139 protein-coding genes, 1 tRNA gene and 1 pseudogene (2 of these 141 only partly in view) are annotated in these 107,308 nt (G+C 54.7%); 73 read left to right on the forward strand and 68 right to left on the reverse strand.

The window, feature by feature from the left end; all coding sequences use genetic code 11:
* The 3 genes in view from FH039_RS05450 to FH039_RS05460 are tightly spaced (at most 55 nt apart) and all read left to right on the forward strand, a layout consistent with a single transcriptional unit that may run on beyond the window.
* On the forward strand, positions 1–86 hold the end of the coding sequence (locus tag FH039_RS05450) for a RuvB-like helicase (protein WP_139680501.1). 1,240 nt of this gene lie to the left of the window's left edge; 86 of the gene's 1,326 nt are visible here — the last part of the coding sequence; its start codon lies beyond the left edge, outside the window; the stop codon is at positions 84–86.
* Positions 87–141: 55 nt separating this feature from the next.
* Positions 142–744, forward strand: coding sequence for a hypothetical protein (locus FH039_RS05455; RefSeq protein WP_139680502.1), 603 nt, complete (start codon positions 142–144; stop codon positions 742–744).
* Positions 745–748: 4 nt separating this feature from the next.
* Positions 749–1,036, forward strand: a complete 288-nt coding sequence (locus FH039_RS05460; protein WP_139680503.1) for a hypothetical protein — start codon at positions 749–751, stop codon at positions 1,034–1,036.
* On the opposite strand, the gene FH039_RS05465 is transcribed toward FH039_RS05460, so the two are convergent.
* Genes FH039_RS05465 through FH039_RS05480 form a run of 4 tightly spaced genes read right to left on the reverse strand, consistent with a single transcriptional unit; the run spans position 1,037 to position 3,421 of the window.
* Positions 1,037–2,035 (reverse strand): PIN domain-containing protein, encoded by a 999-nt coding sequence (locus FH039_RS05465; RefSeq protein ID WP_394344278.1) that lies wholly within the window; start codon positions 2,033–2,035, stop codon positions 1,037–1,039. It lies immediately after the preceding gene.
* Positions 2,016–2,498 (reverse strand): hypothetical protein, encoded by a 483-nt coding sequence (locus tag FH039_RS05470; protein ID WP_139680504.1) that lies wholly within the window; start codon positions 2,496–2,498, stop codon positions 2,016–2,018. Before FH039_RS05470 ends, FH039_RS05465 begins: the two co-directional genes overlap by 20 nt.
* On the reverse strand, positions 2,492–2,947 hold the full coding sequence (locus FH039_RS05475; RefSeq protein WP_139680505.1) for a hypothetical protein: 456 nt from the start codon (positions 2,945–2,947) through the stop codon (positions 2,492–2,494). The genes FH039_RS05470 and FH039_RS05475 overlap by 7 nt, the downstream gene beginning before the upstream one ends.
* A 12-nt stretch (positions 2,948–2,959) precedes the next feature.
* A complete protein-coding gene (locus tag FH039_RS05480; RefSeq protein WP_139680506.1) occupies positions 2,960–3,421 on the reverse strand; it encodes a DUF2284 domain-containing protein in 462 nt (153 codons plus the stop codon).
* Between the two features lie 312 nt (positions 3,422–3,733).
* Here FH039_RS05480 and FH039_RS05485 point away from each other — a divergent pair, with 312 nt between their 5' ends.
* Positions 3,734–4,201 (forward strand): YbhB/YbcL family Raf kinase inhibitor-like protein, encoded by a 468-nt coding sequence (locus FH039_RS05485; protein ID WP_139681673.1) that lies wholly within the window; start codon positions 3,734–3,736, stop codon positions 4,199–4,201.
* Between the two features lie 13 nt (positions 4,202–4,214).
* Here FH039_RS05485 and FH039_RS05490 read toward each other — a convergent pair whose 3' ends face one another.
* Together FH039_RS05490 and FH039_RS05495 are read right to left on the reverse strand one after the other, a co-directional pair.
* Positions 4,215–4,466 (reverse strand): hypothetical protein, encoded by a 252-nt coding sequence (locus tag FH039_RS05490; protein ID WP_139680507.1) that lies wholly within the window; start codon positions 4,464–4,466, stop codon positions 4,215–4,217.
* 101 nt (positions 4,467–4,567) lie between these two features.
* Positions 4,568–5,032: a tetratricopeptide repeat protein gene (locus tag FH039_RS05495; protein ID WP_139681674.1), complete on the reverse strand. Its 465-nt coding sequence runs from the start codon at positions 5,030–5,032 to the stop codon at positions 4,568–4,570.
* Between the two features lie 121 nt (positions 5,033–5,153).
* Between FH039_RS05495 and FH039_RS05500 the strand changes: the two genes are divergently transcribed.
* Together FH039_RS05500 and FH039_RS05505 are read left to right on the forward strand one after the other, a co-directional pair.
* Positions 5,154–5,723: a glutaredoxin family protein gene (locus FH039_RS05500; protein WP_139680508.1), complete on the forward strand. Its 570-nt coding sequence runs from the start codon at positions 5,154–5,156 to the stop codon at positions 5,721–5,723.
* A 63-nt stretch (positions 5,724–5,786) separates the two neighbouring features.
* Complete coding sequence (locus FH039_RS05505; protein ID WP_139680509.1) at positions 5,787–6,515, forward strand: cytochrome c biogenesis protein CcdA; 729 nt, start codon at positions 5,787–5,789, stop codon at positions 6,513–6,515.
* Here the strand turns inward: FH039_RS05505 and FH039_RS05510 are convergent.
* The 4 genes from FH039_RS05510 to FH039_RS05525 all read right to left on the reverse strand — a co-directional run bounded on the left by FH039_RS05510 (position 6,507) and on the right by FH039_RS05525 (position 8,767).
* The gene (locus FH039_RS05510; RefSeq protein WP_139680510.1) at positions 6,507–6,854 is read right to left on the reverse strand and encodes a thioredoxin family protein; all 348 of its coding nucleotides are present in this window, start codon (positions 6,852–6,854) and stop codon (positions 6,507–6,509) included. The genes FH039_RS05505 and FH039_RS05510 overlap by 9 nt on opposite strands.
* A 62-nt stretch (positions 6,855–6,916) precedes the next feature.
* Positions 6,917–7,492, reverse strand: a complete 576-nt coding sequence (locus FH039_RS05515; protein WP_139680511.1) for a hypothetical protein — start codon at positions 7,490–7,492, stop codon at positions 6,917–6,919.
* 4 nt (positions 7,493–7,496) lie between these two features.
* Positions 7,497–8,309, reverse strand: coding sequence for a hypothetical protein (locus tag FH039_RS05520; protein ID WP_139681675.1), 813 nt, complete (start codon positions 8,307–8,309; stop codon positions 7,497–7,499).
* A gap of 71 nt (positions 8,310–8,380) precedes the next feature.
* Positions 8,381–8,767, reverse strand: coding sequence for a transcriptional regulator (locus tag FH039_RS05525; RefSeq protein ID WP_139680512.1), 387 nt, complete (start codon positions 8,765–8,767; stop codon positions 8,381–8,383).
* Between the two features lie 174 nt (positions 8,768–8,941).
* Here FH039_RS05525 and hcp point away from each other — a divergent pair, with 174 nt between their 5' ends.
* The 11 genes from hcp (at position 8,942) to FH039_RS05580 (ending at position 17,887) form a co-directional block, all read left to right on the forward strand.
* Positions 8,942–10,309 carry a hydroxylamine reductase gene (hcp, locus tag FH039_RS05530; protein ID WP_139680513.1) on the forward strand — a complete coding sequence of 456 codons (1,368 nt, stop codon included), beginning with the start codon at positions 8,942–8,944 and terminating at the stop codon, positions 10,307–10,309.
* 218 nt (positions 10,310–10,527) lie between these two features.
* Entirely contained in the window at positions 10,528–11,532 is a 1,005-nt protein-coding gene (locus tag FH039_RS05535; RefSeq protein ID WP_139680514.1) for a hypothetical protein, read from the forward strand.
* 52 nt (positions 11,533–11,584) lie between these two features.
* Positions 11,585–12,247, forward strand: a complete 663-nt coding sequence (locus FH039_RS05540; RefSeq protein WP_139680515.1) for a hypothetical protein — start codon at positions 11,585–11,587, stop codon at positions 12,245–12,247.
* Complete coding sequence (locus FH039_RS05545; protein WP_139680516.1) at positions 12,247–12,759, forward strand: hypothetical protein; 513 nt, start codon at positions 12,247–12,249, stop codon at positions 12,757–12,759. The genes FH039_RS05540 and FH039_RS05545 overlap by 1 nt, the downstream gene beginning before the upstream one ends.
* A gap of 96 nt (positions 12,760–12,855) precedes the next feature.
* Positions 12,856–13,710, forward strand: a complete 855-nt coding sequence (locus FH039_RS05550; RefSeq protein WP_139680517.1) for a hypothetical protein — start codon at positions 12,856–12,858, stop codon at positions 13,708–13,710.
* Between the two features lie 4 nt (positions 13,711–13,714).
* A complete protein-coding gene (locus tag FH039_RS05555) occupies positions 13,715–14,743 on the forward strand; it encodes a hypothetical protein (protein WP_139680518.1) in 1,029 nt (342 codons plus the stop codon).
* A 34-nt stretch (positions 14,744–14,777) separates the two neighbouring features.
* Complete coding sequence (locus FH039_RS05560; protein WP_139680519.1) at positions 14,778–15,437, forward strand: hypothetical protein; 660 nt, start codon at positions 14,778–14,780, stop codon at positions 15,435–15,437.
* Between the two features lie 5 nt (positions 15,438–15,442).
* On the forward strand, positions 15,443–16,120 hold the full coding sequence (locus FH039_RS05565; protein WP_139680520.1) for a hypothetical protein: 678 nt from the start codon (positions 15,443–15,445) through the stop codon (positions 16,118–16,120).
* A gap of 181 nt (positions 16,121–16,301) precedes the next feature.
* A complete protein-coding gene (locus FH039_RS12360) occupies positions 16,302–16,688 on the forward strand; it encodes a hypothetical protein (protein ID WP_240703288.1) in 387 nt (128 codons plus the stop codon).
* Positions 16,689–16,894: 206 nt separating this feature from the next.
* A complete protein-coding gene (locus FH039_RS05575; protein ID WP_139680521.1) occupies positions 16,895–17,152 on the forward strand; it encodes a hypothetical protein in 258 nt (85 codons plus the stop codon).
* A gap of 57 nt (positions 17,153–17,209) precedes the next feature.
* Complete coding sequence (locus FH039_RS05580; protein ID WP_139680522.1) at positions 17,210–17,887, forward strand: hypothetical protein; 678 nt, start codon at positions 17,210–17,212, stop codon at positions 17,885–17,887.
* Between the two features lie 192 nt (positions 17,888–18,079).
* Here FH039_RS05580 and FH039_RS05585 read toward each other — a convergent pair whose 3' ends face one another.
* Entirely contained in the window at positions 18,080–18,556 is a 477-nt protein-coding gene (locus FH039_RS05585) for a DUF1858 domain-containing protein (protein WP_139680523.1), read from the reverse strand.
* A gap of 111 nt (positions 18,557–18,667) precedes the next feature.
* On the opposite strand from FH039_RS05585, the gene FH039_RS05590 reads away from it, so the two are divergent.
* The 3 genes from FH039_RS05590 to FH039_RS05600 are packed head-to-tail and all read left to right on the forward strand — an operon-like array spanning position 18,668 to position 21,398.
* Positions 18,668–20,008, forward strand: a complete 1,341-nt coding sequence (locus FH039_RS05590) for a DUF438 domain-containing protein (protein ID WP_139681676.1) — start codon at positions 18,668–18,670, stop codon at positions 20,006–20,008.
* 1 nt (position 20,009) lies between these two features.
* Positions 20,010–20,321 (forward strand): cupin domain-containing protein, encoded by a 312-nt coding sequence (locus FH039_RS05595; RefSeq protein WP_139680524.1) that lies wholly within the window; start codon positions 20,010–20,012, stop codon positions 20,319–20,321.
* Entirely contained in the window at positions 20,322–21,398 is a 1,077-nt protein-coding gene (locus FH039_RS05600) for a M24 family metallopeptidase (protein WP_139680525.1), read from the forward strand.
* Here the strand turns inward: FH039_RS05600 and FH039_RS05605 are convergent.
* Positions 21,395–21,856 (reverse strand): Lrp/AsnC family transcriptional regulator, encoded by a 462-nt coding sequence (locus FH039_RS05605; protein WP_139680526.1) that lies wholly within the window; start codon positions 21,854–21,856, stop codon positions 21,395–21,397. The two genes, FH039_RS05600 and FH039_RS05605, sit on opposite strands and share 4 nt — an antisense overlap.
* 117 nt (positions 21,857–21,973) lie before the next feature.
* On the opposite strand from FH039_RS05605, the gene FH039_RS05610 reads away from it, so the two are divergent.
* Both FH039_RS05610 and FH039_RS05615 read left to right on the forward strand, forming a co-directional pair.
* Entirely contained in the window at positions 21,974–23,317 is a 1,344-nt protein-coding gene (locus tag FH039_RS05610) for a leucine/methionine racemase (protein ID WP_139680527.1), read from the forward strand.
* A gap of 76 nt (positions 23,318–23,393) precedes the next feature.
* Positions 23,394–24,695 carry a uracil-xanthine permease family protein gene (locus FH039_RS05615; protein WP_139680528.1) on the forward strand — a complete coding sequence of 434 codons (1,302 nt, stop codon included), beginning with the start codon at positions 23,394–23,396 and terminating at the stop codon, positions 24,693–24,695.
* A gap of 38 nt (positions 24,696–24,733) precedes the next feature.
* On the opposite strand, the gene FH039_RS05620 is transcribed toward FH039_RS05615, so the two are convergent.
* From FH039_RS05620 to FH039_RS05695, 16 genes are all read right to left on the reverse strand, one after another.
* The gene (locus FH039_RS05620; RefSeq protein ID WP_139681677.1) at positions 24,734–25,309 is read right to left on the reverse strand and encodes a DUF996 domain-containing protein; all 576 of its coding nucleotides are present in this window, start codon (positions 25,307–25,309) and stop codon (positions 24,734–24,736) included.
* A 66-nt stretch (positions 25,310–25,375) separates the two neighbouring features.
* The gene (locus FH039_RS05625) at positions 25,376–25,978 is read right to left on the reverse strand and encodes a DUF996 domain-containing protein (RefSeq protein WP_168188418.1); all 603 of its coding nucleotides are present in this window, start codon (positions 25,976–25,978) and stop codon (positions 25,376–25,378) included.
* 64 nt (positions 25,979–26,042) lie between these two features.
* On the reverse strand, positions 26,043–26,789 hold the full coding sequence (gene nuoI / locus FH039_RS05630; protein ID WP_139681679.1) for an NADH-quinone oxidoreductase subunit NuoI: 747 nt from the start codon (positions 26,787–26,789) through the stop codon (positions 26,043–26,045).
* Between the two features lie 5 nt (positions 26,790–26,794).
* The gene (locus FH039_RS05635; RefSeq protein WP_139680529.1) at positions 26,795–27,979 is read right to left on the reverse strand and encodes an NADH-quinone oxidoreductase subunit D; all 1,185 of its coding nucleotides are present in this window, start codon (positions 27,977–27,979) and stop codon (positions 26,795–26,797) included.
* A gap of 10 nt (positions 27,980–27,989) precedes the next feature.
* Positions 27,990–28,589, reverse strand: a complete 600-nt coding sequence (locus FH039_RS05640) for an NADH-quinone oxidoreductase subunit C (RefSeq protein WP_139680530.1) — start codon at positions 28,587–28,589, stop codon at positions 27,990–27,992.
* Complete coding sequence (locus FH039_RS05645) at positions 28,580–29,170, reverse strand: NuoB/complex I 20 kDa subunit family protein (protein WP_139680531.1); 591 nt, start codon at positions 29,168–29,170, stop codon at positions 28,580–28,582. The genes FH039_RS05640 and FH039_RS05645 overlap by 10 nt, the downstream gene beginning before the upstream one ends.
* Before the next feature lie 10 nt (positions 29,171–29,180).
* Positions 29,181–30,074, reverse strand: coding sequence for a respiratory chain complex I subunit 1 family protein (locus tag FH039_RS05650; RefSeq protein ID WP_139680532.1), 894 nt, complete (start codon positions 30,072–30,074; stop codon positions 29,181–29,183).
* Positions 30,075–31,919, reverse strand: a complete 1,845-nt coding sequence (locus FH039_RS05655; protein ID WP_139680533.1) for a proton-conducting transporter transmembrane domain-containing protein — start codon at positions 31,917–31,919, stop codon at positions 30,075–30,077.
* Positions 31,916–33,403 (reverse strand): proton-conducting transporter transmembrane domain-containing protein, encoded by a 1,488-nt coding sequence (locus FH039_RS05660; protein ID WP_139680534.1) that lies wholly within the window; start codon positions 33,401–33,403, stop codon positions 31,916–31,918. The genes FH039_RS05655 and FH039_RS05660 overlap by 4 nt, the downstream gene beginning before the upstream one ends.
* Complete coding sequence (locus FH039_RS05665; RefSeq protein WP_014012133.1) at positions 33,400–33,744, reverse strand: NADH-quinone oxidoreductase subunit K; 345 nt, start codon at positions 33,742–33,744, stop codon at positions 33,400–33,402. Before FH039_RS05665 ends, FH039_RS05660 begins: the two co-directional genes overlap by 4 nt.
* The gene (locus FH039_RS05670; protein ID WP_139680535.1) at positions 33,741–34,448 is read right to left on the reverse strand and encodes a Na(+)/H(+) antiporter subunit B; all 708 of its coding nucleotides are present in this window, start codon (positions 34,446–34,448) and stop codon (positions 33,741–33,743) included. The genes FH039_RS05665 and FH039_RS05670 overlap by 4 nt, the downstream gene beginning before the upstream one ends.
* Positions 34,449–34,450: 2 nt before the next feature.
* Positions 34,451–34,735, reverse strand: coding sequence for a DUF4040 domain-containing protein (locus FH039_RS05675; RefSeq protein ID WP_058938674.1), 285 nt, complete (start codon positions 34,733–34,735; stop codon positions 34,451–34,453).
* The gene (gene mnhG / locus FH039_RS05680) at positions 34,732–35,127 is read right to left on the reverse strand and encodes a monovalent cation/H(+) antiporter subunit G (RefSeq protein WP_139680536.1); all 396 of its coding nucleotides are present in this window, start codon (positions 35,125–35,127) and stop codon (positions 34,732–34,734) included. The genes FH039_RS05675 and mnhG (FH039_RS05680) overlap by 4 nt, the downstream gene beginning before the upstream one ends.
* A complete protein-coding gene (locus FH039_RS05685) occupies positions 35,124–35,378 on the reverse strand; it encodes a monovalent cation/H+ antiporter complex subunit F (protein ID WP_139680537.1) in 255 nt (84 codons plus the stop codon). The genes mnhG (FH039_RS05680) and FH039_RS05685 overlap by 4 nt, the downstream gene beginning before the upstream one ends.
* Entirely contained in the window at positions 35,375–35,905 is a 531-nt protein-coding gene (locus tag FH039_RS05690) for a Na+/H+ antiporter subunit E (protein ID WP_058938677.1), read from the reverse strand. Before FH039_RS05690 ends, FH039_RS05685 begins: the two co-directional genes overlap by 4 nt.
* Before the next feature lie 364 nt (positions 35,906–36,269).
* The gene (locus tag FH039_RS05695) at positions 36,270–36,770 is read right to left on the reverse strand and encodes a hypothetical protein (RefSeq protein WP_014788042.1); all 501 of its coding nucleotides are present in this window, start codon (positions 36,768–36,770) and stop codon (positions 36,270–36,272) included.
* A gap of 187 nt (positions 36,771–36,957) precedes the next feature.
* Between FH039_RS05695 and FH039_RS05700 the strand changes: the two genes are divergently transcribed.
* From FH039_RS05700 to FH039_RS05725, 6 genes are all read left to right on the forward strand, one after another.
* Complete coding sequence (locus FH039_RS05700; protein WP_139680538.1) at positions 36,958–38,217, forward strand: radical SAM protein; 1,260 nt, start codon at positions 36,958–36,960, stop codon at positions 38,215–38,217.
* A 100-nt stretch (positions 38,218–38,317) separates the two neighbouring features.
* Complete coding sequence (locus tag FH039_RS05705; RefSeq protein ID WP_139680539.1) at positions 38,318–38,695, forward strand: hypothetical protein; 378 nt, start codon at positions 38,318–38,320, stop codon at positions 38,693–38,695.
* A gap of 69 nt (positions 38,696–38,764) precedes the next feature.
* Positions 38,765–40,078 carry an RNA-guided endonuclease InsQ/TnpB family protein gene (locus tag FH039_RS05710; protein WP_139680540.1) on the forward strand — a complete coding sequence of 438 codons (1,314 nt, stop codon included), beginning with the start codon at positions 38,765–38,767 and terminating at the stop codon, positions 40,076–40,078.
* 4 nt (positions 40,079–40,082) lie between these two features.
* Positions 40,083–40,325, forward strand: coding sequence for a hypothetical protein (locus FH039_RS05715; protein WP_139680541.1), 243 nt, complete (start codon positions 40,083–40,085; stop codon positions 40,323–40,325).
* A 105-nt stretch (positions 40,326–40,430) separates the two neighbouring features.
* Complete coding sequence (locus FH039_RS05720; protein ID WP_139680542.1) at positions 40,431–41,009, forward strand: hypothetical protein; 579 nt, start codon at positions 40,431–40,433, stop codon at positions 41,007–41,009.
* Positions 41,006–41,716 (forward strand): hypothetical protein, encoded by a 711-nt coding sequence (locus FH039_RS05725; RefSeq protein WP_139680543.1) that lies wholly within the window; start codon positions 41,006–41,008, stop codon positions 41,714–41,716. The genes FH039_RS05720 and FH039_RS05725 overlap by 4 nt, the downstream gene beginning before the upstream one ends.
* Here FH039_RS05725 and wecB read toward each other — a convergent pair.
* Positions 41,702–42,835 (reverse strand): non-hydrolyzing UDP-N-acetylglucosamine 2-epimerase, encoded by a 1,134-nt coding sequence (wecB, locus tag FH039_RS05730; protein WP_139680544.1) that lies wholly within the window; start codon positions 42,833–42,835, stop codon positions 41,702–41,704. The genes FH039_RS05725 and wecB overlap by 15 nt on opposite strands.
* Positions 42,832–44,118 (reverse strand): UDP-N-acetyl-D-mannosamine dehydrogenase, encoded by a 1,287-nt coding sequence (locus FH039_RS05735; RefSeq protein ID WP_139681680.1) that lies wholly within the window; start codon positions 44,116–44,118, stop codon positions 42,832–42,834. The genes wecB and FH039_RS05735 overlap by 4 nt, the downstream gene beginning before the upstream one ends.
* A gap of 283 nt (positions 44,119–44,401) precedes the next feature.
* On the opposite strand from FH039_RS05735, the gene FH039_RS05740 reads away from it, so the two are divergent.
* A complete protein-coding gene (locus tag FH039_RS05740; protein ID WP_139681681.1) occupies positions 44,402–45,541 on the forward strand; it encodes a DUF354 domain-containing protein in 1,140 nt (379 codons plus the stop codon).
* Here FH039_RS05740 and FH039_RS05745 read toward each other — a convergent pair.
* The 4 genes from FH039_RS05745 to FH039_RS05760 all read right to left on the reverse strand — a co-directional run bounded on the left by FH039_RS05745 (position 45,473) and on the right by FH039_RS05760 (position 47,947).
* Entirely contained in the window at positions 45,473–46,042 is a 570-nt protein-coding gene (locus tag FH039_RS05745; protein ID WP_139680545.1) for a stage II sporulation protein M, read from the reverse strand. The two genes, FH039_RS05740 and FH039_RS05745, sit on opposite strands and share 69 nt — an antisense overlap.
* Positions 46,042–46,320, reverse strand: coding sequence for a lipoate protein ligase C-terminal domain-containing protein (locus FH039_RS05750; RefSeq protein WP_139680546.1), 279 nt, complete (start codon positions 46,318–46,320; stop codon positions 46,042–46,044). Before FH039_RS05750 ends, FH039_RS05745 begins: the two co-directional genes overlap by 1 nt.
* A gap of 131 nt (positions 46,321–46,451) precedes the next feature.
* Positions 46,452–47,090 carry a hypothetical protein gene (locus tag FH039_RS05755; protein ID WP_139680547.1) on the reverse strand — a complete coding sequence of 213 codons (639 nt, stop codon included), beginning with the start codon at positions 47,088–47,090 and terminating at the stop codon, positions 46,452–46,454.
* Positions 47,087–47,947: a hypothetical protein gene (locus FH039_RS05760; protein ID WP_139680548.1), complete on the reverse strand. Its 861-nt coding sequence runs from the start codon at positions 47,945–47,947 to the stop codon at positions 47,087–47,089. Before FH039_RS05760 ends, FH039_RS05755 begins: the two co-directional genes overlap by 4 nt.
* A gap of 15 nt (positions 47,948–47,962) precedes the next feature.
* On the opposite strand from FH039_RS05760, the gene FH039_RS05765 reads away from it, so the two are divergent.
* Positions 47,963–49,888 carry an arginine--tRNA ligase gene (locus tag FH039_RS05765; RefSeq protein WP_139680549.1) on the forward strand — a complete coding sequence of 642 codons (1,926 nt, stop codon included), beginning with the start codon at positions 47,963–47,965 and terminating at the stop codon, positions 49,886–49,888.
* Here FH039_RS05765 and FH039_RS05770 read toward each other — a convergent pair whose 3' ends face one another.
* Positions 49,889–50,962, reverse strand: coding sequence for an AAA family ATPase (locus tag FH039_RS05770; protein ID WP_139680550.1), 1,074 nt, complete (start codon positions 50,960–50,962; stop codon positions 49,889–49,891).
* Positions 50,963–51,056: 94 nt separating this feature from the next.
* On the opposite strand from FH039_RS05770, the gene FH039_RS05775 reads away from it, so the two are divergent.
* Positions 51,057–51,938 carry a dihydrodipicolinate synthase family protein gene (locus FH039_RS05775; protein WP_139680551.1) on the forward strand — a complete coding sequence of 294 codons (882 nt, stop codon included), beginning with the start codon at positions 51,057–51,059 and terminating at the stop codon, positions 51,936–51,938.
* A 58-nt stretch (positions 51,939–51,996) separates the two neighbouring features.
* On the opposite strand, the gene prf1 is transcribed toward FH039_RS05775, so the two are convergent.
* From prf1 to FH039_RS05790, 3 genes are all read right to left on the reverse strand, one after another.
* Positions 51,997–53,244 (reverse strand): peptide chain release factor aRF-1, encoded by a 1,248-nt coding sequence (gene prf1, locus FH039_RS05780; RefSeq protein ID WP_139680552.1) that lies wholly within the window; start codon positions 53,242–53,244, stop codon positions 51,997–51,999.
* Positions 53,245–53,352: 108 nt separating this feature from the next.
* Positions 53,353–53,577 (reverse strand): pro-sigmaK processing inhibitor BofA family protein, encoded by a 225-nt coding sequence (locus tag FH039_RS05785; RefSeq protein WP_139680553.1) that lies wholly within the window; start codon positions 53,575–53,577, stop codon positions 53,353–53,355.
* Positions 53,578–53,669: 92 nt separating this feature from the next.
* Entirely contained in the window at positions 53,670–54,230 is a 561-nt protein-coding gene (locus FH039_RS05790) for a hypothetical protein (RefSeq protein ID WP_139680554.1), read from the reverse strand.
* 119 nt (positions 54,231–54,349) lie between these two features.
* Between FH039_RS05790 and FH039_RS05795 the strand changes: the two genes are divergently transcribed.
* On the forward strand, positions 54,350–55,072 hold the full coding sequence (locus FH039_RS05795) for a hypothetical protein (RefSeq protein WP_139680555.1): 723 nt from the start codon (positions 54,350–54,352) through the stop codon (positions 55,070–55,072).
* 16 nt (positions 55,073–55,088) lie between these two features.
* Positions 55,089–55,469: a type II toxin-antitoxin system PemK/MazF family toxin gene (locus FH039_RS05800; RefSeq protein ID WP_168188375.1), complete on the forward strand. Its 381-nt coding sequence runs from the start codon at positions 55,089–55,091 to the stop codon at positions 55,467–55,469.
* 172 nt (positions 55,470–55,641) lie between these two features.
* On the opposite strand, the gene FH039_RS05805 is transcribed toward FH039_RS05800, so the two are convergent.
* The 5 genes from FH039_RS05805 to FH039_RS12575 all read right to left on the reverse strand — a co-directional run bounded on the left by FH039_RS05805 (position 55,642) and on the right by FH039_RS12575 (position 58,141).
* Complete coding sequence (locus FH039_RS05805) at positions 55,642–55,971, reverse strand: ribbon-helix-helix domain-containing protein (RefSeq protein WP_240703289.1); 330 nt, start codon at positions 55,969–55,971, stop codon at positions 55,642–55,644.
* Positions 55,972–56,265: 294 nt separating this feature from the next.
* A complete protein-coding gene (locus tag FH039_RS05810) occupies positions 56,266–56,799 on the reverse strand; it encodes a putative toxin-antitoxin system toxin component, PIN family (protein ID WP_139680557.1) in 534 nt (177 codons plus the stop codon).
* On the reverse strand, positions 56,684–57,154 hold the full coding sequence (locus FH039_RS05815; RefSeq protein ID WP_139680558.1) for a ribbon-helix-helix domain-containing protein: 471 nt from the start codon (positions 57,152–57,154) through the stop codon (positions 56,684–56,686). The genes FH039_RS05810 and FH039_RS05815 overlap by 116 nt, the downstream gene beginning before the upstream one ends.
* 138 nt (positions 57,155–57,292) lie before the next feature.
* Positions 57,293–57,691, reverse strand: coding sequence for a hypothetical protein (locus FH039_RS05820; protein WP_139680559.1), 399 nt, complete (start codon positions 57,689–57,691; stop codon positions 57,293–57,295).
* 45 nt (positions 57,692–57,736) lie between these two features.
* Positions 57,737–58,141 carry a class III signal peptide-containing protein gene (locus tag FH039_RS12575; RefSeq protein ID WP_394344279.1) on the reverse strand — a complete coding sequence of 135 codons (405 nt, stop codon included), beginning with the start codon at positions 58,139–58,141 and terminating at the stop codon, positions 57,737–57,739.
* Between the two features lie 118 nt (positions 58,142–58,259).
* Here FH039_RS12575 and FH039_RS05830 point away from each other — a divergent pair, with 118 nt between their 5' ends.
* Positions 58,260–58,832 (forward strand): IS630 transposase-related protein, encoded by a 573-nt coding sequence (locus FH039_RS05830; RefSeq protein WP_168188376.1) that lies wholly within the window; start codon positions 58,260–58,262, stop codon positions 58,830–58,832.
* Here the strand turns inward: FH039_RS05830 and FH039_RS05835 are convergent.
* The 5 genes from FH039_RS05835 to FH039_RS05855 all read right to left on the reverse strand — a co-directional run bounded on the left by FH039_RS05835 (position 58,822) and on the right by FH039_RS05855 (position 62,385).
* On the reverse strand, positions 58,822–60,096 hold the full coding sequence (locus FH039_RS05835; protein ID WP_139680560.1) for a site-2 protease family protein: 1,275 nt from the start codon (positions 60,094–60,096) through the stop codon (positions 58,822–58,824). The genes FH039_RS05830 and FH039_RS05835 overlap by 11 nt on opposite strands.
* Before the next feature lie 114 nt (positions 60,097–60,210).
* Positions 60,211–60,489 (reverse strand): type II toxin-antitoxin system RelE family toxin, encoded by a 279-nt coding sequence (locus FH039_RS05840; protein WP_139680561.1) that lies wholly within the window; start codon positions 60,487–60,489, stop codon positions 60,211–60,213.
* A gap of 9 nt (positions 60,490–60,498) precedes the next feature.
* Positions 60,499–60,720: a hypothetical protein gene (locus FH039_RS05845; protein ID WP_139680562.1), complete on the reverse strand. Its 222-nt coding sequence runs from the start codon at positions 60,718–60,720 to the stop codon at positions 60,499–60,501.
* Positions 60,721–60,821: 101 nt separating this feature from the next.
* Positions 60,822–61,214 carry a DUF126 domain-containing protein gene (locus FH039_RS05850; protein ID WP_139680563.1) on the reverse strand — a complete coding sequence of 131 codons (393 nt, stop codon included), beginning with the start codon at positions 61,212–61,214 and terminating at the stop codon, positions 60,822–60,824.
* Between the two features lie 10 nt (positions 61,215–61,224).
* A complete protein-coding gene (locus FH039_RS05855) occupies positions 61,225–62,385 on the reverse strand; it encodes an aconitase X catalytic domain-containing protein (RefSeq protein ID WP_139680564.1) in 1,161 nt (386 codons plus the stop codon).
* 91 nt (positions 62,386–62,476) lie between these two features.
* On the opposite strand from FH039_RS05855, the gene FH039_RS05860 reads away from it, so the two are divergent.
* The 9 genes from FH039_RS05860 (at position 62,477) to FH039_RS05900 (ending at position 68,322) form a co-directional block, all read left to right on the forward strand.
* A tRNA-Met gene (locus tag FH039_RS05860) sits at positions 62,477–62,554 on the forward strand.
* Positions 62,555–62,681: 127 nt separating this feature from the next.
* Complete coding sequence (locus FH039_RS05865) at positions 62,682–63,695, forward strand: LAGLIDADG family homing endonuclease (protein ID WP_168188377.1); 1,014 nt, start codon at positions 62,682–62,684, stop codon at positions 63,693–63,695.
* A complete protein-coding gene (locus FH039_RS05870) occupies positions 63,664–64,119 on the forward strand; it encodes a 30S ribosomal protein S15 (RefSeq protein ID WP_014012099.1) in 456 nt (151 codons plus the stop codon). The genes FH039_RS05865 and FH039_RS05870 overlap by 32 nt, the downstream gene beginning before the upstream one ends.
* Positions 64,120–64,159: 40 nt before the next feature.
* Positions 64,160–65,587, forward strand: coding sequence for a DHHA1 domain-containing protein (locus FH039_RS05875; protein WP_139680566.1), 1,428 nt, complete (start codon positions 64,160–64,162; stop codon positions 65,585–65,587).
* Positions 65,577–65,837: a KEOPS complex subunit Pcc1 gene (locus tag FH039_RS05880; protein ID WP_139680567.1), complete on the forward strand. Its 261-nt coding sequence runs from the start codon at positions 65,577–65,579 to the stop codon at positions 65,835–65,837. The genes FH039_RS05875 and FH039_RS05880 overlap by 11 nt, the downstream gene beginning before the upstream one ends.
* A 15-nt stretch (positions 65,838–65,852) precedes the next feature.
* Positions 65,853–66,455 carry a 30S ribosomal protein S3ae gene (locus FH039_RS05885; RefSeq protein WP_139680568.1) on the forward strand — a complete coding sequence of 201 codons (603 nt, stop codon included), beginning with the start codon at positions 65,853–65,855 and terminating at the stop codon, positions 66,453–66,455.
* A gap of 119 nt (positions 66,456–66,574) precedes the next feature.
* Positions 66,575–66,835 (forward strand): hypothetical protein, encoded by a 261-nt coding sequence (locus FH039_RS05890; protein WP_139681684.1) that lies wholly within the window; start codon positions 66,575–66,577, stop codon positions 66,833–66,835.
* On the forward strand, positions 66,820–67,248 hold the full coding sequence (locus tag FH039_RS05895) for a type II toxin-antitoxin system VapC family toxin (protein ID WP_139680569.1): 429 nt from the start codon (positions 66,820–66,822) through the stop codon (positions 67,246–67,248). Before FH039_RS05890 ends, FH039_RS05895 begins: the two co-directional genes overlap by 16 nt.
* An 18-nt stretch (positions 67,249–67,266) precedes the next feature.
* Positions 67,267–68,322 carry an SPOUT family RNA methylase gene (locus FH039_RS05900; protein ID WP_139680570.1) on the forward strand — a complete coding sequence of 352 codons (1,056 nt, stop codon included), beginning with the start codon at positions 67,267–67,269 and terminating at the stop codon, positions 68,320–68,322.
* A 132-nt stretch (positions 68,323–68,454) separates the two neighbouring features.
* On the opposite strand, the gene FH039_RS05905 is transcribed toward FH039_RS05900, so the two are convergent.
* From FH039_RS05905 to FH039_RS05935, 7 genes are all read right to left on the reverse strand, one after another.
* Positions 68,455–69,177 carry a DUF92 domain-containing protein gene (locus tag FH039_RS05905; protein WP_139680571.1) on the reverse strand — a complete coding sequence of 241 codons (723 nt, stop codon included), beginning with the start codon at positions 69,175–69,177 and terminating at the stop codon, positions 68,455–68,457.
* Positions 69,178–69,255: 78 nt separating this feature from the next.
* Positions 69,256–69,705, reverse strand: a complete 450-nt coding sequence (locus FH039_RS05910) for an Lrp/AsnC family transcriptional regulator (protein ID WP_139680572.1) — start codon at positions 69,703–69,705, stop codon at positions 69,256–69,258.
* Between the two features lie 157 nt (positions 69,706–69,862).
* Positions 69,863–70,177 carry a MazG nucleotide pyrophosphohydrolase domain-containing protein gene (locus tag FH039_RS05915; protein ID WP_139680573.1) on the reverse strand — a complete coding sequence of 105 codons (315 nt, stop codon included), beginning with the start codon at positions 70,175–70,177 and terminating at the stop codon, positions 69,863–69,865.
* A gap of 2 nt (positions 70,178–70,179) precedes the next feature.
* Entirely contained in the window at positions 70,180–70,557 is a 378-nt protein-coding gene (locus FH039_RS05920) for an ArsR/SmtB family transcription factor (protein WP_139681685.1), read from the reverse strand.
* Between the two features lie 81 nt (positions 70,558–70,638).
* On the reverse strand, positions 70,639–71,010 hold the full coding sequence (locus FH039_RS05925; RefSeq protein ID WP_139680574.1) for a Mov34/MPN/PAD-1 family protein: 372 nt from the start codon (positions 71,008–71,010) through the stop codon (positions 70,639–70,641).
* Positions 71,011–71,045: 35 nt separating this feature from the next.
* Positions 71,046–71,426 (reverse strand): RidA family protein, encoded by a 381-nt coding sequence (locus FH039_RS05930; RefSeq protein WP_139680575.1) that lies wholly within the window; start codon positions 71,424–71,426, stop codon positions 71,046–71,048.
* A 93-nt stretch (positions 71,427–71,519) separates the two neighbouring features.
* Positions 71,520–72,323: a DUF2666 family protein gene (locus FH039_RS05935; protein WP_139681686.1), complete on the reverse strand. Its 804-nt coding sequence runs from the start codon at positions 72,321–72,323 to the stop codon at positions 71,520–71,522.
* A 117-nt stretch (positions 72,324–72,440) separates the two neighbouring features.
* Between FH039_RS05935 and lonB the strand changes: the two genes are divergently transcribed.
* The 3 genes from lonB to FH039_RS05950 all read left to right on the forward strand — a co-directional run bounded on the left by lonB (position 72,441) and on the right by FH039_RS05950 (position 76,559).
* Complete coding sequence (gene lonB, locus FH039_RS05940) at positions 72,441–74,345, forward strand: ATP-dependent protease LonB (RefSeq protein ID WP_139680576.1); 1,905 nt, start codon at positions 72,441–72,443, stop codon at positions 74,343–74,345.
* A 127-nt stretch (positions 74,346–74,472) separates the two neighbouring features.
* Positions 74,473–75,213, forward strand: a complete 741-nt coding sequence (sufC, locus tag FH039_RS05945; RefSeq protein WP_139680577.1) for a Fe-S cluster assembly ATPase SufC — start codon at positions 74,473–74,475, stop codon at positions 75,211–75,213.
* Positions 75,210–76,559: an SUF-like minimal system protein SmsB gene (locus FH039_RS05950; RefSeq protein WP_139680578.1), complete on the forward strand. Its 1,350-nt coding sequence runs from the start codon at positions 75,210–75,212 to the stop codon at positions 76,557–76,559. Before sufC ends, FH039_RS05950 begins: the two co-directional genes overlap by 4 nt.
* Before the next feature lie 36 nt (positions 76,560–76,595).
* On the opposite strand, the gene FH039_RS05955 is transcribed toward FH039_RS05950, so the two are convergent.
* Genes FH039_RS05955 through hydB form a run of 7 tightly spaced genes read right to left on the reverse strand, consistent with a single transcriptional unit; the run spans position 76,596 to position 81,793 of the window.
* A complete protein-coding gene (locus FH039_RS05955) occupies positions 76,596–77,045 on the reverse strand; it encodes a hydrogenase maturation protease (protein WP_139680579.1) in 450 nt (149 codons plus the stop codon).
* Between the two features lie 4 nt (positions 77,046–77,049).
* The gene (locus FH039_RS05960) at positions 77,050–77,481 is read right to left on the reverse strand and encodes a type II toxin-antitoxin system VapC family toxin (RefSeq protein ID WP_139680580.1); all 432 of its coding nucleotides are present in this window, start codon (positions 77,479–77,481) and stop codon (positions 77,050–77,052) included.
* A complete protein-coding gene (locus tag FH039_RS05965; RefSeq protein ID WP_139680581.1) occupies positions 77,462–77,671 on the reverse strand; it encodes a hypothetical protein in 210 nt (69 codons plus the stop codon). Before FH039_RS05965 ends, FH039_RS05960 begins: the two co-directional genes overlap by 20 nt.
* A 49-nt stretch (positions 77,672–77,720) precedes the next feature.
* On the reverse strand, positions 77,721–79,010 hold the full coding sequence (gene hydA, locus FH039_RS05970; protein ID WP_139680582.1) for an NADPH-dependent hydrogenase/sulfhydrogenase 1 subunit alpha: 1,290 nt from the start codon (positions 79,008–79,010) through the stop codon (positions 77,721–77,723).
* Positions 79,007–79,798, reverse strand: a complete 792-nt coding sequence (hydD, locus tag FH039_RS05975; protein ID WP_139681687.1) for an NADPH-dependent hydrogenase/sulfhydrogenase 1 subunit delta — start codon at positions 79,796–79,798, stop codon at positions 79,007–79,009. Before hydD ends, hydA begins: the two co-directional genes overlap by 4 nt.
* 10 nt (positions 79,799–79,808) lie before the next feature.
* Entirely contained in the window at positions 79,809–80,693 is an 885-nt protein-coding gene (gene hydG / locus FH039_RS05980) for an NADPH-dependent hydrogenase/sulfhydrogenase 1 subunit gamma (protein WP_139680583.1), read from the reverse strand.
* Complete coding sequence (hydB, locus tag FH039_RS05985) at positions 80,690–81,793, reverse strand: NADPH-dependent hydrogenase/sulfhydrogenase 1 subunit beta (protein ID WP_139680584.1); 1,104 nt, start codon at positions 81,791–81,793, stop codon at positions 80,690–80,692. Before hydB ends, hydG begins: the two co-directional genes overlap by 4 nt.
* A 382-nt stretch (positions 81,794–82,175) precedes the next feature.
* Here hydB and FH039_RS05990 point away from each other — a divergent pair, with 382 nt between their 5' ends.
* From FH039_RS05990 to FH039_RS06100, 27 genes and pseudogenes are all read left to right on the forward strand, one after another.
* Positions 82,176–84,002, forward strand: a complete 1,827-nt coding sequence (locus FH039_RS05990; RefSeq protein WP_168188378.1) for a molybdopterin oxidoreductase family protein — start codon at positions 82,176–82,178, stop codon at positions 84,000–84,002.
* Positions 83,999–84,493 carry a 4Fe-4S dicluster domain-containing protein gene (locus tag FH039_RS05995; RefSeq protein ID WP_139680586.1) on the forward strand — a complete coding sequence of 165 codons (495 nt, stop codon included), beginning with the start codon at positions 83,999–84,001 and terminating at the stop codon, positions 84,491–84,493. The genes FH039_RS05990 and FH039_RS05995 overlap by 4 nt, the downstream gene beginning before the upstream one ends.
* Positions 84,490–85,752, forward strand: a complete 1,263-nt coding sequence (locus tag FH039_RS06000; protein ID WP_338064609.1) for a proton-conducting transporter transmembrane domain-containing protein — start codon at positions 84,490–84,492, stop codon at positions 85,750–85,752. The genes FH039_RS05995 and FH039_RS06000 overlap by 4 nt, the downstream gene beginning before the upstream one ends.
* Positions 85,695–85,913 (forward strand): hypothetical protein, encoded by a 219-nt coding sequence (locus tag FH039_RS12520; RefSeq protein WP_338064610.1) that lies wholly within the window; start codon positions 85,695–85,697, stop codon positions 85,911–85,913. The genes FH039_RS06000 and FH039_RS12520 overlap by 58 nt, the downstream gene beginning before the upstream one ends.
* Complete coding sequence (locus FH039_RS06005; protein ID WP_240703290.1) at positions 85,910–87,559, forward strand: proton-conducting transporter transmembrane domain-containing protein; 1,650 nt, start codon at positions 85,910–85,912, stop codon at positions 87,557–87,559. The genes FH039_RS12520 and FH039_RS06005 overlap by 4 nt, the downstream gene beginning before the upstream one ends.
* Positions 87,550–87,693 (forward strand): hypothetical protein, encoded by a 144-nt coding sequence (locus FH039_RS12365; RefSeq protein WP_240703291.1) that lies wholly within the window; start codon positions 87,550–87,552, stop codon positions 87,691–87,693. Before FH039_RS06005 ends, FH039_RS12365 begins: the two co-directional genes overlap by 10 nt.
* A complete protein-coding gene (locus tag FH039_RS06010; RefSeq protein ID WP_139680587.1) occupies positions 87,690–88,568 on the forward strand; it encodes a respiratory chain complex I subunit 1 family protein in 879 nt (292 codons plus the stop codon). Before FH039_RS12365 ends, FH039_RS06010 begins: the two co-directional genes overlap by 4 nt.
* Position 88,569: 1 nt before the next feature.
* Positions 88,570–90,204: a hydrogenase large subunit gene (locus FH039_RS06015; protein WP_139680588.1), complete on the forward strand. Its 1,635-nt coding sequence runs from the start codon at positions 88,570–88,572 to the stop codon at positions 90,202–90,204.
* Entirely contained in the window at positions 90,201–90,689 is a 489-nt protein-coding gene (locus FH039_RS06020) for a 4Fe-4S dicluster domain-containing protein (RefSeq protein WP_394343842.1), read from the forward strand. The genes FH039_RS06015 and FH039_RS06020 overlap by 4 nt, the downstream gene beginning before the upstream one ends.
* A complete protein-coding gene (locus tag FH039_RS06025; RefSeq protein WP_240703304.1) occupies positions 90,689–91,189 on the forward strand; it encodes an NADH-quinone oxidoreductase subunit B family protein in 501 nt (166 codons plus the stop codon). Before FH039_RS06020 ends, FH039_RS06025 begins: the two co-directional genes overlap by 1 nt.
* Positions 91,111–91,449 carry a hypothetical protein gene (locus FH039_RS12370; RefSeq protein WP_240703292.1) on the forward strand — a complete coding sequence of 113 codons (339 nt, stop codon included), beginning with the start codon at positions 91,111–91,113 and terminating at the stop codon, positions 91,447–91,449. The genes FH039_RS06025 and FH039_RS12370 overlap by 79 nt, the downstream gene beginning before the upstream one ends.
* A gap of 10 nt (positions 91,450–91,459) precedes the next feature.
* The gene (locus tag FH039_RS06030; RefSeq protein ID WP_240703293.1) at positions 91,460–91,654 is read left to right on the forward strand and encodes a hypothetical protein; all 195 of its coding nucleotides are present in this window, start codon (positions 91,460–91,462) and stop codon (positions 91,652–91,654) included.
* Entirely contained in the window at positions 91,647–91,916 is a 270-nt protein-coding gene (locus FH039_RS06035; RefSeq protein WP_139680591.1) for a monovalent cation/H+ antiporter complex subunit F, read from the forward strand. The genes FH039_RS06030 and FH039_RS06035 overlap by 8 nt, the downstream gene beginning before the upstream one ends.
* Positions 91,913–92,245 (forward strand): monovalent cation/H(+) antiporter subunit G, encoded by a 333-nt coding sequence (gene mnhG, locus FH039_RS06040; protein WP_139680592.1) that lies wholly within the window; start codon positions 91,913–91,915, stop codon positions 92,243–92,245. Before FH039_RS06035 ends, mnhG (FH039_RS06040) begins: the two co-directional genes overlap by 4 nt.
* Positions 92,238–92,480, forward strand: coding sequence for a hydrogenase subunit MbhD domain-containing protein (locus tag FH039_RS06045; protein ID WP_058939506.1), 243 nt, complete (start codon positions 92,238–92,240; stop codon positions 92,478–92,480). The genes mnhG (FH039_RS06040) and FH039_RS06045 overlap by 8 nt, the downstream gene beginning before the upstream one ends.
* A gap of 27 nt (positions 92,481–92,507) precedes the next feature.
* Positions 92,508–93,196 (forward strand): annotated as a pseudogene (locus FH039_RS06050) (Na(+)/H(+) antiporter subunit B).
* Positions 93,193–93,570, forward strand: coding sequence for a sodium:proton antiporter (locus tag FH039_RS06055; protein WP_139680593.1), 378 nt, complete (start codon positions 93,193–93,195; stop codon positions 93,568–93,570). The pseudogene FH039_RS06050 and the gene FH039_RS06055 overlap by 4 nt, the downstream one beginning before the upstream one ends.
* Positions 93,567–94,130 carry a Na+/H+ antiporter subunit E gene (locus tag FH039_RS06060; RefSeq protein ID WP_338064611.1) on the forward strand — a complete coding sequence of 188 codons (564 nt, stop codon included), beginning with the start codon at positions 93,567–93,569 and terminating at the stop codon, positions 94,128–94,130. Before FH039_RS06055 ends, FH039_RS06060 begins: the two co-directional genes overlap by 4 nt.
* Positions 94,057–95,589, forward strand: coding sequence for a proton-conducting transporter transmembrane domain-containing protein (locus FH039_RS06065; protein ID WP_139680594.1), 1,533 nt, complete (start codon positions 94,057–94,059; stop codon positions 95,587–95,589). Before FH039_RS06060 ends, FH039_RS06065 begins: the two co-directional genes overlap by 74 nt.
* Positions 95,590–95,913, forward strand: a complete 324-nt coding sequence (locus tag FH039_RS06070; RefSeq protein ID WP_139680595.1) for a hypothetical protein — start codon at positions 95,590–95,592, stop codon at positions 95,911–95,913.
* A complete protein-coding gene (locus FH039_RS06075) occupies positions 95,910–96,968 on the forward strand; it encodes an FAD-dependent oxidoreductase (protein WP_139680596.1) in 1,059 nt (352 codons plus the stop codon). Before FH039_RS06070 ends, FH039_RS06075 begins: the two co-directional genes overlap by 4 nt.
* Before the next feature lies 1 nt (position 96,969).
* Positions 96,970–97,476 (forward strand): 4Fe-4S dicluster domain-containing protein, encoded by a 507-nt coding sequence (locus FH039_RS06080; RefSeq protein WP_048056508.1) that lies wholly within the window; start codon positions 96,970–96,972, stop codon positions 97,474–97,476.
* 249 nt (positions 97,477–97,725) lie between these two features.
* Positions 97,726–98,946, forward strand: coding sequence for an iron-containing alcohol dehydrogenase (locus FH039_RS06085; RefSeq protein ID WP_240703294.1), 1,221 nt, complete (start codon positions 97,726–97,728; stop codon positions 98,944–98,946).
* A 118-nt stretch (positions 98,947–99,064) separates the two neighbouring features.
* On the forward strand, positions 99,065–99,529 hold the full coding sequence (locus FH039_RS12375) for a nickel-dependent hydrogenase large subunit (protein ID WP_240703295.1): 465 nt from the start codon (positions 99,065–99,067) through the stop codon (positions 99,527–99,529).
* The gene (locus FH039_RS12380; protein WP_240703296.1) at positions 99,526–100,269 is read left to right on the forward strand and encodes a nickel-dependent hydrogenase large subunit; all 744 of its coding nucleotides are present in this window, start codon (positions 99,526–99,528) and stop codon (positions 100,267–100,269) included. The genes FH039_RS12375 and FH039_RS12380 overlap by 4 nt, the downstream gene beginning before the upstream one ends.
* A 4-nt stretch (positions 100,270–100,273) precedes the next feature.
* Entirely contained in the window at positions 100,274–100,966 is a 693-nt protein-coding gene (locus FH039_RS06095; RefSeq protein ID WP_139680597.1) for an NADH-quinone oxidoreductase subunit B family protein, read from the forward strand.
* The gene (locus tag FH039_RS06100) at positions 100,950–101,780 is read left to right on the forward strand and encodes a Coenzyme F420 hydrogenase/dehydrogenase, beta subunit C-terminal domain (RefSeq protein WP_139680598.1); all 831 of its coding nucleotides are present in this window, start codon (positions 100,950–100,952) and stop codon (positions 101,778–101,780) included. The genes FH039_RS06095 and FH039_RS06100 overlap by 17 nt, the downstream gene beginning before the upstream one ends.
* A 108-nt stretch (positions 101,781–101,888) precedes the next feature.
* Here the strand turns inward: FH039_RS06100 and FH039_RS12135 are convergent, their stop codons facing one another.
* The 6 genes from FH039_RS12135 to FH039_RS06120 all read right to left on the reverse strand — a co-directional run.
* Positions 101,889–102,059 (reverse strand): hypothetical protein, encoded by a 171-nt coding sequence (locus FH039_RS12135; RefSeq protein WP_168188379.1) that lies wholly within the window; start codon positions 102,057–102,059, stop codon positions 101,889–101,891.
* Between the two features lie 60 nt (positions 102,060–102,119).
* Positions 102,120–102,296 (reverse strand): hypothetical protein, encoded by a 177-nt coding sequence (locus FH039_RS12385; RefSeq protein ID WP_240703297.1) that lies wholly within the window; start codon positions 102,294–102,296, stop codon positions 102,120–102,122.
* Positions 102,297–102,379: 83 nt separating this feature from the next.
* The gene (locus FH039_RS06105; protein ID WP_240703298.1) at positions 102,380–103,981 is read right to left on the reverse strand and encodes a helical backbone metal receptor; all 1,602 of its coding nucleotides are present in this window, start codon (positions 103,979–103,981) and stop codon (positions 102,380–102,382) included.
* Positions 103,982–104,101: 120 nt separating this feature from the next.
* Positions 104,102–104,674 (reverse strand): CBS domain-containing protein, encoded by a 573-nt coding sequence (locus FH039_RS06110; protein WP_139680599.1) that lies wholly within the window; start codon positions 104,672–104,674, stop codon positions 104,102–104,104.
* 279 nt (positions 104,675–104,953) lie between these two features.
* Entirely contained in the window at positions 104,954–105,823 is an 870-nt protein-coding gene (locus tag FH039_RS06115; RefSeq protein WP_139680600.1) for a DMT family transporter, read from the reverse strand.
* Between the two features lie 198 nt (positions 105,824–106,021).
* A protein-coding gene (locus tag FH039_RS06120) for a hypothetical protein (protein WP_139681689.1) crosses the window boundary here: on the reverse strand, positions 106,022–107,308 show its 3' portion. Its footprint extends 393 nt past the window's final position; 1,287 of the gene's 1,680 nt are visible here — the last part of the coding sequence; its start codon lies off the right edge, out of view; the stop codon is at positions 106,022–106,024.

The following is a 107,308-nucleotide window of genomic DNA, read 5'->3' on the forward strand; positions in this document are numbered from 1 at the left end:
AGCACATCGAAAGGGCGAAGGAGTACTTTGCCGACTTGAGGAGGAGCATGGAGTTCGTGGAAAAGCTGGAGGGCATGCTGAGGTGAAACTTCTCCCCGGTTTTCGTAAAACTTTTAAGTTCCTGTTTTCTAACTTTTCTCGGTGGGAAAGATGAGAAAAATCGCCGGTAGGAAAGTTCTGTTCGCGTTCCCGGTCATCGTTGCACTCCTCGGGTTTTTCTGGGCGACGAATGTTAGACCCGTCTACGTCCAGCTCAACGGAACTTTCTCCGGCGGGCTCGTCCTTCCCGCTGCACTCTCGGACGACGTTTCCGGCTACTTCGCCAGACTGAACGCCACCCTCTACTCCTTCGAGGCAGGGGTCATCGGGGACGATATGAACGCCAGCATAACCCTCTCCGTCCTCAGACTTTCCCCATCCACCGAACCCGAGAACTTTGAGGTCATCGTGAACGGCCGCCCGATAAAAGGCACGACCTACGTCCCATACGCCGAGAGAATTCCAGTGTGCATCAGATACGGTGGGCACAGGTACAGGGCGTTTTTGACAGTAACCCCCGTGCATGAGGTGAGGGCTTCCGGAAGCTGGAACCGGACCTACCTTGACGGCGCCTCGAACTCCACCCTGATGGAGCTGGGTGACCTGAGGCTGGTTCTTAGGGTTGAAGAACCGGGCCACTACGTCTTTTCAATCGTAACCCCGGAGAACTTTGAAGTGGATTCTGGGGGACTGGTGCTGGGGTGATGGGATGAGGCGTCTCCTTTTTGCCCTTCCGTTTCTCCTAGCGGGGTTTCTGTACCTCTTCATGGACTTTAGGGAAACGCCGATGATAATATTGACCCTCGGCTGGCTCGCCTTTGCCCTGGAGTACCGCTACGATGGGGAGAGCACGGAAAGCGACGAGCTGGTCGCACTTGCCATCTCGATGTCCGTGGTACTCATCCCCCTGCACGAGGGAGTCGCCGAGATACTGGCCCTATTCATTTTCATCCTCGTGATGACGGCTCTTTTTATTAAGTTCAAGATGAGAACCTAGCTACCTCATTATCTCCATCAGCTTTCTCGAAAGCTTGAGGTGGAACTCGAACTCGTGATATGTCCTGTTCTCCGTCGGAAAGACCAGTTTAAGCTCGTTCAGTCCGCCCTTGCCCCCGAACTCGCCGAAAATAGTTATCCCGTTCACCTCTATGACGCCGAAGACCGCCGCGAGGTTGAAGAGCAGCGTTCTGAGCTGGTACGCTGTAACGTCGTGCCGCCCGATTTCCTGGCGGGGGTACTTGAAGAGGAAGTACTCCAGCCCCTCCATCTCGGCCACGTCGGTTATCGCTATGTCCGCCGTGAGGAAGACGAGAAGAGTCGGCGTCATGTTGTCGTAGTGCTTGAGGGATTTGACTATTATCTCGTCGTTGTTGTGGGCCTGCTCCTTCACGCTCTCGGCTATGATTATCCTGTCCTTCAGCCTCTCGAACTCCTTGAGGGCTATGTATGCGGCTTTCCGGCTTTTCTTCGTCCGCCTGTTGCTGAACTCCCGCAGGAGGCTTCCGTTCCTCACCTCGCGCCTGATCTCCTCCAGCTCCCTGTGCCGGTACTTGTAGTTCATCGCGTTCTCTATCTCCTTCTTGACACCCTCGGCCACGACTATCTGATACCTGTCGAGGGGCCTGAAGCCCGAGATGAAGCGGTGGTAGAAGAGGTTCGTATCGGGGGCAAAGGCAACGCCTTTTCTGAGCCTCTCGTAGAGCTCTAGGTTCTGAAGGAACTCGTCTATGTTGTCGTACCTGACTATCCCTGCCGAGATGAAGCACTCGTAGAAATCCGTCCAGGTGGGGAGTTCGTTTGATAGATACTCCGGAACGTGCTCGTTGAACTCCCTCCTGTTCACGGTTAGCTCGACACGGTAGCCTTCTTCGATGGGTTTTGCCCTCAGCAGGGGAAGGCCGTATAGGGGATAGCTCACCCTCACCTCGCCCAGAACGTTGAGGAGTATCTGGAGCTCGGGCTTCTCTATAACCTCGCTAGTATCCCTCACTCTCATCACCCAGGAAGTTCTTTATCGGCTGCATGTGGGTTGGAATCATCATGTAGGGCCTGTCCGGGAAGTCAAGATCGAGTAACCCCATGTAAACGATGAACGCCACGGGAAACTCCTTTATCTGGACTATCGCGGCAGCGACGAGGGCCTTCCTGCCAGAGGTTATGTCCAGCCCCATTCTATAACCCTCGCGCTCCAGCTTTGAGAAGAGCTCCCTGAACTTTCTGTCGGCGACGAAGAAGCCGTAGTCAGGAACGACCTCTGTTTCTATCGTTGGATGGAGGTTATATGCTTCCGAAATCGCCCTGATCGCCTCGACAACCTTGGGCAGGTTGTGACGGTAGCGCTCCTCCGTGAATACGTATATCCTCTCGGCCTTTCCTCCCCGCGTGAGGAGCTTGTAGTAGGTGTTAACGACCGCCCACGGCGAGCGGCCGAGAAGGGTTATGTACGCAACCTTCACCATAATCCACTCCCCCAGATGTACGCTATGACCCCGTAAACCAGAGCCAAAACGAATGGAACCGCTGAAATCCGTCTTTTAACCGTTTTGTGGGCGATTAAGAACGGCACCAGCGCCATTATGAAGTATTCAATGCCGTAGGTTTCGTGAACTCCGAATGGAGTGGCGGCGAAGAGAAGGAGGAGAGAGGCCAATACCCCCGCGGGGACGGTTAAAACCGTGAACATGAGAACGTCGGGGGCTTTGGCTGACCTTCCCTCGGGGATTAGAACTATCCAGAAGAGGAAGCTCAGAAGGAGGAAGTGGAGCAGCAGTTGCGAGAACTCCACCTCGAGGTTGGGCTCGCCCCTCGCGGGCAGGTAGTAGAACCACGCGGCCCCGAATGCATAGGCGAGCGTCATGAGAAGTGAGATTCCCCACTTCATTCCGGCGGGGGAGACGTTTTCCTTCATCCGTTCGCACCGTTATTCAATTAGCACCATCCCGTACAAAACGCTTTCGGAGAAGTCCATTTTCACGAGTTTCCCAATCTCGATGCCCACCGCGTCTATGCTCGGTCTGACCTTGGTCGGCATCCTGCACGGCTCGCCCCTCTCGAAGGGACAGTCGTCGCAGAGGTTGCAGGAGCCGGGAAAGAGGGCCATCGCGTACATCTTCCCCTCCTTGAAGAACTCTTCCTCCCTCTTCAGGAGGTACAGCAGGGCCCCCCTCTTCTCCTCCTCAAAGCGCTCCATGTCTATCTCAAACTTCACTATCAGCGCCCTCTTGAAGTGCCCTATCCATTCCCTCGCTTCCCTCCAGTCCGGGACGTGTGGCGGACAGTTCGGCCTCCTACCGTACATCGGGCAGGAGCGACACTTCCAGACAGGTCTGGGCGAGACGACTATTTCATCCGCCGGAATTTCCCTCTCCCACAGCACCTTCATGGGGCATCAAGAAAAGATGGGGAAGGAGCTTAAAAATCAATCCATGGTTCACTCAACGTTTGTCTTCTTCCTTGGGTGGATATGGGTATCTCTCAGCCACTTCATCGCTGGTATCGGCCAGTATTTCCGGCAGGCTTCACTCCCATCATCAACACCACAATGTTGTTGCTGTTGATAAAGCGTTGTGCCGAAATCTTTTTACGTTTTATCGAGTATACTGTTTACATGAGATGGTTAGCGCCGCTCCTGGCGGTTTTGTTGGCCCTGAGCGGGGGATGCATATCTTCAAAGGATTCCGGAGGGGATGTTAGGATGGATCTTGAGGTTGGCTCCATATTTCACGACGGGGACACCATACCAGTCGAGTTCACCTGTGATGGAAACGACGTGAACCCGCCGATATTTATCGGGCACGTGGACCCAAACGCAAAGAGTCTCGTCATAATCATGGACGACCCCGATGCCCCCGGTGGGACCTTCACCCATTGGATAGCGTGGAACATTCCACCCCTCGGGGAAATACCAAAGGGAGTTCCGCCGCAGGGGGTTGTGGACGCTCCCGTCAGGATGGTTCAGGGAAAGAACGACTTCGGGAGAATAGGGTACGGGGGCCCCTGTCCGCCGCGGGGGCATGGGGTGCACCATTACCACTTCAAGGTCTATGCCCTTGACACGGTTCTAGAACTCGATCCCGGGGCGAGCAGAAAAGAACTGGAAAGGGCCATGAGCGGCCACATCATTCAGATGGGTGAGCTTGTGGGGCTCTACGGGAGGAAATGAACCCGTCTGCCCGTTATTTTTCCATTAGCTTTACCGCCAGGTTTATCGCACTCTGAAACGCGGACAGGAAGTTCAGGGTGAAAAATATCCAATCCCCGATTATGTACGAGTATACGGTCAGCATGCTTGCCGCGGCCACGTAGATTATGATGAACTCCAGGTTCAGGGGGCAGTGCTTTGTTCTCAATGTCTCAACTGTCTGGGGTACCCATGAGCCCACCAGCAGCAGCATTCCGATGAGTCCAATTATCGCTCCGATCTCCATGGTCTCTCACCGCCAACGGGAAGGGGAGAGCGTAAAAAAGCCTTGTGGATGGACCCGTGTTAAAATCGAATAGACCGGTTGGATGAATAGACAAATTTGAGCTAAAGCTGACTGGCGAGTCTGGACATTGCCCACGTCTTGACGTCGTCGTCCATGATGCCGTTAATTATCTCCATCGCCTCGGCAACCTTTCCCCTCTTGGCGAGGGCCAGCGCCACCTCCGCCTCAACCTTTGACTTGTTCGGGAGGTCAGTTATGTACCGGGAAATTCTGAGGGCTTCCTCCGGATTGCCCATGTTCAGAAACTCAAAGGCCAGGCTCATCAGAGCCTTTGTGCTCTCGTCGCGGTTGTCGATGTCAAGGGCTGCCTTAACCGCCCTTTCCAGCGCCTCGTGATAATCCCTCCCCGACTTTGCCACCTCGACTGCTATGTGTGAGAACGCCTTCGAGCGTATGTTGCCATCGGGTATTCCCTCAGCCATGTCGAGAGCCTCATTAACCCTGCCGGATTCCACGAGTTTAAGAACTGCCTCGTACAGTGCCCTGGAGCGGTACCACTCCTGCATGATCATCCCCTAACATCTTTGACGCCAGAGGATTTAAGCATTCTGTTCGGATAGCTTCAACCGAGATTGAATGGGAGCAAGGTTTTATAACCTCTGAGGATAACCGAGAATGGGTGATTTGATGAAAAAGTTTGGTGTAGTGCTCTTGCTCATGATTCTCATCGGCTTTGGGGCGGGATGCATCACAGATTCGAACGGTACCGCGCCGACCCAAACCTCCCCCAGTGACCATGGCTACGTCACGGTAAACGGGACGAAGATATACCTGGATGAAATTCACTTCTACATGTACGGAATGCAGACCTGCCCGCACTGTCACAAAATGCGGGAGGAGATACCAAAGGCCTACGGAAACGACAGCCTGACCTACTATGAGCTCGTGAACAACGAGGAAAACGCAAATCTGTTCCAGAGAATATACCAGCTAACGGGAATCCAGGGTGTTCCGGCTATAGCCATAACCTACAACGGGACGCTCTACGCCGTGCTTGAGGGGGAGTTCAACGTTACCGCCGTCCCGAAGATAATCTACACGGGGATGGAGAATAACGGGGTCATTCTGGCCGTGGGGGGTAAAGTGTACCTCCTGCCACGCGACAAAGACAACTCCGAGGAAGTCATTAACGAGCTCTATGAGCTTTTTGTCGAGCACAGGATGCCATCGTGGAATTCAAACTCCACCTCCGGCTGAATCCTTTCGTTCTCAACTTTTTGTTTCCGAAACCCACAAAAAGAGCTATGATAACTTTCTACCATGAGAAGTGAGATAAAGGGACTGGCGATAATCCTTCTGGCATCCTTCGGGGTCAGCTCCCTCGCGCTGTGGGCGCTGGGCATGGTGGACTTTATACCAAAGTTCTTCGCCCTGGCCATGAGCGACTCGATAAACCCGTGCACCTTCGTCATATACACCATGCTCCTCATAGCACTCTCGGTCAGGGAGATATCGAAGAAGAGGCTGTATTTCATAGGGGCCGCATTCATAGCCGCTGTTTACATATCATACTACCTCCTTGGCGTCGGACTGCTGTACTTCGCTGGCTACCTGCCCCTCTGGATCGCTGGAGTTGCGGCAATATTATTCGGTGCTTACACCATAGCCACAGGTCTGATGGAAAAATCCCGCGTCGGAGACAAAAGCAAAATCAGGAGGAAAATATTCAGCAGCGACGCAACTGCAATTGGGGCTTTTACGCTCGGGGTTATAGTCTCCACAACTTTGCTGCCGTGCTCGGCTGGAAGCTACCTCGTCTACGCGATAATAATCTCGAAGGCCGGGAAGGCTTTGGCTTTTCTCCTGCTGGCCCTCTACAACTTGGTGTTTGTGCTTCCCTTGGTCGTCATACTGCTCGCCATGGGGAGTGTCACCGAAAGCAAGCGCTTCTCTCAGGCGATGGTGCGGCACAGTCGGGAGCTCTCGGTCATAGCTGGACTGCTGCTGATAGCTATTGGGGTATGGGTTCTCACAGGGGCTTCACTTTAGGCCAAGCTTTTCCTTCACCCTTCTCTCGAATTCAGCGAAGTTCGGAACTCCTATGAACTCCACCCTGTTGTCTATGAGTATCGTGGGGGTCCCCATTATGTTGTGCTCCATGGCTTTCCTCTGGCCTTCGGGGGTTGCCACGCTGAGTTCCTTCGCTATAACCCCCTCGTACTTTCTCTCAAGCTCCTGAGCCATTGCCCAGGCTATCGGGCAGTAGGGGCAGCCGGGCGACGTTATGACCTCAATGACCACCTTTCTCTTTGGCTTGACCTCTATCATGCCGGCCCTCTTCATGAGTTCGAGCATCTTTTTTCTCCTTATCATCTCAAGCTCGTCCATTCTCTCACCCCCGTTAGAAAAGAGAAGGAAGGGGATTTAAAAAGAAATTTTTGAAAAAAGCTTCAATCTACGGCGTTCAGATGTGCCGCCAGGAGTACGGCGAATATAATCGCCAGCAGGATGTGCAGTTTCTTCCATTTTTCATACCTGCTCACGTACTTCCTTGCTTTTTCCATGTCGTTGGCCTTTGCCGCAGAGATTATGCCATGATTTATGCTCCTTCCGATGAAGCCCATCACGTTCAGGAGGATGAGAATGACTGCCATCGCTAGCCCTGTTGTACCTGCCAGACCGGTGTAGTTGCCGCACGAGAAGAAGTGGAGGAAGACCAGCAGGGTTCCAGTTATCGTGAAGAAATGGTGGATGGTCATTGGGGACATTGGGCCGATCACCGTCATATAAGGATGCTCCATCTTTATCTCGAAGCCCCAACCGCTTGACCTCTGGTGGGTTATGATGAGCTTCCTCTTGGTGAGGGTATAGTAGGCAACTCCTGCCGTTATCATTGCGACCCCTGCAACCGCGAGGGAGGTATAACCAGCCTCGTACTCATTTTCTTCCCCGTCATCGTCCGCAAGAACAAAAGGCGTTATTAGGAGAGTCAAAAGAAGAAAAGCCAAAAGCCTCTTCATGGGCATCCCCTCAGAAAGCGCCGCTTCCAAGGCCGCAGATGTTCGCGAACGGACATATCGAGCAGTCCTCGGTGTAGGGCTCGAGGTAAGGCTCGCCCTTAACGGCCTTCGTTACTTCCTTCGCCTTTTCCATGGCTTCATCATCGCCCTCAAGGACGAGGGTGACGCTTCCTTCAGCTCCCCCGGCACCGCCTGCCGCTATCGGAATTGCCTCGACTCCCGCGAGTATTCTGTACGCCTCGACCTCGGTGACGGGATGCGAATGCGGTATCGGCACGAGGGCCGAGTAAAGCCCGGTCCCCCAGTCGAAGGAGTAGATGCCGGTGAGCTTGGCGCTCTCCTCGACCGGCGTCGGCACAAACTTCTCGAGGCTTACCGGGGTTATCGTGAAGACTCCCTTGGTTATAGTCCAGCCAAAGGTTTTTCCTATCGTCCCCCCGTCGGGAGCCGCTGCAAAAACTGCCACGTTCCAGTTGATGTCTATCGCGTTGGCGCCCTTTATGAAGACGTCCTTTGGCCCCATCCTCTTGAGGGCCTCAAGCGGATCGTCGAAGGGCTCGCCCTTGTAGAGGACGAGGTGCTTCGGCCACGTCTGTTTGGGTGTGACACACGTCCGTCCTTTGCTTATAACGCCGACAGTCCACTTCTCCTTCTCTATCTTCTCCCCGAGTATTTCCTCGGCCACATAGGCGGCTGTTGTGCCGGTGGCTATGTAAACGAAGCCGTGCTTGAGGGCATGCTGGACTTCGGGCATTGCCACAACTGCCTTTGCGATGAGCCGTTTGCTCTCGGGTGGGGTGAGGGTTACGAGTGCTCTTTTCACAGAAATCACCTGGCTAAAATAGGCATCGAAAGGTATTAAACCTTCCCTTAGAGCGCCCTAGAAGCCTTAGCTCAGCCGAAAAGTTCAAGGCATACGCTGCATTCCGCGGGATTTACCTCGGGGTCGATTTTTGAGTGGAACTGGCAGACGTAGCCCTTTCCAAGCATCTCGACCGAGATTTCCACGAGTCTTCGATGTATTCTATACTCACTGGGTCTTGTCCTAATGATCTCGTCGGCAAGTGAACGAAGCTCGTTGTCGATGTCTGGGAACTGGGAGACGTCCATCAACGCGCCCCTGTCCATCCGAAGATAGCGGGAAACGGCAGACTGGGTTATGTGGAGAAGCTCAGCTATCGCGGTCTGCTTCAGGCCGTTTTCGTAGAGTATCTCCACAAGCCTCCGCCTGAGTGAGGGATACACGTAGCGCGAGGCCACTTCAAACGCATTAGTCTTCATGGTGGGTTTTTATGACGGGCGGAATATTTAAGGGTTTCTGTCAAGCCCCCCATCTGAGTTTATATGACATAAGTCATATAGCCGCTTTAGGTTAAGAAACCGCAAGATTTTTATGAAGGTCACTTCATCTATAATCGAAGGATATGACACTCGTCATAAAAGGAGGGATTGAAGATGATAAAGGTACCTGAGAAGTTGGACATGCTCTGCAACCAGTGCTCGATGAGCCTGGCGGGAGGATGTACGATAAGGGGAGTCTGCGGTAAGGATCCGGACCTCAACTCGCTCCAGGAGGCCCTGCTGTACGGTATAAAGGGAACCTCCGCCTACTACTACCATGCCCTTGAGGTCGGCTACGACGACCCGAGGATAGGCCACTTTTTGGCTGAGGCGCTGTATTCAACCCTCACCAACGTCAACTTTGACAAGAACCGCTTCCTTGAGCTCATCCTTGAGAACGGAAGGGTTCACCTTGAGGCTATGAAGCTCCTTGATAAAGCCTACGTCGAGACCTTCGGAAGGCCGGAGCCGGTTGAAGTCCCGACCGGAACGGCTGAGGGGCACGGCATACTCGTCACCGGCCACAGCTACAAGGCCCTGTACGAGCTCCTCAGGCAGATTGAGGAGATGGGCCTTGAGGATGAGCTTAAAGTTTATACCCACGCGGAGATGTTCCCAGCACATGCATACCCCGAGCTGAGGAAGTTCAAAGCCCTCTACGGCAACTGGGGAGGCTCGTGGCTCTACCAGAAGAAGGAATTCGCGGAGTTCCCGGGCGTTATTCTGGGCACAAGCAACTGTGTCCAGCAGCCGACGAAGGCGTATCAAGATAGAATCTTCACCGTCGGAATAGCGGGCCTTGAAGGGGTTCCCCACATCGAGGACTACAACTTCGAGCCGCTCATAAAGCGCGCACTTGAGACCCCTAGGATGAAGGCTTACGACGGCGGAAAGCTCCTCACCGGCTTCCACCACACCAACGTTTTGGCTATGAAGGATAAGCTCATTGAACTCATCCAGGAGGGCAAGATAAGGCACATCTTCGTCGTGGGCGGCTGTGATACGCCGCACAAGGGCATGGGCTACTACGAGAGGCTCACCGAGCTGATTCCAAAGGATGCGCTGATACTCTCAGCGGCATGCGGCAAGTTCCGCTACAACGCGAGGGACTATGGAACTATCGAGGGCATTCCAAGATTCCTCGACTTCGGCCAGTGCAACAACGTTTACTCAATAATCGAGATTGCAATAGCACTTGCAAACGAGCTCGGGACGGATGTGAACTCCCTGCCGGTGAGCATAGTCCTGAGCTGGATGGAGCAGAAGGCAATAGCAATACTCTACTCGCTCCTCTACCTGGGAATCAAGGGCATCTACATCGGACCAAAGCCGCCAGAGTTCCTGACTCCAGGGGTCTTTGAAATCCTGAGGAGACAGTTTGACCTCAGGCTCACCGGTGACCCGGAGACTGACCTCAGGGACATGCTGAGCAAGGGAACAAAGGTAGAAGAGGGTTCGCCCCTCGCTGAGGAGCTGGATTAAGCCGACTTTTCTTTTTTCTTTTGATTTGTTGGTGTTGGGAGTTTAGGATTTCTGGCTTCTGGTGGTTCCTTAGTTGTCCTATTTTGTTGGTTGTAATCTGAACTTCCTGCGGAGCAGTAATCTAATTTTAATTGCCACCGCCGTGTTAATATTTTAAATAGTAAATTTTTTGAGGTTTGGATTTATTATCCAGCATGAGTAGCATTGGAGGTGACTGCATGGGTTGGAAGAGGGTTCTCGCCTTTGCCCTGGTTGTACTCTTCCTTGGAATGACCTTCAGTAGCGCCAGCGCGACTGCGGGCTTCGTTAACGGGACGGTAAACAGTACCGTGAAGATTCCATCAGAGTTCAGTCCTGAGAGAAGGCCCGGAGATGAGGTTCAGCCGCAGTTTGTGCAGGTGGGACTCCTTGCCATTGAGTTCGCGGCAGGAGATGCCCTCCTTCTAAAGTTCCTGGTTTCAGTGGGGGCTATATTCACAGTTGGGCTTTATAATGTTGTCAAGGATCATCAGGACACCATTGAGAAGTACCTGGGCAAAATTGCGGACCCAATATTGAGGGCCATTAGTTTGAAACAGCTTTCAGAGTTTGCCGAGGGCTTCATAAAGGTCACAAAAGACGACTTAAAGCACCCACGTGTTAGGTATCAAGTGAAGACCTTATGGAAGATTCCTCTGCCCAAGCTTGAGGGTGTCAGAGTTTATGACGGGTCAAAGCTGATCGTCAGCGTTACAACGAGTGAGCTAGATGATGTTAGTGACCTCTTCACTCCAAAGGAGTTCGGGCAACTCTTGGGTCAAGCATACCTCAACGGATGGGACGCTAACGACGCGAAGAAGCTTGTGGAGGATTTCGACAAGCAGTACAAGAACTTTAATGTAAAGTTCAGGGGAAGGTATGCCTGCGGCAGCTACTTCCCGGAAGGAGACGTCATCATTGATGATGAAGGGGCGACACACATAATTGAAAGGCACATTAAAAGGGGAGTGTATGATGGTAAATCAAAATTCGAGCAGATAACAGCCAAACAGCTCCTCCAGATGCTTGAAGAGACGATTAAGACCGGTAGGGTAAACTGTTACAGAAGCAATCCACCGAAGGAAGTAGTCCTTGAAAAGTATTATCCCGGGATGGGGGCCAAGAACCGGCTGAGAGTTGTCATAAGGAAAATATCCAATGGTTTATATAGGATAGTGACAGCACATCCGGTGGATTGGGACTGAGGATAGAGACCACTTTTAATTTTTTTAGCCGCATAACACGAGGATGATACAAATGGTAGACTTCAAAATCACGTTTAAACTTGAGGGACCTTTTGACCCCTTGGAAAAGAGGGCGGGGAGGATAGTGACGGAAGGGATGAAACACGGGTATTCACACGAATCGATAATAGATACGGTTCTCAGCGAGTACGATGTTCTCATCCGTTGCCGGGGAGAGGAAGTGTTCAATGCGACCGTCTACCTCAACGAATTTCTCTATGAGCTTCTCCGATTTGCGTTCTACGCCGTAACAGGCGAAGTCCCGGAAGACGTGAAGTCATGCGGGTGGGGCTTTAACAGTATGGACGAACTCCCGAACTGGCTTGATGAGGAAGTTAGAACCTTGGGGAACCTATTGGGAGAGGAGTTTAACGAACTGACCTCCGGCCCATTTTTAAGGTCCTTCCTTGGAAGCTACGACCCGAGATTGATTGTCTACGGGTTCAGGAAGGGCGGTCATCTCTATTTCGTGAGTGTGGACTACAGAAAGGTCTGCAGGGTGCCAACCAGCGAGTTCGTGAAGGTCGCAATGAACGTCATAGAAGAGGCCATCGTAGAACTGGAGTCCTGTACCCACGTATTTGATGGGAACGGGATTGGAGAGTACCGGGAAATGATTGATGACTATAAGAGGCTCCTTAATTTTTTAAAGGGAAAACCCGGGAGATGGTCTTAATGCCGGTTAAGTTCTCGGTTGATTCCACTCTCGAAGAGTTAGAGGAATCCGAGGGGTATGGGGCATGGATTATTATAGAAGTCAACGGGAAGAGAATTGTGTGGGCCGCCTGCTACATTGTGCAGGCGCTGTCGGCAATCCTCGCTACAGTAACCTTCGCGGTTGCATCGTGCGATGAAATTCTGTACGTGCTTGAAAAGTTCGAGGAGGACGAGGGGTGGGTGATAAGGAGGAACTGCAGGGGTGGGAAGCTCGAGGTGGGTTTCGGCACTTACGAGCCGATTTCTCCCGTGGTGTTCAGGAAGGAGGGCGATTACCTGCTCATTGAGGCCTTCGAGAACGACCGGTTGGTTGGCAGGGAGAGGGTTGAAGTCAGGGAGTACGTGAAAGCCGCCCTGGAATTTCTCGAGGAGTACCTGAGAGGGACTAAAGATAGGGCTTACCTGACGGGGCTGGAGAGGGTTAAAGAGCTCGTGCGGAAGAGCAGGTATAAGGACGTGCTCGGGGGTTAAGACCGTAGAATGCTTGATACTGAAGTTACGGACAGCTTAAGGAACGAATACCTCAGATAGAAGAGGGAACTACGTCGAATGCTTGAGGTGTGAGGCGTGATTACCTTCTCTTTCTTCCCCCAGGATGGGAACAGGGGCTTCCCCGTGCTGGTGCTCGGAGACGGGCCGGTGTTTATCAGTGAAGATCCGGTGGCGCTGGATGAATTCATGAGCCCCCTAAAGGCACTCCAATCAAATGATGTTCCCCCGAAAAAGCTCTGGGACATGGAGATAAGGGCCGAGGGTGGATGGGTTTGCCTGACTCTGCAGGGTGGCAGGGAGGTACAGGTCACCCGCAAAAAACTCGTCGAGACAATCCGGACTTCCATCCAGAACCTGGAAGCGGTTCTCCACAATAAACCGGTGCGGATGGAGTGGCTCAGGTTCAAGCTAAAGCCGCCTTCACCTGAAGTGCTTGAGATGCTCGGTGAACCTGAGGACATCATGGACGAGTACGAAGTTCAAGTTTACGGGAGCACGTACGTACTGGAAGCGTTCGTTAATCTCGAGGGATACGTTGAGGAGCTTAAACTTCTCAAGGCTTTCGTGGCGGACGGCAAACTGCCCGGCGAAAGGTGGCGGGTAAAGCGGAACGTTGATGGCGAAATCAAGAGGCTGTCTTCCAAGGGGGCAAAAAAGCCGGAGGATAGGGGCCTTCTCCGCGAACTGGCGGGCCTTAAAAAGCTCTCAGCAGGAGCGGCTCCCCCCTTCGTTCGCTTTACCCTTTCAACCTACGACCCCTTTGAAGTTCTCTACGCGGCAGACTCTGGAAAGGGTGAATTTTTGCTGGCATTCGTCCTGTATTCCGGCATGGCCGTCAAAGTCCCAAAGGATGTCCTCATAAGGGCCATTGATGAGGCCATCAAAGATGCAGAAAAAGAACTCGAAAGGGTAAAGTTGCCCGGGAGGTGAGCTCGTGCCCTTTTCCATCTTTTTCTTTGGCTGGGAGGAAGCGCTCCGGGGTGAGGTGCCCGCGGATACCCTGACCATCGCTATCAAACACGGAGACGAGACCATACCATTGGGCGATTGCTTTACCAAAGACGCAGTTAGAGACGTTATTGACGCCATCGCGTTCGCCACCAACTCCTGCGAGGGCGTTAAGGAACTACACCTCCGGAGCGGACGATGTGATGTTTTGTTATTTCCAGGCAGGTACTGCGCGGACAATAATATTGTCCTAAGATTTGGCACTTATGAGCCCATATCCCACGTCTATTTTAAAATCAGAGGCGACCTCCTCAGGCTTGAAATATATCGGGAGGACAGAAAAGACGTGGAGGCTATAGAGGTTCTTCGTGTAGACTTCATCCGCTCCGCTCTGGACTTTGTCCGTTCCTTCCTTGCGAAGTTTCCGGATGAGGAATTAATGAGGGAGCTTGAGATTGTGGAGGAAATGGCGGGGAGGAAGGGTCTGCTTCCTGCTGAGGAAAAGTTTGAAATTAAGGTTGAGTGGCTTGGGGAAGTTAAATGCAGGAAAGAGGAGTTCCCGATAGTCTATGCCGTTGTAAGCTATGGGAGGGAAATATTCAGCGGGCTCGTTGAACCGGTAGCCTTTGCCGGGGACCTGATAAACCTCCTGAAGTTCGCTAAGGGCATGGAAGTCGGGTGTGAGATTAACATGACGCCGTATAATGACATCGTTGAAAGGGCAATGTTGCTATTCGGTGATAAGAAGGTTTCCGATTACCTCTTGCTCTGGTTTGGAAGCGAGTGGCCGGGAACAGTGTTTGTATTCAAGAATGATAGTGAGCTTGTTTTTGTGAACGCTAAAACGGGCTTCGTCATCGAGGTAAAGAAAGAAGAAGCGGAGACTTTAGTGGCGAATGCTGTTGTGGAGATAATAAGAGAGTTGCAGGAATGGGATGGGGAGCTTTTCGGCCCCATAAGGAAGGAGGATGCCGTCTCCATGCTCACAGGGGAGCTCAAGGAGGCCTTTCAGTAGAGTGGCTCATTATTTGCCCACCGGAGGTGTGAGCATGACAAGAGTTCACCTGTGGTATACACTCCCAACTAAAGACTACCCGAAGGGAGCGGTCGTTTCGTCGCTCTCAGACACCGTGGAAACATACACTGAATCCGTTGAAGAAGACGACGAAGAGGACTTCAACGAGCTCCTCAAAGGCATCATCTCAAGGGCATTTGAATACGGCGTTAAGTACGGGTTGGCGGTGAATGGCAGAGAGCTGATAGCACCCGCCTGTGGGAACTTAATTGACTTTTTTGAGGACGTGGCACTCTCGATTGTTTACGCAGGGGGAGGAAAGGATTCAATAATCGAACTCATGAGTCTCCCGGTGGAGGTAAACCCCCTCAGGAACAACCCTGTCACCAGAAACATGTCCATAGAAGAGGTGTTTTTTCCTGAAGGGCCCCTTAAACTCTTCTTCGGCACCTTTGACCCCATAAAGTTCGTCCTGTACCGCAAACATAGCAAAATCCTTGAAATTGAGTCCCCGGACAACGGAGTAACCGTCCGGGTGGGGGTTGAAGAGTACGTAGAGGGCATTAGGGAAGACCTCATAAGGGGAGTACATGAGGTGGAAGAAGCCCTAAAAACGTTCACTCCCCTGCGGGCTTTATATCCAAAAATACAATGGGTGAAGGTGGTAGCAAGGTATGCGCTCAGCACATGGTGAGAAGCATGACCTTGAACAGTGCTAACCCTGGGTTTTACTGGTACTGGTATCTTCCCGGAGCTACTTACAAGGGTGCGGACGAGCTTTTGGAGTGGACGGAGGTGCTCTTTGACTTCGATGATGTCCTTAAATATTACCTGCCCGTTAGAGCCCACTGGATTGAGAACCCCTCACTCCTAACTGGGGTTCCCAAGGAGGTTAACGTCATCTCCACCACCGTAAGCTTCCCCCGCTTTCTTGGAAACTTTATTGCTGGAGCACTCTACGCGCTCGGAAGGGAGGAGGAACTTGAGAAGCTCGTCGGAGGGCCGGGGGTTAAAACGCCCGCCGGAGACGGTAGAATGGTTCCAGAGGGCATTCTAAAGCCCGTTGGAGAGCTCCCGGAGTGGGTGAGAACGCGAGCGAAGGCCAAGCTCTACGTGGATATGGACTTTGGGGCCTTTGATCCCACCCTTCATGTGGTACTTTTGAGGAGTGGAAACTCTCTGATTTGGATTTTCGACAATGGCAGGATCTACAAGATGGGGGAAAGAGAGTTCACGAGGTTTGCTTTGGACATTCTCATTGCAGGGAAGGACTCAATAAATGTCCTAATCGATCGTATTGATACTCGTTCATCCCTGGCCAATGCCACAATAAGGCACATTGACAGGTCAATTGAGATGCTTGGACTTAACTGGTAGGAAAGACACCTTTAGGGGAGTGGCTTGATAACCTGGTACTTTGATGTTGAATACCTAGAGGAAAAAGCTGGAAACTGGGGAATACGTTAAGGATTTTTTGGTCCTGAACAGAGCGCCTATGCGCCTTCATGCTCTTTCAAGGCTCTTTCTTTTACCTTCGGAGGGATATTCACTAGAAATCATGGGGCACGAAGTCATCTCAGACGATTCTATGGAGCCATTAAGGTTCTTTCTTGTTCCTCAGGATTCGTTCATTGTGAGCATCTATCTCAGGGGAGCCCTTGAGAAGTTTAACAGAGAGATAGTTACAAAGGACTGGTTTGTGGGCTTTCTGCGGAAGTGGGTTTATCCCTCCGAAATCAAGAGGATCCCGAATCCACGGTTAAAAGAGGTTCCTATTGAGGAGCTGAGACGGGAATACCTATTAGAGTGTCCAGGCATTGGAGAACCTGTTCTCGATGCCACGTTTGGAAAGGGCCTGAACCCGGTGGTGTTTAAGCTTAGGGGAGAAAAGGCGCTTGTGTGTTCAGGAGCCTACTTCGCGGGGAAGACGGAACGCTTAACCTGAAGAGAGTTCTGATAGAGTGCGACGCCGACTCCCTGTCAGAGGCTTTCTTCGAGATGGGTGAGGCGACTTTAAAGGCCCTCGCGGAACTTGCCGGGCTACTCCCCCCAGGGCCGTGGAAAGAGCCGTTATCTGCTTACATTGAGGTTCTCAGGGTATTCAAAAAGTTCAGTCGTAACATATAACCGGTGAAGTCACGGGTTGGAAAGATGATTGTCATGGGGGCTGTAAGTGTATGGTGGCAGATACCAAAATTCGAGCAGATAACAGCCAAACAGCTCCTCCAGATGCTTGAAGAGACTATAGAAAGCGGAAGGCCATATTGTCCCGGATCTAGTAAAAAATACAGAAAACTCGCGTTGGAGAAGCATTACCCTGGAATGGGGCTAAAAAACAAGTTAAGACTTGTTATTCAATGGAAGGACGGCAGGTATCGTATTGTTACAGCGTTTCCAGTGGATAAATGAACCGCACTTAGTTTTTATTTTTTAAGCGCCTGAACTGACAATCATGGGGGGTGACAGATGAGCTTCGAAATTCGCTTTGAATTTTGTGCTGGTTATAAACGATTTGAAGAACTGTGTGGGGAGATAATAAAGCGTGGAATTAACAATGGTGACAGTCACGAGACGATTATCACCAAATGCCTGGAAGAGTATGAGGTGTGGATGTTTTACAGGGGAAACGAAATATTCCAAGCAACAGTTGACTTTGAGGTGTTTCTTTTGGATCTCATTGCACTCGCCTTTTATGCCGTCTTGAGTGACATACCTGGAGAGATTGATTTCAACGGAGTGATGCTTAAGAACACACATGACATTCCAGAGTGGCTGAAGGAAGATGTTGAAGTTCTTAAGAATATTCTGGAGAAAAAAACTGAAATTTTAACTCAAACTCCAGTTTTCTACTCGGTTCTTGGGAGCTATGATCCTACACTACCAATGTTTGCCCTCAGAGTAGGGGACACTCTGTATCTCATCAGCACCCCTTACAGGCAAGTTGCGGAGTTGGAAACCGACATATTCGCAGGATACGTGGCAGAGATAGTAAAAACGGCACTTGGAGAGCTCAACAGCTACATTCCGCTGTTCGAAGAATACGGGATTAGCGAATACGCAAGCCTAATAAATGGCGTTGAGAAGGCCTGGGAGCTATTAAACAGAAGAATTCGAGAGAAACCCGGAGCAAATCCAAAAACCTGATTCACACCACTCTTAAATGGAAAACCCGGAAGATGGTCTTAATGCCGGTTAAAGTCCCAAAGGATGTCCTCTTAAGAGCCTTGAGTGATGCCATCAAAGATGCGGAAAGGGAACTCAAAAAACAATCCGTCATGGGGTAAGATTGCTGCAAAATAAAACAGAAATGGTTTGAACTGGGCTATCTACCCTCTTTCAGCCCGTTTCCAGGGCCTTAAGCTCCTCCATCATCTCTTTGAACTTCTCGTCGCTCATACCTATGAGCTCCTTTGCCTGCTTCAGAGTAATCGTCCTTGCGAGGGTCTTCCTCATCTCGGGGTTCTCAAGGGGCGAAAAGCCGTACTTCAGGAGTATCTTCAGAGATTCGGGATAGGCCTTTAGGAGCTTGCCAACATTGGTTTCCTCCGTTATTTTGTCCAGCTTATCGTCACACTCCTTGACTTCCATCGTAAGCTCCCTGGAGTCCTCGGTTTTCATTATCCTGAGCACGAATGCCCCGCCAACTTCTTTCAGTTCAACCCGATAACCTGCCTCCTCAAGTCTCCCCAGCATGTCAACGAAGGGCTTGTCTCCTATAACTTCAAGAGTCTCCCCCACCTGAAGCTTTCCAAGGGCCTCTACGATCATAACCGCCGGCTGGGGTGGGTTTAAACCGCGAACGTCAAGCATCATTTTTCATCACCGCTCCCTTCTATGACATGCGACATATAAAGATTGTTGGGCAAATTTGCCCAGAAACGCTTAAAAGTACCCAGTATGACACTCGTCATGAAGGTGATAAAGATGACTGAGTTGCTGAACAATCGCGAATACAAGAAGGAGCAGCTGAAGAAGCTCCTCCTTAGAATTCACGAAGGGGAAGACGTAAATAAACTCAAAGATGAGTTCCGTCAGGTTTTGAGCGGTATTTCGCCCCTTGAGATTCCGATCATAGAGCAAGAGCTGGTAAAGGAAGGCATCTCCGCCAAGGACATAGCCAAGATGTGTGATCTGCACGTCGAGCTCTTCCGAGAGGCAGTCAAAGGAACGGATGAGCTGGAAGAAAAAGACCTTCCGGACGGTCACCCTCTCAAGACCCTCTACCTCGAAAACAAGGAGGTAATGAAGGACGCCGAGATGCTCAACCTCTACGCGAGGACTTTGGCAACCACCAAGGACGAACGCATGAGGGAGGAAATTCTCGGTGTCCTGGAGGAGATAGTGAGCAACCTCAGAAAGGTCGGCTTCACCCACTACAACCGGGAGGAGATGCTCACCTTCCCGTACATCGAGCGGAGGGGGCTTACGGCAATAGCGACGGTTCTCTGGACGAAGCACGACGAAATCAGGTTCATGATAAAGAGGCTTGCCGAACTCCTGAGGAAAAGGGACGAGATGTCCTGGGAAGAGTTCGTCGAGCGCTTTAAGGAGAAAGCCGGAGAGGCCTCATTCGCGCTGAGTGACATGGTCTTCAGGGAGAACAACATCTACTATCCAACCCTCAGGGCGCTGCTCACGGATGGCGAGTGGAAGGCAATAAGGATGCAGGAGGATGAGATTGGCTACTACAAGGTCAACCCACCCGCCTGGGATCCCGGCGAGGACGTTAAACCGCTCCATCCATGGGAAATCAACCCTGAACTGAGCGTTGAGGAACTTTTGAACCTTCCAAAGGAAGTTCAGCAGGCCCTGAAAGGCCGCCCTCTGGAGTTTGACAAAAGCCAGCTGAAGCGCGAGGGCGACATCGACCTTGGAACGGGCTTTGTTAGCCTGGAAGAGCTGAAAGCGATATTTGAGGCTTTGCCGGTTGATGTGACTTTCATCGACAAGGACGACCGCGTTCGCTTCTTCTCGCCGGGCGAGAGGATATTCACAAGAACTCCCTCCGTGCTCGGGAGGCCAGTTCAGCTCTGCCACCCGCCGAAGAGCGTTCACATCGTCAACAAGATACTCAAGGCCTTCAAGGAGGGCAGGAAGAAGGAGGCGACCTTCTGGCTTAGGCTCGGGCCGAAGTACGTTTACATAAAATACGTGCCCCTCTTTGACAAGGAGGGCAACTATCTGGGAACCCTCGAAATGACCATGGACATCGAGCCCTACAGGAAGATTGAAGGCGAGAAGAGACTCCTTGACTGGAGGGACTGAGATGAAGGTTGTTAGGGTTGAAGAGGCTGAGAGGGTTGATAATCCTCACAGGGTGGACGTGAGAAAGCTGATGGACGAGAAGAGCGCTCAGATATTCTACATAACTCTGAAGCCCGGGGAGAGCCTGAAGAGACACACAACGCCGGTTGATGCTTTCCTCTACGTCCTCAAGGGCCGGGGCATCGTGGAGGTCGGCGACGAAAGGGCAGAGGTTAAGAAGGGAACCGCCGTATATCTCCCGAAGGAGGTGCCGCACGCGGTCTCCAACGAGGGAAGCCTCGACATGGCATTCCTCGTTATCAAGGTGATGTAAATGCGCGGAAATCCCGAGATTTTCAAAAGACGGGTGGAGCGCTTTCAGGAACTCCTCAGGGAGAACGAGATAGATGGAGCGGTTATCAGAACCCTTTCCAGCTTCATATACTTCACAGGAACCAAGTGGCTCAGGCCGAGCCTCCTAATTCCCGCCGAAGGTGAGCCAGTGGTTTACGTCGTCAAAGGTGAAGCGGAGCTTTTTAAAAAGAAAAGCTGGATCGAAAACGTCGTAGAGTTCCAGAAGGTGGAGGACCTTATGGCAGGCGTTGTGGGCTGGATACACCGCAACGGAATGGAGCGTGTTGGCCTTGAATTCGGGATAGAGCGCGACGCCTACCTGATATTCCTCAAGATATTCGAGCGCCTCAACCCCACCATAGAGATAGTTGACGTTCTTGACCTCACAATGGGCCTTAGGATGATAAAGGACGAGTGGGAGCTGGACAACATCAGAAAGGCAGGGAAGATAGCCGTTAAGGGTATGAAGGTCGCCGGGGAGGTCATAAAGCCCGGACTGAGTGAGCTTGAGATAGCGGCGGAAATCCTGAGAGAGCTCATGCTCAACGGAAGCGAGGATCCCAAGGTCTACGTTTCAACAACGCCCAGAGCCCATGCTGAACCGTTCCGCGACCTGAGGGTTCCGGAGAACGGGGTCGTTACCGTCGTCATAGGTACCGACTGGAATCACTATTACGCCAACATGGCGAGAACCTTTGTGGTCGGCGAGCCGAGCGAAAGGGTAAGGAGAGCCATCGAGGTCAAGGAAGAGGCATACAGGATAGCCCTTGAAGAAACCAGGGTTGGAGTCCCGCTGAGCGCTGTCGAGAAGAAGCTCGCGAACTTCTTCAAGGAGAAGGGATTCGCCGATGCGTATCTGGCTGGTTACACTCACGGCGTTGGTCTGCTCATAGAGGAGCCGCCAATAACCACCATAGTCGTTCCCCAGAGAGCCGCAAAGGTTCAGGAGAATATGGTTCTTACGATAATACACCCGCCCCTCATGATTCCTGAGGGGGCAATAAAGCACGAGGACACCTACATTGTCAAAAAAGCGGGACTTGAGAGGGTGACCTAAAACACCCTCGCGTAGCCCCACTTCCTCACGCTCGTCAGGATAGACGTTTCCGTGCTCCTTATTCCCTCTATTCTTCCGAGCTTCTCAATAAGGAAGCTCTCCAGCTCCTGAAGGTCCTTAACGGTCACTTGCATGAGTATATCGTGTGCCCCGGTCGCTATGCCCAGAACGTCCACCTCCGGAAGTTTGCTCAGCTCCTCCGCGGCCTTCTTCACCCTGCTTGGCTCCACGTCAACGGCTATGAAAGCAACGATTGAGTAGCCTGCCTTGAACGGATTTATGAGTGCTGAGAACTTTCTTATAACTCCCCTCTCGATGAGCTTCCTCACCCTGAGCCTCACCGTCGATTCTGGCACTTTCAGCCGTCTGGCTATCTCGGAGTAGCTGGCCCGCCCGTCCTCCTGGAGGATGTGGAGTATCATCCTGTCCAGTTCGTCAAGGTGCTCATTAGTCCTCATTTTCTCACCTCAATTTTTGTCGATATTTTGCTGTTCTTTTAACTTTTTCTGCGAAATTAGCAAAATTAAGGCGAAATTGCTATTAATTCCAAACGCGTATAGCATTACGGTGAGAGCATGAACTACCCCCGGAATAAGGAGGAGGTTCTGGAGCGCTATTCACGGGTTTTTCCGAGGTCGGCGCGCGTTACCTATGCTCCGATAGTGGGTGTTAAAGCCCAGAACGCTCGCGTCTGGGACATAGAGGGCAGGGAGTACATAGACTTCCTGAGTGATGCGGCGGTGCAGAACGTTGGGCACAACAATCCCAGGGTTGTCAATGCCATAAGCGAGCAGGCGGAGAGGCTGATACACTTCACCTTCATCTACGGCTTCCCCGTTGAGCCGCTCCTCCTGGCCGAGAAGCTCGCCGAAATAGCGCCGATTGAAAGCCCGAAGGTAAGCTTCGGCATGAGCGGGAGCGACGCCAACGACGGGGCAATAAAGCTCGCGAGGGCCTACACCAAGAGGAGGACCATCCTGAGCTACCTGAGGAGCTATTACGGTGCAACCTACGGTGCGATGAGCATAACAGGCCTTGACTTCGAGGTTCGCTCAATAGTGGGCGAGCTGAGTGGTGTTCACTACATTCCGTACCCCAACTGCTACCGCTGTCCCTTCGGGAAGGATCCAAAGACCTGCAAAATGGAGTGCGTTTCCTACATTAAGGAGAAGTTCGAAGGGGAGGTTTACGCGGAGGGAACTGCCGCTCTCTTCGCCGAGCCGATACAGGGCGATGCTGGAATGGTCGTTCCGCCGGAGGGCTACTTCAAAAAGGTGAAGAAAATCCTCGACGAACACGGGATTCTCCTCATAGTGGACGAGGTTCAGAGCGGCATGGGAAGGACGGGCAAATGGTTCGCGATAGAGCACTTCGGCGTTGAACCGGACGTGATTACGCTCGCGAAGCCCTTGGGCGGCGGTCTTCCAATAAGCGCCATAATAGGGCGCTCCGAGGTTATGGACTCCCTCCCGTCGCTTGGACACACCTTCACCCTCAGCGGCAATCCCGTGACGAGCAGGGCGGCCCTGGCGGTTATCGAGGAGATAGAGGAGAAGGACCTGCTCAGGAGGGCGGAGAAGCTCGGGAAATACACCAGAAAGAGGCTCGAGAAGATGAAAGAGGAGCACCAGCTCATCGGCGACGTTCGCGGCCTCGGCCTGATGCTCGGCGTTGACCTCGTGAAGGATAGAGAGACAAAGGAGAGGGCCTACGAGGAGGCCAGAAAGGTCGTCTGGCGCGCCTACGAGCTCGGCCTAGTCCTTGCGTTCCTTCAGGGCAACGTGCTGAGGATTCAGCCGCCCCTCACGATAGAGGAGGAGCTCCTCGAGGAGGGCCTCAACAGGCTGGAGCAGGCGATATCTGACGTGGAGGAGGGCAGGGTTCCCGACGAGGTTCTGACGAAGGTTCAGGGCTGGTGATTGACATTTTTCTGTCTATTTCTCTCACTTCCGAAAGCTTTTTAAACAAACCTTTACACAGATTGAGCGGGCTTTAATGGAAACCCTTGAGACGATGAAAGGACCGGTACTGAAGGTTGGAATCGAGGATAAGGTTGAACCTTCAAAGGCTTTGGTTTTTGGCCTTCAGCATGTTCTCGCGATGTTCGGTGCCACCGTCACCGTGCCGCTTGTCGTCGGCGGTGCCGTTGGTCTGAGCGGCTCCGAGATTGCCCTCATGATACAGGCAGTTCTGCTGGCGATGGGCATCGCAACGCTGCTCCAGACGACGATAGGTTCCCGCTACCCGATAGTGCAGGGCTCAAGCTTCGCCTTCATCCCGGGCCTCATAGCGATTGGCTCAAGCCTCGGAATGGCGGCTGTGCAGGGTGCCCTCATAGTTGGGGGCCTGATAGAGGCCGCCATCGGATGGCTCGGGATAATCGGTAAGGTCAGGAAGCTCTTCACCCCGCTGGTTACGGGCGTCACGATAACGCTGATAGGCTTCAGCCTGGCCGACGTCGCGGTTAAGAACGTCTTCAACTTCTACGCAGACCCGTCCGGGGGGACCATCGCCAGGGCAACCCTGGTCGCGGTCATAACTTTCCTCACGACGGTTTTCGTTGCCCTGCGGGCGAAGGGAAGCCTGAAGGCGATGCCTGTCGTTGTGGGTGCTGCAGTTGGCTACCTTGTGAGCGTTCCCCTCGGCCTCACGGACTTTGGACTGGTAAAAAGCCTGCCGGTTGTGAGCATCCCAAGGCCCTTCCCGTGGGGCGAGCCGGCCTTCGACACAACGGCGATAGTCCTGCTTCTCTTTGCCTTCATGGTGAGCATCATAGAGAGCGTCGGGGACTACCACGCGATAGCGGCCGTAACTGAGTCCGAGATAAACGAGAGGCGGATAGCGAGGGGCATTGGGAGTGAAGGCTTAGCCTGTTCAATAGCCGGTCTCCTCGGCGCGTGCGGAACGACGAGCTACTCCGAGAACATAGGCGTTGTCGCGCTGACCAAGGTCGGCAGCAGATACGTGGTGCAGGTGGGGGCGGTTATCCTCATACTGCTCTCGCTGCTCCCGAAGTTTGGGGGAATTCTGGCATCAATGCCCGCGCCGGTTCTCGGCGGCCTGACCTTAGCCCTGTACGGAATGATAAGCGTCACCGGGCTTAGGCTGATAAAGGAGAGGGTCGAGTTCAACGACAGGAACACGCTGATACTGGCCGCCGCGCTGATAGCAGGCCTCGGCGCACCCCAGCTTCCGGCGGAGTTCCTGGCGGCCTTTCCGAAGATAATCGCCAGCATTCTGGAGTCGGGGATGGCGGTCGGAGCTCTCACGGCCATAGTGCTCGACAGGCTCCTCTGAGCCCTTCTTTTTATGGGGTAAAATGCAAAAGAAAGGAATCACCAGATTACCTCTTCTTCTGCCGGGGCTGGCGCGGGCTCTTCCCCAAGCTCCGCCGGCATCTTGTTGAACCCTATTATGACGAAGACGCGCGCGATCAGGAGCAGCAGTAATCCAACGATGATTACGGCAGTCAGTGCGCCCCACCACACCCACGTGGCGGCGTCTTTGAACTCCCTGGTGCCGGTTATCTCGTACATCGCGAGCCAGGCCCTCTTCTGGAAGTAGGCAGCGCCTATTATCAGGGCCACAAACAGTATGAAGAGAAATATCGCCAGTCCTATCCCTGCCGATTCGCTGAGGTGCCATCCCGCCGGGACGAGGGCAAAAGTCCCGAGTAGTAGAGCGACGATAACAATTAGACCACCTACGGCAAAGATGACACCGTAGAGGTAGTTCTTAAAGGGTCTTTCGTCGCCTACGGCATCGCTTATTCCCTTCAGCGCCAGCAGTATCAGGATGAAGCCGATCAGCGAGACCACACTGCCGATGTACGGTATAAAACCGCCGATGAGGCTGAGGATTGCACCCCACATTCCCATGTTCTTTTCGCTGCTGAGGTTAGCAACGGCCATTGAAACCACCGTATGAAAATCAACCTCAAGCTTAAAAACGTTACCTAAAAGAGTGAGAAGATGGGCTTACGACGCCGTGTTCATTGGGGTTGTTTCAAGTTCCTCCGGCAGGTTCGCGAAGCCTATTATCTGGTATATCGAGGCCACAAGGAGCAGTATAAATCCGACGAGGATTATGGCGGTCAGCGCACCCCACCAGAGCCACTTTGCAGTGCTCTGGAATGCGTCAACGCCCGTTATCTCATACATCGCTTCCCACGCCTGCTTCGCGAAGTATACTCCGATTATCAGCACGGCCACGAACGCCAGGAAACCGAAAATCAGCATTCCCGCGCCGAAGTACCCCATTGGGTGCCTGAGTGGTTCACCCCATGCGATTGAGGCGTTCGCCATCGACAGAACGCCGATGACTACGAGAATTAGGGCTAGAATGACACCAACGAAGGCCACCACTATTGAGTAGAGGTAGTATCTGAAGGGTCTTTCATCGCCGAGCTTGTCTCCTATCCCCTTGAGCGCCACTAGTATGAGTATGGCTCCGACGAGAGATAACGACCCACTCAGTGCTCCGACGTACGGGATAACTCCAGTAAATCCGCCCACGAGTCCCAGGATGGACCCTACAAGGCCGAGGGTTCTCTCGCTCTTAACGTCAACCCCCACATGCATCACCGGGTTGTATAAAACCTTGCTTCCTAAAAAAGTTTACGATTGGAAGGGAAAAGAGAAAGGGTCACTCCTTCTTCTCGTCGGGCTTTGCCTGGGCCTTTTCTTCGGTCTTCTCTGGGGCTTTCTCAGCAGGCTTCTCTTCCTTCTTTTCGGCAGGTTTGGCGGCCTCTTTCTTCTCCGGAGCCTTGGCAGGCTTCGCAGGTGGCTTGGCCGGCGTCGGCTTCTTGGGTGGCCTCAGACCGTAGCCGAGTATCTTGAACTCTATGGTTGAGCCGTCGCGGAGGTGGTAGATGTGCGTACCGTCCTCCTTCTTCTCTATCCTCTCAACGGGGAAGCGGTAGTCCCTGAACTTCTCGTTGAGCTCCTTGACCTTCTTCGGGTCTATGGGTACCCAGTCGTAGAGCTCCAGGTCCTCCTCAAGACCGCCGGTGGTGAGGTAGTAGTTCTCGGTGAAGTCGAGGGCACCGGTCGGGCAGACGTCCACACAGAACTGGCAGAATGTACAGCGGCCGTAGTCCACCTTCGGGTGCGGCCTCTTCTCCATCTTGCCGTCCACTTCTATCCAGGTCATCTCTATGGCTCTGGCGGGGCATATCTGGCCGCAGAAGTTACAGCCGACGCAGGTCTTCCAGTTCAGCGTGTGGAATCCCCTGTACTTCGGTGCCGGCTCTATCTTCTCGAAGGGTATCTTTATCGTGACCGGCTTCTTGAAGAGGTACTTGATGCCCATCCATGGCTTGACGAATGACTTCTTGAGCTTGACCTTCTCCTCGCCGACGACCCTAACCTTTGGCTTCTCAACGCTCTCCATCTTCATCACCTGTCTATGTCCGGCGGGCAGTTGTCAAGGGTCTTCAGGATGACCGGCACGTCCGCAAGGCGGGCCCCCTTGAGCAACTCCTCAAGCACGGTAACACCGTGACTCTGGCTCGGTCCGCGAACGTGGACGCGGTAGGGCTTGTGGGTTCCATCGCTGACGACGTAGGCACCGAAGTCGCCCTTAGTGCTCTCCACGTGCGCGTAAGCGTCTCCCTTCGGCGGCTTGAACCTCGGCAGGGCCTTGAGCCTGGCGTCCTTCACCATGTACGGTCCGCTCGGTGGCCCCATGTCGAGGAGCTGCTCGAGGATGTAGAGGTCCTGCTCCATCTCGTACCTCCTCACGAGTACCCTGGCCAGGCTGTCGCCCTCCTTAAGCACCGGAACCTCGAACTCGAGCTCGGGGTAGAACAGATACGGGTCGTCCTTCCTGACGTCGTAGGGAACTCCGGTAGCGCGGAGGTTCGGACCGGTCACTGCGTGCTTCAGGGCGAACTTTCTGTCCATCACACCGACGCCTTCAGTCCTCTCGAAGGTGATGTAGTTGTCGAAGAGTATCTCATCGAAGTCCTTGAGCTTGCCTTTGATGTACTCGACGGTGTCCCTGAGCTGGCGGAGCCACTTGTCGCCGGGTATGTCTCTCCTGACTCCTCCTGGCACGGTGTAGATGTGGTAAACCCTTCCTCCGGTCAGCTCCTCAAAGAGGCGCATGAACCTCTCACGGTAGGCAGCTGCCCACTGGCCGGCGGTGTAGAGGCCTATCTCGTTTCCAAAGCCCATTATCCAGAACATCCACGCACTCATCCTGGCCATCTCGAGGACTACCGTCCTTATCCACTGGGCCCTCTCGGGAACCTCCCAGCCGACTATCTCATCAACGGCCATGGAGTAGATGTTCTCCGGCACATCGCTCTCTGGAACACAAATACGAAGGAGCAAGGCGATGTTGGTGAAGTAGGGCCTCTGCTCTGCGAGCTTCTCGAATCCCCTGTGGAGGAAACCCGGGTTGACGATGGCCTTCTCCACCCTGTTGCCGTCCATCTTGAGGATTATGCTGAAGTTCTCTGTCGCCATGTGCTGCGGACCGAAGAACAGCTCGTAGGTATCCTTGTCAATTGGGTGAAGGTACATGTCGTGTGCCTTTGCCTCTTTCTTAAGCTCCTTCGGGACTTCCAAATTCGCCATGATCATCACCTCATATCACGTAGTTGGTCTTGCTCTCGTCGTATCTGTCGAAATCCTCGCCGTAGATCATCTTGACGTAGCCTATCATGTTGAAGTCCTTCCTGAGCGGGTGCTTCTCGTGCTCCCTCGGCTCGAGGATGAACGGACCGAGCCTCGGGTTGCCCTCGAATATTATACCGAAGAACTCGTGGGCCTCCCTCTCGTAGGTCTCTGCAACCGGCCAGATGTCCATGACGGTCGGCATCTTCGCGTTTTCTCTGGGTATCCTCGTCCTCACGAAGGCGTGAGTGGTTTCGCTTACGCTCCAGAGCTGGTAGACGAGCTCGAACTCACCCTCCTTGAGCCAGTCGACGACGCTTATCTGGATGAGCATCTCGAACTTCTCACTCGCGAGCTCAAGGAACTCCTTTATTCTGTCCGCGGGAACTTTGAACTCAACGCGTCTCTCGCGTCTGACGTTGCCCTCGGCGTAGGGTGCCTTCTCGAGCACCTCCGCGACGAGCTTTCCCTCCCTGGTGTCGGGGAGCTTTGGAGTCTCCACTTCCGGAACCTCCTGGGGCTTCTGCTCCTCAACTTTCTCCTCGACCTTGGGCTTCCCGTTCATATCCATGCCAGCCACCTCCTGGCGTCCTTCTCGCGCCATCCTTCTCCAAACAGCTCGTCCTGATTCTTCCGGTAGTACTCGTAGTTCTCCCTATAGCGCTTCCAGCCGTCGGCGGTTCCGTCCTCTATCTTGCGCATTATCTCCATTATTCCGTCCATGACTGCTTCAGCCCTCGGCATGCAGCCGGCTATGGCAACGTCAACCGGCAGGTACTTGTCGAACTGCTTGACCACGTTGTAGGAGTCCCAGTAAACGCCGCCGTTTATCGGGCATGAGCCGTGTATCATGACGTACTTGGGATCCTGCATCATCTCGTAGGTTATGATTATCCTCTTGAGGGTCTTGGGGGTGACGTAGCCCGTGATGAGGAAGAGGTCACCCATCCTCGGTGCGGGATTCGGCATTATTCCGAAGCGCTCGAAGTCGTATCTGGCGGTGGCCAGCGGCGGCATCTCGATACCGCCGCATCCGGTACAGAACGCCACTATCCAGAGGCTCTTCTTCCTGGCCCACTTGAACAGGGGCTCAAAGAGCTTGAACTCCTGGAGCTCGTAGCTTACGAAATCGTCATTCTTCCTCTCGCTCATCCACATCACCTCACACCGTCAGGAGCACGGCTATTATTCCCAGTATGGTCGGCCACTTCCAGAAGAACTTGGCCGCCTGGTCTATGGTGAACCTCGGGTAGATGCTGGCCACGAATATCGCTATGAAGAGCACCGCTATCTGCTTGACCAGCAGCTCGAGCAGGTTGCTCGCACCGCCGAGGAAGAGTACGGCGAAGAAGGCGGTCTCTGCGAAGAGCTGAACGGCGTGCTGGGTGAAGAGCAGTGCCGCGTGCTTGCCGCCGTACTCGACCATCGGTCCCATGGAGATTTCCGCCGGGGCGGTGATGATGTCGAACGGCTCCAGTCCGAGCATCGCCTGGAAGACTATGTCAAAGACTATCAGGGCGAGGAGCAGTGCAGGAACGAGAATGCTCCATCCCTGGGTCTGCTGGAGGGCCACTATCTCACTGAGCTTGAAGGTGCCCCAGTGCTGGATGAGGGCTATCAGCGCCAGGCCGTAGGGCAGCTGCATGGCCACCATGGTGAGCAGACCACGCTGGACACCGACCGCTGAGTACGGGTTGCCCGAGCTCATGGCACCGAGCATTATGCCGAGCATCGGTACCTCAAGGAGGTAGGCGACGACGATGAGGTCTGCGTTGGCGCTGAAGAGCTGGAAGTTGGCGAGGGGGATGAAGAGGAGCGCAGCTATGCTGGCCCCAAGCGCGAATATCGGTCCGAAGTCGTAGATGAAGCCGTGGGTAACGCTCTCCTTTTTGCCGAGGAGCTTGAGGGTGTCTATTATCGGCTGGTATATTGGAGGTCCGACGCGTCTCTGTATCCTGGCCATTGCCTTTCTCTCAATGCCCATGAAGATGAAGCCCATGAAGGTGGCGTATATCAGCATTCCTATGACTTCAAGCACAAGTTTCCAGTCTATCATTCACAGCACCCCCCACAGCGCGAGTATAAGGAGCACTATCACCAGATACCATGAGTAGCTCTGGACGTTTCCGTTGTAGAACGCCTGCCTGAGAGAGTCCGCGAAGTCCTCCGCCATGCCCGCTAGCCTCTCGTAGAACCTGTCGAAGCTCCTCTTGAGCCAGAAGTCGAGGGCCTCGGCGAGTGGCCTGTAGAAGTTCTTCCTGATGCTCAGGTTGAACTCCTCAGTAACAGGGTTACCGGACTGGTAGGTGTTGGTCACGCTTATCCTCCTCACCTTTGCGCCGTAGAGGTATATCAGCCCGGCTATGGCGAGGCCTATCGTGAGGACTATCGTCACGAGCAGGGCGTTGTAGGTTCCGGTCGGGGTAACGAGCTTGTAGTAGTCACCGCCGACTACCTCTCCACCGAGCATCTTGTTGATGTACCCCGTGACCAGGCCCGGAGCCACACCGAAGAGCAGGTTCGGGATGGCCAGTATGGCCATGGCTATCAGGAGCGGAAGCGGGGCCTCCTTGACGTCCTCAAGGTCGCTCGGCCTCTGGCCGAACCAGACTGAGTAGAGGAACCTGACAACGTAGGCAAAGGCCAGACCGCTTCCGAGGAATATTGCACCAGCGACGAGTGGCATGTGGGCGCTTATCGCTGCCTCGTAGATGAGCCACTTGCTGGCGAAGCCTGCCAGCGGCGGGATTCCCGAAAGGCTCAGCACCGCTATGAGGCCCATCGCGAAGGTGAAGGGCATCTTCTCGGCAAGGCCGCCCATGTCCTTGAACTGGGTCTTGCCGGTCTGGAGGATTATGGCGGCCGTGACGAGCCAGAAGAGGCCCTTGAAGACCGCGTGGCTGAGCACGTGGAAGAGGCCTCCCGCGAATCCCAGGGTGCTTCCGAGGCCGAAGGCGAGCAGTATGTAGCCGACCTGGCCAACGGAGGAGTAGGCAAAGAGCTTCCTGATGTCCTCCTGAAGCACGGCCAGGAAGCTGGCTACCACGACGGTGATGGCGCCTATCCAGGCGATTATGTACGCGAAGACCAGGTGGTTGTGGAAGGTTCCGAAGGCGGCGTAGAGCTTGTAGCCCATGAGGATGTAGAGCAGGAGGAAACCGTAGGCTCCCGCCTTGCTGAGGGCGCCGCTGAAGAAAGCGGTGTAGCTCTGGTCGGTCTCGCTGTAAGCACCGGGCGCCCAGACGTGGAGCGGGAAGGCACCTGCCTTGACGCCGAAGGCGGTCAGGAAGAGACCGAATATCACTGCCATCTCCCTGGTCGTTATGGTGCCCATGGCGGCGTCCATGTAGAGCGCCTGCCGGATGGATGCAAAGTCAAGGGCACCGGTCTTGGCGTAGAGCATTCCGATGGCTATGAGCATGGCGTAGGCGCCTATGACGCTGAGCACGAAGTACTTGAGGGACTCGTGCCTGTTCCTCCTGAGCACCATCATGAAGCTGGCAAAGGTCATGAGCTCCCAGAGCAGGAAGAAGCCCACGAAGTCCTGGCTCAGGAAGACGCCGAGCACTCCCGTGAAGCTCATCAGGGCGAAGAGCCAGTCGTAGCTCTCCCTCGATGTGACGGCCATTCCGAAGGCCATCGCGAGGCCGACAAGGGAAGCGACGGCCGCGAAGTACCAGCTCATGGTGTTGAGCTGGAACTGGAGGGTGAACCCGCTGACTGTGAGCGAGTACTCGACCGGCTCGCTGAGGACGGTCGAGTAAAGCTTGGCCAGCATGGCCAGAGGTACGGCGGCACCGATGATGCCGATTCCCTCCCTGAGACCCCTGATGTCAAGCGCCCACGCGATGACACCGGCAATCAGGGGCGCGAGGAGGATGATAAGCAGCTCGTTAATCATGCTCCCACCCCCATCAGTGGAACGTTCTTAATGTACTGGGCCACATTGAAGATGTCGTTTCCAGCCTTCTGGGCGATGCTCCAGGCGTAGTCGGGGTAAACGCCTATGACTATCACGAGGGCCGCGAGGAAGAGCAGCATGAGGCTGACGGCAAGTCCCTCGTTTATCCTCTCGCCCTCTCCGGCGAACCACATCCTGTGTATCAGCCTGAAGTAATAGACCGCCTCGACGACGCTGGCCGTCAGGACGACCGCGGCGGCCCAGGCGTAGTCCGCGCCGATGGCGGCGAGGAGGATTCTGAGCTTGCTCCAGAATATGTTGAACAGCGGTATTCCCACGGCGGCCACCGCTCCGACGGTTATGGCGAAAGCTGTTAAGGGCATCCTCTTTCCAAGGCCCTCGAACCTCTCCATCTCCGCCCCGCCGAGGGTAACCGCGACGTGCCCGACGGCGAGGAACAGGAGGGCCTTGACTATGGCGTGGTTCACCATGTGGAAGACTCCGGCATCGACGCCGCTCTGGGTTCCGAGGGCGAAGGCCAACCCAATGAGGCCTATCTGGGCTATACTGGAGTAGGCTATCATCCTCTTGACGTTTCTCTGCCTAAGCGCCGCGAACTCGGCGACGAAGACGGTGAGGGTGGCCATTATTACAAGCAGCCTGAGGACGCCCTGCCAGCTCTCGACGGCCTGCATGAGGTAGAGTATCCTGGCCATCGCGTAGAGGCCCGCCTTGACGACGAAGGCCGAGAACATGGCCGTTATCGGGTGCGGCGCGGCCTGGTATGCATCTGGTGCCCAGGCGTTGAGCGGGAAGAGCTCGGCCTCAACGGCCAGGCCGAAGACTATGAGCGCCAGCCCGACCTGGGCGACGGTGGCGTTCATTCCGCCGGCGAGCTGGGCTATCTGGGCCATGTTGAGGGTTCCGAGCGAGCCGTAGATGAGGGCTATGCCGATGAGGAAGAAGCTTGAGCCTATCCCTCCGAGGACTATGTACTTCATTGAAGCCTCCGCCGCCTCGCCGGTCTTGTTGTAGGCGGTTAATGCGTAGGCGCTTATTGCCGTTATCTCCATGAAGACGAAGAGGTTGAAGATGTCTCCCGTCGCTATCATGCCGGTGGCTCCGAGCATCAGCAGGAGGAACAGCATGGCGTATTTGTCTATCGGCTCGACCTCGATTGCCCTGAGGCTGAAGACGGCCATCATGAAGCTGACCACGGCAACGATGAGCACGAACAGCGCCGCGAAGTGGCCGATGTAGAGGTTGATTCCAACGGGCGGTCTCCAGGCGCCGGCCATGACTATTATCGGCTGTCCGGTGGTGTAAACCTGCTGGAAGATCCACGCCGCGATTCCGGTCTGGACTGCGGTGACGGCTATGAGGTAGTACTTAACGGCCTTCTTTCCGGCGCCCTTTATCAGGGGCACGAAGAAGGCGCTTATGAGGGGCAATGCTATGAGGAGTGAAGCGTACTGCCCGTTCATCCTCTCAACCTCCTTATTTCCTCAACGTTAAGGGTTCCGTACTTCTCGTGGAGTATCATGGCGACGCTAAGGGCCATGGCGGTGGTGGCAACGCCTATGACTATTGCCGTGAGAACCAGCGCCTGGGGAATCGGATCGACGGCCTGGTTAGGCCCGATTCCCTCGCTCAGTATGGGCGCGCTCCTTCCGGCAACGTAGCCGACGCTGACCAGGAGGAGGTTCACGCCGGTCTCCATTATGCTGAGTCCGATGAGCATCTTAAGGAGGTTCTTCTTAACGAGGACCGCGTAGAGGCCTATCAGTATGAGGGAGATGGCACCGAAGTAGTAGACTGAAATCATTTGCTCACCTCCTCCTTGAGCATGTTGTCGATGATTCCGCTCAGCTCGGTGCCGACCTTGAGGCCGATGATGGTGTAGATTATGGGGATGAATCCTCCGCTGAGGAGCCTGCCGATGTTGTCAACGCCGAAGCCCCAGTCCTGCCATATCCAGTCGTAGAGGAAGTAGCCACCTATGGCGAGGCCTATGAGGCCGACGAGCACGTAGGCCATTCCGACCGCACCCTCGGTCTTCTCGAAGGCCTTGTGTGGTATCTCGTAGGTGGTAAAGGCCATGTAGAGCAGCAGGAACGCGGTTGCTATGGTGGCTCCGCCGGGGAATCCTCCACCTGGGGTGAGGTGTCCGTGGATGAAGATGTACGCACCGAAGAGCATCACAAACGGCACGAGGAGCCTGGTTCCGGTCGTGAGAACTATCGAGCCCTCGGTCTTGGCGGTCCTCTGCTTCTTCCTCCTCCAGAGGAGAGCACCCACGCCGGTTGAGGCTATGAACAGAACCGTGACCTCACCGAGGGTATCGAATCCACGGTAGTTAACGACTATTGCGGTGACGGCGTTGACCGCGCCGGTCTGTTCCTTAACGTGGTCAAGGTAGTACTGGGCAACGAGCATCCTGTCCTGCCCGAAGGGAACTCCGGCGAGTCCCTGGGCTATCCAGTAGCCTATGAGGAGCAGGGAAATTATCGCGAGCGCACGCTTGAGCATTTTCACCACCTCACCCACCAGCCGGGCTTCTCCTCTTCCTCGGTCTCAAAGCGCTGGGTTCTTTTGATGGCAAAGATGAATATCGCACCGCTGAGCGCTGCGCCTATGGCAGCCTCTGTCATCGCAACGTCCGGGGCCTGCAGCATGAAGAACAGCAGCGAGGCGAAGAGACTCACCGCCGCCATTCCAACCGCCGCCGCCAGGAGGTCCCTCCACTCGACGGCAAGTACTGCGGAGATTATCATTATGCCCACTATCAGGTACTCGATAAGTGCTATGCCGTTCATTCCTCACCACCCTCCTTGGGAGTCTCTTCGGGGGCTTTCGCCTTGGCCTCGATGTGCTCGCGGTACTTATCGACAACGCTGCCCTCCCAGAGGGGGATTCCGCTCTTGTAGGCGGCCCTTATGAGGGCGTGGGCGCTTATCGGGTTGGTGAGCAGCAGGAAGACCGCGATGACCACGGTCTTGGTGAGCCATGCCGCGCTTCCGAAGTCGGTACCGAGCGCCCAGATTCCGACACCTACCATGACGCCGAGGCTTCCAAGGGTCGCGCTCTTGGTCGAGGTCTGCATCCTGTTGTACACGTCGGGCATCCTGATGAGACCCAGGGCTGAGAGGAAGTAGAAGAACGTTCCTATGAGGACGAGAGCTTCCCCTATCGCGGCCAGAGCGTTCATAGTCCTCCCTCCATGTAGCGCGCGAACGCTATGACTCCACCGAAGGCGAGTATCGCGTAGACCAGGGCCACGTCGAGGAATATCATTCTCTTGTAGTAGAGTGCGAAGAGCACCATGAGTCCAGCGGTGATGGTGGTCATGATATCAACCGCAACGAGCCTGTCGACGGTGGTCGGTCCCCTGAAAACCCTGTAAACGCTGAGCAGTGTTGCTATCGCTATCAGGGCGAGGTAGATGTTTATCCCTATCATCCGAAGATCACCTTCAGGAACTTTTCGAAGGGAACAGTTATTCCCTCGGAGGAGGCCTTAACGTGCTCCTCTTCGCTCTCGGTCAGGGCCTCATCCGGAACCCATATCCAGTGGATGAAGTATTCATCTTCGTCGACATCGAGGGTTATTGTTCCGGGGGTCAGTGTTATCGAGTTGGCCAGGGCGAGCTTTCCGACATCGCTGCTGAGAACGGTTTTGCACTTCACTATTCCGGGCCTTATGGGCCTCTTGGGGTGGAGGACCCTGTAGGCAACGTCGAGGTTGGCCATGATCATGGCCCAGAGGAAGTAGGGGATGTACGCTATCATGTACGCTATCCTCTTGGGGTGGAGGTTCGCCAGGCCGTTGGTGGTGAATATCTCGTAGGTGAATGCCGCGACTATGAGCGACAGCAGTAGGCCGAATCCCAGCTCCTGTACGTCCAGACTGGCCGTTATGGCCAGCCATATCAAGAACAGTACGATCACCGTGTACAGGTATCTGCTTATTTTGCTTGCTTCTCCCATATCATCAACCTCCAGCGGTTGGTGGACATGTCCGAACAGAGTTAAGGGAAGCTAATCTTTGGTTTTTAACATTGACTTATAAACCTTACCTGCGAATAACAAAGGTTTAAAACTTTTGGTTGAAATGAAGGCATCAGATTTGTTCTTTAATGACAAGAGGGGTTCTTCATGGAGCACCGCTTTATAGGAGCAAATATATCCAGTTTGTCCATCTCCATCTGGGGATGAGAAACCACCGGAATTGCGTTTAGAAATCGGAATCCCAGAGCACGCCTGTGCGTGGGGTGAAGAAGATCGGGACAAGAACCGCCGATTCAAATCGAATTCAAAATGATGAAAAAGTGGGAACAACGAGAACGGACCATCAGTATATCGAAATCCTCTTGACGCCCTCGAGCTTTGAAAGCTCGTTGATGAGGTCGCCGGGGATGGGCTTCTCGGTGATTATCGTGAGGGTTGCCTCGGGGTACAGTTCGGGGTCCTCCGCGACGACCTGGACGATGTTGATGTCGCGCTCGGCTATCTTGAGGGCTATCTTGGCGAGTATTCCAATGGCCCTCGGCTCCGGCTCTATCTCGATGACGCCGTAGCCGACGTGTCTGCCGACGTACTTCATGTGGACCGTCGGCTCGAGGTTGGTGTATATCTCCTTCAGCTCGGGTATCTTGAGTATCATGCCGACGGTCTCCTTGACGACCCTCCTGTCCACGTCGAGGGCCTTGGCGATCTTGGTGTACGGAACCTCTATGTCGCCGGCCTTGATCTTGAGGTCATCGGAGACCTTGAGGCCGTACTTGAGGAGGGTCTTGGCTATCTGCTTCCTGACGGGATATTCGTCAAAATAATGCTCGATCTTTCCCCACATCAGCATCACCCACACTAGTCCATTGTTAGACTGTTTAATTCAATAATATTAAAATGTTTCCATGCCCGCATGATGCCAACAGGTCTTCCCTTAAAAACCTTTGGGCAGTGACGCCCCTGGAGGCCCACCCGTGCCGGGATGTTTTATCCATCGTCGGGTTTTTAAGAACGGTTCCAAACCCCGGAACATGATCGAGGTTCACCTTCCCCACGTCACCTTCGAGGATGCCGGCGAGAGCATCAGGCTGGTCTGGAGAGAGACCCTCTACGCGGACCTCGACAAGGGCGAGCTGGCGAGGGTGATAAGGAGAAAGTACCGGGTTAAGCCTGAAATCTCCGTGAGAAACGGCCTTCTCGTCATCGACACGGACTATCCCGGCATCGAGCAGTACATTTCGATATACATCCAGAACAACCTCGGAGCCCTCCTGAGAAACCGCTACACCAACAGAAGGGTCCTCTATATCCACGAGGGACTTGACGTCCCGCTCCTGGGGTACAACGCCTTCGGCCTGATCGACAGGGGAACGAATCTGATTCAAATCCGCGGCGTGAGCGGCTGCAACCTCAGCTGCGTCTTCTGCTCGGTTGATGAGGGGCCGTATTCGAGGACGAGGAAGCTGGACTACGTCGTTGATATCGACTATCTCATGAAGTGGTTCGATGAGGTCGCGAGGATAAAGGGAAAGGGTCTGGAGGCCCATCTTGACGGCCAGGGCGAGCCGCTTATCTATCCCTTCCGCGTTGAGCTCGTCCGGGCGCTCAGGGAGCACCCGAACGTGTCTGTAATCTCGATGCAGAGCAACGGGACGCTTCTCAACGACAAGTTGGTTGAGGAGCTGGCGGAGGCCGGCCTCGACAGGGTGAATCTTTCGATTCACTCCCTCGATCCGGACAAGGCGAGGATGCTGATGGGCAGGAAGGACTACGACCTCGGGCACGTTCTGGACATGGCCGAGGCCATGGTGAACGCTGGAATCGACGTCCTCATCGCCCCGGTCATTATCTTCGGCATAAACGACGACGAGGCCGAGGCCTTCATAGAGTTCGCAAGGAAAATCGGCGCCGGAAAGCGCTGGCCGGCCCTCGGCTTCCAGAACTACATCCCCTACAAGTTCGGAAGGAACCCAACGATAGCGAAGCTCGTCCCCTTCAAGGACTTCTACGCCTGGCTCAGGAAGCTCGAAGAGAAGACCGGGATGAAACCGCTCGTCCTGAAGCCCAGGCACTTCGGGATGGAAAAGCGCGAGTTCATCCCCCTCTCCTTCCGGCCTGGGGAAATCGTCAAGGCGGAGGTCGTCCTCCCGGGCAGGATAAAGGGCGAGATGCTCGCGAAGGCCCGGAACCGCCTCATCGAGGTCATCAACACCGACGCCGAGGTTGGGGACAGGATCAGGGTGAGGATAGTCAGGACGAGGCACGGTATATATATTGGTACGGAGATTTAGGGTCTCCTGAAAATATCGTATTTTTTGGAATGTTTTGGAGTTTTAACAATACTGCAGTAACTTTTAAATTTGAAGAACCGTACTTAATGTAGGGAGGATTATGAGAAAGGTCGTGACAATTATCATCATGTTTATTCTAATGGCAATGGTGTATTCGGGTATCCTCTCCTCCTTTGGCTCGCTCTCAAAGACGCTGGAAGGACTTAACGGGGAGGTTTCATTCACGTGGACTTCACCAGCGGAGGGGGCAAAAACGCCCGGACCCCGAGTTCCGGATTACAACCAGTCCGCTGGTGGGATGGGAATATCCCTGGAGGGCGGCGTCTACAATGCAAGTGACCTGAACTCTTCCATGATCCGTGAACTCCTGGACACTACAGATCGGTACGTTGGGAACAGCTCCCTGAGCTCTGAGTACGCGCTGAGGGTTTACATTTTTCTTTTGAAGGCCTTGCCGTTCACAGCGGGGATGCAGTAAGCAATCAACCAGCATTCAAGCGGGAAAGCGACACTCTTTTAAAGCCTAAAAACAATACCACACTCTAAAATGAAGCGGACGGTAACAGTAAAACTACAACCCTCAAAAGAGCAGGAAAAAGTTCTTTCCGAGTTAGCTGACCTTGGAGCCAAAGTCTGGAACCGGGTGAACTACCTGAGAAAACAGCAATTCTTCGAGGGCAAAATCGTGGACTTCAATACAACCGAGAAAACCATTTATGAAGAGTTTAAGAGAGAAATCGGTTCTGCCACAGTCCAGCAAATATGTCGCAAAAACGCGGAAGCCTGGCGGAGTTTCTTCTCCCTCCTCCGGAAAAAACGCAATGGAGAACTACCCGACCGGCTCAAGCCAAAACCACCAAACTACCTCAAAGAAGACGGGAGGAGAAAACCGTTAATAGTCCTGAGAAACGACCAGTACAAAATTGACGAGAACAAGCTTATTCTAAAAGGTCTTGGTAAATTCAAACGCCTCGAAATCCAATTCAAGGGCAGAATACACTTGAAGGGTAAAATGGGGCGGCTGGAAATAACCTACGATGATGTCAAGCGGAAATGGTACGCTCACGTCAGCTTCACGGTGGGGGAAAAACTTGAAAATGGGGAGTGGGTCAAACTCCCAAGAAAGCCAGAAGGAAGTCTCTCAGCGGGGATAGACTTAGGAGTGAACAACCTAATGGCTGTTTACGTGGAGAATGGAGAAAGCTTTCTGGTCAATGGAAGACCGTTAAAGAGCATTGATTTTTACTGGCGGAAGAAGATTGCCGGGTACCAGTCCAAACTCAATAAATCTGGTGCTAAGACAAGCAGAAAACTCAAAAGAATGCACGATAAAGCGAAACTTCAGGCGAGGCACTACATTAACACAGCAGTTAGACAGACTGTTAGGAAACTCTACGATTTGGGAGTCTCAAGAATAGTCGTTGGTTATCCAAAGGGTATTGCTCAAAGCCCTGGGAAGGGTAAAAAGCAGAATTTCCTCATCTCTCACGTTTGGCGGTTTAATTACGTGATTAAACGCCTCACTGAGGTTGCGGAAGAGTATGGTATCAAAGTTGTGCTCGTTGATGAGGCTTTCACTTCGAAAACTTGTCCCGTCTGCGGGAAGCCCCACGAGGGGGTGAGGTTTGTTCGTGGTCTTTATTCGTGTCCCGCAACGGGGCTTATCTTCAATGCCGACTTGGTTGGAGCTTTCAACATTTTGAAGAAGATTGTGAAAACCATAACCCCGAATCTGAGTGGCTTGTACGCTCAGAGGAGGGGTAACTGGGGGGAGACCCTCCCGGAGGGGTTCGAAGAACCCTTTTCAAAGGTTGCCCTGATGAGAACCCCTCAAACCTCCCTGCCGTTGGCGAGGGGTTAAACCGTTGGAACCCTCGCCCTCAAGGCGGGGAGGAGGTCAGAACGATACTCTGAAGGTCGTTAGAAACTCTACGGAGACCTCTAAAGGGATAATTGAGAAATTCTTCGCCATCTTTGGAGAACACGGCGGGCAGAATGGGGAGGAGCTCTCACGAACCCTTGAAGAAACTTTTCAGCGGGCCCAGAACCTCACGAGAACGGTCGAAGATATGCTGGGCAAAGCACTATCTTCAAACTCTGGTCGTTAGTGTCCTATAACTCCAATTCAGTAACCCATGGAGGACCCCTGTTCGTTTAACTGTAACTTCGAAAAGTTTAAATTTTTAGAGTTTTATTGCGTTTGGGGGGAGTGCATGAGGAGGGCATATATCGCCATCGTAGTTTTGGTGGTTTTGGTTCTCGCGCTCTACTTCGGCGATTTTGCTCTGGCAAAGTCCGAAACACATTCAACCATTCAGGTTGGGAGCTCAAAGGACGCCAACGCGACCTTCAACGAGGGCTTTTGTGTGTACCCGGATTCTCCTTTTGGAAATTTGGTCGCCGACGAATTGAGGGCCGGAGGGCACAAGGTCCTGATTCTCTCCGCCCCGGTGGAATGTGATGGTCAGTTTCTGGCCGTTTGGATCGAGGGACTCAACATCAACTATTCCCCTGTGCTCTCGAAGGGGCGCGTGAGGGCCGTCGCCTTCTATTCTAGCGCCGGCGATCCAACCCACTACATAAACTACCGGAACGCTGCGGATAAGAAAACGGCCCTGACGTCCTTTGAGAAAACCGGCAGGGCCCAGTTCCAGGCCTACATCATCGCTGAAGTCTCGGACGAATCCGAGGGCTTCATTGCCTTCAGGGGCTACCAGGACTACCTCATGAGAAAGGCCGCTGAGGTGGTCGCCAAGCAAGCCGAGCTTTTCCACGCGGGGGGTGGGGAATGAGTCGGCCGAAGCTCTTCGTTTTTTCTATAGCAATTCTGTGTCTTCTAATCGGATACCTCCTAGCGAATGTTTCGGTGGGGTGGAAATCAAAGGGTGAGTTTGATCGCCTCTCCAACGTCACCGTTTCTGGAAAGGTTGTTGTGGACATGCCTCTTGAACTCGAGCTCATCCCGGATGTTTATCCGGAGCTTGATTACCACGGCCAGTTTGGGGACTCCCTAAGAAATGCCATAGTCGAGGCTTTGGAATCGGAAAATCTCTTCCCCGAGTTCGCTCACGTTAGGCCGGTCGTAATCTTTCCGGATGAAGGTCTCCTCTCAAGGATAAACGACTCGGTTGTTGTCATTTTCGTCCCGTTTCGTGGACATGAGAACACGGTCTATTACGAAAACTGCTACGCGAGCATACTCGTTTACATGAGCTCCAGCGGTGACGTTGGGAGCTACCTGTCGGTGGAGGAAAGATACTCAGGGGATTCAAGCAAAAACGATGACCTGCGATATTTTGCCTCAGATCTTTTCCGCACCGCCAAAGCAAGGGCTGATCTCGATGGAAGTCCCTATTCGCTTAAGGTGGTTTACTGGAACGTTCTTGAAGTAAGACGCGGTAAGCTGGCCAATAGGAGCTGCTGGGACATCTTGGCTGAGGAAGTAGGGAGGGAAATCCAAGAATGGGCACGGACACTCGAGCCCTCAAATAAACCTTGAGCCCCTGACCATCAGTTCGCCCCTCTCATGGAGCCCCATCAGAATTTCCGCTATCCTCTCCCCGGCCTTTCCGTCGCCGAACGGATTCGCCGCCCCTGCCATTTTCCGGTAGAACTCCCCATCCTCCAGGAGTCTCTGGAGATACCTCAGGGCGCGCTCCTTTTCCAGGCCCACGAGAACGTTGCCGCCCGCGGCGACGGTTTCCGGCCTCTCGGTGTTGTAGCGGAGCGTTAGGCAGGGCACGTTCAGGATTATCGCCTCTTCCTGTACTCCGCCTGAGTCGGTCATTATCGCGAAGGCGTTCCTCTCGAGCTTCAGGAAGTCGAGGTAGCCGAGGGGCTTTGTCACGGTCAGGTTCTCTATTGAGGCCACCCTCTCCCAGAGGCCGAACTCCTCGAGCCTGCCCCTCGTGCGGGGATGCATCGGGTAGACCGCCCTTATTGGAAGCCCTTCTAGAATCTCAATGAGTCTTTCGAGGTTCTCCCTGCTGTCGGTGTTCTCGGCGCGGTGGGCGGTTACGAGCACGTATTCCTTCGGCTTCAGTCCAAACCTCTTGAGCACATCGCTCTTTCTCTCCGCCACCTCCGCGTTCTGGAGAACGGCATCCACAACGGTGTTGCCAACGACGTAAACGTTCTTCGTTATGCCCTCGCGCTCCAGGTTTTTCCGGGCTTCCTCCGTTGGGGGGAAGAGAACCTCGCTCGCGTGGTCTGCAAGAATCCTGTTTATCTCCTCCGGCATTGTCCGGTCAAAGCTTCTGAGGCCGGCCTCCACGTGGGCAACGGGGATTTTGAGCTTGACGCTCGCCAAAGCTCCCGCCAAAACCGTGTTGGTGTCCCCCTGAACGAGCACGACGTCCGGCCTCTCGTCCCTCAGGACCTTCTCGATCTTAATCATCGCGAGACCCGTCTGCTCGGCCTGCGTTCCCGAACCGACCTCGAGGTGGTGGTCTATGGGGGGCATCTCCAGCTCTTCCAGAAAGACGCTGCTCATCTCGTAGTCGTAGTGCTGTCCGGTGTGAATCAGGAGCGGCTTAACGCCCCTATCAAGGAACGCCCGTATCACCGGCGCGAGCTTTATTATCTCCGGCCGGGTTCCGAATACAAAGGCGGGTTTCAATACTCACCCCTCCCAACGCCTTTGAAGACGAACCCTTCGGGCGGCACCTCGACCACGCGGCGGCCGTCGATGAGAACGCGGTTCCGCATGAGTTTCCCGAGGGTTTCCCAGTCGAGGGATTTGAAGGCCGTGTGGTCCGTCGCTATGACCACCGCGTCGGCGCCCCTCAGGGCCTCCTCGAGGCTTCCGTGGGTTCCTTCCACGAACGGGTCGTACGTTCTTACCTCCGCCACGTCATCCATGATGGCTTCCACGAAGGTGGAGGCAGGGGAGTTCCTGGTGTCGTCGCTGTCCCCCTTGTAAGCCAGCCCAAGGACCGCGACCACGGCCTTTTCTGGCAGGAGGTTGATGGTTCTCAGCGCCTCGAAAAGAAGATCCTTGGCGAGGAGGGGCATACCGTCGTTTATCTCCCGCGCGAGCCTTATGAGGCCAAAGTCGTCCTTCGCCGGCCAGACGAGCAGGTGGGGGTCCTTTGGAAGGCAGTGGCCGCCAACGCCTATTCCAGGAACGTGGATTTTAACGCGCGGGTGGCTGTTGGCCAGTTCTATGGCCTCGAAGACATTTATCCCATACTGGTGGGCGAGGTAGGCGAACTCGTTCGCGAGGGCGATGTTGACGTCCCTGAACGTGTTCTCCATGAGCTTGACGACCTCACTGACGGTCGATTTTGTCCGGAATATCTGCCCTTTGACGAAGGAGCGGTAGAGCCTTTCGGCAAGCTCAGCACTTTCGGGGGTTATACCACCGAGGATGCGCGAGTTGTACACCAGCTCCCTGAATATCCTGCCCGGCATCACCCTTTCCGGCGCGTGAACCATGTGGAAATCCCTTCCCGGCTTCAATCCGGTCAGCTCCCCTATGAGCTCGGCCATTCTAACCGTCGTGAGCGGGGGAACCGTGCTCTCGATAACGATGAGTGCGCCCGGCTTCATCGCCTTTGCAACGGTTTTGACGGCGCTTTCCAGATAGGTGAGGTTGGGTGTCCTGTCCTCCCTCAGGGGCGTTTGGACACAGATTATGTAGACGTCCTTTTCTCTGATGTCGGCGGGGTTCGACGTTGCCCGCAGCTTTCCGCTCTCAATGGCCTTCCTGAGGAGATCGTCTATATCCGGCTCGACTATGTGGGCCTTTCCGGAGTTTATCCTCTCAACAACGTCAGTCTTTATTTCATATCCTGTAACATTGAAGCCCGCGTTGGCGAACATTATCGCGGTCGGGAGGCCGATGTACCCGAGGCCGATGACAGCTATCTCCGCCGTTCTCTTCTCTATCCTGTCCCGCATTCGTGTCACCCATCAACGCTTTTCCTGCATGAATAAAAGCCTTTTCCAGAAAACGGTTTCCGGCCCGGTTTCCTGGGATGCAGGGGTTTCCAGACTATTTTACGGGACCAGGGCATATTTACAAGATTTTTACCTTTGGTCGGGGTCGTTTTCATGGAAAGAAAGCGTTCTAAACGTTCTTTTGTCTGAAAACATACTGTTAAAGCTTTGAAAAGAAGGCTTCACAACCGTTTTTGGGAAAGCCTTATATTGAACAGAGCTGTTCAGTAACATGGTGGGTAGAATGAAGGTATGGATCGACATAACGAACTCCCCTCACGTTCACTTCTTCAAGGGTATAATCAGGGAACTCGAAAAGGCAGGACATGAGGTTTTGATAACCACGCGCGAATTCGACGGCCTTACTGGCATCCTCGACATGTACGGGTTTGATTACTACGTCGTCGGAAGGCACGGGGGTGCCACCCTCGAGGGCAAGCTCGTGGCCGGCACCGAGAGGATGTACCGCCTCAGCAAGCTCATAGTGGAGGAGAAACCGGACCTGGCTCTGTACAAGCACTCCGCGGAGGCACCGCGCGTCGCCTTTGGCCTCCAGATTCCTTCGATAGGTTTCGTGGACAACGAAACCGCCGTTGGCCAGAACAAGCTCATACTCCCCTACACCGAACTCCTGGTGTTCCCCAAGGCCATAGACGCCTACGAACTGATCAGATGTGGCGCCGACCCCAACGGTATGAGGCCGATAAACGGCTTCTCCGAGCTGTCTCACCTCTACGGCTTCCTTCCCAACCGGAAGGTCCTGAACAAGCTCGGCGTCAGGAGGAACGGGTACATCGTCATGCGCACCGAGCCCGTGAAGGCCAACTACTTCAACGGGAACGGGAAGAGCATCCTTGAGGACGTCATACCCCTCCTCCCGGAGGTGCCCATAGTTCTCTTCCCCAGGACCCCGGAGCAGAGGGAGCGCTTCGAGCGCTTCGACAACGTGATCATGCCGGAGGAGCCCGTTGACAGCCTCAGCCTGCTCTACTACGCCAGACTTATGATAGGGGCCGGTGGAACGATGAACCGCGAGGCCATAGCCCTCGGAACCCCGACAATATCCACCTACCCAGGCAGACTGCTCGCGGTGACGCGGTGGCTCGTCGAGAAGGGCGTCAAGTTCCACTCAACCGACCCCGTGAAGGTTGCCACGATGGCAGAGCGCATGATGGAGATGAACGGAAGCTACCGGGCGTACCTCAGGAGCGTTGTGAGCAGCTTTGAGAACCCAATGGACGTCATACTCGGCGAGATCGAGACGTACGAAGAGTTCGGAACGTTCAGCGCGATGAAGATTGGGGAGGCAGGGACCTCAGAGACCCGCAACCCTGGGGGTTACGTAGGCCTCAATGAGGGCCGCGACGAAAAGGAGCAGAACTGACAGGGCGAAAAGCTTCAGGCCTTTAACTGCCCCCCTTCTGAACCTTTCTCCACCCTCACCTTCTCCTGAGATTATCTCCCTGTACCAGACGATACCGGCGACGCCGGCGAGGGCTATCGCGGGTATCTCGACGACGCCGTGGGGCACCAGGCCGAGGAGTATCTGCCCCATCGGCATCCCGCCCATCCGGTGAACCGCAAGCACCACCAGTCCAACGACGAAGCCGTTGAAGGCCATTATAAACCACGGGCCGAGACCGAAGAAAAGGCCCGAAATGAATGTGAGGAGTGCCACCATCGAGTTGTTGGTGAATATTTTGATGAAGTTGTGGAAGCTGGAGTCTGAGATAGGCCCGATTTGCTCGATTATCTTCCGAACTGCCTCGAGGGCCGTGTCCGGACTGGCGGCTCCAGCCCAGTATCCTCCGAGGGCGGAGAGCAGGAACACCAGCAGCAGGTGCCCCAGGGTTCTCCTCGGAACCTTCACACCGAGCACGTCCATCACTCCTTCAGCGCGTTTTTGAGCGCGATTTTGAAGTCCTCGATGTTTACGTAGGGCATCTCAATGTCCATCCTCATGGCAAAGAACTCGTCCATGAGGTGCTCCAGCTCGTCGATCCCGTGCCCCTCGAGCTTTTGCTCCAGCTCATGGACCGCCTCCTCGGGATGCATGAAGAAATCTCCCGTGATCCTGACGTGCTCGGCCCTGCCGTCCCTCTCATCGAACTCTATCCTGATGAGTCCCTTCTTCGCCTTGTGCTCGCCCACATGGTGTTTCATTCTACCCACCTCCAAAGTAAATTGGTGGAAGAAGTTTTTAAAGGTTGGTCATGTTTCTTTGAGCTCGGCATCGCCCGCCCACAGGAGAAAGCCCTCGGCCTCGTCCGAATATTCCAGATGTATCCTTGCGGCTATCGATATCGACAGGCTTCCGAAGGAGTGCTTTCCCCCGACACCTCCAGAGTGCCGTCAGGATACGCTACAAGGGCCACCACCAGGGTCTTTCCGCGCCACACTGTGCGTGCCCTTACGTACACGGGCAGCTCTTCTTTTGTAGTGTTCCCACCGAACACCCCCGGAAGCTCCAGGGGGAACGAGAAGCGCCACACAACGTCTCTCCCGGAAGGGTACCTCTCCCGAAATTCCAGCCCCAGTTCCCCCGCCATGGAGAAAACCTCGTCCTCAATGAACCGCATGACCTCTTCCTCCACCTTCCCGCGGACCAGGGGAAGCACCGTCGATGGAACCGATGAGAGATCGACAACCGCCACGTATCCCACAACCCCATCTTCCATGGACACGCTCATGCCGGCCAGCCGTGAAAGATTTTCCATGTCGCGGGCGAACCCAGCGTAGGAGTACTCGGTTATTGTGTACCTCACCTCCGAGGGGCCGTAGGAGATGGAATTCACCTGTGTCCCTCTGGGGCTCCACCCGTCCGGGGCGGTGGACGGTACGAGAGTCCGGGGTTCGTCCATTGTGGCCACTGTTAGGATGAAAACCAGCGCTATCACCGCAAGGATGGCACCGATGATTTCCAGCGCCCTCATTTAACCACCCCGGCCACACTCTCCGCGTCCGACACCAGAGAACCGTCATGGAGGTTCCAGTCGATCTCGACCTCGACCTCAACGAACTCGAGGGGACGCAGCACGATCCTCCGGTGGTAGTCCTGGGGAACGGCCACTACAACAATGCCATAGCCGCTGGTTGATTGGATGAGGTATTCACGTATCTCCACTTTCACATTCCCCAGCTCAACGGTGCCGTACTGGGTCCTGAACGTTCCCACAGGATATCTTGCGGACAGTTTTTTAAGCATCACCCCGTCCCTTTCCTTCCACTCCCCTTCCGAGATTATCGAGAGCCCCATTTTATTAAGCATCTTTGTGACTTCCGAATCGAGGGAATCTTTTATCTCCTTCTCAAGAACGGGTTCCAGAGCACTCTTTGCTGGCACATCTGACGTGTCTATCCATCCAACCGCCATGGTGGTGAACTCGGGGGTTTCCATGGATTCGCTGATGTTGAGAAATTCAAAAAGTCCCTCCAGCTCTTTCATCCGTCTGCGCTCATAAGTGGGTTTTCTGAAGAGCAGTATTCTGTAGGGAATTTTCACAAGGGAAAACCCATGAATCGAAAGTTCGTAGGTTTCGGAGTATCCCTCTCCCGTTTTGACCCACCCCAGTGCTTCGGCCTCCTTGGTCATGGCTTCCAGCTTCCCTGTGGTCTCAACCTGCTCTTTTTCCCCGATGCATCCAGCCGAGAACACCAGGAGGATCATTACGAGCAGGACGGCGCCCCTCTTCATACCAGATCCCCTAAATAGAAAATCCTTCAGGTTATTATCGTTTTCCATCTCCCCGCCGCCACCACGCAAAACTTTATAGTCCATGTCCCGAATCACGACCGGTGGTGTGAGATGGGATACGGCGAAGTTAAGGAGAAGATGAGGCTCATCCTTCAGGAAACCCTTGGGGACATGCTGAAAGAGGCGGGGAAGGAATGGAGCGGGGAGATAACCTTCGACGACACCCCGAACATCGAGCTCGGCGACTTTGGGACGGCCGTTTCATTTCAGCTTGCCCGGGTCTTCAGGAAGGCGCCGAAGCTCATAGCGGAGGAGCTTGCGGAGAGGCTCGGTGGGAAGCTCCCCGAGGAAATCTCAGAAGTCAGGGCGGTCAACGGCTACATCAACTTCTACCTGAACTACGGCACCTTCGGACGGGAGCTCGTCCGCGAGATACTTGAGAAGAAAAACGCATACGGCGAGAGCGCGCTTGGGGATGGGAAGAAGGTCATCGTCGAGCACACTTCCGTGAACCCGACGAAGCCGCTCCACATGGGACACGCCAGGAACTCGGTTCTCGGCGATACGATGGCGAGGATAATGCGGAAGCTCGGCTACACCGTCGAGGTTCAGAACTACATAGACGACCTCGGCGTCCAGTTTGCCCAGGTTCTCTGGGGTTACCTGAACCTCAAAGAGGAATTCGGCAGGATCGAGGCGGAGATGAGGGAAAAGGGCCTCAAGGAGGACTTCATTGACCACGTTATGGGCCTCCTCTACGTCGAGGTGAACAGGCGCATAGAGGAGAACCCCGATGTTGAGGGGGAAGTTCGTGAGCTGATGAAGAAGCTCGAGGAGGGGGACAACGAAATAGCGGAAATCGGCAGAAAGCTCGCGGAGAGGGTTGTCAGGGCGCAGATGCTCACGACCGGCCGCATGAAGATAACCTACGACCTCCTCAGCTGGGAGAGCGACATAATGAGGAGCGGCATCTTCGGCGAGGCTTACGAGCTCATCGAGGCCAACGAGAACTTCTTCTGGGCAGAGGAAGGGAAGTATAAGGGAGCGTTCGTGATGGACCTCAGAAAGCTCTTCCCGGACATGAAGAACCCATTCCTCGTCCTCAAGAGGAGCGACGGGACGGCGACCTACACCGGCAAGGACATAGCCTATCACCTTTGGAAGTTCGGTAAGGTCACCGCCGACATGCTCTACAAGCCGTGGGAGAACGAAGAACACGAAACCTGGACGACCGCCCCCGATGGGAGAGCGATGCCCGGAACGTTCGGAAAAGCTGATGTGGTCATCAACGTCATCGGTGCCGAGCAGAAGCACCCCCAGATGGCCATCAAGTACGCCCTCCAGCTGCTCGGCTTTGAGGACTCCGCCGAGAACTTCCACCACCTTGCGTATGAACACGTTGTCCGCGAGGAGGGCAAGTTCTCGGGCAGGAAAGGAACCTGGGTCGGTTTTACCGTCGATGAGGTTCTCAACGAGGCCGTTCAGCGTGCCAGGGCCCTCGTGGAGGAGAAGAACCCCGGCCTGAGCGAGGATGAGAAGGAGCACATAGCCGAAGCCGTCGGAGTTGGAGCGGTCCGCTATAACCTCGTTAAGTACAGCCCGGACAAGGTGATAACCTTCCGCTGGGACGATGTTCTCAACTTCGAGGGGGACAGCGCCCCCTACGTCCAGTATGCCCACGCCAGGTGCGCGTCCATCCTCAGAAAGGCCGCGGACGGCGGCATTGAGACCGACTGGGAGGTCCTCATGGAGAGGGCGGACTTCTCGAGGCTCACCAACAGGGAAAAGGAACTGGTGAAGCTCCTAGCCAAGTTCCCGGAGATTGTGGAACAGGCGAGCAGGGACATCAAGCCCCACCTCATTCCGTGGTACGCCAACGAGCTCGCCTCGCTCTTCAACAAGTTCTACATGGACCACCCCGTGCTCAAGGCGGAGGAGGGAATACTGGAGGAGCGCCTGCTGCTCGTCCTGGCGACGAAGCAGGTGCTGAGGAACACGCTCGAGCTTCTCGGAATAGAGGCGCCAGAGAAGATGTGATCACTCCCTCAACACTTTTTCCACCACGGGGTCTACTATCAGGTACTCCCCGTTCTCCTTCTTTATCCACCCCATCTTTTCCAGGTTCCTGATAAGGCTGCCCAGCCTGGCGTTCGTTATGGGGCCGCTCTTTGCCTCCACGTAGTCCTTTATTTTGGACCACCTGTGCAGTCCAATGGATACCGCGCGCAGAATGAGGGCGTACCTTGGGGAGCGCCTTTCAAGTTCAAGAAGCTCCTCCCGTATCATGTTCCTCGCCTTTGCTATCGTGGTTTCCAGGGCCTTTTTGGGGTCTCCTTTTTTCCAGTAATTGAATCCAAACTCAACGAGCCATCCGGGTATTCCATCCAGCTCGTCAACGGCCCTTTTGATGTCATCCTGCGGTACGTTCAACCCAACCTCCGAGAAACCCACCCTAAGGAACTCCTCGGAAAGCTCCCTTGGAAACGGTCTGACCTCAACCTCCTCGTAGATTCTTCCGTAGAGGGGGCTTGAGTAGTCATCCAGCCCCAGAAAGTCGTGGAGAAGTCCAACCTCCGAGCCGGTGAATACGAAACTCAGGTTCGGCATTGAGTCATAGGCGTGGGCTATGCCAGCCAGCAGGTCCTTTCCGCCCCGGGAGCCGTAGAATCTCAGATACTGAGCCTCGTCAAAGGCCAGGATGACTTTATGGCCTGTCCTTTCCCCAATCCAGTGGATAATCTCAAGAACGTCCATGAACCCCATATCCCGGGGTTTGATCTGAATTCCCCCAAGGTTCACCTTCTCAACGCTCATACCCCTGAGGAATCCAAAACGGCCCCTCCCCAGGAGTATCCTCCTGAGTTCGTCCGCCATTACTGGGGCGCTTATGCTTCCGCTTCCGGCTGCGTAGAGCCGGCGGGCATCGAGGTAGAGCCCGATTCCGGGATATTCGTTGAGAGCCGCCTTTAGAAGGGAGCTCTTACCCACGCGGCGGATTCCTATGATGAGGGTTATCGGATACTCCTCCATACCCCTGAGGATGGCTTCAAGTTCCACCTCTCTGTCAAACATCTCCCCCCTTCTCTCCTTTGGTCTTGGGTCAAAGAGCATAAGTACCGCCCCCGATACCTGGTATCGGTACCGATACTTAAAAACTTCCCGGAACCCTAAAATACCCCCTTCCCCCAGAATCTTCGGTGATTCCATGCGCGGTGTTGTGGTGCCCCTTGTAACGCCCTTCAACGAGGACTACTCCATTGACTTTCCCGCCCTCGAGGAGCACATCGAGTTTCTCCAGAAGGTCGGCGTCCACGGGATATTCATCAACGCGACAACCGGTGAGTTCACTAGCCTGAACCTGAACGAGCGGAAGCTCCTCGCCGAGAGGGGCAGGGAGCTGGTCAAGTCGGCGTTCTACCTGGTCGGTACGGCCTCCTCGAACACCGTTGAGGTCGTTGAGCTTACGAAGCACGCCCAGGACATAGGGGCCGACTACGTCGTGATAGCGCCCCCCTACTACTGCCCCCTGAACGACGACGCCCTGTTCACCCACTACTCGACCGTGGCCGAGAGTACGGATATTCCGATCATCCTCTACAACATCCCCTCCTGCGCCAACCCGCTCAGCGTTTCCCCCATCAAGCGCCTTGCCCTCGAGTATTCGAACATCTCCGGTGTGAAGGAGACGATTGACAGCGTAAACCATATCCGGGACGTTATCCTCGAGGTCAAGGGGGAGAGGAATGACTTCAGGGTCTTCACCGGCCTCGACCAGCACCTCCTGAACACGCTCGTTCTGGGTGGGGACGGGGGGATAATGGCCTGCGCCAACTTCGCCCCTGAGGTTCATCTGGCCCTCTGGAGGGCGTTCCATGAGAAGCGGTTTGAGGATGCTTTTGAGCATGCCAGGAGGCTGGCAAAGCTGTCCAGGGTCTATGACCTTGCCTCATCCTTCGGCTCCGCGATAAAACTTGCCATGTCACTCCGCGGCTTCTCAATAAAACCCGTCCTCAGACCCCCGTACATGATGGATGGAGACGAAGTGAAGGAGGATATAAGAAAGCTGCTCGCCGGGGTGCTGGGCTGAATTCAAGCGTCCTTCATGAATCCCCATTGGTTGAAGAAAAAAGAAGACGCACAGGAACTCACTGAATCTTGTACCTCAGGAACGCCGCTATTCCGCCGAAGGCCTTGTAGAACTGCTGGCCCTCCTCGGTGTCGAGGGAGATGACCTCCACCTCGGAGCCGGCCTCCTCCGCCATCTTTATTAGCTCCTCCGCGACGTCCCACTTCTCGAAGTCCAGGTTCTGACTGCCGCACTTGGGGCAGTGAGTGAGTTTTTTCCTGTAAACATGGAACTCCTGCTCGCTCATAGTTTTTTCTTCGCTCCAGCCGCAGCTGTTGCACTTGGCCCTGACCCTGACCCTGTCATAGCCCTCGCTGATGAGGAGCGTATCGACGGCGCCGAGCTCCAGGGCCTTCCTGACTTCGTTCTCACCGTACGTTATCATCCCTGTGTCCTTGACGAGGTGCCTGAAGAAGTTCTGTATGAGGTGGCGCTCCTTTATGGCCTCGTGGTCTTTGAGGATGTCGCTGGCCTTCTCGACGAGCTCCTTGAGGCCGTAGGCCCCGCTGTAGCTGATGTCAACGACGCCGATTATCTTCTTCCTTAGCTCGTGGTGGAGGTACTCGCCGTCTATGAAGTCCTCCTTGGTCGGTCCCGGGCCGCCTATGATGATGCCCCTCAGCTCGCCCTTCTCCAGGAGGGGGAGGAATGCCTTGTTGGCGTGCTCGGCGATGCGCTTCATGAACTCGTGGGTCTCCTGCTCACGGATGCGCTCGTAACGCCTGGCCGACTGACCACCTGCCCTGGTCTTACCGGGCACGTTGGAGGTCAGCTCGTCGATGACGTCTATCCTCTTCCCGCGCAGGAGACCTATGGTGGCTTCGTTCTTCTCAACGGTTATGAGGCCGTAGGCGTCCTTGACGCGGAGCATCTCCTCCAGCGGCTCGGTGATGAAGGTCTGGTCGCACCGGTAGAGCCTGACCTTGAGGGGTTCTGGAGGGATTATCGCCCAGAGCTTTATGTCGCTGACGCCCTCCTGCTCGCTGACGTTTCCGACGAAGAGGGCCAGACCGGTCTCGGGGGTCTTGCGGTAGAGCTTGAGGTGCTGCATCGCCCTCTCAAGGGCACCGAGGACGTTCTTTCGGGTTGACTTGCTCTTGATGTTCTGGGCCGTCCCGTACTCCTCCCTCAGCTGCTGCATGACCTTGTTCAGATCGTATCCGGCCGGAACGTAGAGGGTCACCAGTTCGGTGGCTCGACCTCGATAACCCTTCAGCTCCTCGACCTTCTTCTTGAGTTCATACATCTCGGCTGACTTGTGAGACATGAGCATCACTCCCCTTCAGAACGTTTTTCCAGCCAGTTTCCGCTACCTGAGAATGAAAAAAGCAGGGAATTTATAAAAGTTTAGGAACAGGGGAGGATTCGGCTAGAATCACGAGATTATTATGAGGGCTATGACGCCCAGGATTCCTCCTATAGCAACCACCAGAACGTTCAGCGCCGTTAGTGGCACATCCGATATCCCTATCCAGTTCGTGAACCACAGGATAATCAGGCCGATTATCGCGTTGGCCAGGAGGTACCTGATTATGGCAAAGCCTACCTTGACCACCAGCAGGATGACCAGGAACGGGAAAAACAGCAACTCTCCAAGCATGGTATTACCTGAAGTAGTTAAAACGAACGGGCTTATTAATCTTTCGCAACATAAATGGGATGCCGGAAGAAATGAATAAATTCAATTTCGAATTATGAAAGTTTTTCAAGGGCTTCCCTTGCTATCTCTCCCAGCGGTACCCACTTCTTGCCCTCGAACGGGAGTATAACCTTATCCTCGACGCCCACGAGCTCCTCGATGTAGGGCCTTGCATCGGTTATACCAAGCTCCCCCGCGAGGAGTGCCGCGAACCCCTTGAGGTTCCGGCCGCCCTCGACCAGCGCCCTGATTATATCGTCACTTACCTCCGCCCGCAGCGCCCTCACAGCTCCTCCAAACTGCCCCGCGAGCTCGTAGGAGAGCACCATGGCGTTTTCCCGGACGTACGGGTTCCTATCCAGGGTAAGGGCTACAGCCTTTGGGAACACCGTCCTCAGCCGACCCTCTAGAAGCCCGGGCCTCTGCTCTGCCACCATTCCGAGCAGGAGGAGGGCGTCTCCCCTGATTCCGGGAGAGCTTTCATCCAGAAGTTCAATCAGGCCGTCCAGGGCCTTTTTGTCCTTTACAACAATCGCCAGTGCCTCGTCAAAGCGCTCCTCCTCGATGAGCTTTTTGATTTTGCCCCTCTTGGAGCCGAATGAAAAGAGTCCCATGGCGGTCACCTTAAGGGGAGGGTTGTCGGGGGAGCGTTAAAGGTTTTTCGTCCCGATATCCCAAAGATATTTAAACGCGGAGGCACACTTTTTCATAGGCATTGGAATGGTGAACGAAAATGACACCTCCGGCACTTCCTGTCCAGCATGGTAACTTTGCGGGCCTGGCGTTCCCGTTCGGCAGTATGAATATTCGGCCGTTGCTGGAGGGGATATCGCGGGATGGAGGTGGACTCAGGGGCGTTTTAGAGGAGTTCAAAAAGAACCTGGGCGAAAAGGAGGGAATTCTGTTCTCCAGGTTGATGGAGTTAACTCCAGATGAACCGAGTGAGGAAGCCTATCTTATGGCTATTGAACGTATTTATAGGCTCTTTACCGAGGAGTTCGAAGGGGACATCCATGCAATTGCCGATGCGGCGATTAACGTGGAGATGACTCCCAACGAACTTGAGGAGGAACTTAGGAACATCATCCTGCCAGAACTCGTTAAACTGAAAGCGGATATTGACCGGGCTTCTGAGCTACTGTTGAAAAAAGCTCTGGACGGCCGGCTTCCCGAGGAGGAGCTGGAAGAGATGGATGCTGTGGACAGATTCCTTTTCATTGAATCGAACATTCTTGGAATAATCATAGAGACCAGGAGCCTCGAAACTGCCAGCGAGCTGTCATCCTACTTCCTGCTGCTCATGCTTCGGTTGTTGAAACTTCTCCAGAACAGAAAGTCTCTCACCGAACTGCTTGAGGACATCAAAATAGTTGCCGGTAAGATAAGGGAAGTTCATCCGACTCCAAGTGCGGTGGATGACTATTTCCTTGATGAACTTCTTGAATCGAATACCTGAGATTGGAGGTTGTCCAATGGAGCAGGGTGAGATCTGGACGGCCCCGTTCCCTTATTTTGATGAGGATGGAGGGCTGAAATACAAACATCGGCCGGTTCTTATAATCTCCGGCGACACAATGAACAACAATGGGCGGGATGTAGTAGTCTGCCAGATTTCGCGGTTTGAGCTGAAGCGTGTCTCTGCCCTGTCCCCCCAGCTTAGGGAGATGGTGAGGGTTATAAAAAACGATGACCTGGACCCAAACACCAGCAGAGGGCTTAGGAACGTGAGTATGATAAAACTCTTCAAGCTGTTCACAATGCCCAAGACGAAACTCAGAAACGGTAGATACATAGGAAAGCTCAAGGAGGGCGTTATAACGGAGCTGGCAGAAAAGACACGGGAGCTTTTTTAAGGGCCTGTGTTGGGTCTTTGGTGCATATAGATGTTCCGGCGCCTCCTTACCTCTCCTAATTCAGCACGAAGACGGCCACCTCAAGGGAGGGTTGTCGGGGGGACGTTAAAGGTTTTTCGTCCCTATGCTCAGGATATTCAAACGCGGAAGCACACTTGTATGGTTTTCTTCATTATTCAGCACCCGTGAGCTCTTTGAACTCCTCTTCAACTTCCTGGAGAGTCTCTTTTACCTCCGGCCATTCATCCTCGAAATCCCCTTTTAGCAACTTTCTCCGGGCTTCCATAGCCTCTGCCTTGATTTCTTCGGGCGTTAAACTCTTGGCGAGCTCTCTGGCCTCTTCAATCATCATCTGGCCAAGCGTCATGGTAACTGCGAATTTAATGAAGTCCGAACGGCTCCGAAACTCCTTTCTCTGCACCAATTCGTCAATTTTCTTAACAACATACCCTGGAAGCCTCACCGATATTGGGTATTCAACCCTCTCCGCCATCCACATCATCAACTACAAATAAACTACAATAGTATTTAAACCTACTCTTAAGTCCCAACCCTCCTATCCGCTACCTATATATTTTGAGAGTGTCTTAACCGCTTCTTTTCCACCAACTACTTTTGCTTTTCCACTTTTATACTCCTCAAACCTCTTTTCAAGGCCTTTAAGTTCCCCATCTACTTTTCCAACGGGTGGGAGGACTGCATCGAAACTATTTAAACCTCCTCGTTGCCGTTTTTCTGTTCATATTGCTAGTTAACCAGAACGGGACGGTCTAAAAGAGAAAAATGATAACGGGGCTCAGATTACCCATCCTTTCTTTTTCAGTTCCTCTAGGAACTCTCTTGGAGTCAGAATCTTGATTCTGCAAACTTCATTCCCATCTTCATCCTCAATGATTACTTCCCTGGTTTCGGGATCCCGCAGTGAAAGGAGATCGTCTTGATCTTGGGTGATGAGATACTCAACACCGGCATCACAGGCCACTGACAAAACTTCATTATCCTCCTCATCCTCACTGGCATCTACCCAGCTCTCTGGACTGATTACTACAGACTTTATTTCAAACGCTGTCATAATTGCATAAGGTTTGTACCATAGTAGTCCCCCGGTTGGCCCTGAAGATTTATTGGCCAGATACCTTTGGACACGACGACTTCCCAATTTGGCACGAAGACGGTCAAGCATCAACTTCGAAGCGAAATTGACTATCCTGCCTTCAATCACCAGGCGAACCACGGTTGCTGGCGCCGCTGCCGGTCCTCCTAACGCGGAGGACACGGCGACGTTCAGGTCTATCACTACGGGAATAGGCTCGAACTTCCTTCTCGACACCTTTCAACACCTCCTGGATCTCATCATCACTCGGAGGTGAATCCGGCCCGAGGGCCATCATCTCCAGGAGGGCTTCATCAGAGGTAGGTACCTTAAACGCGGGAAGCTCGAAGAGTGCTTTTTGGATTGCATAATTGATGAAGTCACTCCTGCTCGGGAAAACCCCCAGGTCCACGAGGGCCTCTATCTGCTCGTATGCAAATATTGGAATCCTCACGCTGATCAATTTGGTTTTGGGGCCATCCTTCCCCTTCCCAGTCCTCCTGGTTATCTCCAGAGAGTATGCCATCCAAACCACCCCCACAAGTACCTCGTAATACGTTTGTATTACATCTTTTAAAAACTTTTTGGTCATGTATCTGTCAAGAAGTTTAAGAATTAAGAACGCAGTTCTTAGAGAAAGTGTGAGAAGAAAATGTTACAGGGAGCCAGGTCTCACCCGCCAAAAGGTCCTCACTAAAGAACTCCTTGGAGATCCATAAGAGATCGCGCCTCAGCCCGCCCCAAGCGAGCAGATTATAACCTCGCACGCGCCCGCGTTGCCGTCCATGCAGTCGTTGTAGATTTTCTCAAGAGTCTTGCCGTCCGTTGAATATTCTATAACCTCCGGATAGGTGCCGGTGTAGGATGTCTTATCGACGGTGCAGGTGGTCTTGCCGTCCGAGATCGTGAGGGTTACCGTTTTGGACTTGAGTTCCTCCCAGAGCTCGTTGGCCTTCAGCTGGACGACGATGTACTGGGCGTCGTTCTGAAGCTGGAGAACGTTCACCTGCTCGCCGGTCTCTATGGTGTGGGGAAGGACGCCGTTGTTGTAGGCGAAGAGAGTTGCCAGAACGAGCACGAACATCCCGGCGAGCATGAATAGGTACTCCAGAGAAGCCTGGGCGCGCATTGGAGATCACCTGACAGGAAAATATAGAAAAAAGTATTCAATGCTTCACTGGTTGTTCCACCAATCTACAATGGCCTTACATGCAGTATATCTATCTATGTTTAAGGTAGTTGTCTGAGTTTCATTGGCACTCTGGTTGTGATATGAAAGAGTGCCACTGGTAGAGGTGCCGGTACAGATGCTGTAAAGGTCACTAAACGTTGTCGTGCCTGAAATGTCGTTGTACGTGTAGGGAATTTGAACTGAATCCAAGCTCTGGCCGGAGGCCTGAAGCTGGGCTTTTATGGTTTCAACTTGGGCTTGAATCTGGGCTAGGTTTCCCTGAGTACTAGCGTTTTGTCCTGCATCGCTCACGTACCTAACCGCAATCAGGATTATAACGAGCGCCGCCGCGATCATGAAGAGGTACTCGATGGCGCCCTGACCCTTCCTCCTTCTTAGCCTGAACATGTTATTCACCTCCGGGGGGTTGCTTCATTCTATCATAGGCCCGAAAAAACTTATATAGCTTTCTGCTCAAATTTAAGGGAAGCGTACTCAATATTGCGGAAACCTCAGGGGTGATCCCGTGGAATTGGTGAGTATCCAACATGACTCGGCAAGCGTTGAGGAATGTACAAAGAACATCGTACTCCAGTCGGAGGAAATCCTGTCACACCGCGGCGGCTTCATATCATCCGCGAAGATAGACCTGGCCTTTGGAGCTTTTATGAACCTTACCGTTACGATGCTGGTCGATCCGTGTCAAGATATGGCAAAGGGGGTCATAGCTGAGTACTCAACGGGTAAGAGCAGGGCCGACGCGATAGCGAAGGCCGTTGAGAAGGTGAACCTGAAGCTCCCGCCCGGTGCGTCCGTCGTCGACTTCGAGGTGGGGACGTACATCACGCCCGTCACGAGGAGGACCTACGCGGTCGCGATTGCCGTCTACAACGCCCCCCTGGAGAGGCGGCCGCTGAGCGAGTACACCGTTGAGGAGCGCAGGCGGCTCCTGGGGCGTATCCTTGAGGAGTTCAACCACAACCCCCGCGTCCTCAACATCTCCGAGATAGCGAGGATGTTCGGGGTCTCGAGGGACTCGATATACTACGACATCGAGCAGATACTCAAGGAGAAAAAGAAGGGGCGGGTCAGCCGGTAGCGCTTATCGGGGCGGGGGTTGCCGAGAGTATGAAGAGGGCCAGTGCCGCCAGCGCCAGGGCAATTCTCTTCTTTGATATTGGGGACACCTCGTCGAGGGCGCCGGGGTTGCCCATGGCCCCCATCATCAGGACGAGGATTCCCCATATCAGCCACCCCACCCAGAGGAAGCTCATGCCTATGAGCACCAGACCTATTGCCATGGTCAGGTAACGGTGCGTCCTCTCGCCCAGGAACGCCCTCGCTATGTGGCCCCCGTCAAGCTGGGCCGCGGGGATGAGGTTCAGAAAGGTCACCAGTATCCCGACCCAGCCGGCTATCGCCACCGGATGGAGGAACACGACGCTGTTCTCGGGGAAGGTCACAACGTACTTCTCGATGAGCATGAAAAAGAGGTTCTCGCCGAAGGTTATCCCTCCCGCTGGCGGCACCGCGCTGACGGGAACCGGAACCGACAGCTTTAGCCCTATTATACTGACGGGAATGGCAACGAGAAAACCCGCTATTGGGCCGCTCACGCCGAGGTCGATGGCGGCGTTCCTCGTTGGCAGGGGCGACTTCACCCTTATCACCGCGCCCATAGTCCCGAGCATGCTGGGAAATGGAATGAAGTATGGCATTGTTGCCCTAACCCCATGGTAGGCCGCGGCTATCTTGTGGCCCAGCTCGTGGGTGCCGAGTATCGCCATGACGCTTATTGAGAAGGCCAGTGCGTTGACGTAGGGGTTTCTTATCCCGGGCAGGCCGTATTCGTCGAGGAGGGAGATGTAGCCCAGGGAGAGCCAGTAGCCGGCGAGGAACGTGGTGAATATCGTCGCGATTAGGAAGACCCAGGGGAGCCAGCGGTTGTCCTCCTTGACCTCACCGGCGGGGAAGACGTAGAGTAAAACCTTCCCCCCGCGCCTCTTGAGGGCCGCCCAGTATCCGAGCTCCTCCAGCTCCCTCAGGACCCTTTCAAAGTCCTCCTCCAGGACGTCCCTGACCTCAAATGTGAAGACGTTGCCCTCGATCCCGCGGGGTTCGATGACGTAGAACTCACTCAGCTTTGCATCCACGGCGGGCGGAAGTGCCGCGGGACGAACGGCGTGGGTAGGAGCGCGCAGAGAGACGGATGGTTCGTTCGGGGCGTTTTCGGCCCCGGCCTCAAAGCCCACCAGAACCATGTCGCCGCCGCACTCTGGGCAGCTTCCCTCCAGAACAGGCTCGCCCGACTCGATGACCTCCCTGTGGCCGCACCTGACGCACTCGTAAATTCCCCTTGGCATTTTTCCTCCCAGAATAAAGAGTCGAGAGGGGTTAAAAAGTTATTTATGCTTTCAGCCTGGATTATTCAAAGCATTGTGCCATTGGAAGGTTAATTTCGTTGCCTGGTCTGTCCGTCATTTATATGCGGTTTCTCTTGGCTTTATATCGGTTATTATGATTACTTTGTCGTCCCAATACACGGTGTAGAACACCCGGTAATCGCCAATTCTGAGGCGATAGGTGTTAGTTTTTTCGGTTTTCTCACCTTTAACGGGTTTTAAGTCATAGGGAGGTTTTGGGTAGGGGTTTGTTTTCAGGGCATCGATGAATCCGGCCAGTTTTCGGCGTTGTGCAGGCTTGAGGTATCTCTTGGCTTTTTTGACAACGCTCTTGTCCACGATGATCCTGTACAACTTCCCCACCTAACTCAGGAGTCCTTGAATTGCCTCGTCTGCACTTAGCCCTTCTGAGGGGCTGTTTTTTAGGTCCTCAGCTTTTCTTTTGAGTTCCTGGTACTCCTCTTCGGGAATTATCTCAGCCTCTTCCTTCTCCGCTTGGAGTTTCAGAAGTTCGAGCTTGAGTTCCTCCAGTTCCTTTTCAATCTTTTCAATGTGGTTGATGATGATCTGGACGCTCTCGCTCACGCTATCACCGGAAGATACTACATGATCAACCTCAAAAGGTTTGCGAATTTCGCCGCCGCTCGGCTGGTGGTGGGTTGCGAAAGTAGAAAAAAGAAGCCGATTCACTCTTCCACTTCAACTTCCCCGGAGTCCGCATCGACCTTAACGCGCTCCCCGCTCCTCAGCCTCGAAACGTCGATGCCATCGACCATTGGGATGCCCGCTATTATTGCGCCCGTCGCGACTATGGTCTCCGCTTCGCCGACGATTATCGCCTTTGGGGCCTTTCCGTTCTTTTTCAGGGCATAGATGACGTAGGAACCGACCGTCGAGCCCTTCCCGCGGGGAAACGCGAGTATCTTCCCGGCTATGCTCTGTCCCCTTATGTCGCTCTCAGCATCGGTGACGATTCCGGTCTCTGGATCGACTCCACCGAGGAACGAGAGGGGTTTCCTTGAGACAATCAGCTCGCCCTCCGCCTTTCCCCCGACTATCTTCCTTCCCCTGAGCTTCATTCCCGCCACCTCACGGCGCCTCCCTTATCAGGTTCTCTGCATCGTCCAGGCGGACATGGAACCCGAATGAGCGGAAGTAAAACGCGGATTTTCCGCTGTTGGTGGCTATGCCGCTGTACCACCCCTTAATCGGGGAGACAACGAAGCAGACGTCCGCTATTATTCTCCCGTTGTAGCGCTCTATTATCTCCGTGTAGCCGAGGGCATCGGCCAGAGCCTTGACCGCGCCGCTTGCCGTGATGAACAGGGGTATCCTGAGGGGCCTTCCGCGCATCCTGAGGAGCTCCGCAATTTCCTTCACCTCACCGAGGGATGCGTGGGGGCAGCCGATGAGGATCATGTCTATGTCCGCCCAGTCGTCCCTGAACTCCTCCCGTACGGCCCGGATATCTGAATCCTCAACGGTTATCGTCTCAAGTTTATCCGTTATGGCATCGCGGTACTCGGGGGTCTCGCCCTCCACGTGGTAGAGCGCTATCGACCCGCTCGCCGCCATCGCCGCCCCCATCTCCTTGAGGAGCTCGGTTCTCTCGGGTTTTGGTCCCCTGAGGTAGGGCACATCGTTGCCGAGCGTCCTGCCCAGGTGGTAGCCGAGGGCCGCGTAGTCAACGAAGGTTTCCACCTTCGCGTCAACGTTGACCACCACCGTCGCTTTCCTGTTCTCGTCCAGGTGGAGGCCGTAGTTCGGTGTCTTGCCGACTATCGCCGCCGCTAAGCTCGAGGGGCCGCCTTCTCTGTTCGTCCTTGCGCCCAGAATGGAGTTGGCGAAGCTGACGGCAGAACTTTCGCTCCACGCGATGTGGTCGCCGAACTTCGGAAGGTTCGCTCCGTAGTACGGGGTGCAGGTTGAGGTGATCTCGATTCCCATCCTCCTGTAGAGTTCGAGAACTTCCCTCTGTTTCTCCATGAACTCGTCGTCGCCTATGCCCGCGGGGTTGAGGGTCGTGTAGACGCTGACCTTCGCGCCCGCATTGACGAAGTCCCTCAGGAACTCCATCCCGGCGTCGCCGATGTTCTTGTAAGAAACGCCTGCAATCTGGGCGCTCTTTATCGGAATGAGCCTGTCGGCACCGTAAATTTCCCCAAGGGCGACGAGTATCTCCATCGCCTTCTGGAGGGCGTAGCCGTACTCCCCCGCCAGAATCAGCTCCTCCTCCTTAGTCAGGTACATGACACCACCGGGGGGATTGGGGTGAGGTGGGTTATAAATCCCTCCCGTAAAATTTATAAACCCTGCACGGTTCACTAACTACGGGTCGAGCAGCGGGGTGGGGCAGCTAGGAGTGCCCGCCGGGCTCATAACCCGGAGGTCGGAAGTTCAAATCTTCCCCCCGCTACCAGCTTATTTCTGTTCGTTGCTGTTCTTGTATGATGCTTGGTGTTCTTTTTCAGTCATTGAGCTCTTGAATCCATTCCATCGAGGAGCGAAATATTTTTATGGTTCTATCGTTACTGCTATTGATAGTCATGCGGCGAATTAAGGACCTAGATATTGATGAACTTCATGAGATCGTAGAACGTGTGAAGGCACTGCGTTCTGAGGGACACAGCTACGGGAGAATTGTCGGGATGATTTCTGATGAATACAACCTCAAGCTCTCAAAGGCAACTGTTATTCGCTGGTGTAAAGGCACCCATAGTCCATTTAACAAAATCCGGGCCATCCATTCGGATCCCTCCCCAGAGCTTTCGTATGTAATTGGTGTTTACCTGGGGGATGGTAGCGTTCACCGGAAGAGCAACGGGCGGTATCTCATCAAACTTAAAGTCATTGATCGAGAATTTGCCGAGGCGTTTGCGAACGCTTTGGAAAAACTTGGGATTAGGGCCACGGTGGGGTTCGAAAGGGATTCAACCCGTGTGGATAGATTTTACGTGGAGGGAAGCAATAAGACCATGTTTCAGCTCTTGAGCGGCCCTTGGGAGAGGTTGTTTTCTCTGGCCGGCGAATACCCGGCTCAATTCCTCAAGGGGTTCTTTGATAGTGAGGGGTTTCCGGTAATATCCGCCGGAAGGACCTTTACAGTGCAGGTTGCCGCGGTCAATTCTGATCTGGTGGTTCTGGGGTTCATTAGAAAGCTGCTGGAAACACTTGGAATAAGCTCCAAAATATCCAAACTATATTCAAAGGGACATAGGGTCGTTATCCGCGGTGAGGAGTACTCGTCAAACGTTGATATGTTCATCCTATGGATTTCCCGCTTTGGTGACGTCATGCGGTTTGCCAAAGAGATTGGTTTCACTGCAAGGAGAAAAGAAGCAAAACTCCGGCGGGCGATTGAATTAAAACTTCATTATCCAGACGGGAAGGCCGTAAGACTATGGCATGAGGAGTACAAAAGGGGAAGCAGGGGATACGTCCCAAGGGCAAACCTTTTTAAACCTCTCCTCAATTCCCAACGCGAAGGGGCGGCTGGCGGGAGCTGGCCGTCACCAGGAGGTGTATGGTATGGCAAGGATACACGCGAGAAAGAGGGGTAAATCAGGTTCTAAGAGGCCACCGAGGACCGCTCCGCCGACCTGGGTTGAGTACACGGCGGAGGAGGTTGAGGGGCTCGTTGTTAAGCTCAGGAAGGAAGGCTACAGCGCTGCCATGATCGGGACCATCCTCAGGGACCAGTACGGAATCCCGAGCGTCAAGCTCGTCACCGGCAAGAAGATAACCAAGATCCTTGAGGAGAACGGCCTCGCGCCGAACATCCCGGAGGACCTCATGGCTCTCATCAGGAAGGCCGTCAAGCTCAGGAAGCACCTCGAGATGCACCCGAAGGACAAGCACTCAAGGCGCGGTCTCCAGCTCACCGAGAGCAAGATCAGGCGCCTCGTTAAGTACTACCGCAGGACCGGCAAGCTCCCGGCCAAGTGGCGCTACGATCCGGAGCAGGCCAAGCTCCTGGTCCGCTGATCCCTTTCCTTCTTCTTAAACCTGCGGTGGTGAATCTGCCGTGGATAGAGGGGCGTTTTTGGAGCGGGCCAGGGAAGGCGCCGAACTGATCAAGATGCACATTGAGTTAGGGCACACCATCCGCATAGTCTCCCACCGCGACGCGGACGGCATAACCGCCGGGGCGATTCTGGCCAGGGCGGTGGCGCGCGAGGGCGGAACCTTCCAGCTCAGCATCGTCAAACAGGTGAGCGAGGAACTCATCAAGGACCTGGCCGCTGAAAAGCACAGGATATACGTCTTCAGCGACCTGGGGAGCGGTTCGATGGGTCTCATCGAGAAGTACCTTGAAGGCGCCACGGTCGTTGTTGCGGACCACCACCCGCCCGAGAGGGACGGATTCTCCACGGATTCTCACGTGCTGGTGAACCCCGTCCCCTTCGGGGCCAACAGCGTCCGCGATCTCAGCGGTTCGGGCGTTGCTTACTTCGTCGCCAGGGAGATGAACGAGAAGAATCGGGATCTGGCCTATATCGCCCTCGTCGGCGCCGTCGGCGACATGCAGGAGATAGACGGCACGTTCCACGGCATGAACACGGACATCATAGAGGATGGAAAGGATCTCGGCATCCTGGAGGTCCGGAAGGAACTTCGCCTCTTCGGGCGCGAAAGCCGGCCCCTACGCCAGATGCTGGCCTACTCCACCAACCCGGAGATTCCCGAGGTAACTGGCGATGAGCGGAAGGCCATAGAGTGGCTCCGCGCCAAGGGCTTCGACCCGGAGGTGAAGTACTGGCAGCTCCGCGAGGAGGAGAAGCGGAAGCTTCACGATGCACTGGTGATACACCTCATCAAACACGGCGCCCCCAAGGAGGCCATAGACCGGCTCATTGGGGACGTGGTGGTAAGCCCGCTCTACCCGGAGGGCGACCCGAGGCACGAGGCGAGGGAGTTTGCCACGCTCCTCAACGCCACCGGTCGCTTAAACGCCGGGACGCTGGGAGTTGCGATATGCCTCGGTGACGAGGATGCCTACAGGCGCGCCAGGAAGATGCTTGACGATTACAAGCGGGAACAGATAGAGGCCAGGAAGTTCATAATCCAGAACTGGAGCATGGTGGACGAGGGAGAGCACGCCTACGTCTTCTACGCAGGCAGGAGCATCAGGGACACTCTCGTCGGCATCGCCGCCAACATAGCGATAAACGCCGGGCTGGTTGACCCAGAGAAGCCGGTTGTAGTGCTGGCCGACAGCGACGAGGACGAGAGCCTCGTGAAGGGATCCGCAAGAACCACGGAGAGGGCCCTTGAGAAGGGCTACCACCTCGGCGATGCACTGCGTGAGGTCGCGGAGAAGCTCGGCGGAGAGGGCGGAGGGCATGCGATAGCCGCGGGAATCCGCTTCCCGAGGGACAGGATCGAGGAGTTCATCAGGCTCTTCAACGAGGCCCTTGAAAAGCAGGTGGAGGGAAAGGGCAGTGAAGGTTAAGGCCAGGGTGGAGATGGTCTGGCACTACGGCGATCCGAAGAGGGCGGAGGCCATAGCCCGGTCCCTTGAAGTGGACAACGCGGGCATTCCGGATGGCCTAAAGAAAAGTTTAAATGTGCTGACCCGATGGGAAAATGGGGACGTCATAACAAAGGTTAAATACTCGGGTGAGATTGAAACACTCATCAAAGCGCTGGATGATTTGGTGTTTTCAATCAAAATCGCCGAAGATGTAACCGAAAAGGTGTGAAGTGGAGGTGTTAAGATGGCAAAAGTTAACCCAAGGAAGAAGGCTGCCGCTACCAAGGATAAGTGGAAGAGCAAGGAGTGGTATATAGTTTACGCTCCGGACTTCTTCGGGAGCAAGGAGATAGGCCTTACCCCGGCCGACGAGCCGGAGAAGGTCATAGGAAGGGTCATCGAGACCACCCTCAAGGACCTCACCGGCGACTTCACCAAGGGCCAGGTCAAGCTCTACTTCCAGGTCTACGATGTCAAGGGCCAGAACGCCTACACCAAGTTCAAGGGCCACACCCTCTCGAGGAGCTACATAAGGAGCCTCGTCAGGAGGAGAACCACTCGCGTTGACGGTATCTACAACGTCACCACCAAGGACGGCTACAAGCTCCGCGTCATGGGTATGGTCATCGCCTACAGGCGCATCCAGACCAGCCAGGAGAGGGCCATAAGGGAGATCATCAGGGACATCATCTACAAGAAGGCCGAGGAGCTCAACTACAGGGACTTCGTTCTCGAGGCCGTCAGCGGCAAGATGGCCGCCGAGATGGCCAAGGAAGCCAGGAAGATCTACCCGATCAAGAGGGCCGAGATCAGGAAGATCAAGGTTCTCGCCGAGCCGGAGGCCTGAGGGCCTCACCCCTAACATTTTAACATCGTTCCCTTTTCTGGAGTTAATTTAAAGTTTTGATGGGTGCATTCGCCAAACTTTTTAAGTTTGTAGTTCGATTAGATGTAGGGGTGGATGTTATGGAATCTGCCACAAAGCATGTTCAGACAGAGATAGATGAGAGTCTTTATCTCATGCTGAAGATGATAGCCATCCGGAAGAGGGAGCCCCTGAAGGAGGTTTTAAGGGAGGCCATAGAGAGGTACATAGAGGCAGAGGAGAACACTCTAACCAAGAACCTTAAAAGCGACCCGATATGGAAGCTGGTTGGCAGGGGGGAACTTGAGGAAAACGCCAGCGAGAGCGAAGGCTGGGGGACCGTGGAATGGGAAAGCGAATAAGGCCGGAGATTATCTACCTTGACACAAGTGCTCTCATAGCGCTTTTTAATTCGCGGGACAAAAACCATCAAGCCGCGGTGGCCTTTCTGGAGACCTCCCTTAAAATGGGTGTGGTGTTTCTTCTCTCCCGACCGGTGCTCGTTGAGTACCTGAACGGACTGGCAAAGCGGGTGGGAAAAGATGTCGCTAGGGAACAGTACGAGGCCATTACCTCCAGCAGGTTCATATACATGGAAAACGAAACCGAAAAAGACTGGTCACGTGCATGGGGGCTCTTTTTTAAGTACCGGGACAGCAAAGGGATAGACATCTTCGACTCCCTCAGCTTTGCTATAATGGAGAGGCTTGGTCTGAGGAGGGTTTTTACATTTGACAGCGATTTTGAAGTTCACGGATTTGAGAGACTTCCATAGCGGAGAGGAGGTGCGGTCATGAAGTTTCTCGTGAAGACCCAGAAGGGTATGGAGGGCGTTGCGGCCAATTACATCAGGGAGGAGCTCCCGGACGCCGAGGTTTGGATTTCTCCGATGGGCTATTACGGACTTGTCATCGTGGAGACTGAGGATGAGAACGCGGGCGAGGTGATGCTCGGCATTCCCGAGATCGAGAGGGTCATTCCCGTTCTCGCGGAGGTTCCGGCCGAGATTGAGAGGATCGTTGAAACCGCCGAGAAGGTGGCCCCGCTCATAGGGGAAAACGAGACCTTCGCAGTGAAGACAAAGAGGCGCGGAAAGCACGGGTTCTCAAGCATCGACGTCAACAGGGAGCTCGGGGCAAAGGTGCGCGAGCTCACGGGCGCCGACGTGAACCTCAGCTGGCCGGACAAGGTTGTTCAGGTTGAGATAATCGGGGACAGGGCATACGTTTCGGTTCTCCCTGGCGAGGAGTTCAGGAAGTTCACTCCGGACAAGAGGGACGCCAGGGAGCTCTTCCGCAAGGTCACGGTAGTTCAGATGCCGTACTGGGGAGGCTACAAGGTCTGCCGCTCCTTTGGGGAGAAGATCGGAAGGGCCGCCCAGGCCTTCGAGGTGAAGGAACTCATAATAGCCCCGAAGGGGAAGATGGATGCCCTTGAGCTGGCCGAGTTCATCAAAGGGGTCAGGGTTGGTCAGGAGAGCAGGCACAGGATACAGCGTGAGAGCTATCCATGGAAGGTTGAGAAGGTTCCCGTCAGCGTGTGGGACCTTTACCAGGTGGTTCGCGACAAAAGGAGGGACAAGAGACTCCTCATAATAACGGACCCCAAGGGCCCAACCGTGGCGCAGGTTGGAGAGAGGCTTGCGCGCGACATGTTCCACGCGAAGGAGGTCGTGGTGTTCATCGGCTCCCGCGAGGGGATTCCGAGGGGTCTCTTCAGGTTCGCAGATTACGTTATCGACCTTGCCCCGTACATGACCTTCGCCACCGAGCACGGCATTCCAGCCGCACTCGTGTCCCTCTGGGAGGTTTACGAGGAATACGCAGGGAAGCGGGAGGAAAGAACCTGAATTTTTCTTTAATTCTTCAATTCTTGAATTATGCTTTGGCGAGGCGTCAGACCCTAAGGTCGTCCTCACCGTTCGGGAATCCGCCGTAGTCATCATCCGCCCGAGGAGAATTCCCGTCGAGGTTTTAAAATCTCACGCCCCTCCGTTGAGGAGGTAGAACAGGCCAGCGCCCACGAAGCCGCCCAGGAGTGAGGCCAGGAAATTGGTTGAGTTGTTGTTGGTGATGCCCTCGTTCTCCAGGGTGGCGCCTATGAGGCTGTCCAGATTGACCCCGATGAAACCGCCCAGGGTCACCGCGAGGAGCATGAGGCCCTTCTCCGCGGTCAGGGGGAGGGCAAAGGGTGCTATCACCAGCGTCCCTGCGAGGGCGAAGAGCTCACCCGCCCATGACACGGCGCCGTTGGTTCCTGGCTTGGCGGGTTTGAAGTTGGTTATCAGTTTCGGGCTCTTCCCGAAGACCTTTCCGAGCTCGCTGGCTAGTGTGTCCCCGTTAGCCGTCGCGATGGCCGCGAACGTGGCCGCCCAGAAAACGTCCATCTGGGACAGGTGCTCAAAGGCGAGAAATATGGCGGCAGCGAGCCCGTTTCCAAGGACGTTGCCCCAGCTCCTGACTCCGTTTCTGCCCTGGGCCGTGCCGAGTCTGGCCTTCTCCATAAACCGATACTTGGTTGCAAGAACGCCAAGAACCACGAAGGCCACCATGGCCAGGAACGGATAGATCCCGCCGAGTTCTATGACAACAAGCCCAAGGGCCGCTGCAGCTGTGGCGCCCTTTGCATCGAGGGCTTTGAACCGATACGAGCCAAGTCCCAGCCCTGCGACCACTGCCATGTCCACGGCGATTCTTTCGAGCATCTCTGTCACCCTGGGAAGAAGTGCTGCGGTGCGTTTATTATTCTTTCCCTCGGCGGTTGACGAAGGAAGTAAAGGAAATCAAAGAACCTCGAACTTGACGGTCTCGGTCACGAAGGTTATGTCGAGCTTGTCGATTCCGGGTATCTTTCTGGAGACCTCTGCGATGATCCTCTCGAGCTCCTTCATGTCCTTCGGTCCAACTATGTGGACGACCAGGCTGTGGGAGCCGATGGCACGCTGGATGATCTTGATGTTCTCGTCCTCAACCAGCGCGGGGATTATCTCGTCGATGTTGACCGATGGCTTGAGGGTTATTCCGAGGATCACGTGGACGTAGCCGAGGGCATCGTAGTCGGGTATGACGGTGTATTTCTTTATGACGCCGTTCCTCTCGAGGCGGTCCATTCTCCTGGATATCCTCTGTCTGGTGGTGCCGAGGATCTCGGCGAGCTCCTTATAGGTAAGGCGGGCGTTCCTTGAGAGAAGCTTTAAAATGCGGATGTCGATTCCGTTTATTTTATCCGCCATCTCTTCACCCCCCAGTACTTTTAATCTCGGTTGGTCGTTTGATTATAAAAATGTTTCTATAAGTTGGATTATTTCTAACCCTCCGGTCACTCTGTGGGCACCCAATGGCCGTAAAACCCGGTTATACAGTGGAACCAGTTGTTACAGTGGAAGATCTTTATCCCCCGGGGTCCTCATCGGGTTCTCTCCATCGGTTCTTGTCACGGATCCGATACTTCTCTAGGCTTTTATCCAGTGCATTTATGAGGTCGATGTCGTAGTAGTTCGCGATGCATGCGAGTGCGAAGACCACGTCGCCAATTTCTTCCTCCAGACGTTCCTTCCCACCAGTGCCTTTTACACCCTCGACCTTCAGAAGCTCGTCCGCCAGCTCGCCGACCTCCTCCACCAGCGCCGCGAGCATCTCGAAGGGACTCCAGTAGCCGCCGAACTCCCTGACGAGCCTGTCAACTTTTTCCTGATGTTCGTTCACGGTCACACCAGACCCTCGCGGGCCTTTGTGAGATACTCCTCGAGCACATCTCTGTTGGTCCTGTAGAAGTGCATCTTGCCCTCCTTGCGCTCCTCGATCAGGTTCAGGGCCTTGAGGGTACGGAGGTGGTGGCTGATCAGGGTCTGGTCCTGCTCGAGGATCTTTGATATCAGGCACACGCACATCCAGTTGTCTTTCAGAAGCTTGAGTATCCTGAACCTCAGGGGGTTGGATATTGCCTTGAGGAAGCTCATCGTCTCGTCATCGACGTGGATGTCCAATTCCCTGTCCAGGTCGGGTATGCTGCATGTCTCAAAACACTGCATCACTGTTCTCTTCTGCTTCTCGTCCAGCTTGTCCAGGACGTCACGCACCTTCATGTCCAACACCAAAACTCTTAGTGCGGCCCACCTTTTTAAGAATTTTCACATGAACGGGGGTCGGTCCCATGCGTGGTGGCCTCAGTCAACTATCTCCATCCAGATGCTCTCGCCGCTGCTTGTGTATGCTCTGACGGTATCTTCCGTGAAGGGATACGCTATTATCAGGTGAACCCCTCCGAACTTCGAGAAGAAGTGGAGGTCCGCCCCGGAGGGCCTGGCGCTCGGGCCGGGATGTGAGTGGACGGTTCCCTTTATGCTCTCGTCGTAGGGCAGCATCCAGGTGTCGAAGAAGGCCGAGCTCGTGCCGAAGTGGGGGTTGGGGGCTATGAGAACCTCCTCGAAGACCCCGTCTTTCTCCCTCAGGAAACCGGCGAACTCGTTTGGGTAGAACTCGCGCGCCAGCTCGAGCAGGTATTCGAGCAGCTCCCTCCGTATTCTCACGACTTCCATGCTTTCACCTTCTCGGCCTGTGAAAATAGGGAAACTCAGAGGACGGCGATGGCCTCTATCTCAACTGCCACTCCTTTGGGCAGGTTTGAGACCTCAACAACCGCCCTGGCAGGCTTGGAGCTGGAGAAGTAGCGGTTGTAAACCTCGTTGAATCTGGCATAGTCTCCCATGTTCCTGATGTAAACCGTGACCTTCACCACGTTCTCGGCGCTTCCTCCCGCGGCCTCGACCACCGCCAGAAGGTTCTCAATGGCCACCCTGGCCTGCTCCTCTATGTCCCCGTCCACGAGTTCCCCGGTTTCGGGGTTTATCGGTATCTGTCCGGAGACGAAGAGGAGCCTTCCTTCCGCAATGATTCCCTGGCTGTAGGGACCTATCGGCTTCGGGGCCCTCTCAGTAAAGACGGTTTCCTTCATTCTTCCACCTCCATTCGAATCAGCGAAGCGAAGACTCCTCATTGCGGCTGGGGCACCGCTCGGGTGTCCTCGGCTTCATCACTCTCTCCGGGTTCACTTCTTCTCAAGGTACTTTTCAAGGCTCTTGGCCGGGACATCGAGGGGCAGGCCTATCTTCTCCAGGGCCTTCCTCAGGGCGTAAACACGGGCATGCTCAACGAACGGCTTGGGAGCGTAGTTCTCGGCCGGGAAGTGCATGTACTTCTCAACGACCGCAGGGATCTCGGCCTTTCTAACCTTCTTGAACTCCCCGAACCATGCGTCTATTCCATCCACGTCGATGCCGGCGTAGACGGGGAGCTTCAGGGTTATGCTCTCGTTTATGCCCGCGAGGAGCCTTGCGACGTCCGCCATCGGCGTCTTGTCGTCGATTATGAGCCTCCGGACGGCCCTCCACTTGCCGTGCTCCGCGCTGAGGTGGAACGCCGTAAAGTTGACGTGGTCCTCGTTGTAAGGGAAGACTATCCTGACCTCGCTCAGCGGCCCCTCTGGGTAGTCCACGGGGGCTTTCCTGGAGAGAACATCCCTGACGAGGAGAGCCTTGGCGACGTCAACGAGGTGCTTCCTGAGCTTTTTGTCGTCCTCGAAGACGAGCTGGCCCAGCTTCCTCGCGGTTCCCGGGGATTTGAGCGCCACAACGGCATCACTCAGGTTCTTCTGCGCCAGTTCCTCTGCTAGGCTCGCTATTCCCGCGACGTTCATGACCTCCGTGAGGTACTCAGGTATCTTCGCGTTGACCGTGTTGGCGATGCTCGCTATGAAGTGAGCCACCTTCTCGTCGTCCATATCGAGGAGCCTGTCGGCAACCTTCCAGTTCCCGTGATGCGCCGTGAACACTATCTGGTCTTCCACCCTCATCGCTTTCACCATTCATTATGGATTCCATGCACTATTTTAGCTTTTTCTCGGATGCCTCAAAAAAGTTATAAATCGCCCCGAGCATTCAGGGTTGAGAGAACGAAAGAGGGAAGAAAAATGGGGGACAAAGAGAAGATTGAAGAGGCCCTGGCCCCCAGGGAGTACGGCGAGAGCCTGGAGCTGGGCGTGGATTTCAGCACCACCGAGGAGATCAAGGTTCCGGAGAAGCTAATAGACCAGGTCATCGGCCAGGAACATGCCGTCGAGGTCATCAGAACCGCGGCGAACCAGAAGAGGCACGTCCTTTTAATCGGAGAACCCGGAACCGGCAAGTCCATGCTCGGTCAGGCCATGGCGGAGCTTCTCCCGACGGAGAACCTCGAGGATATACTGGTCTTCCCGAACCCAGAGGACGAGAACATGCCCAAGATAAAGACCGTCCCCGCCTGCCAGGGAAGACGGATAGTCGAGAAGTACCGGGAGAAGGCCAAGGGCCAGGAGAGTATAAAATCGTACATCCTCCTGTTCGTTATGTTCACCGTCATGCTTGCCCTTTTCATAGACTTCAACGCGACGACGCTCCTGATGGGGCTCTTTGTCATTATACTCACCATAATGGCGCTCTCCAACATGCGCCTCAAGGGCTCCGTTCTTGTTCCGAAGCTTCTCGTGGACAACTGCGGCAGGACCAAGGCACCGTTCATCGACGCAACCGGCGCGCACGCGGGCGCGCTCCTCGGCGATGTGAGACACGACCCGTTCCAGAGCGGCGGCCTCGGAACGCCCGCCCACGAGAGGGTAGAGCCCGGAATGATACACCGCGCCCACAAGGGAGTCCTGTTTATAGACGAGGTAGCTACGCTGAGCCTCAAGATGCAGCAGAGCCTCCTCACAGCGATGCAGGAGAAGAGGTTCCCGATAACCGGCCAGAGCGAGATGTCGAGCGGCGCGATGGTCAGGACCGAGCCGGTCCCGTGCGACTTCGTCCTCGTCGCGGCCGGGAACCTCGACACCGTTGACAAGATGCACCCGGCATTGCGCTCCCGTATAAGGGGCTACGGCTACGAGGTTTACATGCGCACGACGATGCCGGACACTCTGGAGAACAGGAAGAAGCTCGTCCAGTTCGTCGCACAGGAGGTAATCCGCGACGGGAAGATACCGCACTTCACCAGGGAGGCCGTTGAGGAGGTAGTCAGGGAGGCCCAGAAGCGGGCAGGCAGAAAGGGGCACCTCACCCTCCGCCTCCGCGACCTCGGCGGTATCGTTAGGGCTGCGGGCGACATAGCCGTAAAGAAGGGCAGGAAGTACGTCGAGAGGGAGGACGTGATAGAGGCCGTCAGGATGGCGAAGCCGCTCGAGAAGCAGCTCGCCGACTGGTACATCGAGAGGAAGAAGGAGTACCAGGTCATCAAGGCGGAGGGCAAGGGAATCGGCCGCGTGAACGGTCTCGCCGTCATAGGCGAGCAGAGCGGTATAGTCCTGCCGATAGAGGCGGTCGTTGCCCCCGCCGCCAGCAAGGAGGAGGGCAAGATTATCGTCACAGGAAAGCTGGGTGAGATAGCGAAGGAGGCGGTTCAGAACGTCTCGGCGATAATCAAGCGCTACAAGGGCGAGGACATAAGCCGCTACGATATACACGTCCAGTTCCTCCAGACCTACGAGGGTGTCGAGGGCGACTCGGCGAGCATAAGCGTGGCCACCGCGGTCATATCCGCGCTGGAGGAGATACCGATAAGGCAGGATGTTGCCATGACGGGCTCGCTCAGCGTCCTCGGTGAGGTGCTCCCGATAGGGGGTGCCACGCCGAAGATAGAGGCCGCAATCGAGGCCGGCATAAAGACCGTCATAATCCCCAAGGCCAACGAGAAGGACGTCTTCCTCAGCAAGGACAAGGCGGAGAAGATACAGATATTCCCGGTCGAGACCATCGACCAGGTCCTTGAGATCGCCCTCGTGGACAACGAGAGGAAGGATGAGCTTCTCAGGCGCATAAGGGAGGCCCTTCCGCTCTCCCTTTGAACTTTCCTTCCCTCTTCTTCCGTCGCCGGCAGCCTTTCCTGGTCACCACATTTCGGTTCGTGGTTCCCATTCATGTCCAGAAATGCTTAAAAAACGTCCCATCCACGTTACCCACGGAGGTGAGCTAATGCTCAAAGTTGAGAACCTTCACGTCTCGGTAGAGGGCAGGGCCATACTCAAGGGCCTCGCCCTTGAGGTGAATCCCGGTGAGTTTCACGTTGTCATGGGACCGAATGGCTCTGGGAAGTCAACGCTGGCCCTCACAATAGCGGGTCATCCAAGGTACTCCGTGGAGGGTGGAAGGATACTCTTCGACGGGGAGGATATAACCGGCCTTGGCCCCGACGAGAGGGCCAGGAGGGGGATAATGCTGGCCTTCCAGCACCCCCACGAGGTCGAGGGCGTTAGGATCATTGAGTTTCTCCAGCAGGTTCTGGTTGAAACGAAGGGCGTTGATCCAGTGGAGGCCTACGACAGGATAGTCAAAAAGGCGGAGGAGCTGTGGTTCCGGGAGGAGGACCTTCACCGCTACGTTAACGTTGGTTTCTCCGGCGGTGAGAGGAAGCGGCTTGAGCTACTTCAGGCGCTCCTCATAGAGCCGAAGCTCCTCATCCTCGACGAGCCAGACAGCGGTGTGGACGTTGACTCCCTGAGCGTCATCAGCAGAAAGATAGAGGAGCTGCATCAGCGCGGCACGGCTGTGCTCCTCATCACTCACTACGGCAGGATACTCGGACACCTCGACAGGGAGAAGCTCAGGGTTCACGTCATGAAGGACGGCAGGATAGTGAAGACCGGAAGCGGCGAGCTGGTGGAAAGAATAGAGAGCGAGGGCTTCGGCAGGATATTCGAGGAGGTGGGAGAATGAACCCCCATTCTGACTCCGTGACCATTCAGGAGGCCAAGGAGATCATAGCACAGGAGATAGAGAACCTGGCATACAGAAACAAAGAACCGGAATGGATGACGAGGATAAGGTACAAGGCACTCGAAGCGTTCGAGAGGGCCCCGCACAGGGATCCCATAATCAGCGAGGAGGAGCTGCTTAAGTTCATCGCCAAGCCGGAGATAGCCGGCGTTCCCGAGAACATCGAGAGCCTCGACGACCTGCCCCCGGAGATGAAGGCCCTCCTCGACAGACTGGGCATAAGCGAGGTCGAGCAGAAGTACATAGCCGGCCTGGCGGTTCAGACAGACACCGGGGTCATCTACAACGAGTTCCTCAAGGAATGGGAGAAGAAGGGTCTCATAGTCCTGCCCATGGAAGAGGCCGTCAGGAGGTACCCGGACGTCGTTAAGAGGCACTTCCTCCAGATGTTCCGGGCGGACGAGAGCAAAATGACCGCCTACCACACCGCGGTGTGGAACGGTGGAATCTTCCTCTACCTCAAGGAGGGCCTCAAAGTTCCGTTCCCGCTGCACCTGTTCTTCCTCATTCAGGAGAGCGCGCTGGCCCAGGCACCGCACATAATCATAATCGCCGAGAAGAACACGGAGTTCCATCTCATCGAGGGCTGCACTGCGCCGATTCTGCTCAAACACTCCCTCCACCTCGACATGACCGAGGCTTACATCCATGACGGCGCCAAGGCCCAGCTGACCGTCCTCCAGAACTGGCCGGAGTACGTTCACACCAGGCCGATGACCAGGGCGAGAATAGGCAAAGGAGCGCGCTTCATCAACACCACCGTTGGTCTCGGAACGGGCAGGAGCAACATAGCCAACCCCAAGTACTGGGTGGACGAGAACGGCTACGTCGAGCTGAACGGAATAATCCTCGGCCAGAAGGACTGGTACGTTGACCTCGGCGGCGAGATGTACCTCCAGAGCAGGGGCGCCGCTGGAATAAACGCCAGCAAGGCCGTTATAATGGACGACAGCACCGTGATAACCAGGGGCATCATTAGGGCCGAAGCTCCGAAGACGAAGGGACACATAAGCTGCGACGCGCTCCTCATGAGCGACGGGGCGACGATGGAGACCTACCCCGGCCTCGTCAGCAAGGTTGACGACGCCGAGCTGAGCCACGAGGCCGCGATAGGCAAGATACGCGAGGAGGAGCTGTTCTACCTGATGTCGCGCGGTCTGAGCGAGGAGAAGGCGACCCAGCTAATCGTTAAGGGCTTCCTCAAGCCCATGCTCAGGGACATCCCGATGGAGTTCCTCGTGGAGATAAGGAAGATAATCGAACTGGCCGTGAGCGGGGGCATGTGAGCCCCGGCCGATTCTTTCATCCTTCAATTATTTAATTCATTCTTTGCAGAGTTCTTCAACCAGCTCGACTACCCTTGGCAGGGCCCTTTCAACCTCCTCAGTGAGCTCCATTCCGAGGTCTATCTCCTTGGCAACGACGCCGATGAAGTGTACATCCGCCTTTGCGAGACGCTCGTCCATTGCCATCAGGAGTTTGAGCCCGTCTATGGCCCCCATGAAGTGGGCGCTCCTTATCTCGGCCTTCAGCTTATCGAAGACCTGTTCTCCCCTCAGGTGAATTATCTCGCCCGGGCGGAACTTCTCGCTCAGGATGGCGTCTATGATTATCAGCCTCTCCTCCCCCTTGTAATGGGCGGAGAGCATGAATATGTCCGTACCAACTTCGAGGACGTTGTATCCCTTCTCCGTGAGTATTCTGCCGGCCTTCAGTCCGATCCCATCGTCCTTCATAAGCTCGTTGCCGAGGGCAAGGATTAGGGTTCTCATGGAATCACCCCGTTATGAGTTCAACACCTTCCCCCTTTGCAGGCCCTATGAAATCCTCGTCGAGGGTCGCTAATGCGAAGCCGTGCTCGATGCAGGTTGCAAGAATCAGCGCATCGTTGGGGAGCATTGCGTATTTCTCGATGAGTTCTATTGCCCTGAAGAGCGTCCCTTGCGATGATTCAATAAATCCAAAGCTCCTTAGAGCTTTGAAAACAGCCTGAATCTCCGGCGGCAGTTTGTCCTTCCTTCCTTTGAGGGTCCTGGGTGCGAGTTTTGAGAAGTAGCTGAGGAGCAGATACGTAACCTCACTAAACACAGTTTCGGTTATGTAAAGGGCAATATCTTCGTTCTCAAAGGACTCAAAGAGTTCAACCGCCCGTTCGCTACCCTTGAAGTACTCCACAATGAGAGAGCTGTCAACCAGTAATTCCCTCATAGTACTCCTCCTTGAGCTCCTTCCAGGATTTATCGGTCTTCATGATGCCCTTAAGCTTCTTCATGTTTTCAAAGAGTTCGTCCTTGTGAGAGAGATACCATGCCATAGCCTCAACGTCCTTCCTGAAGGTCTCGGCGTACTTCTTGGGTACCTTCACGTGTATAACAAGGTCAACAATTTCTTCGGCCATAATACTCCCTGGTATTTTTCTGTCACCAGCCCTTAAAAAAGTTGAGAAATCAGAGCCTCGCCACGTGCACCGAACAGGAGATGCACGGGTCGTAGGCGCGAACGACCATCTCGGCGAGGTACTTGAGCCTCTCCGGGTCGTCGTTGTAGTGCTTCTCGGCCATCATCCTCACGTGAACCTCCATCATGGCGAGGTTGAATGCCGTTGGAGTTATAATGTCGGCGTAGGAAACCCTTCCGTCCTTGACTTCAAGGGCATAGACGAGGATTCCGCGCGGGGCCTCGGTCGTGCTGACGCCGAAGCCGTCCTTCACCTCAACCCCCTCCCTCGGTGCTATCGGCCACTTCGCCAGGGCCTCGTCTATGAGGTCTATAGCCCTCTCCGTGAAGTAGACCAGCTCAAGCGCCTGGGCGAGGTTGTTCGCGAAGGGGTTGGTCGGCCTGAGCAGATCCCTGTGGCTCTCGTAGAGCTCTTTCGCCCTTCCATAGAGCTTGTCAGCGTGGTTGACGACGCGGGATATGGCTCCGGTCATGAAGGGCTTTTCGCCGTTGTAGAAGCTGTGCTTGGCGAAGCTGTGCTCCACAACGCGCTCGACCATGTGCATCTTGTAGTCCTCGCTCGGGAACTCAAAGCCGTCGCTGACGCTTATGGCGTCGCCGTATATGCCGTAGACGTCTCCCCTCGGCTTCACGGCCATGTGGATTATCGGCCCCTCAACCTCCTCGTACTGCTCAAGCTTTGCAAAGAGTTCAAAGGTATACTCGGCCTTTGGGAGTGCCTCGCTGAGGCGCTTCTTCATGGTCTCAAGGGTGGCCTTGTCGGGCAGCTTGCCGAAGCCTCCGAGGACCACGTTCTCCTGGTGGATCGCCCTCGCTCCGAGTTCGTCCATCATCCAGCTTCCGAGGTTCTTTAGGTCGAGGGCGATGCCTATCTCCTTCTTGTACTCGTTAACCATCTTGAGCGGGTTGGAGTAGCCGAGGTAGTCCGGGAGGACGAGGAGGTACAGGTGGAGCGCGTGGCTCTCTATCATGTCGCCGATGTAGAGGACCTCTCTGAGTGCCTGGATTTCCTCGCGGGGTTCAAAGCCTATCGCCTTTTCAGCGGCCTCAACGGCGGTGAGCTTGTGGGCGGCCGAGCAGAAGGAGCATATCCTCGGGTAGACAGCCAGGGCCTCGTCGAGCTTCTTACCTATGGTTATCGCCTCGAAGAACCTCGGGCCCTCTATGATGTTGAGCCTGACCTCCTTGACGCCATCGTCGCCCACTATGATTTCCACGCCGCCCTTGCCCTCAACGCGCGCTATGTGGTCAACGGTGATGGGAAGGTAAAGGTTCTTCATTCTTCCACCCCCTGGAATATCTTCTCAACCATCTCCTCAAGCTTCGGGTTGTGGGCGTTGAACATCTTCATGCGCTGGAGTATATCCTCCTTGCTGATTCCCTTCTCCTTGAACGTCCTGGCGAGTGAGTCGAACCAGGCAACGTCGTAGCCTATCGCTCCCCTGCAGCCGATGCACGCCACTCCAAAGCCTGGGCACCTTGCGTCGCAGCCGGCCCTCGTTATCGGGCCAAGGCACGGCTCTCCTTTCTCTATGAGTATGCACGGGTGTCCCTTCAGCCTGCACTCGACGCAGACCGGGTAGTCTATGTCCTCTGGCCAAGAACCAACGAGGAACGTGCCGAGCGCGTAGAGGAAGTCCTTCTTCTCCGGCGGGCAGCCGTAGATGCGGTGGTCAACCTTGATGTAGTTCTCGACCGGCTCGGCCATCTTCGGCTCGAACTTGACCTTCCCATCGCCGTAAACGGTCTTCCAGAGCTCCTCAAGGCTTTTGTCCTTCTCCCAGCTCTGCACGCCGCCGTGGACTGCACAGGAGCCAACGGCAACCACTATCTTCGCGTTCTCACGTATCCTCTTGACGAGCTCGACCTCCTCCTCGGTGGAGACGCTTCCCTCGATGAAGGCTATATCGACTGGCTCGTCCTCGTAGCTGTCGCGCTCAAGCATGAACCAGCAGACGATCTCCGCTTTTGGCAACAGCTGGAGTATCTCGTCCATCATGGCCAGCTGGAGCTGGCACCCGTAGCATGAGGTGAGAGCGTAAAACCCAATTCTGACCTTTCCTTCCATCTCCACCACCTCAGTCCAGTAAGCCGGGCGTTGATACTATGTCGAAGTACGTGAAGACCGGGCCGTCCTTACAGATGTACTTCCAGCTCGTGCTCGTTCCAACGTTGCAGTGGCCGCACTTTCCTATTCCGCACTTCATCTTCCTCTCCAGCGTGACGAATATGTTCTCGGGCCTGTAACCGTAGTTGATGAGGGACTCGAAGACGGCCTTGTACATCCTCGGCGGACCACAGATGGCTATGGCGGTCTTCTTCGGGTTGGTGTTGGCCTCGACTATGAAGTTCTGCGGTCTTCCGTGCAGACCTGGCCACTCGGGGTCTCTCGTCACGCTTTGGATTATCTTGACGTTCTCGGCCTCGGCGAGGTCCTTCATGGCCTCGAGCTCCTTGTAGAACAGGAGGTCCTTTCCGTAGCGGGCGGTGTTGATGAAGGTTATGTTGCCGTACTTCCAGCGGTTGTCCATGGCATAGAGGAAGACGCTCCTGAGCGGGGCCGTTCCCAATCCAGCGGCTATGAGGAAAAGGTCCATGCCCTCCCACTCGTCAACGGGGAATCCGTTTCCGTAGGGGCCGCGAACGAGGACGGTGTCACCGGGCTGGAGCCTGTGGATGACCGTGGTGACCCTTCCGGCCTTCCTGATGCACAGCTCGAAGAATCCCTTCCTCATCGCTGAGGAGCATATGCTTATTGGCACCTCACCAACACCGGGGATTGTGAGCTGGACGAACTGACCGGGCTTAAACGTCCACTTTTCGGCCAGCTCGGGATCCTCAAACCTGAACAGGAACAGCTTCTCCTTCTCGGTGAGCTGGTAGACCTTGAGGACCTTGACCTTGTGGAGCGCATAGGGGTTCTCCTCCGGCATCATAATCTCCCTGGGAACTACCTCGCTCATATGTCCTCACCCCTTATCTCCGAAGCATAGGCGAATCCCCTCTTCGGGATTTCTTCGCTTATCTCGGACGGACAGGTCTTCTCCTCTAGCCCCATGATCGTGCGCAGGTTCTTCACGAAGCTTATGCCCGCCGGGCAGAAGTAGGTGCACCTTCCGCAGCCGACGCAGTAGCTTATGCCGAGCTTCTCGTTGTAGGAGTTCTTACAGAGGTAGCGGTTCATGAAGCGGCTCTTCTTGGTCGGCCTGAAGTTGTGGTTTCCAGCAACGAGTCCGTGGCTCCTGAGCTGGCAGGAGTCCCAGCGCCTCTCGCGGTAGCCGGTTTCACCGTCGAGGCTGACTATGTCCTGCACCTCGTAGCAGCGGCAGGTCGGGCAGGTGGTGTTGCAGTTGCCGCAGGCGAGGCATATCTCAGCCTGCTCGTCCCACATCGGGTGCTCCATCTCGAGCTCTAGGAGGTAGCGCAGGTTGCTCCAGTCCTCGTGGTACTTGAAGGCCTTCGAGCGTTTGTTCTCGAACTCCCTGAAGTTGCAGATGTCCTCGGTGGTGACCTCCTCGAAGAGCTTGATGTTCTTATCCACTATCCTGTGGCCGATGGGAGTTCCGACGCGGACGAGCCAGCCGTCCGGAAGCTCGTGCAGGAACAGGTCGAAGCCGTCGTCGGCGAAGTCGGTCTCGCGGAGGTTGCAGAAGCAGTACTCGTCGGGCATGCAGCTGATGCCTATGATTATGCCCTTCTCCCTGCGGACCTTGTAGTACTTGTCCGGGAGCTCGTCGAGGTAGATGGTGTCGAGTATCTTGAGGCCGAAGATGTCGCAGGCGTGGAGGCCGAAGAGCACAAACGGCTCCACATCTTCAATAACTTCCTTGTACTCCGCCTTCCTGATGTTGAACTCGAAGAGCTTCTCCCTGGGAAGGAAGAAGAACTTCTTCGGCGGCATTATGGTTCTGTTGTAGCTGAACTCTACCTTTTTGACGTCGTCTATTTCCCTGAAGTCGTAGAACTTCTCGGATATCTTAACCGGGGCGTAGAGCTTGCCCCACTCTTTCAGCCTCTCGAGGAAAATATGGGTGTTCTCCTTCGGGAGCTTAACGTATCTCAAACCAACCACCTCCAGTGAACATAAATATACACGTGCTCATGTTTATCCCCTCAATTGATGCTTGGCCGGAGGTTAAAAAAGCGTTTTTAAACCCGAAAATTCTAAACCAAAGGTTGAAACGGTTTTGTTTTCGTATCATGTGGGATATAAAACAAAAGAGTTTATTCTTTTTTCTGGTCACGCCGGAATCTAAGTGTGCATTTCTGATTTTAAGGCTCCAGAACCTTTAGTTTTGGAAATACGGTTTTGGAAAGCCCTTTAAGTGGAGTTATCACAACCTCTGAATGAACATAAATGATGATATGTTCCATCGTGTTCATCACTGGGAGGGAGCTGGATGCGCACCATCGTCACGTGCTTTCACTGTGGCATTGGTTGCCGGATGGGGGTGAAGAAAAAACATTCACGTCCCCATGAGATAAATTATCTTCGAGATTTGGACGTCCCTAATGGCTCCGGCAAGCTCTGCTCGTGGGGAAATCTGATGTTCGAACCTGGCGTTGGGAGTAACCGAATAAAACGCCCTATGAGGGCTTTGGAGGAAGGAAAGTTTGTTGAGATTGGCTGGACGGACGCCCTTCGTGAGGTTGGTTTTCAGTTATCTAAATACGCCCGCGATGACCCTGAGATGCTTGGTTTCATAGGTGGGGAGATTGTATCAAATGAGTCGGCGTATCTATTTCAGAAGCTTGCCAGGTTGCTTGGTACCAACAACGTCGATACAACCGCCTCCCTTTCCCATGGGGTTTCGATTAGGGCGGTTCTTGAAATGGACGCGTGGGGCCACTGGGCAACCTTTACGGATATCGACGGGGCAGACCTGATCATAGTCTGGGGAGCAGATCTGGCGGGAAATTACCCGGTACTGCTCGGGAGGATTGCCAGGGCAAGAGAGCGTGGGGCGAGGGTAATTCTCGTGGATCCTGTAACCGGGAGAACATCGAAATTTGCCGATTTCCACCTTCGGCCCCTGCCGGGTACGGACGTCTTCCTCGCGCTCTCTATTATGAACCACCTGATAAAAACCGACGAACGCTTCGGGGCAGTCCTTCCGGAGGACGTCCTAAGACTCGTATCGAGGTTCCCTCCGTCGTATGGAGAGGAGCTGACGGGGGTTCAGGAGAGGGTTATAGATGCCGTTGCACAGGAAATCCTCAGATCCTCTCGTGGAATCATTCTCTGGGGTTCAGGAGTTACAATGAATGAAAACGGTGCCTCCTGCGTGAGGACTCTAATCACGCTCACCTTCATTTCAGGAATGAAGTTTCTTCCCATCTCGAGGTACGGGAACTCCCAGGGTATCCTCGACATGGGACTCATTCCCGACCTGCTCCCGGGTTATATCCCCTGCGGTGAAAGAGGGGATTTTCAGAAGGCATGGCTTGTTGAGGGTCTGAATCCTAACCCCGGGAAATCGCTTGCTGAAATGCTGGATGGTGGTATTGATGTGTTCTACATCCTCGGGGCGGATTTAACCCGCCATATCCCGGGTGCCCTCGATACCCTGAGGAACGCGGAATTCGTTATTCTGCAGGACTCGTTTATGACCGAGACGGCCAAGTTTGCCGATATAATCCTTCCAAGTGCTCTTCTCTACGAGGAAGGCGGCTCGACGACGAACTTCGAACGAAGGGTTCTGTGGTGTGGAAAAGCCAAAAGACCTCCCGGTGAAGCACGGGGTGCGGTTTCGATTCTTGGGGAGATTGGAAAGGCCATGAACCTCCCAAGCTTCGGTTATACCTTTCCCGAAGAGGTGCTTAGGGAGATAAGCCTTCTTATTCCGGAATATCCTGGGCCGAGGAAGCTAGTGGGGATTCCAGAAGGTGTTTTACTCGAAAGACCCCCAGGGGTAAAGCGAAGGTTTGCCTCCGTAATTCCATCCAGGCCTCCTGAAGGGGAGATACTTCTCATTCGGGGGCATTCCGGTCGATTTATGCCGGGTTTATTGGCCGGGAGAATGGGGGAGACTGATACCGCCCTCATAAGCCCCGAGGATGCATCGCGCCTCGGCGTTTCAAGCGGCGACAAGATTGCGATTGAAGTCGGGGACAACAAGATAGTTGTAAGGGCTAAGATCTCAAACCGCACGCTCAAGGGAGTCGTTGTGGTGCACTGGGACCTTGTGCGGGCCGCATTGTCGTTAGGGTCCCTTAGGAACTTTTTGGTATCCAAGGCCTGCCCCTGCAGGATTCGGAGGGATGAAATGTGAAGAAGGTGTTCATTGACTTCAGGAGGTGCATAGGTTGCGGCTCCTGCGAGGCGGCCTGCGCGAGGGAGCACAACGGGAAGCCGAACATATCCATCGTGCAGACGTCCGAACTAATGATGATGTCCTTCAACTGCCGTCACTGTGAGAACGCCCCCTGCATGCTCATCTGTCCAGCGAGGGCGCTTTACAGAGACGAGGACGGGGCCGTTCGCGTTAAATACCATGAATGCATTGGCTGCATGCTGTGTTCTATCGCCTGTCCCTTTGGAACACCACGTTTTGACGAACGCCTCAAGGTCATGGTGAAGTGCGACCTCTGCGCCAACCGGAGGGCGGAGGGCAAGCTTCCAGCCTGCGTTGAGACCTGCCCAATGGATGCGCTGATTCTAGCCACCGAGGAGGAGATAGTGGGGATGAAGCTGAAGGAGGCTGCCGTCAGGAGGGAGGAGTTCATCAGGAAAGTTGAAGACATGATGGGGTGTGGGCCATGATTGCGCTCGTACTCTCTTCAATAGCGCTCGCCTATCTCGGGGTTGTATGCTTCGTGCTCGATGACAGGAGGGCAGACACGGTAATGCTCCCCCTGCTCTGGTTGTCTTCCCTGATTCAGGTTCTTGTTGCGGCGGTGTTTTACCGCTCCCCAGACCCGATTCACGCTGTGTTCCTTGACATGAATGGATTTGGGGAGGTTTACGGCCTTAGGATAGACGGCACGAGCGTCTTCACGGCGTTCGTTGTTTCCACGGCGGGGGCGGTGTTCCTGACCTATGCCGTCCGCTATATGGATGAAAAGAACGTCGGCCACCCACACAGGGGGCAGAAGGGCCGGTTCTACGGCTGGATGATGCTGTTCCTTGGTTCAACGCTGGCTTTCATATACTCCTCCACGGTGCTCCAGATGCTGATATTCTTTGAGCTTATGAGCCTCGCGTGCTGGGGTGTTGTGGGGTTCTATGGCAGTAAAAGGGCGGAACGGGCGGCGCTCAAGGCCCTGCTGATTCCCAACTTCGGGGCCATAATCGGCTTCTACACAGCGGTGGCGTATGGAATCAAATACGGGGACCTTGGGCTTGACTTCCTGGGAGCACTTCCTGAGAGGGAGAAGATGATACTGTTCCTGTGCTTTATGGTGGCCGCGTTTACCAAGAGCGCCCAGTTTCCGCTCTACTCGTGGATCCCGGACGCAATGGAGGCCCCGACCCCGGCAAGTGCCTTTCTCCACGGCGCAGCCATGGTAGAGATGGGGGTCTACCTTCTGATAAGGGTCGTCCAGTTCATGGAGCCCCCAGTCACCGTTTTCTACCCCATGGCGTTGATTCTCGTGGCAACCCTCACCGTTGCAATGCTCCAGTATCCGAGGCAGAGCGATGCCAAGAAACTGCTGGCGTATTCCACGATAGCGGAGTGTGCCATAATGTACACCGGTGTCGCCATTGCCGTCCTCGGAAACCCCCTCGGAATTAAAGCCGCGCTCTTTCAGCTGATGAACCACGCTTACCTCAAGGGACTGGCCTTCCTGACGGCTGGATCGTTTACCTACTACTACGGGACGCTGGACATGGGGAGGATAAAGGGCCTGAAGGAAACCCCCTCCTGGCATACTCATGGAGCTTTTCCCTACTTGGACTCGCGGGCCTGCCCCCGTTTGGGGTGTTCTTTAGCAAGCTCTACATATACCTCAACGCCGGGAAGATGTACGATGTCCCGCTCGGAATCCTGCTCCTCCTCGTGGTTCTCGCGGATTCGGTAGTTCTTCTGTACTCAGCACTGAGGAGTATCAACTCCATGATATTCAGTGAAGGGGAGCCGAGAAGGGTGGACGGAATCGTAAGTGGGGCACTGTGTTCGCTTATCCTCCTCTCCCTCACGTCCGCCTTTATTGGCTACGCCCTTCTGGGGGTGGTACAATGATATTTGCGCTGATGTTTCTCCTGGCTATCATCGTAGGACTGGTGTCCAGAAACTCAAAGGTAGTGAGCGTTCTCTCGGCGCTCGCGTCCATTTCCCTGGTGGTTGAGGCTACTGGGGGAATTGTCTTCCACACCGCCATCTCAGGAATCACCGTTGCCTTTGCCACCGATGAACTGTCCAGGTTCTTCGCCATACTCGTGGGGGTGGCGGGCTTTGCTGTCTCCGTGTACTCGCTCTCCTATATGGGCAGGAGGCACCTCGTGACCGCAGCATACCCCCTATTTGTGCTTTCTATGGCCTTGATAGTCCTCGCCAGGGACTTCCTCACGCTCCTGATTTTCTGGGAGCTGATGACGGCCGCCTCCTACGTCCTCATCATGTATAACCACGAGAGGAGGGAAACCCTGAGGGCCAGCGTCGTGTACCTTGTTGCAATGCACGCCCTGAACACTGCACCCCTGATTATAGGGCTGGGCTATGTCTACAGTCATGCGGGAACCCTCGACTATTCGGCGCTAAGCGGTACTGTAGTTCCCTCATGGGTGATCTGGGCATTGACCGTGGGGTTCCTAGCAAAGGCGGGCATTTTCCCCCTGCATTTCTGGCTCCCTGAGGCCCATCCCGTTGCACCGAGTAATGTTTCGGCACTCCTCAGTGGGGTTATGCTCAAAATGGCGGTCTATGGGATGTTAAGAACCTTGGAAACGTTCGGTAGGGCGGGTTCAATAGCAGTCCCGCTTGTGGTGCTCTCAATCGTCACAATCGCCCTCGGTTCGTTGCTGGCACTCAACCAGAAGGACATCAAGAGGATGATGGCCTACTCGAGCATCGACAACATGGGGTACATATTCCTCGCCATTGGGGCGTACCTGCTCCTTTCGGGGGAGCTCAAGGAAGTGGCCATAACAGCCGTCCTACTGCACTCCTTCAACCACATGCTGTTCAAGAACCTCCTTTTCATGCTCTCTGGCAACATCCTCCACGCAACAGGAAGGAAGGACACGGGCATCAGGGGGCTCTCAAGAGAGATGCCTATCACGTTCAGGCTGTCAATCGTTGGAATCCTTGCAGTGTCAGGTGTACCCCCCCTGAATGGCTTTGCGAGCAAGTGGCTGATTTACAGGGCGACATTCCTATCGAAGAACCCTCTCCTGGTGGCGGGCGGTGCAGTTGCACTCCTCGGGAGCGCGCTCACCCTGGCGGCCTACCTCAAGCTTTACCGTGTGTTTACCTGCGAGCCAAACGTCGAAGCCGAGGAGGCTCCCTTACCAATGCTTCTTGGCGAGGGGATTCTTGCGTTCCTCTGCGTTGTGGGTGGTGTTGTTCCCGGTATGCTCCTGCGCCCAGTGGGCCTTCCCTACCCAGCAACGCTTGACCTCCCGCTCTTCACCCTGATAATAGCTGTGCTCATTGCGTCCCTGCTCGTGGCGCTGCCTCCCCGGGCAAGGGAGAGCGGAGTCTGGACCAACGGGGAGCCCGTAGAGGAGTTTGAGATAAAGCCGGAGCACATGTACACCGGCGTTTCGGGGGCAGTGCAGAGGATCTCGGCAGCGGGAGACAGAATCCAGTCCCTGGCACTATCCGGGAGCAGGTTCTACCGTTCGACTGGAGGGGTTACATTGACGAGGCACTGTTCATGCCGCTGATCAGGCTCTCCTGCGGGTTCGGTGCATGCTTCAAGGAGCTGTCGAAGGAGCTGAACGGGATGCTCGCGACAACTTTCCTCGTGCTCGTGGCGATGGTAATCGCGTTCCTAGCCTTCGTGGGGGTGATAGGATGAACGCTCAGGACGCCGCCCCAATCATCGTGCCTCTGATGGTCCCTTTCATTGATGGGGTTGCAAGAAAGGTCCGAGCAGTGATTCAGAAGCGTGTCGGCCCATCGATTGTCCAGAGCTGGTACGACCTGCTGAGCTTTTTGAGGATAGAATGTAACTCCCCCGTGGATTCCCTGACATTCAGACTGGCCCCCTACATTGCCTTTGCGAGCGCCATAGGGATGCTCCTGTTCCTGCCCTTTGGAGAAAAGGCACCCTTTGGGTTCGAGGGGGACGTCATAGCCTTTATCTACGTCTTCACGATGTTCTCAGCCGCTGTCGTGATGGGGGCTCTGAGCGTTCCCAGCTCCTACACATCTGCCGGTGCCGGCAGGGAGGTCACGATGTCCATAGTGTTCAAACCGCTTTTCGCGGTTGTTATTGGAATATTCGCGATGAAAACCGGTGCTTTAACCATAGAGGGCATGGCGTCAGCATTAAAACCCTCAATATCAGTACTCGGCGCATACCTTCTGCTGATTTATCTGACGTACGTTGAGGCTGGTTTCGTGCCGTATGACATAGCCGAAGCGGAAACGGAGCTCCTCGGTGGTCCCCTTGCTGAGTACAGCGGAAGACTGTTTGCGATTATGTTGTGGGCGTTCCAGATAAAGCGGTTCGCCATGATATGGTTGCTGGCGTCAATGCTCGTCCTTCCATTCGTGAGCGGTAGTACTGTGTTACTGTTCCAGTGCGGTGCGTTTGCACTCCTTTTCCTTGGAATGGTCGTGTATGAGGCGATGAGTGCCCGCTACCGCATCGATCAGGCCGTTAGAAATGGGACCATGGCCTTGACCCTCGGAATTTTCTTCCTGCTCGTTGGATGGATGGGGTGGTAATATGATAGCGGAGTTTGAGGCTAGGTTTGGGCCGATCCTTGAAAAGAGAACTCTCGGCGAGAAAAAAGTGCTGTACACGATAATGGCGAGGCCAGAGGACTTTCAGAATATGGTTAGGTCCCTTCTCGCTGGGCAGAATGTAAGGCTCTTTACAATGGTTGGGACTGACGAAAGGGCGGTCGAAGATGCATTCAGCATAACGTACTGGTTCGCGGATACCTCTAAGGGAGAACTCCTGGGCGTGAGGCTATACGTCCCCGAGGACAAGCCGGTGTTTCCGAGCGTGGCCCAGTTCCATAGGGGCGCTCTATGGTTCGAGAGGGAAGTTCAGGATCTTCTCGGCGTTGAGGCGGAGGGTCTGCCGGATCGGAGGAGGTTGATACTGCCCGACGACTGGCCGGAGGGTGTTTATCCCCTCAGGGAGGACTTCAAGTACTCGGAAAGCCCGCCGGGCGAGAAGAGGTATCCCTACGCCCGACCTCCCGAAGGCACGAGTGTTCACGCGATAGGGCCGTACCACATCGCCCTCGACGAGCCGGCGCACTTCAGACTCTTTGTCAGGGGGGAGGAAATTGTAGGTGTCGATTACAGGGGCTTCTACTCCCACCGGGGAATTGAAAAGCTCGCGAGGGGCAGGCTGAACTACAACCAGGTGTGCTTCATAGCCGAGAGAATCTGCGGGATATGTGGTTTCTGTCATTCAACGGCCTACGCCCAGGCAATAGAGGAGGCCGCCGGAATAGAAGTTCCTGAGAGGGCCGAGTACATCAGAACACTGCTTCTCGAACTTGAACGGCTCCACTCCCACTTCCTGTGGATTGGTGTTGCGGCACATCTTGTGGGCTTTGACACCGCGTTCATGGAAGTCTGGCGTATAAGGGAGAGGGTCATGTGGCTGGCTGAGAGGCTAACCGGGAACAGAAAGACCTACGGGCTCGTCGTCGTTGGAGGCGTGAGGAGAGACCTCCTTGATTACCGAAGGGAGCTTGTGGAGAGGGAACTCGATGTAATGAAGAGGGAATTCAACGATGTTGTGGAGTTCCTCCTATCCTCCGCCGGGTTCATCAAAAGATGTGAAGGGGTTGGAGTGCTGTCAAAAGAAAAGGCGCGGGCCTGGGACACGTGTGGGCCGGTTGCAAGGGCGTCTGGTGTGGACTACGACGTCAGGAGGGACTTTCCCTACGCTGCATACAGGGATTTGAGCTTTGAAGTTCCGGTCGAGAAGGAAGGGGACGTTCTGGCGAGGGCCATTGTTAGGATAGAGGAGGTACGGCAGAGCATCTCAATAATTAAGCAGGTTCTCGACGCGATGCCCGGCGGGGGCATCTTAGCGGACTTTGGGGATATCCCGGAGGGAGCGGAAGGCATCTCAGCCGTGGAGGCCCCCAGGGGTGAGAACGTACACTACATCCTGGCGGGGGACAGAAATACCATCTACCGCTGGCGCGTGAAGGCCGCCACATACAACAACCTGCAAACTGTGCCGGACATGCTCGTCGGTTACACGATAGCGGACGCACCTTTGATTATAGCCAGCATCGACCCGTGTTACTCCTGCACTGAGAGGGTTCAGGTGGTTGATATCGAGAGTGGAAAGTCAAAGGTGGTGCGGCTGGGGGTGGGAATTTGCCGGTGACCAAGGCATACCCATTCGAGCCCGAAGAAGCTCCTCCGGAATACAGGGGCATCCCCTGGATAGACCCCGTGCTCTGCATAGGTTGCGGTGCCTGCGCCAACGCTTGTCCGCCGAACGCGATACTGAGGATAGACGACCCCGAAAACGGGACGAGAAGGATAGTGCTCGACGTGGGCAGGTGCATAAGGTGCGCCCGCTGCGAGGAAGTCTGCCCGACGGGTGCGGTCAGGCTCACCGCGGAGTTTGAGGCCGCCACCGATGACAGGAACGATCACGTGGAGATTGTTGAGCTGAGGCTCGCCAGGTGCAGGGGCTGCGGGAAGTATACCTGCTACACTGAAAGGCAGGTGGAGAAGGTACTGTCTCTGATTCCGAGGGGAATCCTTGACTTTGACAGGGTGAGGGAAAAACTCCCCCTCTGTTCCGAGTGCAAGCTGAAGCTGACGGTACTCAATGCCACCAAGTTCGGGGAGGTGGAGCCGTGATGAAATCCCTTTGGGTCTTCCACGTGAATACCGGGGCCTGCAACGGCTGCGACATAGAGATACTAGACGTGCTCACCCCATACTATGACATAGAGAGGCTCGGAGTAAAGCTCGTCCCAACGCCGAGGCACGCCCACGCCCTCCTGGTCACCGGACCCTTAACGAGGCAGGCATACCATGCGGCCAAGATGGCCTACGAAGCCATGCCACCAAAGCCGAGGATTGTCATAGCCGTAGGAACCTGTGCGTGTTCCGGAGGGATATTTCACGACAGCTACGCCCTGAGGCGCGAGTACAGGGAGTCCCTTGAATACCCTCTGAAGGGTGGAACCTCAGAGTTCCTGCCTGTGCACCTCTACATCCCAGGATGCCCCCGAGGCCAGAGGAAATCCTCTACGGCATTGCGCTCCTCAAAAACATCGTGGAGAAAAAAGTCAGGGAAAGGCGGTTCAGTGAGGGCACCTTCGTTCTCCCGAGGGAGAGCTTCAACGCGTGGGTAGAGGTCCTTCTCCGCGCAAGGATAAGAAAGGAGCTGGGCTATTTCGATGGTTACTCTCTGCTCAGACGCTTTATGGAACTCGTTGAAAGCTCCGAAAGCAAAGAAGAGTTGGAAAAACTCGTTGAGAGGACCATAAATGACGAGGGCGATTCTAGGCTCAGATACGGCCTTGAGAAGCTTTATTCCTACTATCTTGAGGTGGTGAGAACTTATGAGGGCATACTTGCTGCGAAGAGGGCGCTCGTTGGGCTTCCAAAATGAGGTCTCCCGGGTGCTGGACCACTTCGAGTCCAGTGCACTGGTTGAGGAGGTAATCTGCGAGATAAGTCCCGAAACCGCGAGTCTGCTGGAGAAAGGTGTCCTTGACATCGAAGCGTTCCCCAGGGAGGACAGGAGGATCGTAGAAAAACATCTGGAGGCCCTCAGGAAAGGAGAAATCACGGTGGGGTGGGTTCCTGATGTTTGAGCACACAATTCCCGTCCTGATGGCGCTCTACGGAGTTGCCGGGGTAGTCTATTTCATAAGGGTGCTACTGGGCCCCACGGTTCTCGATTCAATACTCGCGGGAGATTGTGTAAGCCTTGACGTCGCCTTGATTGCACTCCTCGTATCGGTGTACTACGAAAACAACCTGCTCGCGGGGGGAGCCTTCTTCCTTGTTCTCTGGGCGTTCGTGCTCGACGTGTTCGCGTCAAAGTACCTCGTTAAAGGGGAGGTGGGGGTATGATACTCTCGTTCATCGGGGTTGTACTGCTCATCGTAGGGGCAGTCTGTGATATATTTGGGGCCATCGGGATGCATCGCTTTGGAAACTTCTACCTAAGGCTCCATGCTGCAACCGTTGGTACGGTGGGAGGAAAGTTCTACCCCTTCATCGGGGCGGGCCTCATTGCTCTCGACAGGGGACTGCTCTCCGTGGCGGGGGTGGCTTTCCTGAGTGCATTCACCCTGTTGATAACGACATCTGTTGGGAACCATGCGCTTGCCTACGCCGCTGAGAGGGCAGGGGTGGTGAAGATTGAGCACAACGAGCTTGGAGGGGATTGGGATGATTGAGCTTGCGGCCCTTGCCCTGCTCGGTTGCCTTGGGCTCGCATACCTTGTGGTCACGGAGAGGGATCTGCTGAGGGCCATCCTCTACACCGGGCTCTTTGGTGGTCTCGTAATCCTCGCAGCGTACACCCTCATGGCACCTGACATAGTACTCGCCTACGTTGCCATTTCCGTCGCTCTATCCACGGGCCTGATGGTGTTTCTCGTTAGCAAAACAACTCGGGAAGAGGTGGTGTGATTGAGGATCGCTGGAATGCTGGTGATCATGCTGATTACACTCTCCGCCGCATACCTGCTCCAGCCCCACGTCGAAGGCATCGTCGGTGTCGGGGCGCTTGGTGAGTTCTACCTGGAGAACAGCTACCTCGGCGAACGTTCGGCCGGCTCGCCTGAAGTTGTCACGTCAATCCTGTGGGACTACCGCGGCGTTGACACGTACTTCGAGACGGCAGTGCTCTTTCTTGCCATAATAAGTGCGGTTTCGGTGTTCCGAAGCTTTAACGGGCCGAAATCCCGGGGAGAAGGGTTCACAGAGGTAGTTAAAACGGGGGTCAAGCTCGTGGCCTTCATCACGTTCGTGGCGTCTGCTTCGGTGGCGTTCCACGGGCACCTCACCCCGGGTGGCGGCTTCCAGGGGGTTCAATGCTCGCCGCTGGTTCCCTGCTCATCATAGTCGGCTTCTCCAAGAAGGCCCTTGAGAGGAACGGGATAACAAAGACGCGGGCACTTGGGATAAGAACCGCGGGGCTCTTGACCATAGTGTGCGTCGCGGTGTACCCCCTACTGAGGGGACTCCATTTTATGCAGAACCTGCCCGTTTATCCAGTCAAGGTGGGGGGACTCCTCGTGAGCGGAAGCCTGCTTCTCTATAATCTGGCCGAGTTCTTAGCCGTTGGGGCAGGGTTTACGATAATCTTTCTTCTCCTTGCGAATCCGGAGGAGGGATGGCAATGAGCCTCGCAGCGTCTCTGGTGATAACGGCAACGGTAGCCACCATGCTAATAGCGCTCTACGGAGTGGCTGTTAGGCCAAACCTCGTTAAGAAGGTGCTCTGCCTGTCCCTGTTCTCAGATATGGTGAACGTCCTTGTCATATTCCTCGGTTACAGGGACGTCAAAAACCCCCTTCCTCCGGTTTTAACTGAGTACTCGAGTGAAGGTGTGACGAAGCTCGTGGAGAGAGGCGTTGATCCGTTCCCTCAGGCGCTGACGATAACTGCGATAGTTATCGGCCTTGCGGTTACCGTCCTCATGGCCTATGGTGTGATACACATCCAGAGGAAATACGGGACGGTTGATGTCCGGAAGCTTGCGGGGTGGGAGGAATGAGGTCTGTCCCTGTGATGATTGCGGCGTTCGTAACCTACATCATCATAACTGGCTCGATAACAGCTTACGACATAATCACCGGTGCGATAACTGCCTTTGCGGCAGGACTGCTCTTCGGGAAGCACCTCGTTAGTAACCCCAGCAAGGCCCTGAATCCGGCGAGATGGGCGCGCTTTGCACTCTACTTTCTCAAGTACATCACGGTAATCGAGGCGAAGGCCCACGCCGACGTCATCAGGAGGATACTTAGTGGGGATGTCAGGCCGGGTATCGTTAAAGTGCCCCTGAACCTGGGAGACGAATACGCCCGTTTCCTCGTTGCCGCTTCAATAACCAATACTCCCGGAACCGTGACAGTCCACATGGACGATCATTGTGTGTACGTGAACTGGATAAGCGTCTCCACATCGGACCTTGAAAAACGCAGGGAGGAAATCCTCGAAGAGTTCGAGGAAAACGCGAAGAAAATCTTCGAGGGGGAGGAGCATGAATCCATTAATACTGCCCGCGATTCCAATGGCCTTCGCCTTCATACTCCCCATACTCTCCACCATAATTAAGAGTAGGCGCTTTACCTTTGGCTACGCCCTACTCATTACTGGAACAACGCTCGTGATGGGGGTTGAGCTCTTCAGGGATGTCTATTCCTCTGAGCTCCCGTTAACCTATTCCTTCGGCGGCTGGAAGGTGCCGGTCGGCGTAATCTATGAGGTGGACAGGTTCGGGGCGGTTATGGTGCTCGTAACGGCCTCACTGATGTTCCTCACGGCGGTCTACTCGGTCCGCTACCTGGGTCGTGAGGACGGTGTGGAGTGGTTCTACACCCTTTACCTTGGCCTTGAGGCGGGTCTCCTCGGCATATTCATGACGGGGGACGCGTTCAATCTGTTCGTGATGCTCGAAGTGACGGCGATAGCATCATACGGCCTCGTGATGTTCTACACGGAGGACGGCTATCCCGCTTACTCTGGCCTCAGGTACGCGATAATAAGCTCCATAGGAACGACTCTCTACTTCCTTGCCCTAGTGCTGATCTACCGGGGGCTTGGCACAGTGAACTTTGCAGACATCTCTGCGAAGTTACAAGGAATTGGATTCCCAATATCAACACCCTTGAACAGCACTGTTCCCATCCTCGCCATTTCAATGGCGCTGATAACGTGGGCTTTCACGATAAAGGCCGCGATAATGCCGAACCATTTCTGGCTTCCAGGGGCCCATTCCGCGGCTCCAAGTCCGGTCTCAGCCGTACTGTCTGGCCTGGTGGTCAACGCTGGAATTTATGGATTTATGAGATTCCTCAGCCTGACTTATGTCCCGGAAGTTTCTCATATTGGCGATATCATGTGCACGCTACTCCTCATTCTCGGGGCGGTCTCTGCCCTTTTATCATCCATCGCAATGACCGTTCAGGACGATGTCAAGAGAATAGTAGCCTACTCAACAATACTCAACATGGGCTACCTGGCGATGGCCGTGGGAGTGAACAGCGAGGCCGGAACCGCCGGCGCAGTGTTTCACATGATAAACCACGCGATAGCGAAAGCTCTCCTCTTCCTCGCGGTAGGGGTCTTCATCCATACGGCGGGAAGCAGGAAGCTGAATGAGCTAAAGGGGCTTGGAAAAAGTATGCCCTTCACTACGGTGAGCCTGGCGATAGCCACGATGAGCCTTGTGGGATTGCCCCCTACAAACGTTTTCTTCAGCAAACTTTTGCTTTACAGGGCCTACGTAGAGAAAAGCCCTGTTCTCGTTGCAGTACTTCTGTTATCAAGTCTATTTGCTCTGGTGAGCTATATGAGGATGCTTTACTGGCTATGGATCAAAAAGCCGGATGGGGATGGGGAGGTCCATGAATCACGTTCGATGGTGGCGGTACTTGTGACGCTCGCCCTTGCGTGCCTGGTTCTCGGGGTACTCTCTCCAATTCTGGTCGATAGAGTTGTGAACCCTGCCGTGGCCCAGCTGAAGGACGTGGAGGGTTACATACGGGCTGCGCTCATCGCGGGGGTGAAGTAGATGATTGGAGAGTTCAGAAGGCACTACGGTGAAAACCTGCTCGGGATTGCACTCCTGGGCGAGACATGGCTTGTGGTTTTGAAAGAGGGGGACAAGGCGGAGCTACTCGCCGATGCCGCCGAAAAGTGGGAGGGACTGGACGTGATTGTGGTGCCGGCAAATTCCCTCCACAACCTCCATCCCGAGGTATTTGGTGACTTTCGAGTTCTTTACGACCCAGAGGGGATGATTTCTAGGACACTCAAGAAGATTGTGGAGATGAAAGGCGCCTACCCAACAGTATGGAACCTAAGGCTTATTGATGTTATGGAGGTGGAAAGATGAGCGGAATGCGGTTTGCATTTCTGTGCAAGTCCCGGCCAGAGCCTAGCGGAAAGAAGGTGGCCATAGTGGGGGCCGGTCCTGCCGGCTTAAGCGCTGCAGGTTACCTCGTCTGCCAGGGACACGAGGTGCACGTCTACGACAAGCTCCCCGAGCCGGGGGGTTTGATGCTCTTTGGAATTCCCGAGTTCAGGATTCCGATATACCGCGTTAGAGAGGGCTGTGGTGAGCTCAAGGATATCTTTGAGGTCAAGTTTTTCCCCAGGACCAAGGTGGTCTGCGGCGAGTGTGGACATGAGGCAGGAGACGAGTTCGTTGAGAAGACTGTGCACATAGCGGAGCTTAAGGAGAATTACGACGCGGTGCTGATAGCCACGGGGGCATGGGAGCCATGGACACCTGAACTTGAGGGCGCCGAACTTCAAGGGGTGTATCCCGCGCTGGAATACCTGTTCAGAATAAAGAGCGCTAAGCTCGGACACATGGAGTGGACGGACATAATACATCCTGAGAGCAAGAAAATCCTCGTTGTTGGTGCGGGACACACGGCGGTGGACGCGGCCCTTGAGAGCGTTCTCCTTGGGGCTGATGAGGTATACCTCAGCTATCGGAGAAGCATAAAGGAAGCCCCCGCCGGCCCGTATGAGATACATCAGCTCATCCAGAGGGGGGTTAAGTGGCTCGAAAAAACCATGCCCGTCAGAATCATAGGAGATGGAAAAGTAAGGGCCGTCGAGATGGTCAGGATGGAGCTTGGTGAGCCCGATGCGAGCGGGAGAAGGAGGCCAGTACCTGTTGAGGGCTCGGAGTTCAGGTTGGAGGTTGACTACGTCATATTTGCCGTGGGACAGACCCCCACACCGCCTGCCGGAGAGGGCGTGGAGATAGCCAGGGACAAAAAGGGCAGAGTGGTCGTGGATGGGAGACACATGACGAGCGTGGAGGGCATATTTGCCGCGGGAGACGTCGTCACGGGCCCGTCGAAAGTAGGACAGGCTGTTAAAGATGGTCTCTACGCCGCGAGAAGCATGCACATGTGGATGATGGGAGGTGAGTGATGTGGCAAAGAAGATACTCCACGTTGATTACAGCCTCTGCATTGGCTGTGAAACCTGCCAGGGGGTGTGTGATTTTATCCACGATGGAAAGCCCAACATAAGGATATACTACACTGTTTCGGGCCTTCCGGTGCCGATAAACTGCCGCCACTGTGAGAGGGCCCCTTGCCTTGAGATATGTCCCGTTGGAGCGATATATAAGGACCACGAGGGGGCGGTGATAATAGACCCCGGGAAGTGCATAGGCTGCCTGATGTGCCTTGCCGTCTGCCCGTTTGGAGTTCCGAGCTTCAACGTCAGAATCCGTGTGGTGACCAAGTGCGACATGTGCGCCGCGAGGAGGGCCGAGGGCATGGAGCCAGCGTGTGGGGAAATGTGTCCCGCCGAGGCAATATTCTTCGGCGAATCTGAGGAGATTGAGGACAGAATAATGAGAAGAACCGCGGAGAAGATAGCAAGAGAAAGGATATCCTCCATGAATTTGGAGGGGGTGGGGAGAATGCTTTAGCGGTCTGTTTTTAATTTGTTTAATTAAACATCATAATTTACCCATCATGGGTTGAGAAAACAAAACATCTTTCTGACAATATTGTCGTAACATTTATAAGTGTTTATTCTGATTAAACGTTCGAATATTGTGATTATAGGTCCAATATCACACCTTAAGTTACAAACTTATGGTTGTATACATTTGGTCCAAAAAAACCTTTTATTGGGCTTCTACTATATACGAATGAGTACATTTGGAGGGTCTGCGATGGTGTGGGAATCCCACGTTTCGATAAACCAAGTCTTCGAGATGAGGTGCAAAACAACCAACTACTTTGGTCTATGCGCCATACACAAATTTAACGATATTGTCCGGGAGCTTAAGGGGAAGGGCGTGGACAAGGTTATCCTCGTTACTGGAAAGAGTTCCTATAAGAAGTGCGGCGCATGGGACGTTGTCAGGCCTGCCCTCGAGGAAAATGGCGTTGAGTATGTTCATTACGACAAGGTGGGGGCCAACCCAACGGTTGACATGATCGACGAGGCGGCTGAGATGGGAAGAGAGTTTGGGGCTCAGGCTGTCATAGGCATAGGTGGCGGCAGCCCTATCGATAGTGCCAAGAGCGTTGCGATTCTGCTGGAGTACCCAGACAAGACCGCCAGAGACCTCTACGAGTTCAGGTTTACCCCGGTAAAGGCCAAGCCAATAATAGCGATAAACACAACCCATGGAACCGGAACCGAGGTTGACAGGTTCGCAGTGGCTTCGATTCCTGAGAAGGAGTACAAACCGGCCATAGCTTACGACTGCATCTACCCCCTTTACGCAATCGATGACCCAGCACTAACAACAAAGCTTCCTCCGGAGCAGACCCTGTACGTGACCATCGATGCACTCAATCACATCACCGAAGCTGCCACAACCAAGGTAGCCAATCCATATTCAATACTTCTCGCCAAAGAGGCTGCGAGGCTGATATTTAACTATCTCCCAGAGGCTCTCAATCATCCGGACAACCTGCAGGCAAGGTATGCCCTGCTCTACGCCTCTGCCATAGCTGGAATAAGCTTCGACAATGGTCTGCTTCACTTTACGCACGCCCTTGAGCACCCATTGAGCGCAGTCAAGCCGGACCTGCCCCACGGCCTTGGCCTTGCAATGCTCCTTCCAGCGGTAATCCGGCACATCTACCCTGCCACCGCGAAGGTACTTGCCGAGGTGTACAGGCCGCTCGTCCCCGAGGCCAAGGGTGTCCCGGGAGAGGTGGAACTCGTCGCCAGGAGGGTGGAGGAGTGGCTCTTCAGCATCGGCATCACTGAAAAGCTCGCGGATGTCGGGTTCACTGAGGCGGATGTTGACAGGCTAACACAGCTGGCCATGACGACCCCGAGCCTTGACCTGCTCCTTTCCATGGCTCCATTGGAGGCTACCCGGGAGAGAATAGCGTCTATATACCGTGATTCACTTTACCCTATCGGCAGAGGATAAGGAGACGCTTTCTTCTACCCTTTTGATTTAATCATTTTATATTCTATTTGCTTTATGAGTATTTTATTTTTAACCTTTGGTTCAAAAAATCTTTTTATTAGCTTGTTTGCAGGTCGAATTGAGAAGAAAATCGGGGGAGATCATTTTGGGGGGAATTGAACTCGGCAAAGTCTGTCGAGTATCTGGGGATGCAAAACTTGTAATGTACGAGGAGGGGGGAGAAGTCCAGGACGCCCTTTTCATATCCACCGCCCCAGTCAGGGGATTTGAAAAAATGGTCATCGGGAAGAGCCCATTCTTCGTTGTGGAGGCTGTCATGAGAATATGCGGCCTATGCCACGCCTCCCATGGCATAGCTGCAGCGGAGGCCATAGAAAATGCAATTGGAGTAAAGCCTCCTAAAAATGGAGTGCTCCTGAGGGAGGCACTTGGGCTCATCAACAGGATTCAGAGTCATCTACTCGAATTCCTCATGGTGGTCCCTGACTTGGTAGTGCCTGAAGAGCGGGAGAAGTTAATCCTCAGGCTGATTGATTTCCACACAAAAATCGGCGACTTTCTGCTAAAACTCGGGGGGCCATGACCCATCCACCCAATCTCACGGTTGGAGGCATAAACCCCGTCCCCAAGTGGAGCGTATTCAATAACCTCAAGGCCAGACTACCCAAGACGCTCCGCTCGTGGAATGAGCTGGCACACCTGCTAGTTGACGAGGACATTCAAACTGATGTTGCGATGGAGTTGAGGGAAAAGAAACTCGATAACCGGTATCTATCCAGTGGACTCTTCTACGGCGATAGATTCAACATCGATGTTCGTAAGATAAAGCTGATTCCATACTACGAATTCCGGAAAGATAACCCCAGTTCCAAGGAATCGACTACCATGATAGCGATGTACAAGGGGAAACCTGTTGAAGTTGGCCCCAGGGCCAGGTTGAGTACCTATCGGGAAAAGAGCTATTCGACGCTCTACGACCTCCACACTGCGAGGGTTGATGACGTCAGCATTGCACTCCATAGATTGAGCAGTATCCTGGATTCCCTTGATATGAAGGAACCATTCAGGAACCAGAACATTGTTTTTGGACCGGGTAAGGGCGTCGGTGTCTATGAGGCCCCGCGGGGAACTTTGGTGCATATTGTTGAACTTGGAGAGGAGGGAAGGACACTCTATTCGAGGATAGTTGTCCCTACGATGTTCAATATCCCCGTCATGGAAGAATCCATAAAGGGGTTAAGTGTTGAGGCTGCTGAGGCCGTTGTGAGGCTTTATGATCCATGCATCCCATGTACAACACACGTTGCCAGGCTAAGGCGGTGAGACCATGGAAAGGATTGATGTTCTCCACAGGGATTTTGGTGGATGTGCAGGATGCAGTGTGAGCATCGTGCGTGCATATCCTGAAATCAAGGATATCGTCAAACTGGACACTCCATATATGGTGGACAGGTACCCCCAATCGGACGGTTACAACGTTGCGGTCATCACTGGGGGTGTATGCGTGAACGAAAGGGAAATACTTGATAAACTCAAATATATCCGGGAAATCTCCGATGTTGTCGTTGCCTACGGTTCGTGTGCCGCATTCGGCGGAATTCTACGCTTCTGTCGTGGTGGTCAAGACCCCCGACCAGACCACAGGAGCTTTCAGCCAATAAACAGCATTATAAAGGTTGATTACTCCATTCCGGGCTGCCCCCCAGCGCCGCTGATGCTCCAGTCCTTTTTCAGATTTTATCTCCATGAAGACGAACGAAGACTGGAGCTTTTTAGAATTTGCGGGGGTATAAAGAAACTAAGCGGTTTTGACCTTTTGGATGATGTAGTACTTACTGGCCTCTGCATCGGCTGCGGGGCATGCGAACTATCCTGTCCCACCCATGCCCTCAAGCTGGTAGATAAACGGCCAAATCTCGTCCAGGAAAGGTGCATACGGTGCGGGACGTGCTATATTCGATGTCCCCGGGCCACTCAGATTTTAACACTTGGAGGTGGTTCTGATGATCAACGTCGCTGACTCCTTTGTAGGACACGTACTCAACATTTACCTTGCTAAGGCGACTGATGGGGAAGTCCTCAACACAAAAGTGGCAAGCGGTGGTGCTGTGACTGCCATCTTGAACTATGCCCTTGACGAGGGCCTTATAGACGGTGTTGTCACTGCAAAGAGAACCAACGGACTTGAGGGCAAAGCCGTGGTCGCAAGAAGCAGGAAAGAACTCCTAGCAACGGTAGGCAATAAATGGAGCATTGTGCCCTTTGCATCCCGGATAAAGACAAAAATAGAAGAAAATAACCTCAATCAAGTCGCTGTGGTCTGTTTGCCCTGCCAGGCACAGTTCTTTGGTCAGATGAGGGACTTTCCAATGCTGGAGACGGACTTCGGTGAGAGAATTGAATACATCATAAGCCTGTTCTGCATGGGCACCTTTGCCTTTGAGACATTCATAAACTACCTACATATGAATCATGGTATAAAGGGACGAGATGTGAGGGATATAGTTCTCAGAGGAGACGTTATAGAGGTTCATCATCCCAGAGGAGTTCTGAGACTCTCGATCAGGGAAATTTATCGGTATCTCCAAGTTGGCTGTTTGGTATGCACAGATTACACTGGCAGCTGGAGTGATATCTCCGCTGGAGTCGTTGAGACGAAACCGGGTTGGACGATACTCATTGCCAGAAATAAAAAGGCTGATGAGCTTATAAAAAATGCCAAAAAACGCGGCTATATAGAAGTTAGAGATGGTTCTCCGTTTATTGGGGATGTAATCACTGGAGCCAGGGAAAAGCTCGCTCGATCTCAGAAGAACATGATGTGCCTATTCTAACGCTCCGTTCTTAATGTTACTTTCTCTTTTGAGAGCCTCTGACCTCCTCCCCGTCCTGAAGGGCGAGGCTTGGAGAAGAGAAAAGTCCCGGTTTGAGCATGTACTGGGTTATCCCCTCGACATCCTATCCAGCTTCAGGTAAAAGAACAGGATTATCATGAAGATGGTGATGTAGTAGCTCCACTGGAACGGTATGACGCCCATTATCCCCAGGGTATAGACGACGGTCAGGACGAGAACGATGACCAGCAGAATCCTGTAGAACGTCTTTCTCTCCATGCTTCCACCCGAAGAAAATGGGGAGGAGACCTTTTAACGGTTGCCCAGAAAAATGAAAACTCAGCCGGAGGCTGAGGTGGTCGCGTTGCAGACGAGCGGCTGCGGCTGGAAACTGAAGGCCTCCGGATGGAGGTACTCCGCTATCTCCTCAAGCCCATGCATTATCCTGGGACCCGGTCTGACGACGAGGTTCTCGTCGCTGAGGACGTAAACGCGCCCGTTCTTGACCGCGTCCACCTCGGAGAGCGGCCCGGAGCAGAGGTCCTCTGGACTTATTCCCGCGTTCGGCGAGATTATTATGACCTCCGGGTTCCTGGCGATTATCTGCTCCTCGCTCGCGGCCCCCAGCCGTTGACGTCGTTGAAGATGTTTTCACCGCCGGCAAGGGTTATGAGGTCGTTGACGAAGGTTCCGGCGCCGGCCGTCCAGTAGCCGTTGTAGTAGCTGAGGATGAAGAATGTCCTGGGCCTCGACTGTCCCGCCACGGTCGAGGTGACGTAGCCGACCGTCGCCTGCATGTCCGCCACCGCTGCCCTGGCCCCTTCCTCGCGGTTGGTTATCTTTCCAAGGAGCTCAAGGGCGTTGTAGATTGCGGTGATGTTCTTGGGGTCCACCACAACGACGGGGGCTATCCTCTCCAGACTCTCCATTATGTCCGCGGAGAACCCGTCCACCAGGATCAGGTCCGGCTCCAGCGCCGCGATAGCCTCGAGGTTCGCGTACTTTCCGTAGCCGCCCACCCGGGTTATGTTCCTCACGGCCGGCGGGAAGTCATCGTAGTCGGTAACCCCGATGACCCTGTCGCCCGCGCCTATGTAGAATAGGCTCTCCGTTATGCTTGGGGCCAGGGTGACTATCCTCTCCGGCTCGTCGTCGATTGTGACGGTTCTTCCCGCGAAGTCGGTCACGGTGAGCGGGTACTTCACCTTAAAGGCCTCAGGATGGAGGAGCCTGGCAACGGTCTCAAGGCCCCTGACGACGCGCGGGCTGGGGTGTATCAGGTCGTTCTCGTTCTCGATGACGTAGATTCTCCCATCCAGGGCGGCCTTTATGCTCGCGAGGGGGCCGCTGTAAACGTCCTGGACGCTCATGCCGCAGTGGGGGGTCAGGAGCACCACATCGGGGTTCCTCTCTATGACCTGCTCCGGACTCACGGTCGGCCAGCCGGTCGTATCGTTGAAAATGTTCTCTCCTCCCGCCAGTTCTATGACGTCGCTGATGAAGGTTCCGCCGCCGGCGGTCATGAGTGGATTGTTCCAGACCACGTAGAAAACGCTCACACGGGGTTCATCCTTAACGGCGGAGCTTATCGTGTTTATCTTTGCCTCGAACTCCGCCGTTGCCTTCCTGGCACTTCCCTCCGCGTTGAAAACCGCTCCCAGGAGGTCAAGGGCCCTTGGGATGTCGTCGATGCTGTGCGGATCAACCACGAGAACCGGGGCTATCTTCTGGAGGTCGTCGAGTATCGTCATGGAGTAGCTGTCCACCAGTATCAGGTCGGGGTTGAGCGATGCTATCACTTCGAGGTTGGCGTACTGGCCGTAGCCTCCCACGCGGGTGACGTTGGCAACCCCCGGCGGAAAATCATCGAAGTCCGTAACACCTACGACTCTGTCGAAGAGGCCGAGGTAGTGGAGGTCCTCGGTTATGCTCGGGGCAAGGGTCACAACGCGCTCAGGGGGTTTCTCGATGGTGACGGTCCTGTTGGCGAAGTCCGTTACGGTTATTGGATAGTACGGTTTCTCGGTTCCGGTGGGCGTGGGGGCGGTCGTTTCAGTTGGACCTGGCGAGGTGGTCCTGCTCGGGGTAGTGCCTGGGGTTGTACCGGGCGTGGTTGAACTCTCGCCTCCACCGTTCAGACAGCCAGAGGCAACGACGGCCCCAATGAGGAGCACCATGAGCAAAACCGCGGTCTTTTTCATTCCAACCACCTGGATTATTTGTCCACTGATGGTTGGGTCGAGGGTATATAAACTTGTTGGATATTTTTGCCATGGCGGGATGTTAGAAGAGGGTGAATGCAAAGGGCCACCAGGGGGAACTCAGCCGCGGCCTTTTCCTATCCGGAATATGTCCACCCTCGTGATGATGCCGGTTATCCTGCCCTCCCTGTCCTGGACTAGAACGGCGGGGTGCTCTTCCAGGAGGTACTTGACGACCTCCAGGTCCTCGTCCTCGTTCACTATCGGAAACGGCTCCTCCATGACCTCCATGACCTTGTGGTCATAGATGTCCTCGTACTCGAGGCTCTGCCTGACGAGGGTTCTCTCCGTGACGGAGCCGACGACCTTGTTGCCTGCTATGACTGGAATCTGGGATATGTTGTGTTCATTCATGAGCTTTATGACGTTCTCAACGCTGTCGTAGGGTTTGACTGAGAGAACCGGGGATGACATGACGTCCCTGGCTGTGAGCTGGGCCCTCTTGCACTCGAGCAGGGCCTGGAGGATTCGGTTGAAGGTTGAGAGCCTGGGGTCCACCTTTCCCGTCTCGAGCTTCGCTATGTACGCCTGAGTCACGCCGGCCTTCTCCGCAAGCTCCTCCTGGGTTATTCCAAGCTCCTTGCGAATTCGCCTTATCTCCTGGGGTTCTATCGGTCGTGGAATTATCACCATAAATAACCACCGATTATGCCGGCTTCTCAGAAACTAACTCCCGCCCTCCCGGTTATAAGCCTTCCTCAGAAGTGCATCGAATTGTGGGCCGGGTACAGAGGCCCGCGTTCATCCGCTCGCGCGGGTGGATGCTCCCGGCCCTGTGGGCTCGGCGTGAGCACTCTCCGCTCACGGAACCCGATACCTCGCGGAGGCGGGTAGACCGAGCCCATGAGGAGACGATTGTCCCCTCACTGTCGGCGATTGGTTTTATGACCGACCACCTTAAAAACCTGAGCCTCAGCCTGTGGAGATGAGTATTACCCCAAGAACCGCCAGGATCAGTCCCTCGAGTATCCTCCTGTTGGGCGGTTCCTTGAGGATTAATATCGCCAGGGCGGAGGCTATTATGGGGTTTATAGCCGAAACGGGGGCCGATATCTGAGAGCCCACGAGGTTTATCGAGTAGACGAAGAGGTACTGTCCGAGGAGCAGGCCGGTGGCCGCGGCGCCGGTCAGGAGAAGCGCCTCCCGAAGGGTTATCCTCCTCAGCTCACCCGCGTACCTCGGCAGGAAGGACGACACGGCTAAGGCCGCGAACATCATTCTTATCCCCGCGAGCGTGAGCACGTCCACGTAACCGGTGAGCCAGTCCATGGTGAGTATCGCGAAGCTCCAGGATATCGGGGCCAGGATCGCGAAGAGAAAGCCCCTCGGGTTTATATCCTCTTCCTCCTCCGCCTTCCTCACGACCACTATCGCGGAGACCACGAGCGCCGCTCCGACGATTATCTGGGCGCTTATATCTCTCCCGAGAAACAGGAATGCCCAGAGTATGGCCCACAGAGGGTAGGTGGAGGTTATCGGGACGGTTCTTGAGACGCCCATCATCTTGAGGGCGTTGAGGTAGAAGTAGTCGCCTATGACGAAGCCGAAGGCCCCGGAGACGAAGGCAACCGCGAGCAGCTTTGGCGACAGCCCGGCGACCTTCGAGAAGGTGCCGTTTATCAGGAAGATTACCGCGAACATCACCGAGACGGCGTAGAGGCGGAAGATGTTGGCCGCCACTGGGCTCTTGTCCCTCATTCCTGCCTTTATCAGTATCGTCGATGCCGCCCACGAGAAGGCCGATGCTAGCGCTGCCAGAACTCCAATGATTAGAGCGTCCATGTTGGTGGGGTGGCACAGTTAGCTTAAAAGCTTAGCGTTTAGATGTTCGACGAAATGCCGTCAAAGTTATTAAACCTCCCGCGGAATTGGGACGGATGATGACCTCGGCATATCTGACGTCAGGATGATGACGATCTTGAGTGCTGACGACGGCCCTCCCTGTCATGAGGGGTTTTAAAATGAATAAAAGGGGAGGGCTCAGCGGATAATCACGTTGAGTCTCCTCACCTTCATTGAGATTCCGTACTCCCTGGACACGTCCTTGATGACCCGCTGAATTGTTGCCGCGATATCCTGCTTTATTTTCTCGTCGGAGACTCCTGAGAACGAACCGAAGAGGCCTCCAACGTTTTCCCTGAGGAAGCTGGCCTCGATATCGACGTAAACTGTGGAACCCTTGATCTCGTGGTTCAGCTTGAGCCATTTGAACGTGACGCGCGGGACGAGCTTGAGCTCCGCGTGAACCCTGTTCTTTAGGGTCTCCACCGCCGGTTCTATGCGGCTCTTCAGCATGGTTTCCTCGCTTTCCTTCTTCTTTTCCTCTGTGAGGACGGAGAGCTCGTCTATTCCGGCCTGTTTAAGGAGTTGCTCGACCTCCTTCTCCAGGAGCTTCTTCTTGGCGATTATCTCCGCGGCCTTACCGCTGGTCTCGACGGCCACAGGGGCAGCTGCAGAACCCGAGGGGCTTGCCTTTGACACTGTTTCAACCTCTATGTTGTGGACGGTTATGTAGCGCTTCAGGGTTCTCCCGAGCTCCCTGGCGTGCCTGCTCACCACGTCCTTCACTACCCTCTGAACCGCGTCCTTACTCATGCCCGTTTCGACGACTAAGGAGAGGTTTATCTCGAACTCCTTGCGCCCCCTGATGTCGAAGTGGGCCTTGTCGATCTTTATCCCCGCGCTCTCTATCTCCGTCACAACGGTCCTGGCGTAGGCGCTGAAGTACGGCCACACGTCCTCGAGAACGGACAGTGAAATTCTTCCATCCTTTGTGACGTTGCCGGTCTTCTTCTTGTCCCTGTCCACTATCTCCTGGGGCTTGAGTTCCTGGCCGTCGATGATTATGCAGACATCCCTAATTATCGGCTTTATCTCTGCCTCCCTGAGGAGAACGGGGGCGTACTTGCTAACGGCGTGGAGCATCCTCTTCTCCGCCACTTCTATGTCCCTTGAATCGCCGGTGGAGTTTCCGTAGATGTGGACGTTAAGATAGACAACGCCCTCGCCCACGCTGGCATCGAACTCTATTCTGTTTATCGTAAGGCCCTTTATCCTCTTGGCCTCTTTGAGGAGGTCCTCTGCATAGACCTGGAATGCCTTCTCGGGTATGCTCCCCCCGGTCAGGTTGACCACAACCTCGGGCTTCCCCGCAGGGGTTGGGGCGGGCCTGGGCTTTTCTGCCTCCACCACTGGGGGCTGCGGCTCGGGTGTGGCCTGGGAGGTCGCCGCCATTGCTGCTTTTCTCTCAGCAGGTTCCCCGGGAGG

It is taken from the genome of Thermococcus indicus (genome assembly GCF_006274605.1).
Lineage (GTDB): Archaea > Methanobacteriota_B > Thermococci > Thermococcales > Thermococcaceae > Thermococcus > Thermococcus indicus.

Coding starts and splice junctions, on each gene's coding strand:
- FH039_RS05460 (WP_139680503.1), top strand. CDS start 749: ATGAGGCGTCTCCTTTTTGCCCTTCCGTTTCTCCTAGCGGGGTTTCTG.
- FH039_RS05465 (WP_394344278.1), bottom strand. CDS start 2,035: ATGAGAGTGAGGGATACTAGCGAGGTTATAGAGAAGCCCGAGCTCCAG.
- FH039_RS05470 (WP_139680504.1), bottom strand. CDS start 2,498: ATGGTGAAGGTTGCGTACATAACCCTTCTCGGCCGCTCGCCGTGGGCG.
- FH039_RS05475 (WP_139680505.1), bottom strand. CDS start 2,947: ATGAAGGAAAACGTCTCCCCCGCCGGAATGAAGTGGGGAATCTCACTT.
- FH039_RS05480 (WP_139680506.1), bottom strand. CDS start 3,421: ATGAAGGTGCTGTGGGAGAGGGAAATTCCGGCGGATGAAATAGTCGTC.
- FH039_RS05485 (WP_139681673.1), top strand. CDS start 3,734: ATGGATCTTGAGGTTGGCTCCATATTTCACGACGGGGACACCATACCA.
- FH039_RS05490 (WP_139680507.1), bottom strand. CDS start 4,466: ATGGAGATCGGAGCGATAATTGGACTCATCGGAATGCTGCTGCTGGTG.
- FH039_RS05495 (WP_139681674.1), bottom strand. CDS start 5,032: ATGCAGGAGTGGTACCGCTCCAGGGCACTGTACGAGGCAGTTCTTAAA.
- FH039_RS05500 (WP_139680508.1), top strand. CDS start 5,154: ATGAAAAAGTTTGGTGTAGTGCTCTTGCTCATGATTCTCATCGGCTTT.
- FH039_RS05505 (WP_139680509.1), top strand. CDS start 5,787: ATGAGAAGTGAGATAAAGGGACTGGCGATAATCCTTCTGGCATCCTTC.
- FH039_RS05510 (WP_139680510.1), bottom strand. CDS start 6,854: ATGGACGAGCTTGAGATGATAAGGAGAAAAAAGATGCTCGAACTCATG.
- FH039_RS05515 (WP_139680511.1), bottom strand. CDS start 7,492: ATGCCCATGAAGAGGCTTTTGGCTTTTCTTCTTTTGACTCTCCTAATA.
- FH039_RS05525 (WP_139680512.1), bottom strand. CDS start 8,767: ATGAAGACTAATGCGTTTGAAGTGGCCTCGCGCTACGTGTATCCCTCA.
- hcp (WP_139680513.1), top strand. CDS start 8,942: ATGATAAAGGTACCTGAGAAGTTGGACATGCTCTGCAACCAGTGCTCG.
- FH039_RS05535 (WP_139680514.1), top strand. CDS start 10,528: ATGGGTTGGAAGAGGGTTCTCGCCTTTGCCCTGGTTGTACTCTTCCTT.
- FH039_RS05540 (WP_139680515.1), top strand. CDS start 11,585: ATGGTAGACTTCAAAATCACGTTTAAACTTGAGGGACCTTTTGACCCC.
- FH039_RS05545 (WP_139680516.1), top strand. CDS start 12,247: ATGCCGGTTAAGTTCTCGGTTGATTCCACTCTCGAAGAGTTAGAGGAA.
- FH039_RS05560 (WP_139680519.1), top strand. CDS start 14,778: ATGACAAGAGTTCACCTGTGGTATACACTCCCAACTAAAGACTACCCG.
- FH039_RS05565 (WP_139680520.1), top strand. CDS start 15,443: ATGACCTTGAACAGTGCTAACCCTGGGTTTTACTGGTACTGGTATCTT.
- FH039_RS12360 (WP_240703288.1), top strand. CDS start 16,302: ATGGGGCACGAAGTCATCTCAGACGATTCTATGGAGCCATTAAGGTTC.
- FH039_RS05575 (WP_139680521.1), top strand. CDS start 16,895: ATGATTGTCATGGGGGCTGTAAGTGTATGGTGGCAGATACCAAAATTC.
- FH039_RS05580 (WP_139680522.1), top strand. CDS start 17,210: ATGAGCTTCGAAATTCGCTTTGAATTTTGTGCTGGTTATAAACGATTT.
- FH039_RS05585 (WP_139680523.1), bottom strand. CDS start 18,556: ATGATGCTTGACGTTCGCGGTTTAAACCCACCCCAGCCGGCGGTTATG.
- FH039_RS05590 (WP_139681676.1), top strand. CDS start 18,668: ATGACTGAGTTGCTGAACAATCGCGAATACAAGAAGGAGCAGCTGAAG.
- FH039_RS05595 (WP_139680524.1), top strand. CDS start 20,010: ATGAAGGTTGTTAGGGTTGAAGAGGCTGAGAGGGTTGATAATCCTCAC.
- FH039_RS05600 (WP_139680525.1), top strand. CDS start 20,322: ATGCGCGGAAATCCCGAGATTTTCAAAAGACGGGTGGAGCGCTTTCAG.
- FH039_RS05605 (WP_139680526.1), bottom strand. CDS start 21,856: ATGAGGACTAATGAGCACCTTGACGAACTGGACAGGATGATACTCCAC.
- FH039_RS05610 (WP_139680527.1), top strand. CDS start 21,974: ATGAACTACCCCCGGAATAAGGAGGAGGTTCTGGAGCGCTATTCACGG.
- FH039_RS05615 (WP_139680528.1), top strand. CDS start 23,394: ATGGAAACCCTTGAGACGATGAAAGGACCGGTACTGAAGGTTGGAATC.
- FH039_RS05620 (WP_139681677.1), bottom strand. CDS start 25,309: ATGGCCGTTGCTAACCTCAGCAGCGAAAAGAACATGGGAATGTGGGGT.
- FH039_RS05625 (WP_168188418.1), bottom strand. CDS start 25,978: ATGCATGTGGGGGTTGACGTTAAGAGCGAGAGAACCCTCGGCCTTGTA.
- nuoI (WP_139681679.1), bottom strand. CDS start 26,789: ATGGAGAGCGTTGAGAAGCCAAAGGTTAGGGTCGTCGGCGAGGAGAAG.
- FH039_RS05635 (WP_139680529.1), bottom strand. CDS start 27,979: ATGGCGAATTTGGAAGTCCCGAAGGAGCTTAAGAAAGAGGCAAAGGCA.
- FH039_RS05640 (WP_139680530.1), bottom strand. CDS start 28,589: ATGGATATGAACGGGAAGCCCAAGGTCGAGGAGAAAGTTGAGGAGCAG.
- FH039_RS05645 (WP_139680531.1), bottom strand. CDS start 29,170: ATGAGCGAGAGGAAGAATGACGATTTCGTAAGCTACGAGCTCCAGGAG.
- FH039_RS05650 (WP_139680532.1), bottom strand. CDS start 30,074: ATGATAGACTGGAAACTTGTGCTTGAAGTCATAGGAATGCTGATATAC.
- FH039_RS05655 (WP_139680533.1), bottom strand. CDS start 31,919: ATGATTAACGAGCTGCTTATCATCCTCCTCGCGCCCCTGATTGCCGGT.
- FH039_RS05660 (WP_139680534.1), bottom strand. CDS start 33,403: ATGAACGGGCAGTACGCTTCACTCCTCATAGCATTGCCCCTCATAAGC.
- FH039_RS05665 (WP_014012133.1), bottom strand. CDS start 33,744: ATGATTTCAGTCTACTACTTCGGTGCCATCTCCCTCATACTGATAGGC.
- FH039_RS05670 (WP_139680535.1), bottom strand. CDS start 34,448: ATGCTCAAGCGTGCGCTCGCGATAATTTCCCTGCTCCTCATAGGCTAC.
- FH039_RS05675 (WP_058938674.1), bottom strand. CDS start 34,735: ATGAACGGCATAGCACTTATCGAGTACCTGATAGTGGGCATAATGATA.
- mnhG (WP_139680536.1), bottom strand. CDS start 35,127: ATGAACGCTCTGGCCGCGATAGGGGAAGCTCTCGTCCTCATAGGAACG.
- FH039_RS05685 (WP_139680537.1), bottom strand. CDS start 35,378: ATGATAGGGATAAACATCTACCTCGCCCTGATAGCGATAGCAACACTG.
- FH039_RS05690 (WP_058938677.1), bottom strand. CDS start 35,905: ATGGGAGAAGCAAGCAAAATAAGCAGATACCTGTACACGGTGATCGTA.
- FH039_RS05695 (WP_014788042.1), bottom strand. CDS start 36,770: ATGTGGGGAAAGATCGAGCATTATTTTGACGAATATCCCGTCAGGAAG.
- FH039_RS05700 (WP_139680538.1), top strand. CDS start 36,958: ATGATCGAGGTTCACCTTCCCCACGTCACCTTCGAGGATGCCGGCGAG.
- FH039_RS05705 (WP_139680539.1), top strand. CDS start 38,318: ATGAGAAAGGTCGTGACAATTATCATCATGTTTATTCTAATGGCAATG.
- FH039_RS05710 (WP_139680540.1), top strand. CDS start 38,765: ATGAAGCGGACGGTAACAGTAAAACTACAACCCTCAAAAGAGCAGGAA.
- FH039_RS05720 (WP_139680542.1), top strand. CDS start 40,431: ATGAGGAGGGCATATATCGCCATCGTAGTTTTGGTGGTTTTGGTTCTC.
- FH039_RS05725 (WP_139680543.1), top strand. CDS start 41,006: ATGAGTCGGCCGAAGCTCTTCGTTTTTTCTATAGCAATTCTGTGTCTT.
- FH039_RS05735 (WP_139681680.1), bottom strand. CDS start 44,118: ATGCGGGACAGGATAGAGAAGAGAACGGCGGAGATAGCTGTCATCGGC.
- FH039_RS05740 (WP_139681681.1), top strand. CDS start 44,402: ATGAAGGTATGGATCGACATAACGAACTCCCCTCACGTTCACTTCTTC.
- FH039_RS05745 (WP_139680545.1), bottom strand. CDS start 46,042: ATGGACGTGCTCGGTGTGAAGGTTCCGAGGAGAACCCTGGGGCACCTG.
- FH039_RS05750 (WP_139680546.1), bottom strand. CDS start 46,320: ATGAAACACCATGTGGGCGAGCACAAGGCGAAGAAGGGACTCATCAGG.
- FH039_RS05755 (WP_139680547.1), bottom strand. CDS start 47,090: ATGAGGGCGCTGGAAATCATCGGTGCCATCCTTGCGGTGATAGCGCTG.
- FH039_RS05765 (WP_139680549.1), top strand. CDS start 47,963: ATGGGATACGGCGAAGTTAAGGAGAAGATGAGGCTCATCCTTCAGGAA.
- FH039_RS05770 (WP_139680550.1), bottom strand. CDS start 50,962: ATGCTCTTTGACCCAAGACCAAAGGAGAGAAGGGGGGAGATGTTTGAC.
- FH039_RS05775 (WP_139680551.1), top strand. CDS start 51,057: ATGCGCGGTGTTGTGGTGCCCCTTGTAACGCCCTTCAACGAGGACTAC.
- prf1 (WP_139680552.1), bottom strand. CDS start 53,244: ATGTCTCACAAGTCAGCCGAGATGTATGAACTCAAGAAGAAGGTCGAG.
- FH039_RS05785 (WP_139680553.1), bottom strand. CDS start 53,577: ATGCTTGGAGAGTTGCTGTTTTTCCCGTTCCTGGTCATCCTGCTGGTG.
- FH039_RS05790 (WP_139680554.1), bottom strand. CDS start 54,230: ATGGGACTCTTTTCATTCGGCTCCAAGAGGGGCAAAATCAAAAAGCTC.
- FH039_RS05795 (WP_139680555.1), top strand. CDS start 54,350: ATGACACCTCCGGCACTTCCTGTCCAGCATGGTAACTTTGCGGGCCTG.
- FH039_RS05800 (WP_168188375.1), top strand. CDS start 55,089: ATGGAGCAGGGTGAGATCTGGACGGCCCCGTTCCCTTATTTTGATGAG.
- FH039_RS05805 (WP_240703289.1), bottom strand. CDS start 55,971: ATGATGTGGATGGCGGAGAGGGTTGAATACCCAATATCGGTGAGGCTT.
- FH039_RS05815 (WP_139680558.1), bottom strand. CDS start 57,154: ATGACCAAAAAGTTTTTAAAAGATGTAATACAAACGTATTACGAGGTA.
- FH039_RS05820 (WP_139680559.1), bottom strand. CDS start 57,691: ATGCGCGCCCAGGCTTCTCTGGAGTACCTATTCATGCTCGCCGGGATG.
- FH039_RS12575 (WP_394344279.1), bottom strand. CDS start 58,141: ATGTTCAGGCTAAGAAGGAGGAAGGGTCAGGGCGCCATCGAGTACCTC.
- FH039_RS05835 (WP_139680560.1), bottom strand. CDS start 60,096: ATGCCAAGGGGAATTTACGAGTGCGTCAGGTGCGGCCACAGGGAGGTC.
- FH039_RS05850 (WP_139680563.1), bottom strand. CDS start 61,214: ATGAAGCTCAGGGGAAGGAAGATAGTCGGGGGAAAGGCGGAGGGCGAG.
- FH039_RS05855 (WP_139680564.1), bottom strand. CDS start 62,385: ATGTACCTGACTAAGGAGGAGGAGCTGATTCTGGCGGGGGAGTACGGC.
- FH039_RS05865 (WP_168188377.1), top strand. CDS start 62,682: ATGCGGCGAATTAAGGACCTAGATATTGATGAACTTCATGAGATCGTA.
- FH039_RS05870 (WP_014012099.1), top strand. CDS start 63,664: ATGGCAAGGATACACGCGAGAAAGAGGGGTAAATCAGGTTCTAAGAGG.
- FH039_RS05885 (WP_139680568.1), top strand. CDS start 65,853: ATGGCAAAAGTTAACCCAAGGAAGAAGGCTGCCGCTACCAAGGATAAG.
- FH039_RS05890 (WP_139681684.1), top strand. CDS start 66,575: ATGGAATCTGCCACAAAGCATGTTCAGACAGAGATAGATGAGAGTCTT.
- FH039_RS05895 (WP_139680569.1), top strand. CDS start 66,820: ATGGGAAAGCGAATAAGGCCGGAGATTATCTACCTTGACACAAGTGCT.
- FH039_RS05900 (WP_139680570.1), top strand. CDS start 67,267: ATGAAGTTTCTCGTGAAGACCCAGAAGGGTATGGAGGGCGTTGCGGCC.
- FH039_RS05905 (WP_139680571.1), bottom strand. CDS start 69,177: ATGCTCGAAAGAATCGCCGTGGACATGGCAGTGGTCGCAGGGCTGGGA.
- FH039_RS05910 (WP_139680572.1), bottom strand. CDS start 69,705: ATGGCGGATAAAATAAACGGAATCGACATCCGCATTTTAAAGCTTCTC.
- FH039_RS05920 (WP_139681685.1), bottom strand. CDS start 70,557: ATGAAGGTGCGTGACGTCCTGGACAAGCTGGACGAGAAGCAGAAGAGA.
- FH039_RS05925 (WP_139680574.1), bottom strand. CDS start 71,010: ATGGAAGTCGTGAGAATACGGAGGGAGCTGCTCGAATACCTGCTCGAG.
- FH039_RS05930 (WP_139680575.1), bottom strand. CDS start 71,426: ATGAAGGAAACCGTCTTTACTGAGAGGGCCCCGAAGCCGATAGGTCCC.
- FH039_RS05935 (WP_139681686.1), bottom strand. CDS start 72,323: ATGAGGGTGGAAGACCAGATAGTGTTCACGGCGCATCACGGGAACTGG.
- lonB (WP_139680576.1), top strand. CDS start 72,441: ATGGGGGACAAAGAGAAGATTGAAGAGGCCCTGGCCCCCAGGGAGTAC.
- sufC (WP_139680577.1), top strand. CDS start 74,473: ATGCTCAAAGTTGAGAACCTTCACGTCTCGGTAGAGGGCAGGGCCATA.
- FH039_RS05950 (WP_139680578.1), top strand. CDS start 75,210: ATGAACCCCCATTCTGACTCCGTGACCATTCAGGAGGCCAAGGAGATC.
- FH039_RS05955 (WP_139680579.1), bottom strand. CDS start 77,045: ATGAGAACCCTAATCCTTGCCCTCGGCAACGAGCTTATGAAGGACGAT.
- FH039_RS05960 (WP_139680580.1), bottom strand. CDS start 77,481: ATGAGGGAATTACTGGTTGACAGCTCTCTCATTGTGGAGTACTTCAAG.
- FH039_RS05965 (WP_139680581.1), bottom strand. CDS start 77,671: ATGGCCGAAGAAATTGTTGACCTTGTTATACACGTGAAGGTACCCAAG.
- hydA (WP_139680582.1), bottom strand. CDS start 79,010: ATGAAGAACCTTTACCTTCCCATCACCGTTGACCACATAGCGCGCGTT.
- hydD (WP_139681687.1), bottom strand. CDS start 79,798: ATGGAAGGAAAGGTCAGAATTGGGTTTTACGCTCTCACCTCATGCTAC.
- hydG (WP_139680583.1), bottom strand. CDS start 80,693: ATGAGCGAGGTAGTTCCCAGGGAGATTATGATGCCGGAGGAGAACCCC.
- FH039_RS05990 (WP_168188378.1), top strand. CDS start 82,176: ATGGGGGTGAAGAAAAAACATTCACGTCCCCATGAGATAAATTATCTT.
- FH039_RS06000 (WP_338064609.1), top strand. CDS start 84,490: ATGATTGCGCTCGTACTCTCTTCAATAGCGCTCGCCTATCTCGGGGTT.
- FH039_RS12520 (WP_338064610.1), top strand. CDS start 85,695: ATGTACGATGTCCCGCTCGGAATCCTGCTCCTCCTCGTGGTTCTCGCG.
- FH039_RS06005 (WP_240703290.1), top strand. CDS start 85,910: ATGATATTTGCGCTGATGTTTCTCCTGGCTATCATCGTAGGACTGGTG.
- FH039_RS12365 (WP_240703291.1), top strand. CDS start 87,550: ATGCCGCTGATCAGGCTCTCCTGCGGGTTCGGTGCATGCTTCAAGGAG.
- FH039_RS06010 (WP_139680587.1), top strand. CDS start 87,690: ATGAACGCTCAGGACGCCGCCCCAATCATCGTGCCTCTGATGGTCCCT.
- FH039_RS06015 (WP_139680588.1), top strand. CDS start 88,570: ATGATAGCGGAGTTTGAGGCTAGGTTTGGGCCGATCCTTGAAAAGAGA.
- FH039_RS06025 (WP_240703304.1), top strand. CDS start 90,689: ATGAAATCCCTTTGGGTCTTCCACGTGAATACCGGGGCCTGCAACGGC.
- FH039_RS06035 (WP_139680591.1), top strand. CDS start 91,647: ATGTTTGAGCACACAATTCCCGTCCTGATGGCGCTCTACGGAGTTGCC.
- mnhG (WP_139680592.1), top strand. CDS start 91,913: ATGATACTCTCGTTCATCGGGGTTGTACTGCTCATCGTAGGGGCAGTC.
- FH039_RS06045 (WP_058939506.1), top strand. CDS start 92,238: ATGATTGAGCTTGCGGCCCTTGCCCTGCTCGGTTGCCTTGGGCTCGCA.
- FH039_RS06055 (WP_139680593.1), top strand. CDS start 93,193: ATGAGCCTCGCAGCGTCTCTGGTGATAACGGCAACGGTAGCCACCATG.
- FH039_RS06060 (WP_338064611.1), top strand. CDS start 93,567: ATGAGGTCTGTCCCTGTGATGATTGCGGCGTTCGTAACCTACATCATC.
- FH039_RS06065 (WP_139680594.1), top strand. CDS start 94,057: ATGAATCCATTAATACTGCCCGCGATTCCAATGGCCTTCGCCTTCATA.
- FH039_RS06070 (WP_139680595.1), top strand. CDS start 95,590: ATGATTGGAGAGTTCAGAAGGCACTACGGTGAAAACCTGCTCGGGATT.
- FH039_RS06075 (WP_139680596.1), top strand. CDS start 95,910: ATGAGCGGAATGCGGTTTGCATTTCTGTGCAAGTCCCGGCCAGAGCCT.
- FH039_RS06085 (WP_240703294.1), top strand. CDS start 97,726: ATGGTGTGGGAATCCCACGTTTCGATAAACCAAGTCTTCGAGATGAGG.
- FH039_RS12380 (WP_240703296.1), top strand. CDS start 99,526: ATGACCCATCCACCCAATCTCACGGTTGGAGGCATAAACCCCGTCCCC.
- FH039_RS06095 (WP_139680597.1), top strand. CDS start 100,274: ATGGAAAGGATTGATGTTCTCCACAGGGATTTTGGTGGATGTGCAGGA.
- FH039_RS06100 (WP_139680598.1), top strand. CDS start 100,950: ATGATCAACGTCGCTGACTCCTTTGTAGGACACGTACTCAACATTTAC.
- FH039_RS12135 (WP_168188379.1), bottom strand. CDS start 102,059: ATGGAGAGAAAGACGTTCTACAGGATTCTGCTGGTCATCGTTCTCGTC.
- FH039_RS06105 (WP_240703298.1), bottom strand. CDS start 103,981: ATGAAAAAGACCGCGGTTTTGCTCATGGTGCTCCTCATTGGGGCCGTC.
- FH039_RS06110 (WP_139680599.1), bottom strand. CDS start 104,674: ATGGTGATAATTCCACGACCGATAGAACCCCAGGAGATAAGGCGAATT.
- FH039_RS06115 (WP_139680600.1), bottom strand. CDS start 105,823: ATGGACGCTCTAATCATTGGAGTTCTGGCAGCGCTAGCATCGGCCTTC.